At 49.6% G+C, this 115343-nt stretch carries 97 protein-coding genes (2 of these 97 cut by a window edge); 43 read left to right on the top strand and 54 right to left on the bottom strand.

The window, feature by feature from the left end; translation table 11 throughout:
• Both ACFQRK_RS10375 and ACFQRK_RS10370 read left to right on the top strand, forming a co-directional pair.
• A protein-coding gene (locus ACFQRK_RS10375; protein ID WP_379006256.1) for a S41 family peptidase crosses the window boundary here: on the top strand, nucleotides 1-2985 show its 3' portion. Its footprint begins 267 nt before the window's first position; the window shows 2985 of its 3252 coding nt (coding positions 268-3252); its start codon lies off the left edge, out of view; it ends in the stop codon at nucleotides 2983-2985.
• A gap of 135 nt (nucleotides 2986-3120) precedes the next feature.
• Complete coding sequence (locus tag ACFQRK_RS10370) at nucleotides 3121-4908, top strand: hybrid sensor histidine kinase/response regulator (protein WP_379006255.1); 1788 nt, start codon at nucleotides 3121-3123, stop codon at nucleotides 4906-4908.
• Nucleotides 4909-4916: 8 nt separating this feature from the next.
• On the opposite strand, the gene ACFQRK_RS10365 is transcribed toward ACFQRK_RS10370, so the two are convergent.
• The 23 genes from ACFQRK_RS10365 to ACFQRK_RS10255 all read right to left on the bottom strand — a co-directional run bounded on the left by ACFQRK_RS10365 (nucleotide 4917) and on the right by ACFQRK_RS10255 (nucleotide 25848).
• A complete protein-coding gene (locus ACFQRK_RS10365) occupies nucleotides 4917-6296 on the bottom strand; it encodes an NADH-quinone oxidoreductase subunit N (RefSeq protein WP_379006254.1) in 1380 nt (459 codons plus the stop codon).
• A gap of 56 nt (nucleotides 6297-6352) precedes the next feature.
• Complete coding sequence (locus ACFQRK_RS10360; RefSeq protein ID WP_379006252.1) at nucleotides 6353-7807, bottom strand: NuoM family protein; 1455 nt, start codon at nucleotides 7805-7807, stop codon at nucleotides 6353-6355.
• A 24-nt stretch (nucleotides 7808-7831) separates the two neighbouring features.
• A complete protein-coding gene (gene nuoL, locus ACFQRK_RS10355; protein WP_379006250.1) occupies nucleotides 7832-9751 on the bottom strand; it encodes an NADH-quinone oxidoreductase subunit L in 1920 nt (639 codons plus the stop codon).
• A gap of 46 nt (nucleotides 9752-9797) precedes the next feature.
• Nucleotides 9798-10127, bottom strand: a complete 330-nt coding sequence (gene nuoK, locus ACFQRK_RS10350; RefSeq protein WP_379006249.1) for an NADH-quinone oxidoreductase subunit NuoK — start codon at nucleotides 10125-10127, stop codon at nucleotides 9798-9800.
• Entirely contained in the window at nucleotides 10128-10625 is a 498-nt protein-coding gene (locus ACFQRK_RS10345; RefSeq protein ID WP_379006246.1) for an NADH-quinone oxidoreductase subunit J, read from the bottom strand.
• Nucleotides 10625-11146, bottom strand: coding sequence for a NuoI/complex I 23 kDa subunit family protein (locus ACFQRK_RS10340; RefSeq protein WP_379006244.1), 522 nt, complete (start codon nucleotides 11144-11146; stop codon nucleotides 10625-10627). Before ACFQRK_RS10340 ends, ACFQRK_RS10345 begins: the two co-directional genes overlap by 1 nt.
• Before the next feature lie 21 nt (nucleotides 11147-11167).
• Nucleotides 11168-12205, bottom strand: coding sequence for an NADH-quinone oxidoreductase subunit NuoH (nuoH, locus tag ACFQRK_RS10335; protein ID WP_379006242.1), 1038 nt, complete (start codon nucleotides 12203-12205; stop codon nucleotides 11168-11170).
• Between the two features lie 15 nt (nucleotides 12206-12220).
• A complete protein-coding gene (locus ACFQRK_RS10330) occupies nucleotides 12221-13234 on the bottom strand; it encodes a 2Fe-2S iron-sulfur cluster-binding protein (protein ID WP_379006983.1) in 1014 nt (337 codons plus the stop codon).
• Between the two features lie 92 nt (nucleotides 13235-13326).
• A complete protein-coding gene (nuoF, locus tag ACFQRK_RS10325; RefSeq protein WP_379006241.1) occupies nucleotides 13327-14679 on the bottom strand; it encodes an NADH-quinone oxidoreductase subunit NuoF in 1353 nt (450 codons plus the stop codon).
• 33 nt (nucleotides 14680-14712) lie between these two features.
• Complete coding sequence (gene nuoE / locus ACFQRK_RS10320; RefSeq protein WP_379006239.1) at nucleotides 14713-15240, bottom strand: NADH-quinone oxidoreductase subunit NuoE; 528 nt, start codon at nucleotides 15238-15240, stop codon at nucleotides 14713-14715.
• On the bottom strand, nucleotides 15233-16468 hold the full coding sequence (locus tag ACFQRK_RS10315; RefSeq protein WP_379006237.1) for an NADH-quinone oxidoreductase subunit D: 1236 nt from the start codon (nucleotides 16466-16468) through the stop codon (nucleotides 15233-15235). Before ACFQRK_RS10315 ends, nuoE begins: the two co-directional genes overlap by 8 nt.
• Before the next feature lie 11 nt (nucleotides 16469-16479).
• Nucleotides 16480-16983, bottom strand: coding sequence for an NADH-quinone oxidoreductase subunit C (locus ACFQRK_RS10310; protein ID WP_379006235.1), 504 nt, complete (start codon nucleotides 16981-16983; stop codon nucleotides 16480-16482).
• Nucleotides 16976-17527: an NADH-quinone oxidoreductase subunit B gene (locus ACFQRK_RS10305; protein WP_379006233.1), complete on the bottom strand. Its 552-nt coding sequence runs from the start codon at nucleotides 17525-17527 to the stop codon at nucleotides 16976-16978. The genes ACFQRK_RS10310 and ACFQRK_RS10305 overlap by 8 nt, the downstream gene beginning before the upstream one ends.
• A gap of 120 nt (nucleotides 17528-17647) precedes the next feature.
• Nucleotides 17648-18025, bottom strand: coding sequence for an NADH-quinone oxidoreductase subunit A (locus ACFQRK_RS10300; RefSeq protein ID WP_379006230.1), 378 nt, complete (start codon nucleotides 18023-18025; stop codon nucleotides 17648-17650).
• A 102-nt stretch (nucleotides 18026-18127) separates the two neighbouring features.
• Nucleotides 18128-19861 (bottom strand): tetratricopeptide repeat protein, encoded by a 1734-nt coding sequence (locus tag ACFQRK_RS10295; protein ID WP_379006227.1) that lies wholly within the window; start codon nucleotides 19859-19861, stop codon nucleotides 18128-18130.
• A 31-nt stretch (nucleotides 19862-19892) separates the two neighbouring features.
• Nucleotides 19893-20711 (bottom strand): PstS family phosphate ABC transporter substrate-binding protein, encoded by an 819-nt coding sequence (locus tag ACFQRK_RS10290; protein ID WP_379006226.1) that lies wholly within the window; start codon nucleotides 20709-20711, stop codon nucleotides 19893-19895.
• A gap of 144 nt (nucleotides 20712-20855) precedes the next feature.
• The gene (locus ACFQRK_RS10285) at nucleotides 20856-21089 is read right to left on the bottom strand and encodes a hypothetical protein (RefSeq protein ID WP_379006224.1); all 234 of its coding nucleotides are present in this window, start codon (nucleotides 21087-21089) and stop codon (nucleotides 20856-20858) included.
• A gap of 12 nt (nucleotides 21090-21101) precedes the next feature.
• On the bottom strand, nucleotides 21102-21935 hold the full coding sequence (locus tag ACFQRK_RS10280; RefSeq protein WP_379006221.1) for an energy transducer TonB: 834 nt from the start codon (nucleotides 21933-21935) through the stop codon (nucleotides 21102-21104).
• Nucleotides 21936-21960: 25 nt separating this feature from the next.
• On the bottom strand, nucleotides 21961-22473 hold the full coding sequence (locus ACFQRK_RS10275; protein WP_379006218.1) for an ExbD/TolR family protein: 513 nt from the start codon (nucleotides 22471-22473) through the stop codon (nucleotides 21961-21963).
• A 32-nt stretch (nucleotides 22474-22505) separates the two neighbouring features.
• Nucleotides 22506-23138 (bottom strand): ExbD/TolR family protein, encoded by a 633-nt coding sequence (locus ACFQRK_RS10270; protein WP_379006215.1) that lies wholly within the window; start codon nucleotides 23136-23138, stop codon nucleotides 22506-22508.
• 73 nt (nucleotides 23139-23211) lie between these two features.
• Complete coding sequence (locus ACFQRK_RS10265; protein ID WP_379006213.1) at nucleotides 23212-24042, bottom strand: MotA/TolQ/ExbB proton channel family protein; 831 nt, start codon at nucleotides 24040-24042, stop codon at nucleotides 23212-23214.
• A 399-nt stretch (nucleotides 24043-24441) separates the two neighbouring features.
• Nucleotides 24442-24783: a translation initiation factor gene (locus tag ACFQRK_RS10260; RefSeq protein ID WP_379006210.1), complete on the bottom strand. Its 342-nt coding sequence runs from the start codon at nucleotides 24781-24783 to the stop codon at nucleotides 24442-24444.
• Between the two features lie 186 nt (nucleotides 24784-24969).
• Nucleotides 24970-25848, bottom strand: a complete 879-nt coding sequence (locus ACFQRK_RS10255; protein ID WP_379006208.1) for a diacylglycerol/lipid kinase family protein — start codon at nucleotides 25846-25848, stop codon at nucleotides 24970-24972.
• 158 nt (nucleotides 25849-26006) lie between these two features.
• Here ACFQRK_RS10255 and metK point away from each other — a divergent pair, with 158 nt between their 5' ends.
• Nucleotides 26007-27260: a methionine adenosyltransferase gene (metK, locus tag ACFQRK_RS10250; protein WP_379006207.1), complete on the top strand. Its 1254-nt coding sequence runs from the start codon at nucleotides 26007-26009 to the stop codon at nucleotides 27258-27260.
• Here the strand turns inward: metK and fabD are convergent.
• The 10 genes from fabD to ACFQRK_RS10200 form a co-directional block, all read right to left on the bottom strand.
• Nucleotides 27255-28139: an ACP S-malonyltransferase gene (fabD, locus tag ACFQRK_RS10245; protein WP_379006204.1), complete on the bottom strand. Its 885-nt coding sequence runs from the start codon at nucleotides 28137-28139 to the stop codon at nucleotides 27255-27257. The genes metK and fabD overlap by 6 nt on opposite strands.
• A 117-nt stretch (nucleotides 28140-28256) precedes the next feature.
• Nucleotides 28257-31142: a triple tyrosine motif-containing protein gene (locus tag ACFQRK_RS10240; protein WP_379006202.1), complete on the bottom strand. Its 2886-nt coding sequence runs from the start codon at nucleotides 31140-31142 to the stop codon at nucleotides 28257-28259.
• Nucleotides 31143-31268: 126 nt separating this feature from the next.
• Entirely contained in the window at nucleotides 31269-33692 is a 2424-nt protein-coding gene (locus ACFQRK_RS10235; protein ID WP_379006199.1) for a TonB-dependent receptor domain-containing protein, read from the bottom strand.
• 87 nt (nucleotides 33693-33779) lie between these two features.
• The gene (locus ACFQRK_RS10230) at nucleotides 33780-35438 is read right to left on the bottom strand and encodes a PspC domain-containing protein (RefSeq protein WP_379006198.1); all 1659 of its coding nucleotides are present in this window, start codon (nucleotides 35436-35438) and stop codon (nucleotides 33780-33782) included.
• Nucleotides 35439-35452: 14 nt separating this feature from the next.
• Complete coding sequence (locus ACFQRK_RS10225; protein WP_379006195.1) at nucleotides 35453-35830, bottom strand: PadR family transcriptional regulator; 378 nt, start codon at nucleotides 35828-35830, stop codon at nucleotides 35453-35455.
• A gap of 110 nt (nucleotides 35831-35940) precedes the next feature.
• Nucleotides 35941-36414 (bottom strand): gliding motility lipoprotein GldH, encoded by a 474-nt coding sequence (locus ACFQRK_RS10220; RefSeq protein ID WP_379006981.1) that lies wholly within the window; start codon nucleotides 36412-36414, stop codon nucleotides 35941-35943.
• 5 nt (nucleotides 36415-36419) lie between these two features.
• On the bottom strand, nucleotides 36420-37754 hold the full coding sequence (locus ACFQRK_RS10215) for a stage 0 sporulation family protein (protein ID WP_379006192.1): 1335 nt from the start codon (nucleotides 37752-37754) through the stop codon (nucleotides 36420-36422).
• The gene (locus ACFQRK_RS10210) at nucleotides 37744-38907 is read right to left on the bottom strand and encodes an ATP-binding protein (protein WP_379006190.1); all 1164 of its coding nucleotides are present in this window, start codon (nucleotides 38905-38907) and stop codon (nucleotides 37744-37746) included. Before ACFQRK_RS10210 ends, ACFQRK_RS10215 begins: the two co-directional genes overlap by 11 nt.
• Nucleotides 38908-38931: 24 nt before the next feature.
• Nucleotides 38932-39696, bottom strand: coding sequence for a type I methionyl aminopeptidase (map, locus tag ACFQRK_RS10205; RefSeq protein WP_379006188.1), 765 nt, complete (start codon nucleotides 39694-39696; stop codon nucleotides 38932-38934).
• Between the two features lie 136 nt (nucleotides 39697-39832).
• Nucleotides 39833-40621, bottom strand: a complete 789-nt coding sequence (locus tag ACFQRK_RS10200) for a PhzF family phenazine biosynthesis protein (protein WP_379006187.1) — start codon at nucleotides 40619-40621, stop codon at nucleotides 39833-39835.
• A 176-nt stretch (nucleotides 40622-40797) separates the two neighbouring features.
• Between ACFQRK_RS10200 and ACFQRK_RS10195 the strand changes: the two genes are divergently transcribed.
• The 3 genes from ACFQRK_RS10195 to ACFQRK_RS10185 all read left to right on the top strand — a co-directional run bounded on the left by ACFQRK_RS10195 (nucleotide 40798) and on the right by ACFQRK_RS10185 (nucleotide 43123).
• Nucleotides 40798-41139, top strand: a complete 342-nt coding sequence (locus tag ACFQRK_RS10195) for a single-stranded DNA-binding protein (protein ID WP_379006186.1) — start codon at nucleotides 40798-40800, stop codon at nucleotides 41137-41139.
• Between the two features lie 164 nt (nucleotides 41140-41303).
• Nucleotides 41304-42383 carry a glycine cleavage system aminomethyltransferase GcvT gene (gene gcvT / locus ACFQRK_RS10190; RefSeq protein WP_379006979.1) on the top strand — a complete coding sequence of 360 codons (1080 nt, stop codon included), beginning with the start codon at nucleotides 41304-41306 and terminating at the stop codon, nucleotides 42381-42383.
• A gap of 8 nt (nucleotides 42384-42391) precedes the next feature.
• Nucleotides 42392-43123 (top strand): 2-phosphosulfolactate phosphatase, encoded by a 732-nt coding sequence (locus ACFQRK_RS10185; RefSeq protein WP_379006183.1) that lies wholly within the window; start codon nucleotides 42392-42394, stop codon nucleotides 43121-43123.
• Here ACFQRK_RS10185 and ACFQRK_RS10180 read toward each other — a convergent pair.
• Nucleotides 43097-43222 (bottom strand): DUF6358 family protein, encoded by a 126-nt coding sequence (locus ACFQRK_RS10180; RefSeq protein WP_379006977.1) that lies wholly within the window; start codon nucleotides 43220-43222, stop codon nucleotides 43097-43099. The genes ACFQRK_RS10185 and ACFQRK_RS10180 overlap by 27 nt on opposite strands.
• Before the next feature lie 68 nt (nucleotides 43223-43290).
• On the bottom strand, nucleotides 43291-43605 hold the full coding sequence (locus ACFQRK_RS10175; RefSeq protein ID WP_188750895.1) for a rhodanese-like domain-containing protein: 315 nt from the start codon (nucleotides 43603-43605) through the stop codon (nucleotides 43291-43293).
• Between the two features lie 166 nt (nucleotides 43606-43771).
• On the opposite strand from ACFQRK_RS10175, the gene ACFQRK_RS10170 reads away from it, so the two are divergent.
• Complete coding sequence (locus ACFQRK_RS10170) at nucleotides 43772-45079, top strand: M20/M25/M40 family metallo-hydrolase (protein WP_379006181.1); 1308 nt, start codon at nucleotides 43772-43774, stop codon at nucleotides 45077-45079.
• Nucleotides 45080-45102: 23 nt separating this feature from the next.
• On the opposite strand, the gene ACFQRK_RS10165 is transcribed toward ACFQRK_RS10170, so the two are convergent.
• Nucleotides 45103-45294, bottom strand: coding sequence for a hypothetical protein (locus ACFQRK_RS10165; RefSeq protein ID WP_379006179.1), 192 nt, complete (start codon nucleotides 45292-45294; stop codon nucleotides 45103-45105).
• 102 nt (nucleotides 45295-45396) lie between these two features.
• On the opposite strand from ACFQRK_RS10165, the gene ACFQRK_RS10160 reads away from it, so the two are divergent.
• Both ACFQRK_RS10160 and ACFQRK_RS10155 read left to right on the top strand, forming a co-directional pair.
• On the top strand, nucleotides 45397-45651 hold the full coding sequence (locus ACFQRK_RS10160; RefSeq protein WP_379006176.1) for a hypothetical protein: 255 nt from the start codon (nucleotides 45397-45399) through the stop codon (nucleotides 45649-45651).
• An 18-nt stretch (nucleotides 45652-45669) separates the two neighbouring features.
• Nucleotides 45670-45951: a hypothetical protein gene (locus ACFQRK_RS10155; protein ID WP_379006174.1), complete on the top strand. Its 282-nt coding sequence runs from the start codon at nucleotides 45670-45672 to the stop codon at nucleotides 45949-45951.
• Between the two features lies 1 nt (nucleotide 45952).
• Here the strand turns inward: ACFQRK_RS10155 and ACFQRK_RS10150 are convergent, their stop codons facing one another.
• A complete protein-coding gene (locus tag ACFQRK_RS10150) occupies nucleotides 45953-46684 on the bottom strand; it encodes an FRG domain-containing protein (RefSeq protein WP_379006172.1) in 732 nt (243 codons plus the stop codon).
• Between the two features lie 250 nt (nucleotides 46685-46934).
• Between ACFQRK_RS10150 and treZ the strand changes: the two genes are divergently transcribed.
• From treZ to ACFQRK_RS10125, 5 genes are read left to right on the top strand one after another with little or no spacing between them, the layout of a single operon-like run.
• Nucleotides 46935-48758: a malto-oligosyltrehalose trehalohydrolase gene (gene treZ / locus ACFQRK_RS10145; RefSeq protein ID WP_379006169.1), complete on the top strand. Its 1824-nt coding sequence runs from the start codon at nucleotides 46935-46937 to the stop codon at nucleotides 48756-48758.
• A 17-nt stretch (nucleotides 48759-48775) separates the two neighbouring features.
• Nucleotides 48776-48955 carry a hypothetical protein gene (locus ACFQRK_RS10140; protein WP_379006167.1) on the top strand — a complete coding sequence of 60 codons (180 nt, stop codon included), beginning with the start codon at nucleotides 48776-48778 and terminating at the stop codon, nucleotides 48953-48955.
• Between the two features lie 12 nt (nucleotides 48956-48967).
• Nucleotides 48968-50596 (top strand): alpha-amylase family glycosyl hydrolase, encoded by a 1629-nt coding sequence (locus ACFQRK_RS10135; protein ID WP_379006165.1) that lies wholly within the window; start codon nucleotides 48968-48970, stop codon nucleotides 50594-50596.
• 11 nt (nucleotides 50597-50607) lie between these two features.
• Complete coding sequence (locus tag ACFQRK_RS10130) at nucleotides 50608-50940, top strand: four-helix bundle copper-binding protein (RefSeq protein WP_379006162.1); 333 nt, start codon at nucleotides 50608-50610, stop codon at nucleotides 50938-50940.
• Between the two features lie 12 nt (nucleotides 50941-50952).
• Nucleotides 50953-51354, top strand: a complete 402-nt coding sequence (locus ACFQRK_RS10125; RefSeq protein WP_379006160.1) for an SPW repeat protein — start codon at nucleotides 50953-50955, stop codon at nucleotides 51352-51354.
• A 53-nt stretch (nucleotides 51355-51407) separates the two neighbouring features.
• Here ACFQRK_RS10125 and ACFQRK_RS10120 read toward each other — a convergent pair whose 3' ends face one another.
• From ACFQRK_RS10120 to treY, 6 genes are all read right to left on the bottom strand, one after another.
• Nucleotides 51408-52244 carry a manganese catalase family protein gene (locus ACFQRK_RS10120; RefSeq protein ID WP_379006158.1) on the bottom strand — a complete coding sequence of 279 codons (837 nt, stop codon included), beginning with the start codon at nucleotides 52242-52244 and terminating at the stop codon, nucleotides 51408-51410.
• Nucleotides 52245-52486: 242 nt separating this feature from the next.
• Nucleotides 52487-52846, bottom strand: coding sequence for an STAS/SEC14 domain-containing protein (locus ACFQRK_RS10115; protein ID WP_379006155.1), 360 nt, complete (start codon nucleotides 52844-52846; stop codon nucleotides 52487-52489).
• Nucleotides 52847-52849: 3 nt separating this feature from the next.
• Nucleotides 52850-53614 carry an SDR family oxidoreductase gene (locus ACFQRK_RS10110; RefSeq protein WP_379006153.1) on the bottom strand — a complete coding sequence of 255 codons (765 nt, stop codon included), beginning with the start codon at nucleotides 53612-53614 and terminating at the stop codon, nucleotides 52850-52852.
• Nucleotides 53601-55868: a hypothetical protein gene (locus ACFQRK_RS10105; RefSeq protein WP_379006151.1), complete on the bottom strand. Its 2268-nt coding sequence runs from the start codon at nucleotides 55866-55868 to the stop codon at nucleotides 53601-53603. Before ACFQRK_RS10105 ends, ACFQRK_RS10110 begins: the two co-directional genes overlap by 14 nt.
• 109 nt (nucleotides 55869-55977) lie before the next feature.
• Nucleotides 55978-58098 carry a glycogen debranching protein GlgX gene (gene glgX, locus ACFQRK_RS10100; protein WP_379006150.1) on the bottom strand — a complete coding sequence of 707 codons (2121 nt, stop codon included), beginning with the start codon at nucleotides 58096-58098 and terminating at the stop codon, nucleotides 55978-55980.
• A 42-nt stretch (nucleotides 58099-58140) separates the two neighbouring features.
• Nucleotides 58141-62241: a malto-oligosyltrehalose synthase gene (gene treY / locus ACFQRK_RS10095; RefSeq protein ID WP_379006147.1), complete on the bottom strand. Its 4101-nt coding sequence runs from the start codon at nucleotides 62239-62241 to the stop codon at nucleotides 58141-58143.
• 138 nt (nucleotides 62242-62379) lie between these two features.
• On the opposite strand from treY, the gene ACFQRK_RS10090 reads away from it, so the two are divergent.
• Complete coding sequence (locus ACFQRK_RS10090) at nucleotides 62380-62640, top strand: hypothetical protein (protein WP_379006144.1); 261 nt, start codon at nucleotides 62380-62382, stop codon at nucleotides 62638-62640.
• Nucleotides 62641-62674: 34 nt separating this feature from the next.
• Here ACFQRK_RS10090 and ACFQRK_RS10085 read toward each other — a convergent pair whose 3' ends face one another.
• From ACFQRK_RS10085 to ACFQRK_RS10075, 3 genes are read right to left on the bottom strand one after another with little or no spacing between them, the layout of a single operon-like run.
• A complete protein-coding gene (locus tag ACFQRK_RS10085; RefSeq protein ID WP_379006142.1) occupies nucleotides 62675-63853 on the bottom strand; it encodes a zinc-dependent alcohol dehydrogenase in 1179 nt (392 codons plus the stop codon).
• Nucleotides 63854-63856: 3 nt separating this feature from the next.
• Complete coding sequence (locus tag ACFQRK_RS10080; protein WP_379006141.1) at nucleotides 63857-64558, bottom strand: SRPBCC family protein; 702 nt, start codon at nucleotides 64556-64558, stop codon at nucleotides 63857-63859.
• 18 nt (nucleotides 64559-64576) lie between these two features.
• The gene (locus tag ACFQRK_RS10075) at nucleotides 64577-65104 is read right to left on the bottom strand and encodes a DUF4142 domain-containing protein (protein ID WP_379006139.1); all 528 of its coding nucleotides are present in this window, start codon (nucleotides 65102-65104) and stop codon (nucleotides 64577-64579) included.
• Between the two features lie 314 nt (nucleotides 65105-65418).
• On the opposite strand from ACFQRK_RS10075, the gene ACFQRK_RS10070 reads away from it, so the two are divergent.
• The 3 genes from ACFQRK_RS10070 (at nucleotide 65419) to ACFQRK_RS10060 (ending at nucleotide 66922) form a co-directional block, all read left to right on the top strand.
• On the top strand, nucleotides 65419-65823 hold the full coding sequence (locus ACFQRK_RS10070; RefSeq protein WP_379006136.1) for an SPW repeat protein: 405 nt from the start codon (nucleotides 65419-65421) through the stop codon (nucleotides 65821-65823).
• 87 nt (nucleotides 65824-65910) lie between these two features.
• Nucleotides 65911-66162, top strand: a complete 252-nt coding sequence (locus ACFQRK_RS10065; protein ID WP_379006133.1) for a hypothetical protein — start codon at nucleotides 65911-65913, stop codon at nucleotides 66160-66162.
• 94 nt (nucleotides 66163-66256) lie between these two features.
• Nucleotides 66257-66922: a hypothetical protein gene (locus ACFQRK_RS10060; RefSeq protein WP_379006131.1), complete on the top strand. Its 666-nt coding sequence runs from the start codon at nucleotides 66257-66259 to the stop codon at nucleotides 66920-66922.
• An 8-nt stretch (nucleotides 66923-66930) separates the two neighbouring features.
• On the opposite strand, the gene ACFQRK_RS10055 is transcribed toward ACFQRK_RS10060, so the two are convergent.
• From ACFQRK_RS10055 to ACFQRK_RS10040, 4 genes are all read right to left on the bottom strand, one after another.
• On the bottom strand, nucleotides 66931-67290 hold the full coding sequence (locus tag ACFQRK_RS10055; RefSeq protein WP_379006129.1) for a two-component system response regulator: 360 nt from the start codon (nucleotides 67288-67290) through the stop codon (nucleotides 66931-66933).
• 6 nt (nucleotides 67291-67296) lie between these two features.
• Nucleotides 67297-69291 carry a PAS domain S-box protein gene (locus ACFQRK_RS10050; RefSeq protein ID WP_379006128.1) on the bottom strand — a complete coding sequence of 665 codons (1995 nt, stop codon included), beginning with the start codon at nucleotides 69289-69291 and terminating at the stop codon, nucleotides 67297-67299.
• Nucleotides 69292-69499: 208 nt separating this feature from the next.
• A complete protein-coding gene (locus ACFQRK_RS10045) occupies nucleotides 69500-69946 on the bottom strand; it encodes a hypothetical protein (RefSeq protein WP_379006126.1) in 447 nt (148 codons plus the stop codon).
• A 133-nt stretch (nucleotides 69947-70079) separates the two neighbouring features.
• On the bottom strand, nucleotides 70080-70829 hold the full coding sequence (locus ACFQRK_RS10040) for a DeoR/GlpR family DNA-binding transcription regulator (protein ID WP_379006124.1): 750 nt from the start codon (nucleotides 70827-70829) through the stop codon (nucleotides 70080-70082).
• A 455-nt stretch (nucleotides 70830-71284) separates the two neighbouring features.
• Between ACFQRK_RS10040 and ACFQRK_RS10035 the strand changes: the two genes are divergently transcribed.
• The 17 genes from ACFQRK_RS10035 to ACFQRK_RS09955 all read left to right on the top strand — a co-directional run bounded on the left by ACFQRK_RS10035 (nucleotide 71285) and on the right by ACFQRK_RS09955 (nucleotide 98402).
• On the top strand, nucleotides 71285-72655 hold the full coding sequence (locus ACFQRK_RS10035) for a DegT/DnrJ/EryC1/StrS family aminotransferase (RefSeq protein WP_379006121.1): 1371 nt from the start codon (nucleotides 71285-71287) through the stop codon (nucleotides 72653-72655).
• Between the two features lie 24 nt (nucleotides 72656-72679).
• Nucleotides 72680-74038 carry a hypothetical protein gene (locus tag ACFQRK_RS10030; RefSeq protein ID WP_379006993.1) on the top strand — a complete coding sequence of 453 codons (1359 nt, stop codon included), beginning with the start codon at nucleotides 72680-72682 and terminating at the stop codon, nucleotides 74036-74038.
• Between the two features lie 22 nt (nucleotides 74039-74060).
• Entirely contained in the window at nucleotides 74061-75815 is a 1755-nt protein-coding gene (locus ACFQRK_RS10025) for an amidohydrolase family protein (protein ID WP_379006119.1), read from the top strand.
• Complete coding sequence (locus tag ACFQRK_RS10020; protein WP_379006117.1) at nucleotides 75812-78907, top strand: heparinase II/III family protein; 3096 nt, start codon at nucleotides 75812-75814, stop codon at nucleotides 78905-78907. Before ACFQRK_RS10025 ends, ACFQRK_RS10020 begins: the two co-directional genes overlap by 4 nt.
• A 5-nt stretch (nucleotides 78908-78912) precedes the next feature.
• A complete protein-coding gene (locus tag ACFQRK_RS10015) occupies nucleotides 78913-80013 on the top strand; it encodes an alpha/beta hydrolase (RefSeq protein ID WP_379006115.1) in 1101 nt (366 codons plus the stop codon).
• A 16-nt stretch (nucleotides 80014-80029) separates the two neighbouring features.
• Entirely contained in the window at nucleotides 80030-81919 is a 1890-nt protein-coding gene (locus ACFQRK_RS10010; RefSeq protein ID WP_379006114.1) for a hypothetical protein, read from the top strand.
• Between the two features lie 366 nt (nucleotides 81920-82285).
• Nucleotides 82286-85486, top strand: a complete 3201-nt coding sequence (locus ACFQRK_RS10005; protein ID WP_379006112.1) for a SusC/RagA family TonB-linked outer membrane protein — start codon at nucleotides 82286-82288, stop codon at nucleotides 85484-85486.
• A gap of 35 nt (nucleotides 85487-85521) precedes the next feature.
• Entirely contained in the window at nucleotides 85522-87480 is a 1959-nt protein-coding gene (locus ACFQRK_RS10000) for a RagB/SusD family nutrient uptake outer membrane protein (protein ID WP_379006109.1), read from the top strand.
• Between the two features lie 128 nt (nucleotides 87481-87608).
• Nucleotides 87609-88916, top strand: a complete 1308-nt coding sequence (locus ACFQRK_RS09995) for a DUF4959 domain-containing protein (RefSeq protein ID WP_379006107.1) — start codon at nucleotides 87609-87611, stop codon at nucleotides 88914-88916.
• A gap of 23 nt (nucleotides 88917-88939) precedes the next feature.
• Nucleotides 88940-90364 carry a DUF4998 domain-containing protein gene (locus tag ACFQRK_RS09990; RefSeq protein ID WP_379006104.1) on the top strand — a complete coding sequence of 475 codons (1425 nt, stop codon included), beginning with the start codon at nucleotides 88940-88942 and terminating at the stop codon, nucleotides 90362-90364.
• A gap of 107 nt (nucleotides 90365-90471) precedes the next feature.
• A complete protein-coding gene (locus tag ACFQRK_RS09985) occupies nucleotides 90472-91758 on the top strand; it encodes an enolase C-terminal domain-like protein (protein WP_379006103.1) in 1287 nt (428 codons plus the stop codon).
• A gap of 108 nt (nucleotides 91759-91866) precedes the next feature.
• Nucleotides 91867-93225, top strand: a complete 1359-nt coding sequence (locus ACFQRK_RS09980; RefSeq protein WP_379006101.1) for a DegT/DnrJ/EryC1/StrS family aminotransferase — start codon at nucleotides 91867-91869, stop codon at nucleotides 93223-93225.
• Nucleotides 93226-93243: 18 nt separating this feature from the next.
• Nucleotides 93244-94605 carry a neutral/alkaline non-lysosomal ceramidase N-terminal domain-containing protein gene (locus tag ACFQRK_RS09975; RefSeq protein WP_379006100.1) on the top strand — a complete coding sequence of 454 codons (1362 nt, stop codon included), beginning with the start codon at nucleotides 93244-93246 and terminating at the stop codon, nucleotides 94603-94605.
• 38 nt (nucleotides 94606-94643) lie between these two features.
• Nucleotides 94644-96764 (top strand): PVC-type heme-binding CxxCH protein, encoded by a 2121-nt coding sequence (locus ACFQRK_RS09970; RefSeq protein WP_379006097.1) that lies wholly within the window; start codon nucleotides 94644-94646, stop codon nucleotides 96762-96764.
• A complete protein-coding gene (locus ACFQRK_RS09965; protein ID WP_379006094.1) occupies nucleotides 96764-97150 on the top strand; it encodes a hypothetical protein in 387 nt (128 codons plus the stop codon). Before ACFQRK_RS09970 ends, ACFQRK_RS09965 begins: the two co-directional genes overlap by 1 nt.
• A gap of 47 nt (nucleotides 97151-97197) precedes the next feature.
• A complete protein-coding gene (locus ACFQRK_RS09960) occupies nucleotides 97198-98220 on the top strand; it encodes a hypothetical protein (protein ID WP_379006091.1) in 1023 nt (340 codons plus the stop codon).
• Complete coding sequence (locus tag ACFQRK_RS09955; RefSeq protein ID WP_379006090.1) at nucleotides 98196-98402, top strand: hypothetical protein; 207 nt, start codon at nucleotides 98196-98198, stop codon at nucleotides 98400-98402. The genes ACFQRK_RS09960 and ACFQRK_RS09955 overlap by 25 nt, the downstream gene beginning before the upstream one ends.
• Nucleotides 98403-98482: 80 nt before the next feature.
• Here ACFQRK_RS09955 and ACFQRK_RS09950 read toward each other — a convergent pair whose 3' ends face one another.
• Nucleotides 98483-99220, bottom strand: a complete 738-nt coding sequence (locus ACFQRK_RS09950) for a sulfite exporter TauE/SafE family protein (RefSeq protein WP_379006087.1) — start codon at nucleotides 99218-99220, stop codon at nucleotides 98483-98485.
• A 144-nt stretch (nucleotides 99221-99364) separates the two neighbouring features.
• Complete coding sequence (locus ACFQRK_RS09945) at nucleotides 99365-100240, bottom strand: AraC family transcriptional regulator (protein WP_379006085.1); 876 nt, start codon at nucleotides 100238-100240, stop codon at nucleotides 99365-99367.
• Nucleotides 100241-100437: 197 nt separating this feature from the next.
• On the opposite strand from ACFQRK_RS09945, the gene ACFQRK_RS09940 reads away from it, so the two are divergent.
• From ACFQRK_RS09940 to ACFQRK_RS09905, 8 genes are read left to right on the top strand one after another with little or no spacing between them, the layout of a single operon-like run.
• Nucleotides 100438-101799, top strand: coding sequence for a sugar porter family MFS transporter (locus tag ACFQRK_RS09940; protein ID WP_379006082.1), 1362 nt, complete (start codon nucleotides 100438-100440; stop codon nucleotides 101797-101799).
• A 21-nt stretch (nucleotides 101800-101820) separates the two neighbouring features.
• Nucleotides 101821-103197, top strand: a complete 1377-nt coding sequence (locus ACFQRK_RS09935) for a hypothetical protein (protein ID WP_379006081.1) — start codon at nucleotides 101821-101823, stop codon at nucleotides 103195-103197.
• 12 nt (nucleotides 103198-103209) lie between these two features.
• Nucleotides 103210-104301: a carbohydrate kinase family protein gene (locus tag ACFQRK_RS09930; RefSeq protein WP_379006079.1), complete on the top strand. Its 1092-nt coding sequence runs from the start codon at nucleotides 103210-103212 to the stop codon at nucleotides 104299-104301.
• A 7-nt stretch (nucleotides 104302-104308) separates the two neighbouring features.
• Nucleotides 104309-105697 carry an aspartate aminotransferase family protein gene (locus ACFQRK_RS09925; protein WP_379006077.1) on the top strand — a complete coding sequence of 463 codons (1389 nt, stop codon included), beginning with the start codon at nucleotides 104309-104311 and terminating at the stop codon, nucleotides 105695-105697.
• Nucleotides 105698-105708: 11 nt separating this feature from the next.
• Nucleotides 105709-107136 (top strand): hypothetical protein, encoded by a 1428-nt coding sequence (locus tag ACFQRK_RS09920; protein ID WP_379006074.1) that lies wholly within the window; start codon nucleotides 105709-105711, stop codon nucleotides 107134-107136.
• A gap of 27 nt (nucleotides 107137-107163) precedes the next feature.
• Nucleotides 107164-110310, top strand: coding sequence for a SusC/RagA family TonB-linked outer membrane protein (locus ACFQRK_RS09915; protein ID WP_379006072.1), 3147 nt, complete (start codon nucleotides 107164-107166; stop codon nucleotides 110308-110310).
• Nucleotides 110311-110327: 17 nt separating this feature from the next.
• Nucleotides 110328-111755 (top strand): RagB/SusD family nutrient uptake outer membrane protein, encoded by a 1428-nt coding sequence (locus ACFQRK_RS09910; RefSeq protein ID WP_379006070.1) that lies wholly within the window; start codon nucleotides 110328-110330, stop codon nucleotides 111753-111755.
• Nucleotides 111748-113013, top strand: a complete 1266-nt coding sequence (locus ACFQRK_RS09905; RefSeq protein WP_379006067.1) for a glycosyl hydrolase family 28 protein — start codon at nucleotides 111748-111750, stop codon at nucleotides 113011-113013. The genes ACFQRK_RS09910 and ACFQRK_RS09905 overlap by 8 nt, the downstream gene beginning before the upstream one ends.
• 209 nt (nucleotides 113014-113222) lie before the next feature.
• On the opposite strand, the gene ACFQRK_RS09900 is transcribed toward ACFQRK_RS09905, so the two are convergent.
• Nucleotides 113223-114875, bottom strand: a complete 1653-nt coding sequence (locus ACFQRK_RS09900) for an L-lactate permease (protein ID WP_379006065.1) — start codon at nucleotides 114873-114875, stop codon at nucleotides 113223-113225.
• Nucleotides 114875-115343: the 3' end of a glycoside hydrolase family 88 protein gene (locus tag ACFQRK_RS09895; protein WP_379006064.1), read on the bottom strand. The gene runs 1991 nt beyond the window's last position; the window shows 469 of its 2460 coding nt (coding positions 1992-2460); its start codon lies off the right edge, out of view; its stop codon occupies nucleotides 114875-114877. The genes ACFQRK_RS09900 and ACFQRK_RS09895 overlap by 1 nt, the downstream gene beginning before the upstream one ends.

Genomic DNA, 115343 nt, shown 5'->3' with positions numbered 1-115343 from the left:
GTCATTCCTGCGACGGGAGGAGAACCGAAACGCATAACCTATACAGCCACGCTTAACCGAGATGACCTCGCCGACCGCATGGGGCCCAACAATATTGTAATGGGATGGACTCCAGACGACCAACACGTCATTTACCGTAGCCGCGGCACTTCGTTCAACGCTTTCAAAGGCAAGCTGTATTTAGCCCCGCTGAACGGAGATCTCAGCAAAGAATTACCTTTTTCGGTCGCATCATGGGCGTCCTACCATGCAGACGGCTCCAAATTGGCGATGAATCGCGTGTTCCGTGAATTCAGAACCTGGAAATATTATCGCGGAGGCATGGCGGACGATATCTGGCTGGTCGATCTGAACTCCGGCAATACCGAGAACGTTACCAATCATCCCGGTCAAGATGTTTTTCCGATGTATTATGAGGATAAGATTTACTTTGTAAGCGACCGTGACCGTATCGCAAATCTTTTTGTATACGACACCCGGCGCAAGCAGACGCAGAAGGTTACGAATTTCACAGATTATGATGTAAAATTTCCTGCTTTGGGAGATCGGGCGATTGTCTTTGAAAACGGCGGCTATATTTACCATCATGACCTAATAAATGGACAAACGAAAAAGCTTTCGATAATCATTGCAGAAGATTTTGCTTCCGGCCGGACCAAACAGGTCGATGCGTCCAGATTTGTATACAGCGGCGATCTATCCCCCGACGGTAAACGGGCGGTGTTCGGTGCCAGGGGAGACGTCTATACCGTGCCGGCGAAAACAGGAGTTACCCGTAATCTTACGCAAAGCAGTGGTGCGCACGACCGCAACGTAGGCTGGAGTCCAGATGGGCGATGGATCAGCTATATTTCCGACCGAACGGGTGAAGACGAATTGTATATTCAGAAACAGGACGGCACAGAACCCGCCCGCCAACTCACTCAAAAGGGCGGTTCCTATAAATTCAATCCGGTGTGGAGCCCCGATAGCAAAAGCATTCTTTTCGGTGATCGCAATCAAAATCTCTATCTGGTGAACATTCAATCAGGTGAACTGCAACTGATGGCGCATGGTGACGAGGGAACGATCAGCTCCTATACATTCGGTCCGGATAGCAAGTGGATTGCTTATACGGTCCCGGGTAAGGCACGTGAATTTACAATTATTAAGCTGTATCACATAGACACAAAGCGCACCGTCCCGGTTACCGATACCTGGTATAATAGCAGCCAGCCCGAGTTCAGCCCCGACGGTAAACTGCTTTATTTCGTTTCGGAACGCGACTTCAACCCTACGTACGGCAACACGGAATGGAACCATGTATACAACGATATGAGTCGCCCTTATTTGGTCCGGCTTAATGCAGTCACCAAGTCGCCTTTTGCCCAAGAAAGCGACGAAGTCGAGATCGCGACTCCGGAAGAGGACGACAAGGAAAACGGAGACCATGCGAAAGCAGAGGTTGAAGTAAGCATCTCGGTAGATGAAAAAGGGTTAGCCGATCGTATTGAAAGTCTACCGGTATCCCCCGGGTCGTACTTTGGCTTAATTGCAACCGACAAGGGGCTGTATTATTCCGGAGGAAGCAAAGGGGATCGTGGTTTCAAGTTTTTCAGCCTCACAGATAAGCAGGAAACCGAAATCGGAAATTTTAGTGGCTATGCGGCCAGTCCGGACCGGAAGAAAATTTTGATCCGTAGCGGCCAAGATTTTTTCATTGAAGACCTCGGCACCTCCAAAATTTCCGCCCCCGCCAACAAGATAAACATGGCCGGTATGAAAGCAATGGTCGATCTAAAAGCGGAATGGAAACAAATCTATGATGAAAGCTGGCGTCAGATGCGGGATTACTTTTATGACCCCAACATGCATGGGGTTAACTGGCAGGCGATGCATGACAAATATGCGCCACTACTGCCTTATGTCAACCACCGGGACGATCTAACTTATCTCATAGGCGAGCTAATCGGTGAGCTCAATGTGGGTCATGCTTATGTGAACAGTGGAGACCGGCCTTCTACTGAGCGTATCCCCATGGGGTTACTGGGTGCTACCTTCAGCCGCGACAAAAGCGGTTACTACCGGATAGACAGCATTCTTTCGGGCCAAAGCTGGAACACCACGCTCACATCCCCGCTGCGGGCTCCGGGAGTGGGTGCTAAACCCGGCGATTACATCGTTGCGATCAATGGCACGTCGATGAAAGACGTGGACAATCTTTACCAAGCGCTCATTGCGAAAGCCGGCCAGTTGATCGAAATTGAGATCAGCGATACGCCAACGGCAAGCAACGCGCGGAAAGTGTTGGTAAAACCAATCGCCGATGAATCAGCTCTCTACTACCACGAATGGGTCCAGCAAAATATTGCCAAGGTAACCGCAGCCAGCGACGGCCGGATTGGCTATGTGCATATCCCAGATATGATATCAGACGGACTCAACCAATTTGCCCGGTATTTTTATCCCCAACTTGACAAGGAAGCACTCATTATTGACGATCGGGGAAATGGGGGTGGCAACGTGTCGCCGATGATTATCGAGCGATTGCTTCGCAAGCCCGGTTTGGGTACCGTGCGCCGCAACCAAAAAACGGCCTCCCTTAAACCCGATGTTCATGTAGGCCCCAAGGTCTGTCTCATTGACTCGTATTCAGCGTCAGACGGCGATCTGTTTCCCTGGCAGTTCCGCCATTACGGCATCGGTCCGCTGATTGGTCAGCGTACCTGGGGTGGCGTGGTAGGCATCAGCGGCACTCTTCCTTTCATTGATGGCGGCGACCTGCGCAAACCTGAATTTGCACACTTTGCCGCAGATGGCTCCTCATTCATTATCGAAGGGGAGGGCGTCCACCCGGATATCGAAGTTGTTAACGACCCGTACGACGAATACAAACAATCCGACGCCCAACTGGCCCGCGGCATCGCTGTATTACTTGAAAAGCTGGCGGAGGGAAGTCCCACCGGCGTGCCGAAAATACCAGCGTTTCCCGACAAATCAAAATAGCGGCACCCGTGTGCGCGCTGAAACGAATTTATGAAAAATCAATAACACCGCACAGCTACAAGTACTCTTCCAGCAAAAGCGGAAGCTTCAAACGGAAATAAACACTTGTAAAAAAAGGCAATTTTATCTTAGTTTGTGGAGCAACAACTACCGATGGAAGACTATTCACGACAAACGATCACACAAAGAGGCTATTTTTTTCATCACATCACTGATCCCATTACCCGGGCTTTGACCGTCACTTACCTCTTGAGTGTATCCTTAACCATTCTAAAAATAGTCGTTATTTTTCCTCATTTCTCGAACGATGTCTTTCGCATTGTCGTCTTCGTCGTTGTCTCTGCAGCGGCCATACTTCTTTGCGCCAGAGCGGCGAAAGCACCACACCTCATCCGGCGCTATTACCACTTTGGCCTAATGGTTTATGTGGTGTATCTTGCCATCAGCATATTTCTGCTTAGTAAGGGAATCAATATCTCCACGCTACAGGAATTTTATCTTGTCATTATGTGGTCCTTTTTTGGTCTCGGCATACATTGGGGCTTTTTATATGCGGTGGTAACGATCGGCATGGCCGTAATCTTTCTGGTCTATTCCAACCAATCCATCACCATCATTGACCTCTTGCCGCCCCACATTCCGTTCTGGATGGCTATTTTTGTAATTGTCACGAATTTCATCCTGGCAATTTTCAGTCTTTACACCTATCAACGGGCTATAGCCAAAACCTCCGAGGAAAAGACGGCCTTAAATAAACAACTCAATAAGCTCCTTGACGCGAAAACGGATTTTCTATCGACGATGTCACATGAGTTACGCACCCCTTTAAACTCGGTGATCGGCATTACCAATCTGCTAATCGACGAAAATCGGGACGAATCACAGAACGAAGACCTCAAAAATTTACGCTTTTCGGCCGAAAATCTGCTGTTGCTTATCAATGACATTCTTGATTTTCAGAAAATGGATTCACATAAGTTAGAATTGGAATCCATTCCATTCAACTTGGTAGACCTGCTGGAAGATGCCTGCGGAAGCTTAAAGACCAAAGCCGCGGAAAAAAACCTCTATTTTGAAGTAAGAAGCGATTCGCGATTGGCAAGCTTCGAGGTGGTTGGCGACCCCACGCGTTTAACGCAAATCGTATTTAATCTGGCAAGCAATGCCATCAAGTTTACCGAAGCAGGTGGCGCCAAGGTGTCCTGTCAGCTAATAAACGAAGAAACTGATAGGGCTACTTTGCGCTTTTCGGTAGAAGACACGGGTATCGGCATAACCCCTGATCAACAACTTGTGATATTCGAGCCCTTTATTCAGGCATCCAGAAATATTTCGCGGAAATTCGGTGGAACCGGATTGGGCTTGTCCATTGTAAAACATTTAGTCAATCTTCACGGAAGCGCCATCCAATTGGATAGTGTGCCCAATGTGGGTTCTACATTTTATTTTGACATCACCTATCCGAAATACCATCAACGTTTGGCCTCGCAAACCTCAGTTTCCACACCAAGTAGTCGGTTGATTACCAAAGAAAGCCTGCATGGCCTCCGCGTGTTGCTTGCTGAAGACAACCAGATGAGTGTTGTTTTTATGCGCAAATTATTCGCAAAATGGGACGTGGATCCCGACATCGCAAAAAATGGTCAGGAAGCCATCGAGAAACTGACCCAGCAAACGTATGATGTGGTTTTAATGGATCTGCACATGCCTGTTATGAATGGGATTGAAGCAACCCAATATATCCGATCGCAGGAAGATCCCTTAAAATGCCGTACCTACATACTGGCATTAACCGCTTCCGTTTCGGATGACATCATTGCCAATATCAAATCGTTGGGATTTGACGACTACCTCGGCAAACCATTCCGACCCAATGATTTACATCATAAACTCAAGAAAGTGTTGCGGAATCAAATTTCCTAGCGTTCACGTTACACCAATCCGGTTATCCACGTTGGGTATACGCCGAGCAATAACGTAATCAGGATCGCCACGACAAATACAGTCTGGTAATACCCATTGACAACGATCTGATCGCGGTCAAGTGGTTTGAAATACATAGCCACGATCACTCGGAAATAATAGAAGATGCCTATTGCTGCATTTACCACCGCCAGTACGACCAGCAAGATCTGGTAGTCGGCCAACGCGCTGGAAAACATCATGAATTTGCCGATAAAACCTGCTGTAAGTGGAATCCCAGCCAGCGACAGCATGGCGACCGCAAGGGCCAGCGAAAGGTAAGGGTTTTTCTTAGCAAGGCCGTTGAACGCCTCAAAATGATCACTTCCCGTTGCACGTTTAACCAAAATAAGCGTGCCAAAGGCAACCACGGACGCCAGTGAATACGCTCCGGCATATATAAGCACCGCTTCGCCGGAAGCCGGTCCGACCGCAACAATGGCAAAAAGCATGTACCCCGCATGCGAAATGCTTGAATAGGCCAGCATCCGTTTAAAGCTTTGCTGCGCAAGTGCCGTGATGTTACCGATAAACAACGTAACGACTGTGATGACCAACAATGCAGGCATCCAGAAATCGTGTAAGGGGACAAAGCAGAAATAAAACAAACGGAGGAATCCGGCGAATGCGGCCGTCTTGACGACCGTACTCATAAAAGTGGTGATGAGGATCGGTGCTCCGTCGTAAACATCAGGCGTCCAGAAATGGAAAGGTGCCGCGCCCACCTTAAAAGCCAATCCGACAATTAGTAGCAGTATACCTCCATAAAATAACGGCGAAACCGTCTGCGGATTGGACACTACGTAATCTTTGATCGCCGCTAGGTCAAAAGAGCCACTGGCCCCGTATAACAGTGCAATTCCAAACAATAGAAATCCGGTAGAAAATGCACCCATCAAAAAATACTTCAGTGCAGCCTCGTTGGATGCAAAATCCTTCTTCCGGATACCCGCTAGGATATACAAGGCCACCGACATAATTTCGATCCCAATGAATAACATCGCTAAGTTGTGGAACGATACCACAAGCAGTGCACCGGTCAAGGAAAAGAGAATCAACGCATAGTATTCCGCGACATGAGTACTTGCCGCGTCAAAATAGTTTTTTGAAAGCAATAAAACCAAGGCTGTCACTAACACGCATAATACCGAAAATGCAATTGCATAATGGTCAAAAAGCACCATCCCACTATACAAAGGCAGGGCTTGCCCATCCCATTGGATAACATAAAGCACCAGGGTGCTCACCAATCCCAATAAGGACACCGGCAACAACGCGCTGCGGGCCTTGAACAATCCCAAATAAAGCACTAATATGGCCAATAAAGACAGCGTAATGATTGCACTCATGTTTTGTTTTATCTTAACTCCTCCGATTCAGGCACCGGAAGACCTGACTATGCTTACTAGTTATTAATCAAACTTACTTTTCCAATCAACTCCGTAACTGCCGCTTCGGAAATATGCAACAACGGCTTCGGATATATACCGATACCGATCACCAGCAGCGCTATGACCGCTAAAATCAGCCATTCAGTTCCTTTGACATCCACAAAACCTGCAGTCTGCGGATTTACGTCACCGAGCATCACCTTTTGATACATCCTCAACATGTACACGGCTCCCAATATCAAGGTAAGCCCTCCAAAAACGGCATACCAGATACCATACTGGTACACACCCATCAACAATAAAAATTCGCCGACGAACCCATTGGTCAACGGTAACCCCACTGCTCCCATCACAATTACCAAAAATAGGATTGCCAACGCAGGCGCCGTTTTGGCAATTCCACCCATCACGTGCATTTCACGTGTTCCCAATTGTCGTGCAACAATATCCAATACAAAAAACAACCCCACGACGCTGATACCGTGATTGATCATTTGAATCATCGCCCCTTGAACCCCTTGTACGTTCCAAGCAAAAACGCCCGCACCGATAAGTCCCACGTGTGCGATCGAAGAATACGCTACCAATCGTTTCACATCCTGCTGCTTAAATGCGATGATAGACGCATAGACAACACCGATGAGGCAAAGTATGAGGGCCAACTGCCCGTAGGCCGCAACGCCGAGCGGAGCGATCGGAATCAACCAGCGGATCACCCCATATATACCCATTTTGAGCATAATTCCCGCAAGTAGCATCGTTCCCGCCGTTGGCGCCTCGGTATAAGTGTCCGGCTGCCAGGTATGGAACAGGAAAATCGGCATCTTAATGGCAAAGGCAAGGAAGAATGCCCAGAAAATCCAGCGTTGCGTAGCAGCGTCCAATGCGAGGGAATAAAATGAAGCCAGTTCGTAATCGCCCGATGGCACTTGCAGGTGCAGGTAGATGATCGCCGCCAACATCAATAAACTTCCCAGAAACGTGTAGATAAAGAATTTCAGGTTTACACGAATCCGGTTTTCCCCACCCCACAAGGCGCATATAAAGTAAATCGGTATCAACGCGATCTCCCAGCCCACGTAAAAGGCAAAGGCGTCGAGCGCGGTAAAGACCAGCAACAAACCCGTCTGCATAAACAATATGAGCGCATAGAATCCACCTTTGTATGCATGGCTGAATGCCGATAGGATAATTAACGGGATCAAACCATTGGTCAGCAATACCAACGGCAGGCTAATGCCATCAATGCCGACGTGGAAGTGTATGCCCAATGCAGGGATCCACGCAAACCGCTGCTCAAACTGCATACTGGCGTCCGGCACGAAATTTAAGACAAACGGGATGGTCAGTCCCAATGAAACCAATGATATCAACAGCGCCAACCGCTGGGCCGTCTTAGCCTGTTTCACAAAAGCGAGCACGATTGCTCCAAGAACCGGAAGTAATAAAAGTATAAATAGATTGCCCATGTACGCGATATAACTTCGTCTCGATTAACCGTTAAAAATACCATAGGCCAAGAGCGCCACCACTGCAATGACCATCATAAAAATATAGAACCCTACATTGCCACTCTGAAGCAAGCGAATTCCCTTGCTCGATTCGCCGGCAGCTCCGCCGAGACCATTGACGATTCCATCGATTCCTCCCTTATCTACCTTACGATAAAAAAACAGTGAAAGAGCATTCAATGGGCGCACGACCAAGGTATCATATAATTCATCCACGTAAAATTTGCGATAAGAAAGCCGAGATAGCGCACTACGGGGTGAATCGTCTGAAAGGGGAACTACTGCTTTTGATACGTATTGCTGATACGCAATGATGGCCATGATCACGGCCGCTACCGCAGATATACCCATCAATATGTATTCGGTAGTATGCTCCAGATGAAATTCACCGGCTTTAGCAACGGAATCCGCGAACACGGGCTCAAGGAAACTAGCCAGTGCATGATGTCCCCCCAAAGCAGAAGGTACATTCAAAAGCCCCCCCAAAGCTGCCAACACGGCCAACACGATCAACGGGATGGTCATCGTTATCGGTGATTCATGGAGGTGACTTGCCTGTTCGGATGTACCTCTGAACCGCCCGAAAAATGTAAGGAATAACATCCGGAACATGTAAAAGGCCGTAAACAGTGCTCCCGCAAATCCAAGTACCCACAACACCTTGCTATGGGCAAACGCGTGTGCCAGAATCTCATCCTTTGAGAAAAAGCCTGAAAGCGGCGGTATACCCGCTATGGCAATGGTTCCAATCAGCATCGTCACATAGGTTACCGGCAAGTGCTTTTTCAATCCACCCATGCTCCGCATATCCTGCTCGTCACTCATCGCATGGATGACCGAGCCGGCTCCAAGGAATAGCAAGGCCTTAAAAAAAGCGTGGGTAATCACATGGAAAAAAGCGCCGGTAAATGCGCCGACTCCCAATCCCAAAAACATGTAGCCTAATTGCGAAACAGTAGAATAGGCCAGCACTTTCTTGATGTCATTCTGCGTGACCGCGATGGCCGCCGCCAATAAGGCGGTACAGATACCGATGGCAGCCACCACCTGCAACGTAATGGGTGATAAGGTAAACAGAATATTTGATCGGGCGACCATATAAATGCCCGCGGTCACCATCGTCGCCGCATGGATCAGCGCCGACACCGGCGTAGGACCAGCCATGGCATCCGGCAGCCAGGTAAACAACGGAATCTGCGCTGACTTGCCCGTTGCCGCAACGAACAGCAGCAGGGTAATCAACAACAAGGTAGCATCGCCCATAACCATCTTTGCAGCCTGCGGGAATATTCCCGCGAACTCGAGGGTGCCAAACGTAGTAAAAATCAGAAAAACCGCGATAAGGAAACCCAAATCGCCGATGCGGTTCATCACGAAAGCCTTTTTAGCTGCATTGGCGTAAGACGAATTTTTAAACCAAAAGCCGATCAACAGGTACGAACAGAGGCCCACACCCTCCCAGCCGATAAACATCACGAGGTAATTGGATCCCAGCACCAATAACAGCATGAAAAAAATAAACAGATTCAGGTAGGCAAAAAACTTGGCAAATCCTGTGTCGTGCTGCATGTATCCGATGGAATACACATGGATGAGGAAGCCAATACCCGTAACAATAAGCAGCATGATGGCACTTAACGGATCCACCAAAAAAGAAAGCGAAACCCGGAGGTTGCCGGCGCTGATCCACTCAAAGACCGGTTGTGTAAATACAGCGGATTCTCCCGCTTGCCTCAGCGCATAAATTGTAGAAAAAACGCCGCAGCTTAACAGGAAAGCAATCAATACAACCCCGCTCCCGATCACCCCAACCAAGGATTTTGGCAACACATCCCTACCCAGTCCATTGACCAAAAAACCGACCAATGGCAGCAATGGAATCAACCAAATTAAATCTATCATGCTATTTTAGTAGTTCAAATCTCTTAATTCAACAGTTCCGTGATCCTTATCCCCGCAACCGATTCAACGCGTTGATATCAACGGATCGCGTATTGCGATAAACCATGACAATAATCGCTAAACCAACAGCTACTTCGGCTGCCGCCAATGCCATAATGAAAAATACAAACACCTGCCCTGCGGGATCTCCGCTGTACGCGGAAAACGCCGTCAACAGCAGATTGACCGAATTAAGCATCAGTTCGACAGACATCATGATAATAATGACGTTGCGGCGGATCAGTACGCCGATGACTCCGATCGTGAAAATTAGGCTGCAAAACAGGATATAATGATTTAGTGGAACACCCTGTATTTGTTGTACGATAGTCTCCATTTATGCGTTTTTTGGGTCATTTTTGGCCAGCAATACAGCCCCTACCATTGCGGTTAGCAATAAAATCGAGGAAATTTCAAAGGGGAGTAAAAATTCACTGAACAGCACTTTCCCCAGATTACCCACCAGTCCAATTTCGGTACTTTTCACCGCATCCGGCCCGGTCACTTCCAGCACGCGGAACGAGCCGGCCAACGTAACCAGCAAGCACATACCCGCAATCACCCCCATCACTTTCACTAAGTTCGATTTTAGTGGTTCGGTATCTCTGTTCAGATTGAGGAGCATTAGCACAAATAGGAAAAGGACCATGATTGCCCCCATATACACAATGAAGTTAACAATGGCAAGAAACTGGGCATTTAACAGAATGTAGTGTATGGTAAAGGTAAAAAAGGTAACAACCAGATACAATACGCTGTGCACTGGACTTTTAGCGAAGATGGTCATCAGTGCAAAAAAAATCGACAGAAAGGCTACAAAATAAAAAACACTCATTAGGCTATAGTTTCTTGCTCCTTTTTATACTCAAACCGGGGTTCCACCAATTTGTCTTTGCCATAAATAAAGTCCTTACGTAACTGCTCGGGCGGCACGTGCGATCCATCCAGAAATATAGCTTCCTTGGGACAAGCCTCTTCACAAAGTCCGCAAAAGATACACCTCAACATATTAATTTCGTATACGGCGGCGTATTTCTCTTCCCGGTAGAGGTGTTCTTCCCCTTTTTGTCGCTCGGCAGAAATCATCGTAATAGCTTCCGCAGGGCATGACAGCGCACATAATCCGCATGCAGTACAACGCTCGCGTCCCTCTTCATCCCGTTTTAACGAATGCTGGCCACGGAAATTTTTTGAATAGGGCCGCTGCACTTCAGGATACTTATAGGTAGCCTTGGGTTGGAAAAAATACTTGATCGTGATGCCGAGTCCGCGAACAATGGCAGGCAAATACATCCGCTCCCAAAAATTCATGGGCTTCTGCTCCAGCACTTTTTTCCGATTACTTAGTGATTGCATAATCTCTCTCCCGAATCCAAATTAAAAATAGGTGTCTTTTACAATGGTTACAATACCGGTCAACACGATATTAGCCACCGCCAAAGGTATTAAAATCTTCCATCCCAACCGCATCAATTGATCATAGCGGAAACGAGGTACGGTCCATCGGATCCACATAAAGAAAAAGATGAAGGCAAGTATCTTCGCAAAAAATACCAGCACACCGATTATAGTGATCCAATTCTGGGATAATCCGAGGTCATACATGAAGGGGAAATTATACCCTCCGAAGTACAATGCGGCCATCAGTGACGACGATACAAACATATTGATGTACTCGGCAAACATATAGAATGCCAGCTTCATGGAAGAGTACTCTACGTTATAACCCCCTATCAATTCCGTCTCACATTCGGCCAGGTCGAACGGTACCCGGTTACACTCGGCAAACGCACAGACCAGAAAAATCAGAAAACCAAGCGGTTGTACCCATATATTCCAGTTGACGAACCCTTCCTGTTGGGCAACGATTTCCTTCAACGAAAGCGTTCCGGTTACCATTAAAAGGGCTATCAAGGAAAGGCCCATACCAATCTCGTAGCTGATACTTTGTGAGGCCGCCCGCACAGCCCCCATCAATGCGTATTTGTTGTTTGAAGCCCAACCGCCGATCATGATGCCATAAACACCCAACGCCACTACGCCAAACATATAAAGCACGCCGACATTGATATCGGCGACCTGCAACGTAAATACCTTTTCACCGATGGTTAACTCCTGTCCCCAGGGTATCACGGCACTACTAATACATGCCGTAAACATGGCGATGGTGGGCCCGGCAATGAAAAGCGCCTTATGAGCGCCAGCGGGAATAATCTCTTCCTTAAAGAAAAACTTGCCTCCGTCGGCCAACGGTTGCAGCAAACCGAACGGACCTGCTCGGTCCGGGCCGAATCGGGCTTGCATAAAACCGGCCACTTTACGTTCCACCAACGTGGAATACATGGCAATGAACAAGGTAATGGCAAATACCACCACCACCAAAATCGTTTTTTCTAACAATAAAGCTGATTCCATCGCTTATAATAATTGCTAAAGCAGTTCTTTAGCACGTTCAAACTGATCTTTATTCGCTTCTTGCAACAAGAGATTCTTCTTCACCACCGCAGGCGGGGTCAGTTCATCGTAGTGATTCAAGGATATGACCGACGTAGGTTTCACGGCGCGTGGGCCTTCGATGACCCAATCTGCTGTGGCCTTCTTCTCAAAACGGCAGGTGTTGCAGATAAACTCTTCCACCTCGCCATACTCATCCTTTCTGGCGGTCACCCGTAATACTTCTTCCCCTTTATACCACAACGTTACTTTACCGCTGCACGTCGGACAGTCACGATGCGCTTCCACCGGTTTGGTGAACCATACCCGGTTTTTGAAACGGAATGTTTTGTCCGTCAACGCGCCCACAGGACAAACATCGATGACGTTGCCTGAAAAATCATTGTCTATTGCTTTTTCGATGTATGTGGAAATCTCTGCAGCATCGCCCCGGCCAAGTACGCCATGCACCCTTTGCGGGGTAAGCTGGTCGGCTACAAATACACACCGGTAGCACAGTATGCAACGGGTCATGTGTAATTGAACTTTGTCGCCGATGTCAATTTTATCAAATGTTCTCCGTTCAAATTCGTATCGGGTACTGGCCAATCCATGTTGATATCCCAGATCCTGCAAGTGGCATTCGCCCGCCTGATCACAGATCGGGCAATCCAATGGGTGATTAATGAGCAACATTTCCACCACCCCTTTACGCGCCTCTATTACTTCCGGCGAAGTAATGTTTTGAACTTCCATGCCATCCATTACCGTCGTGCGGCAAGAGGCCACCAGTTTGGGCATGGGGCGCGGATCCTTTTCAGAACCTTTGCTGACCTTTACAAGACATGTCCGGCATTTTCCCCCACTGCCCTGTAACTTGGAATAATAGCACATTGCCGGGGGTACGATATCGCCACCGATTTGACGGGCGGCATTCAATATGGTCGTGCCCGGCGGCACTTCTACCGGAATACCATCGATGCTTACCTTAAATTTTATGTCTTCCGCCATCATTTTTTAGCTATCGGCTGTCTGCCTTTGACAGCAGCCCTGTTAACCTACTTCTTCCTCTAATCTATACCGCTGCACCGTATACTCTGTCATCAAAGCACCGGCTCAAGCGGATCCGCGTAATGTGCCAGCCCGAAATTGCGCACTTGCGCATCCCGGCCATTGGTTACATGCCATTCGAATTCATCCCTGAAATGGCGGATTGCACTGGCTACCGGCCATGCGGCTGCATCGCCAAGTGGGCAAATGGTGTTTCCTTCGATCTTCTTCGATACGTCTACCAGCAAATCAATGTCACTGAATGTACCGTGCCCATGTTCGATCTTATGCAGTACCTTCTCCATCCACCCCGTCCCTTCACGGCATGGGGAACACTGCCCGCAGCTCTCGTGATGGTAAAAACGGGTAAAATTCCAGGTGTTCCGCACGATGCATTGATCTTCGTCAAAGGCAATAAATCCACCCGATCCCAACATGGTGCCGCTTTGGAACCCGCCGTCGGCCAACGATTCATACGTCATCAAACGTGGTTCACCTTTCAGCGTCTTCGTAATCAGATTGGCGGGTAAAATGGGTACGGAAGATCCTCCGGCCACGACTGCCTTCAACCGCTTGCCATTTGCAATGCCACCACAGTATTCATCTGAATAGATAAACTCCTCAACGGGCAACCCCAGCTCGATTTCGTATACACCGGGCTTATTCAAATTGCCGCCGGCCGAGATCAGCTTCGTTCCTGTGCTGCGTTCGATACCGATCTTTGCATATTCTTCGCCTCCATCGTTAATAATGGGTACCGTTGCGGCAATAGACTCCACATTGTTAACCACGGTAGGACAATTGTAAAGCCCCGATACCGCCGGAAAAGGGGGCTTTATTCGGGGATTGCCCCGTTTACCTTCCAGTGATTCCAGCAGCGCCGTTTCTTCACCACATATATATGCACCACCACCGGGCTGTACAAACAGCTCCAGATCGTAACCCGTGCCCAATATATTCTTACCGAGAAATCCTGCCAGCTTAGCTTCCGCAATTGCCCGCTCGAGAATACGTATCTGCGGCATCATTTCTCCACGCACATAGATATACGACGTATTAGCGCCCAGCGCATAGCTGGCCACAATCATGCCTTCAATCAATGCATGTGGGATATGCGTCATTAAGTATCGATCCTTGAACGTTCCCGGTTCCGACTCATCGGCATTGCATACCAGGTAACGCGGTACTCCCTCGGGTTTGGCTAAAAAACTCCATTTCATCCCCGTGGGAAAACCGGCGCCGCCGCGTCCCCTAAGTCCGGATTTTTTTACTTCTTCCACCACTTCATCGGGGGTAAGCGTCTTCAGGGCTTTCTCCACAGCCCGGTATCCGCCTTTCTGACGATACACGTCAAACGTATGGATTCCCGGAACGTCGATATGTGTCAACAATAACTTACGAGCCATAACAATCTGCTATCCGCTGCCGGTTATCGGCTTTCAGCCGTTTGCCGCCGCTTTTTCTTTTAGTTCCTCAATTAATTTGTCTACGTTATCCTCGTTGAGGTTTTCATAAAACGTATACTCCGGACCGATCTGCAAGACCGGGCCGTAACCGCAGGCTGCCAGGCATTCCACTCCCCGCCAGCTGAATAACCCGTCAGGCGTTACTTCACCTTCCTTGACACCCAAACGACTCTCGATATGTTTCATGATCCGCTCGGCTCCCACTAAACAACAGGGTCCGGTACGGCATACTTCCAGCATATATTTTCCCTGCGGCTGCAGGAAAAACATGGTATAAAACGTGGCTACTTCATATACTTCGATAGGTTCAATCCCCAGATAAGCGGCCACTCGGTCCATTGCCGGCACACTCAGCCAGCCATAAACAGCCTGCACCTCATGCAATACCGGCAATAGCGCCGATTTTTGCCGGCCTTCCGGATAGCGAGCTACAATCTCGGCAAACTTGACGAGCAGCTCTTCCCTGAACTCCATAGGTTCGTTATGTTTCACACTAAGCATCCAGTTCTCCCGCTATAACATTTAGACTACTCATATTGATAATGGCATCCGACAGCAGCATTCCGCTGCTCATAGGCGCATACATCTGATAGTTGATAAATGAAGGCCTACGGAAATGCAAACGATACGGCGCCCTTCCACCATCACTGATCAGGTAGAAGCCAAGCTCCCCGTTTGCCCCTTCCACACAATGGTATAATTCTTTTTTCGGTGCGTCTATCTCGCCCATGACAATCTTGAAATGGTAAATCAACGCTTCCATGTTGTTATATACCTGCTCTTTTGGCGGCAGGTAAAAATCCGGCACATCTGCATGGAATATGCCCTTCGGTTCCTTCTCAATTTTGGACAGGGCCTGATCAATGATCCGCAAGCTTTGCCACATTTCACTGTTGCGTACCAGAAAGCGATCGTATACATCGCCATTGGTTCCGACCGGCACCTCAAAATCAAATTCTTCGTAAGACGAATACGGTTCATTCGCTCTTACGTCGTAGTCAACCCCGGTAGCCCGTAGGATCGGACCGCTCCAGCTGTAGCTTAGGGCCGTTTCGGGATCAACCGCCGCCACCCCGGCCGTCCGATCGATAAATATGCGGTTGCGTTCCAGCAATGCCTCAAATTCCTTCAATACCGCCGGAAATTCCTTGGCAAACTGCCGGATCTTTGAAAATGCGGTCTCGTTAAAATCCCTTTCAAACCCGCCGATACGACCGATATTGGTGGTTAACCGTGCGCCGCAAATTTCTTCAAAAATCTCGTAGATAAATTCGCGTTTAACCATCATCGGAATGAACCCGGCAAACGTACCGGTATCCACCCCCAAAATACCATTACAGATGATATGGTCCGCAATACGGGATAACTCCATGATAATCACCCGCATGTATTGCACCCGCTTGGGAAGTTCAATATCCAGAAGCTTCTCGACGGTCATGTGCCATCCCATGTTGTTAATGGGCGATGAACAATAGTTGAGCCGATCGGTCAATGTGGTGATTTGATAGTATGCACGATGTTCGGCGATTTTTTCGAAAGCTCGGTGAATATAACCAATGGTCGATACACCGCTGACAATGCGCTCCCCATCAACCTGCAATACATTTTGGAAGACGCCATGGGTAGCCGGGTGGGTTGGCCCCAAGTTGAGCGTAAACAACTCTTCCTGCGGATCGTTGTCTACAAAAACCGGCTTATTGTTTGTAATCTTACTGATTGATTCGCTCATACGCTTACCGCTTACCTTCCGAAGAAGTAATCCTTTTTATCCATACGATTGGGATCTTCCAAGGGATATTCCTTACGCATGGGGAACACGTCCATATCGTCTACATTCAATATTCTACGAAGGTCGGGGTGTCCAACAAATTGAATCCCGAAGAAATCATACGTTTCACGTTCCATCCAATTGGCACCATTCCAGAGCACAGTAGCCGTTGGAAGAGCCGGGTAGCTGCCCTCCAAAAAGACCTTGATACGGATCCGTACGTTATTCACCAGGCTGTGCAGGTGATAAACCACTGCAAATTCTTTGGGAAGCTGGGGATAATGCACCGCGGTGATGTCCGTAAGATACGTAAACTGCAGCTCTCCGTCAGTCTTCAAAAACTCAAGAACGTCCAAAATGTCCGCTTTGCCAACCTCAATGGTTAGTAAACCATAGGATTCTTCCAACTGATTAAACCCGCCTTCAAACCGCGAGTTAAGGCGTGCAATCACGCGCTCATTGCTTAGCTTAGCCATGGGCATTGAATCCGTATTTCTCCAGCAACGCCTTGTATTCGGGCGTTTGCCTTCTGTTTAATGGTTCGTTTTTTACAATTTCCTGCAATCGCATCACACCATCGAGAATGGCCTCCGGTCTTGGTGGGCACCCGGGGACATAAACGTCAACCGGAATGATCTCATCAATACCCTGCAGTACCGAATAGGTATCAAATATTCCTCCACTGGATGCACAAGCGCCGACGGCGATTACCCAGCGGGGTTCCGCCATCTGTGAATAGACCTGCCGAAGCACCGGTGCCATCTTCTTGGCGATTGTTCCCATTACCATGAGCATATCGGCTTGCCGGGGTGAAAAACTATTTCGCTCCATCCCGAATCGTCCGGCGTCGTACGTTGCGGCCATCGTCGCCATAAACTCAATGCCACAACATGAAGTTGCAAATGGCAACGGCCAAAGAGAGTTAGCCCTTGCCAAGCCAATGGCTTTATCCAATGATGTTGCGAAAAATCCGGACCCTTGAATGCCAGGGGGAGCCTCCGCTAATTTTATATCACTCATTACTAACCCCTTACCTTTCTAAAACAAAAACCCATCAGTTATAGACCGATGGGTACAAATTTACAATATATTGGCCTTTAATCGGGCTATTTATATTATTTAGAAACGTTCTAATAACTATTATTCCCACTCCAGCGCCCGCTTTTTGATGACGTAGATAAAGCCGAGCAGCAACAGCGCCATGAACACGAACATTTCGATCAGTCCTGACAACCCAAACTCCCGGAAGTTGACTGCCCAAGGATACATAAAAATGACTTCGATGTCAAAAATTACGAACAGAATGGCCACAATAAAATATTTAATGGAAAACGGTTGCCGGGCATTACCAATCACTTCAACCCCGGATTCGAACGACCCCAATTTGGTAGCCGTTTTCACTTTTGGCCCGATAAAATGGGTCAGTAAAATCACACCCACAGAAAATAAAGTCGCGACACCGAATTGAATTAGAATCGGTAGATAATCTGCTGGAGTACTCATTGCTTCTGCTTCCATATACATATTCGTAAGATGTGCCAAAACTAAAAAATAAAGCGCTAATTTAAAAATTAGCGCTTTATTGAAACCCTTAAAAACGGTATACCGTTAAAAAAGGCGCTATTGTCCTGAGGCGGCGCCTGTTGACGCTGCAGACTCTTGTTCCAAATACTGCAGAGTTTGTTTAGCCCAGGCGTTTTCTGGATCAAGCTTAAGCACTTCACCGATTAGATCCCTGCCTTTTTGATACTCGCCACGTTTTACACTAACCACGGCGATGGTACTGTAGGCATCAATCAGCTTGCTTTTGTTCTTTTGGACCTCAGCATCCCCTTTTTCCTTTACCATTTCGATGTACTTCAAGAAATAGGGTTCAGCCAGACCTTTTGGGTTTTCAGTGTCATCGAGCAAATTGTTGACATTTGCACGGAACAAATACGCATCCTGGGTGGTAGGCGCCTTTTCGATAACCACGCCAAAGGCCGTATCGGCTTTGTGTAGCAACGCAGTTTCAGCTTCTCCGCGTTGAGCTACCGGTTTAGTAGCAACTGCATAGTAAGCTGAATACCCCAAATAGAAATTATCGTAAATAAAATTCCGTGAAGTGGGTGTAGATGCCGCAATTTCAAACACCTTTGAAGCGTCCAAGAACTTCTTGGCCGTAAACAATTCCTTGCCCACATCGTTCAAATCGTCAGCGATTGAAGAATCAGCGGCCACGGCTTTCTTCAATTGTTCTACCCCCGTATCAAACAACGCGGCATCCGTCGGGGTGTTTTGCGTGGCGAGCTTTATGTCAGATAGCCCCAAATGCAAATAATCGCGGGGAATGATACGTTCAGCCTCCATACGCGTAAAGAGCTTATCCAATGCTTCCTTACTTTCCTGATATTGCTCATTTTCATAAGCCGAGTATCCTAGGTAACGTAACACTTTCGGGTTTACATCTTCCAACTGTGCTAATTCACGAGCTTGTACTTGCAGTTCATCGTAGTCCTTCGTGTACACCAGGAAGTCCGCATAGCGGATACGGGATTCTACCGTATAGTCGGTCTTATCCATGTATTGCTTGTAGTAGTTCACTCCTTCCCTGTTTCGTGCGTTGTAAGCCGCCGTGTCAGTTGCTGTCAGCGCCCATGCACGATAAGTCTCAGCCAATTCACGATACGTCGGTGCGTAATCCGGCACGTCAGCTGCAATCTGCTTTAATCCATCGATCGCTTCTTGCCAAGCGTGCGATCCGCGGGTAATTACCTGCATCTGCACACGGGCACGGGTAAGCGTATTATCCAAATTTGCGGCGTCCCGATAACCCACGTAGGCCTGGCTTGCATTTCCCAATCCCATATAGGCATCACCCAATGCCAAAGGAATCAACGGATCCTCGGCATTCTTAGCTTTTGCTTGATCCAGGTATTCCACTGCCTTCTGATAATTTGGATTAGGCGCATCGATATAGGCGCGTCCAATGTGATACAATTCCAGGTAATCCTTGCGCTTAAGCTTTCCGGTCACCTCCGCAAACTTGGTGGCGGCAGCATTGGCGTCCTCCTTATAAAGATCTACGATACCTTTTCCAACCGTGTTCAGATTATTTTTTGGATCTGCCGCAATTCCTTGATCGAAAACAGCTAAGGCTGAATCCAAGTGCTCATTATGTATGTAAACAAGCCCTAAATAAAAATAATTTTCTCCGTCTTTCGGTTTGCTTTTAACAAGCGTCTCCAACATGGTCCGAGCTTGTGCAAATTGCTCCGCATCCATCGCCTTCTTTGCATCGTCCAAACTTTGCGCACGTACCCCCGTAATCACAAAAGCAAGGGATATACCCCATATCATTGCTTTTTTCATCATGTTCATCTTATTTAGTTTTAACTACTTTTATTTACTCTCTAATAATCAATTCTCTTGGCGGTATACTATCTGGCAACAACCCGGCTTTCAAAATCACCCGCTGACCAGATTCGCCGGTCAAAAAGGCTGCAAACCCCATGCCTAAACTTTTACGTGGTTCCGCGTTAATAATGTAAACCGGCCGGGCTAATGCATACAAGCTATCCGCCAAATTGGATTGAGAGGGCTTGTAATACCCTCCGCCTGCGGGTTCACCCTCACGGCCTTTTACGGCCAGTACCTTGATCCCATCCACATACCGCTTCGTGTTTCGGTCCGGTCTCATGATCCAACTCACACCAACCACCCCCACAGATTGGGGCGTCTCATACACGTATTTGAGCACATCGAGATTTGACTTCAACGCATATACCCCGTTATCCGGCAACGAATCAACATCCGCCAATTCTTTCAAAAGCCGGACCGTGCTCGAATTGGCGTTATCGAACACTAACCTATTCAACGAACCCGCAACTTCACCGCCTTTCATGATCGCTATCATATGATCCAGCGTAATCACCGAATCCGGGACCTGCTTGTTTACGACAACCGCTACGGCGTCCGTCGCAAACTTATACACTCGGGGCGTGAATTTACGCATTTTAAAGAACTCGTTTTCCTGCGCAGTCAGCTGCCTTGTCAACACGGCCACTTCCACTTCCTTATTCAAGAGTTTGTTGATGATTTGGTTCTCCTGCGCACTTGTCATATCTACGTCCGTTCGGTCGTACAAGTGCTCAAATACCTCAACCTGTTCTTCCATGACCGGGAGCAACGTTTCGTCCACGATCACGTTGACTTTCCCGCTCACAATGGTTTGGGCCCTCTCAGAGGGTGCATTGCTGCACGACCAAGAGGTGACTATTCCAACAAAAACGAGCCGTAATAATACTAATTTTTTCACGGTTATGAAAAAATAACCAATTTTTTACAAAAATTCAAACCCTCTCCCTGCTTACCGATTTTGCCAAAGTCGCACAAATCGGAAGAAAGAATAAACGACGAGTAACACACCAAATAATGTCCGCAGGGTCTGATCGAGCTGGAGCGGAAAATCTTTCCAAAAGATAATCACCATCCCCAAAGCAAAATAAAAACCGAACATGAACAGTCCCAAAATAGACAGAAACCGCTTGGTGGGCGATTTCTGTCTGCCATTCACGTTCTGTTGGTGCTGTTTCAATGCCAAACCGTGCTTGCTTTATTGTTGAAGGTTAAGCCGGATAGGCAATGTATACGCCACCCGCACCGGACGGCCGTTTTGCACGCCAGGGCTCCATTTTGCGGCCTTAGAAAGCAACTTTACCGCTGCTTCGCCGGTACCATATTTCAAGTCCCTGACTACTTTAATGTCGGTCAGGCTGCCATCCCGTTCCACAACAAATGACACTTGTACCTGTCCATTTACGCCGGCTTCAATGGCCGCTTGGGGGTAATCATAATTTTTACCTACCCATTCCATAAACGCCTTCATACCACCTGGCGGTTGAGGCTGCACTTCCACTGATTGGAAAATCTGATCACTTGAGGATTCCGTTACTTCCGCATCGACTTCACCTTCACCTACCGGTAAATCAATTCGGATTTCGGCGTTTGGATCCCCTTCAATCGTCTTCGATCCTGGATCAGCCAGTTTCAATTGCTCAACCGTAGGGGGTTCCTCATCCTGTACCTGTTCTGCCGGTACCACCTTCGGCTCAGGCATACGCACCTGGTCTACCCGAGGAGGGGGAGGTTCTACTGGTGGAGGAGGAGGCGGTTCCTCTTCGTTTACGGGTGGCGGCTCGGAAAGCACCACCTCGGTTTCAATAATTTGTTCTGTCGGCTCGTCACTACCCAGGTCCACTCCTATCCACCGTGCAATCGCAGGTGTCAACAGAAGCAGCACAAACGCAATGGATGCCGAAAACAGTCCGATATTGGTAGCTTTGGGTGACAACTTACGAAGGTCATATGCTCCGTAAGTCTTGTTTCGACCGTCAAATACCACATCGAGCCATTCTTTCTTAAAAATATCCAATTTTGAACCTAACATAGCTATCGTATTCTGTGGTTATTCATCAATCATTATACAAGTTGTCCCGTTTCAGCACCTCAATTTCTGGATCACTGATGGTACCGATCATATAAATCGGTGCCTTAATGATATTCATCTCATCGAGGATGTCAACCAGATTACGGTGTGTAGATTTTTCGCTGGGTCTTAGTACGATGATTAAGTCTTTTCCGGTCTGCTGTCTTACCTGCTCCATCTTTTTCATCAAGATGGGCCGGATGCCTTCTTTGCCATAGTCGACAATCTCGGGACCTTCAATCGGATTACTGTAATCGCCGTGATACCACTCGATCTTATTGTTGCTGCCAAGCAGCAGTGTTAAGGTACGGGTATCGGCTACCTCCAGCCTATCCTCCGGATCCTCCTCGTTCTTATCCGGCATGGCCACGTCCATGGCATTCGGCTTGTTGATCGACGTCGTAAGCATGAAAAAAGTGATCAAGAGGAACGCCAAATCCACCATGGCTGTCAAGTCCACTCTCGGCTGCTGCTTACCGCCGGTATTTAATTCTGCCATTTCTTATTTCCTTTACTGTTAAACTGCATTGCCTATAATTCCTCTCCAGCACGGAGACTGGTGATTAAGCTGAACTTATTCACCTTCTGGCTTTGCAATACGTCGATTACCTTTTTGATTTCAGGATATTTCTCTTCGGCATCGCCCTTGATCGAAATCCGCATTTCCGTATCCTTCAGCTCCTTGGTCGCCACGCGGGCCGAGTAGATCCAATGGAATAATTCATTGGTCAGTGCGTCCCCGGCCGTGTCAACGGGAATACCCGGCTGCAAGCCCGGCTTCACCCGGTCGTTGGGGCCCATGTTGATAAGTTGCTTCAAATTGCCCATCGGCACGCCAAAAGTTTCCATACCAGAAAACTTGGCTTTCTCTTCCGCCGTAAATGGTATCGAATACTTTTCAGACATGAGTTCCAGCATTCTGCCCCGCGCGTGTTGATTCACGACACCGAAAAAAACCTTCCCACCATCACCGATGGTAATCAGTCCCAGATCGTCATCAGGAACCTTGACTTGCGTTACCGACGCAGGCGTGTCCACCTGCAATGGCTCGGGCTGCCGGGCCGTGGCTGTCAATATGAAAAATGTGAGCAGCAGAAAAGACACATCGCACATGGCCGTCATGTCTATTGTCGTACTGGCTCTCTTTACTTTAACCCTTGGCATATGTGTTTCTTTTTATCTCTTTACTTATAGATGCATCTTCCTCCGGCTTTCCATAAACTACCGGAATTTAATTTTATTTATGTGAAGCTGCATAGGTTTGCACGATGGAGAACCCTGCCTCATCAATTGAGTAGGTCAACGTGTCGATTTTAGAAGTAAAGATGTTGTAAAATACGATGGCGATGGCCGAAGTAGCGATACCTGTTGCCGTGTTAATCAAGGCCTCAGAAATACCGTTTGCTAATTGCGCCGAATCAGGAGCACCACCGGTAGCCAACGCCGAGAATGCTTTGATCATCCCGGTTACCGTACCCAACAGACCGGTCAATGTACCGATAGAAACCAAGGTAGCCATAATAGTGAGGTTTTTCTCCAGCATCGGCATTTCCAGTGCTGTCGCTTCTTCAATTTCCTTCTGGATCGCAACCGTCGCCTGTTCCGTATCAAGGGCGGGATTTGCCGACACATCTTTGTACTTCAACAAACCTGCTTTAATTACGTTTGCTACGGAACCTTGTTGCTTATCGCATTCTGAGATAGCAGAATCAATGTTGCCTCCTCCGATAAGAGACTGGATTTTCCGCACGAAATTACCTACGTTGCCTTTTCCGGAAGCTCGGCCGATCACGATGAAGCGCTCAACTGCAAAAACCCATACCATCAAGAACAATCCCAATAATACAGGAACCACATATCCAGCGTGGTAAACCATTCCTAAGTAATTGCCTTCTTTCGGACGATTTGCAGGGTCGCCATCCACGAAGTTGTTCGGGTCACCCATAATATATCTCCATACCAATGCCCCGACAACGAAACAAATAATAATTGCCAGACTTGCAAAAACATTGGATGTTGAATTGCTCTTCTCCGTTTTAATTGTGCTTGTTTTTGGTGCGTTTGCCATCTTTTTGAATTTTAGATTTTAATGTTGTTAATTATGATTTTTAAGTAATTTGTACAATTTAATCCGTTGCTAGCCACCATAATGGCTAAAGCAAATATAGTATTTTAAAGTAAAAACAAAATGTCCCGTCAATAATTGTTTAGTAAACTATCTTAAGCCAAAGGAATGCGCAGCAGCAGCATCAGCACACCTTAACGTTCAGTGCTATAGTAATCACAAAGCAATTTCTGCACAATGAAAACTATTTTTTTTTGTAATTGCAAATTAAACATTCAAAATAAATAGGTTTTAGCAATGCATAAATGGCAATCTTACATTTATTGGATCCGCTGACATGGACCGGCATTTCGATTAATGCATTAATTGTCAATAATTTATTTAACATGTTTTACGCCCCTTCTATCCCCCGACAGGTTTGACCCGATAACCTTCCTCGTTAAGCAGTTGCAGAATACGTTGTTTGAAATCGCCCTGTACGATAATTTCGCCGTCTTTGGTACTCCCTCCCACTCCACATTTCTGCTTTAGTTTTTTACCTAAGGCTTCCAGATCATGCGAGGTACCCACAAAGCCTGTTATTAACGTTACGGTTTTGCCACCCCGCATCTTTTTGTCCAGCATCACCCGCAACTGTTGTTTGTGGTTAGGCAGCGTCTCTTCTTCCAGACTATCGGTCTCCTGATAGTGAAAGGCTTCATCCGTAGAATATACAACGCCGCTATACCGCTGTTTCTTTTTCATTCGTAAATAATTATTGATCTATTATTGTTTTTAGCGGCATCAATGAGATCGCTTCGCTAAGTATGTTCTTCAACCGCCTCACGGAACCTGCATTTGTGACGAAGCGTGCATGAGCTCCGGGTTTCACGTCCTTTACTAAACGACCGTTTCGACAATAAATTGTTTCGCTATCGCTAATAAATCCTGTCAGCAAAGAATACGCAGTGTGTCCGGGTTTACGGTGATGTCCAACATCGTGCCCATTTCCATGGGCTCTCCATCCACATGTACCGCATCCGAGGTATCTCGTTCGATATGGATCTTTTTCCCGGGGACAATCTCTACGTATTCTGATTGATCGGCTGTCTTGTTGAATAAATGGAACAGCATCATCGGAATAGTGTATAACGGAAATTTATGAATAATGCATACATCCAACACGCCATCCGTCACCGACGCCTGTGGCGCGACATACGCATTATTCCCATATTGCGGCGAATTAGCCACGCTGATCATAAATGCTTCCCGCTCAAAAGTCTTCCCATCGATATCCAACACGTACCGCTTCGGCTTGTAAGTACTGATTTCGGTTAACACGGCTTTTAGGTAACCGATCGGTCCCCGGATGTTGTCATTGGCAAATCGGTCACTTACCGATGCATCAAAGCCGATGCCTGCCATATTAAAAAATGCCAATCCGTTGATCGTGCCGCTATCAATAGTTATGGTTTCAAACCGATTTAGACGTCGCACCGCCGCGCGTTCGTTAAGCGGGATTCCGAGGTAAAGAGCCAGTCCGTTTCCGGACCCCTCTGGAATAATTCCCAACGCGGTCTCTGTACCATTCAACGCGGATGCAATTTCATTGATGGTCCCATCACCGCCCACGGCCACCACCAGGTCGAAACCTTCCTGTACCGCCTCTTTCCCCAATTTATTTGCATGACCTGGGTATTCGCTGAAAACAAAGTGAGCATCGTACAACCCGGCATCAAGTGCCTCGAGAGCCCGTTTTTCAAACCCCTTTTTCCTTTTGCCTCCCGATATGGGGTTAACCACAAATAAAACCCGTTTCTTTTTCCCCATGGCCACCATATAAGCCTGTTATCCGTGCAAAAGTATTAGCATTATCCATATAAATTGCCTTCTCCGCGATATTTTATATAAATTTAATACTGGGGCACTGTCTCAGTTTTGAAAACGACAAAAGTATCGTAGCTTTGCAGCCGAAATCAGATAGCGATATGCCATATTTATTTACATCAGAATCCGTTTCGGAAGGACATCCTGACAAGATTGCCGATCAAATTTCCGACGCGCTTATCGACAATTTCCTCGCTTGGGACGCCGACTCGCGCGTGGCTATCGAAACGTTAGTAACCACAGGACAGGTGGTTTTGGCTGGTGAGGTCAAATCCAAAATATACCTGGATGTACCGAAGATTGCTCGCGGGGTCATCGAACGCATCGGATACACAAAATCCGAGTATATGTTTGAAGCCAATTCATGCGGCATTCTGTCGGCCATCCACGAGCAGTCGCCTGATATCAACCAAGGAGTAGACCGCAAAGAAAAGCAGGAACAGGGTGCCGGCGATCAAGGCATCATGTTTGGCTATGCCAGTAATGAAACCGAGAATCTGATGCCGTTGGCATTGGACCTGGCACACCGGCTGCTGTACGAGCTGGCTGCCCTGCGTCGGGAAAACAAGGAAATCACGTACCTTCGGCCCGACTCAAAAGCCCAGGTAACACTTGAATACGACGACACCCACAAGCCCATCCGAATTGATGCCATTGTGGTTTCCACCCAGCATGATGACTTCGACACCGAAGAAGCGATGTTGGCCAAGATAAAATCAGACATAGTTAACATCCTGGTGCCTCGCGTGAAAGGCCAGTTAAAACCTGAACTGCAGCGTTTGTTTACAGACGACATTACCTATCACATCAATCCCACCGGCAAATTTGTCATCGGTGGTCCCCATGGTGACACCGGATTGACGGGAAGAAAAATTATCGTAGACACCTATGGGGGTAAAGGCGGCCACGGTGGTGGTGCTTTCTCCGGAAAGGATCCATCCAAGGTTGATCGCTCGGCTGCGTATGCTACCCGGCACATTGCGAAGAACCTTGTCGCAGCGGGTGTAGCAGACGAACTATTGGTGCAAATATCGTATGCCATTGGGGTCAAAGATCCCATAGGTATTTATGTCAACACGTACGGGACGTCCAAAGTCGGGCTATCAGATGGCGAGATCGCCCGTAAAATCCGTGAGTTGTTTGACATGACGCCTTACGGTATCGAAACTCGGTTAAAACTACGCAGTCCCATTTATTCTGAAACCGCTGCTTATGGGCATATGGGGCGTGAACCTCGTACGGTAACCAAGACGTTTGAAAACAGCAATGGCGAAACAACTTCGCTGGAAGTTGAATTATTCACTTGGGAAAAATTGGACTATGTAGATCAGGTGAAAACCGCGTTTGGCTTATAAAGCAGCCGCAGCGGTTTCCATTTGCCGGTTTATTTTCTTTACCAGCCCCTGTAGCACATTGCCCGGTCCAACCTCGGTAAACGAGGCAGCGCCATCATCAATCATATGAACGATGGTTTGCGTCCAGCGTACCGGTCCGGTAAGCTGCTCAATCAGATTTTGCTTGATTGCATCCGGATCGGTATACGGCTTCGCATCGATATTCTGATACACCTGGCATACCGGTTTTTGAATTCGCACCGCCTCGATTGCTGTTTGCAGTTCAACCCGGGCTGCCTCCATCAAAGGGGAATGAAACGCCCCTCCCACATTGAGCTTGAGTGCTCTTTTGGCACCTGCTTCCAACAGCAGCTCACACGCTTTTTCGACTCCGGCGATTGTTCCCGATATGACCAATTGTCCCGGACAGTTATAGTTGGCAGGCACCACGACATCGCTGACGCGCTGGCAGATATCTTCTACCGTAAAATCGTCGAGCCCAAGGATAGCGGCCATTGTGGAGGGCTGAATTTCGGTGGCCTTCTGCATGGCATTTGCGCGGGTAGCCACGAGCCGCAGCCCGTCTTCAAAACTCAATGCTCCCGCCGAAACCAGCGCGGAAAATTCGCCCAGTGAGTGTCCCGCCACCATCTGCGGATGAAACGATTTTCCCATCGCTTTCGCCAGGATAACCGAGTGAAGAAAAATCGCGGGTTGCGTTACCTTAGTCTGCTTTAAGTCTTCATCAGTCCCGTCAAACATTATATCAGTAATCCGGAAGCCTAAAATCTCGTTGGCTTGCTCAAAGAGGAACTTCGTCTCTTCACTGTGATCGTACAGCTCTTTGCCCATGCCTACAAATTGCGCGCCTTGTCCAGGAAAAATGTATGCTTTTTTCATTTTGTTGTTCAGTTTAATTCAATACAGGTGTTGTTTGCAGACGCTTGCAAAGATATTATTACCTAGGTAAAAGATCGAACCTTATTTTCAATTCCTATCCGGTTTCCAACAATCCGCCTAAACTTCCATTAAAAACTCCGTAAGATTTTTATGGTGCGGAAGGCTCAGCTTCTTCCGTAACCGATACCGTCTGATCTCTACACCCCGGGTGGTAATATTGAGTAACGAAGCTATTTCCTTGCTGCTCATATTCATACGCAGGTAAGCGCACAACTTCAAATCATTGGGTACCAATTCCGGATAATCAGCCTTCAGTTTTTTGAAGAAATTTTCATGAGCCTCATTGAAGCTTTCTTCAAATACATTCCAGTCCCGTTCATCGCTCCGGGCATCTTCAATGATTTTATTGATTTTACGGAGCTGTTCCCCAGACAACTTGCGCCCCTCGCCATCCCTAAGCTCCAACAGTTCATCGTGCACGTTGTTAAGCAGTTCATTTTTATAGACAATGTTCATTGCTGAATTGGCCAATTCACGGTTTTTGCTGGCTAATTCCTGCTCCAATTGTTCGTTTTTGATTTTAATAAGGCGTTGTTCATTTTCCTCCGCTTCTTTCCGCAGCAACTCTTGCTGTTGCCTGGTCATGTTCTCCTGTACGATTCTACGATGCTTACGTATCTTATATCGGTACCAATTGCGACCGGCAATCAGAACAAGTATCAACACAACCGCGTATAACGCGAACGCCATCCAGGATAAGTACCAGGGCGGCAAAATGGTGAACCGGTACTCGGTGATCGCCGATGTTGTTCCATCCGCCGCCATGGCCCGTACCCGAAATACATATTCACCCGATCCCAAGTTCGTAAATTCCTTTTGTGCAGCTTCATCCCATTCTGACCAAGTTCGTGAATATCCTTCCAGATAGAACTGATACCGTAAGGCAATAGCGCTATACCAAGGCGATGCATAAGTGATTCTGAGGTTATTATGCCGATAGGGGATTTCCGGTACCGTGTCGTTGTTATACCATTTGGCAGAAAGGCTATCGGTAATATTGCGGACCGTCCGGATCAACGGACGAGGTAGACGGGGCGCAGCAACCGTCGAATCCTTAGCCCGGTAAATCGCGAAGCCATCGTCCAACCCCACGAGGTATACGTCGCCTTCAATGCGGTTAACGCTTTCATAATATTTCATCATCCTGCCATTAAGCATGGCAAATTGCGTGGAATCCACTTGCAGGGTCCCTTTCACACCAAAGTAAACCAGTGACATCCGCGCACGGTTGATAAACCAATACCGATTGGCATCTGCACGGATGATTTTGTTCGAGAAAGCAAAGGATCCCAGTTGCTCGTTCAATTGGTCATACCGATAAAACCGATCCGCGATATCATCGTATCGGTAAAATCCGCTATCCGTGGCAAAAACCGGCCGGCCTCCCAACTCAAATACATTCACAAACGTACTCTCGGGCAATCCGTGGGTGGAATCATAGGCATGGACCTCTTGCACATCGCGTAGCGCAGTATCCAGCGATAACAGCCGCAAGCCCTTGTAACCGCTTGCCCAGACCTCAGTTTTCGATATGGGTTCGATAAATTGGGTCGGATCGCTGTACCCCCCTATACGGTGTGCAAATTGCCAGCCGCTTTGGTCTTTTTTAAACACTGTCAGCCCTGTGTAGGTCCCCTGTAACAGGGTATTGGGCCGGTTAGCGACCGGCTTCAATGCCCAACCACCGGTTACAGGCGACAATCGCTCCAGCAAACCGCCGGTCACCCGAAATGTGCCATCGTTATGACCGCACAGCAATTCACCATCCATAACCGCCAAATCCCATACCTGTCCCTGCGATCCTTCAACCAACGAAAAGGAGAAAGGCCGGTACCCTTCCTCAACCGGCCATCGACTGTAAAACAATCCCTGATTGGTACCTAAATAGATATTGCCGCCGAAAATCTTCGCGGTATACACGGTGCCAATGCTACCGCTGTTGTCGGTATAGTAATAAATGGGCGTATTAATTTCAATCCGGTCTACCCCATTATCCAATCCGACCCAAATATTCTGTTGGAGATCGGCGTGTAGGCCCAGCACCGTATTGTTTTGCAGCCCATTCCCTTTATGGACGTGTTGCACGATGGACCCTTTTTCGTCTATAATCACCAATCCTTGGAGAATCGTGCCAAAGGCATAATAACGATCCAGCACCTTCAACCCATTGTTAAGCTGGGCGGACCGCAAAAGGCCATCGGCAGCATTCTGCCATTTATGGACGATGCCGTTACTATCCATTCGGAACAATCCGGATTTGGCGGTACCGATAAGAATCTCATTTCCATCTCCGAAGGGCAGCATGGTCAGAATATTTGCCCCCTTTAGCACATCTTTGTTCCGTATCGGCACCAATGCGCTTCCTTGCAATTCGTGAACTCCGTCGGGAATTAATTCAATAAAAATTCGATCCCGTACCTGATGTAAAAATAGAAAAGGCTGGCCGTTGCCTTTAACCGTTTGCAATTGGTTATTTTCGTAAATATATACGGTCGAAAATGACTGGAAAAGCACCCGATCGCGATCCACGACAATTTTCCAGATCTCATCCCGTACCGCATCCTTCTCATTCAACAAACGGCTTATTGAATGATACTGCTTGTACCCATTTCCCGTGTTTTCCCAATAGCCGAACTCGGCCAGCCCCCCCGTATAAATTCTGCCCGTATCATCCACTGCCACACTCCGGACCGTACTTTTATTGGGAAGGTAATGCAGCGTCCAATATTGTCCGTCAAAAGCCAACAAACCATCTGCATTGCCGAAATACATTACCCCATCTTTTCCTACCGCCACGGCCCAATTCTGGTTACCGGCTTTGTATTCGGCCTTCGGGTATTGCTGTACTAACGGCGAGCCGATACGTGGTATCTCCTGGGCATGGGTTCCGCCAAGGAAAAAAAGCACATTAAGTAAAATAGTTGCAAATGATTTCTTGAACATATCTGTCCGACGAACGTTAACTATACACAAACATAAGGAATTCACATGTGAACACCCAGTCCGCCAAAAAAACCGCCGCCGATTCACATCAGCGGCGGCGAACCACAAATTATATGCCCACACACACTAAGGCATATTAATACGGCTTTTTTCTTCGCTCTGGGTTTCCCGGCGGGCGCCGCTTTTCAGATTCCCAAAGCTGTAAGTGAAGGTAAGCCGCGCAACCCTTGTTTCATTTTTCTGATTAACAATCGTATTCATGTTGTTATAGCGGGTCCGTACGTCCTGGATACGGGTGTCGAAAATGTCGCTTACGGAAAGCTTCAAGTTGGCTTTTTTATGATAAAAGGACTTATTCAATCCCGCGTCAATGGACCATTGCGCACCGATGTGGTATACACTGTATATTAGCGACGATCGATAGTTGACCGACGCCTCGGCGGTCAACGTACTCAAAATGTTGAACGTATGGTTACTGCGCAACTGCCATGCAAATTGCCCCTGTTTAAGGTAATCGCCGTTCAACGGTCCTTCAAATCCCATGTAATAAGCATTCAGGTTGGTTTGGGTATTCCAATATTTCGCCACTTTTATCGGCAGATTGAGGTTGGCATACCAGACTTCCTGCATCGCAAGATTGTCTCGGGTTACCCAGGTCCGTTTGGTCACGAGGTCCTGGTTCATGGACTCGGCAATCACGTCGTTTGTACGATTATAACCCGCACTTAGGTGATATTTTTGCTTCAAGGTGTAGGAAGCCTCAAATGCGTGTGTATATTCCGGTTTGAGATAAGGGTTTCCTTGCTCAAAGGTATATTGATCAAGGAAATACTCAAAGGGATTGAGGTTGCCATAGTTCGGCCGATTGATCCGCTTGCTGTAGGAAATCCCAGTCTGATGGTCATCAGAGATGTTATAATTGACGAATATACTTGGGAACAGGTCCAAATAATCCCGTTTAACCCGGTTGGCCAGGGTAATCGAATTGCCGTCTGAAACCGTATATTCGCCCCGCAATCCCATTTGGACACCCCATTTGCCCAATTGCGTGTTATAATTCAGATAAGCCGCTGCGACCGCTTCCTCGTAAAGGAAGTGGTTGGTCCTGCCTTGATCGTTCTGCCATTGTCCGTTCACCTGATTTTCGAAACGCATATCGTTGTCTGATGAAACATCGCTGTATTTCAAGCCGGCCTCTATCTTATTTTTCTTGTCTATGGGATGGGTATAGTCTACCTTGGCCACGCGGATGTCGATAATGGTGGGCATGTCGCTGCGCGACAATAACGGTTCATCCTTGATAGCGCCTGAAGGCAAGTAGAATGTGTTGTTATAATTGGCGCGGTTATGATTCGAGAACCGCGACATATCCACGTCAGCCACTAATTTCCTGCCATTACTGTCAATGGTGAATTGGTTATTTATATTTACGGCGAAGCTCGAATAACGACCATCGAAAATCGAGGAGGTAGCCAGTGTTGAATCTGGAACGGCTACCGTCCGGCCGATCAACGTATTACTCGCGTTGTTGTTATCATTGCCACTGGCATATCCGCTCACAACGATACCGAGCACATTTCGATCCGACGTGTTGTAGTCAATACCTCCACGGTAGTTATGACTACGGTTTCTGCGATTAAAATTGGTATATTGCTGAAAATCCGTGCGATCATTTTCCCCTAAGATGGAACGAAAAATATCAAATTCACTCCCGCCCCGATTATTCATATAGCTGTAGGTTCCGAACACATTCACGCGTCCAACCTTGTGATTGAGGTTCACGGACGTGTTTGCTTTATGACCGAAACCGTAGCCCGTTCCCAGTGTAAACGTGCCATTCGTGCCCGCCAACCGGTTTTTCTTGAGCACGATATTAATCATTCCTGCCGTACCGGAGGCATCGTATTTTGAAGACGGATTGGTAATCAGTTCAATTGATTTTATCGTGTTTCCGTCCATATTGCGCAAGAAATTGGCCAATTGCTCGGCCGAAAGATAGGTTTGCTTGCCGTCGATCATCACCGTAACCCCTTGCTTGCCCATAAGGCTGATGTTATCGTCTTTATCTACGGTTACCCCCGGCGAACGTTCAAGGATATCCAAGGCAGTATTGCCGGCGGCGAGCGTAGAATTTTCGACATTAACCACCAGCATATCCGGCTTACGTTCAACCAACGGCCGTTGGGGAGCCGTTACCGCTACTTCAGCCAATACGGTATGGGTAGGCTTAAGCACTAATGCCCCCGCATCGGTTGTCCCCTTATCCGCCGTAATCTGTATGATTTGGCTCGCTGCATCAATATAACCGATCAGCACAGCAGAAATCAGGTATTCGCCCCGGGGGAGATTCCCAAAAGCGTATTGACCTTTTTCATCGGGAAAATCGGTCTTCAGAATCGTTGAATCTTTTGCCCGAAGCAAATTGACCGTAGCCAGGTCAAGTGGCGCATGCTTTTCATCGACCACCCTACCCTTCAAGGCCGCTTCCTGAGCATATACTCCTGAGTACAGCGAAAGGATTGACAATACTATTTTGATGAGCCTACTCATGTATTATATGTTGCATTTATTGAGGTGGTATCCTGAAAGAACGGGACATTAGTAGGACGCTCCAGGCATCAAAAAGTTGCACGAGCACTAATTATCTTTAAGCGCAACGGTATCCGGTGTAGCGATGCTGTCCATGCGTGCCGTATCAATGCTGTCAGGCTTTTCTTCCTCCACAGGTGCGGACATTGCACATTTCAACCCGGATTCCAGCATGATCCACTCGGTTTTATCGGGCCGGTTTCCATCCGGATATTGATAATTTTCTTCGCACTGGTTAAAAGGTATGTCGGAAATGTGCCGTTGCAAGTCTCTATCAATAAGAAGCCTTGCTCCGACGGGAATATTCAATGTTACGTACAACCGTTGGTCACGCATCAGGTCCTCGTCACCCAGGTTGAAATGACTGTCGAAAATCAACCTGTCCGCCTGTTGCTCGAAATGATAGTCGATTCTGCCTGCACGCTCGGCAGCCCGTTCATACGTTGCTCCATGTGCGGAATATTCGTAGGTTAACGACGGTGGCTGTGTGGAATCCACTTTCGCAATGCGCATATACATGCGGCTTTGCCATTCCATCATGTTCCGATTGCGGATAATGGCGCGCTTACGAATCAATGACGTCCGATCGGTCGAATCGTTTTGCAACCGGATAACCGTCATGTCATTTTTTGATAAATGATATACGGGCTGCTTTTCCAGCGGGCGCTCCTCGACAAGGGTGCTTTCCTCCCGGAAATCATTCGCTGTGCGGGCTGCATATACTGTGGTAAAACCCACTGCAATCAACCACATGGCCAGTAGCGTAAAGCCGGTATATCGGCCCATTGCCGATCGGTTAAATAAAATCCGGATAATCAGCGCGACGAGCGCGATGAATGGAATTACGGCCACAAAAAGTGCACTGATCAGCATAGGAGTACGATAGGCCGGTTCAATCACGTTTAGCGGAAACATTGCCATATCGGTATCGCTTCCTAAAAATCCGAAAGAAGCAATGATACTGATGACCAGAACAACCAATCCGCCGCATAAACCGATGATAAATAGTACGCCAATGACTTTGGCTAACACCACAAAGGCTTTAACCAGAAAATTGCCGGCCGAGTTCAAGCCTCTTTTAAGCCCTTCCTCGGCCCCTGTAAAATTTGTGCGGAGGCCCTCCATTTCCTCCTGAAAACTCCGCTTGAAATTCTGCAAGTTGGGCGCTTCCCCGCGCATAGCCATGCGGTCGGCCCTGGTTCGGGCCAGCGGCATCACAATCCAAAGAATGATGTATAGAAGGACTCCCGCGCCACCGAAGATAAACAACAGCACAAGAATAAGCCGGATCCAGCGCGACTCTATGCCGAAATAGTGACCCAACCCGCTGCATACACCTCCGAATACCTTGTCATCCGGATCGCGCATCAACTTACGTTGCCCACTCATCGGCGGAATATCATACGTTTCGTCTGCCGACGCATACGCCTCCTCGGGGTCTCCTGCCTCAAAATCGCTTACCCGCCCCATCTGGGCAATCACATCATTGACATCCTGCATCGTAATGACTTCCTTTTTTCCTTGCACGATACGCTCACTGAACATTTCAGCGATGCGGTTTTCAATATCGCCGACAATCTCATGGCTGTCTGCGGTGTACCCAAAGTGCCTTTTGACATCAATCATATACGTGCGGAGCACCTCATAAGCATCTTCCTCAATGTGAAAGACAATGCCGTTTATATTGATAATGATGGTCCTGTTCATTGTTTTGTGGTTTTTTATTGTTCGTTTTTTGATATATCGTGATGTGTATTGTCCGCTTCCGTGATCCGCCCCTCCATGGATGTTTTCACCGCGAAGACCAGTTCTTCCCATGTCGTGTCCAGTTTGTTAAGGACTTCCAGTCCGGACGGTGTAATCTGGTAATACTTACGGGGAGGGCCCGAGGTCGATTCTTTCCAGCTGTAACTCAACAGACCATTGTTCTTAAGCCGGGTAAGTAAGGGATATAAAGTACCCTCTACCACCAGCAATCGCGCCTTCTTCAACTCGCCGATGATGTCTGAGGCATAAATCTCGCCCCGCGAGATAATCGAAAGGATACAGTATTCCAGTATCCCCTTCCTCATTTGGGTTTGCGTGTTATCTACTATCATAATACAAAGATATATGTTTTAGTTTGTACTATGCAATACATAGTAGTATATAAAAACATATCTAATTGATTATCAAAAAGAAAATTTAAGTTAAGATGAGCAGACCTAGGTTATTTGGTGGGTTCGACACGGATCCCCACGTCTACAATTCCTTGCAAGGGGTTCTCACGCATATTCTGTTCCAGGGTGAACACGTAATTGCCGGTATCGGGAAAGCGTACAGATTCTTTGATCAGATGCTGGTGTGCATACACACTTCCGGCACCCCGGCCCAGCCACCTTCCATCGGATTCAGCCAGGGTCAACTCAATCCGTTCGGTTGTATCACGCCCGTTGGGCTGGCGCTGATGCAATAGCACAAATACATTGGAATAGGCATAATCAGGTGTATGTCGGAGATTAAGGTAAATGGCATATGGTCTGGTAATATCGGTAATATGCGCAGTCAACTGAGGTCGGTCTTCATAATGCCAGGCATGATCGGCAATGGCGACGTTCTGGTCCAATACAGCCGTGTCCGTACAGGATACCGTGCAGAAAGCCCCTACTAAAATTACACCGAATGTTGTCAGACTAATGCGCACGATCGTCAACTATCTTGTCCGGTTTGTGATTGCCCGCCCCCTTTTGCCTTCCGGTTGTTCCCACGGAAACGCTTCTTGGGTTTTGACGTTTTTGTTTCAGCAGATTTATTTTCTTTTTCGGATACCGGTTGTTTAATCACCTTCCCGACATCTCCACTTTTTTCCTGAGATGGATTTGCGGCAGCCTTCTTTCCTTCGGGTTTCCGTTTGCTTTTCCCCGAACGCCGTTTTTTCCTATTCCGGTCGTCCAAACGGGTAAGGCTATCCTGACCTACCACGTTTTCGTAATCATAGGTGACTGGCTTTTCTTCCGGAGTATCCAGAACTACCGCACCGATCTCCGCCGGTTTCACACCGTCTTTGTTCAACCGGTGTATCTCTTTCACCCGATCAGTCGTGAGGGGTATCCAATTTTCTTCCCCAGGGTAGCTAAACCACATCAATTTTTTAAAGATGTCGGTTTTTTGCAGGAAAGCCACGCCTCGCTGCGTTTCAATCCGCTCGATATTGTTAGGTATATCCTTTAAGGCATCCATGTAGCTATCCAGCTCATAGTTAAGGCAGCATTTGAGCTTTCCGCATTGCCCGGCCAGCTTTAGCGTATTCAACGAAAGGTTCTGATAACGCGCCGCCGAAGTGGATACCGTTTTAAAGTCGGTGAGCCAGGTCGAGCAGCATAGCTCTCTGCCACATGAACCGATACCGCCAAGCCTACTGGCCTCTTGTCGCATCCCGATCTGCCGCATTTCAATGCGGATACGGAAAGTTTCCGCCATACGCTTGATCAGCTCCCTGAAATCTACCCGGCCATCGGCGGTATAGTAAAACGTAGCCTTGGACTTGTCGCCTTGGTAATCGACGTCACTGATTTTCATGGAAAGCCCTAAGTCCAATGCCAGCTTACGGGCACGATGCATGGTTTCCCACTCGAGATCTTTGGCGGCCTGCCATTTCTTGATGTCTGCATCCGTGACTTTCCGGTAAATTTTCTTGGTTACGCTGGTCGCATCGACATTATTTTTCTTTAATTGCAGCCGCACCAGTTCGCCTGTCATAGACACATGGCCGATGTCATATCCGCCCGCACTTGGCTCTACCGCCACCATTTCGCCCATTTCAAGGTAGAGGTTTTCATGGTTAATGTAGAAATCCTTCCGCGACCCCTTAAACCTTACCTCCACAATGTTGAAGGGCTTATAATTTGTTGGCATGTCCATATTGGCCAGCCAATCGTATACATCTAATTTATTGCATCCGCTCGTCATGCAGGCGCCATTGTTTTCGCAACCTGCCGGTGTAGTACCACACCCTCCGCCGGATGAGCAACTGCTACATCCCATAGTGATCGATATATGTTGAGTCCGCCAATCGGCGGAACGTTTGATATTTAAAAATTAAAACCAGCTGCAAAGATACATCTAAAAATAATATTTTTGGATTGGCATTGCGCTCGATGTGGTAATGTGCCTCTTCAAAAAGGCGGATCGCCCCCTCGATTTGCGCCATCCGATAATGCTTACTGAACTTCTGCACGAAATCAAGCTCCCCACTTGGCAGATGGACTAATTGCGACATATTTTCCTTCAGCAACACCGCCTGACGCATCATATTTAAGGTGTAAAGTAAGAAACTTTTTTGATTTTCACGGCCCAATTTCGATAACTCGTCCTCACAGATCTTAACCAGGGAAAGGCCGGTGTCGGTCACGCAATAGCGCAGCCAACGGATCATCAGATCAAAATGATCTTTGGTTTCCTCGCCAAGCAAATTGATAGCCTGCTGGATATTCCCCCCACTGATAAACGCGATCTCTTCGGCCTGATGCTTGCTTAGCTGCTGTTTTTCCATAAGGTATCCCGATACCTCCCCATCAGTAAGCCGGTTGATCTTGACAAGCTGGGTACGGGAGATAATCGTATTAAGTATCCGATCCTGGCTTTCTGCAACCAAAAGAAAAAGCGTCTTCTCCGGAGGCTCCTCGATCAGCTTCAGTAACGCATTCCCCTGCGCGTCCAAGTATTCGGGCAACCATAATATGAGCACTTTGTACTCAGCCTCAAAAGCCTTCAGGCTCAACTTCTTGATAATATGATGTGCCTCTGCAATATTGATATTTGCTTGCTTATTTTCTGCATCAAATTGTGCCCGCCAGGAATCAAGCCCCAGGTAGGGATTCTCTAAAAAAGCCTTCCGCCATTCTTCTGCATAGGTTGCTGCGGTATCTTCTTTATGCTTCGCGAAAAACGGGTAGGAAAAATGCAGGTCGGGATGAATGAGTTTGTTGTATTTGCGGCAGGCTGCACATTCGCCGCAGCTGTCGTCGGCTTGCTTGTTTTCGCAGTTAATGTACTGCGCATACGCCACCGCCAGTGCGAGACTTCCACATCCTTCGGGACCTAAGAAAAGCTGTGCGTGACTTACGCGATTTTCCGTTACGGTGTTAATGAGATTCCGCTTGATTGCGGTCTGCCCGACAATTTCATTGAATAGCATACGTCGCCTGATCCCCTCCCCTTATCAATTCCATATTCCGTTTTGTTGTGTCAGGATGACGGGCTGACCATCGGTAACCACAATGGTATGCTCGTGTTGCGCCACAAAGCCGCCCTTATTGCCTACCAAAGTCCATCCGTCTTTTGTGGTAAGCGCAATCGTTGAACGACTTGAGATAAATGTTTCGATGGCAACCACCGTATTCTTTTTAAACCGGTTCTTATTAAACCGGTCATAATAGTTAGCAATCTCACCGGGTTCCTCGTGCAAACTCCGGCCCACGCCGTGACCCGTTAAGTTTTTAATGACAGTATATCCGCGTTTTTTCGCTTCGGTCTCAATCAGTTTCCCGATATCCGCAATCCGAACTCCGCCTTTGATCTGGTGGATAGCCTTCCACAAAATATCCTTGGAAGCATCAATCAACGGCTGATGGCCATGGATATCCCGGCCCAACACAAACGAACCACCGTTGTCGGCCCAATAGCCGTCAAGCATTGCGGAAACGTCGACATTAACCAGGTCGCCTTCCTGCATGACGCGGTCATCCGCGGGAATTCCATGCGCAACCTCCCCATTCAAGCTGATACAGGTCCAGCCAGGAAACCCATAGGTCAATGTCGGTGCAGATTTTGCGCCGCTCGCCTCGAAAAGCGCACGCCCATAATCGTCCAATTGCTTGGTAGTCATGCCCGGCTTTGCATAATCGCGCATCGCCTTTAAGGTAGTTGCTACCACCTCGCTGACACGTTGCATTCCTATCCGTTCAGATTCACTGGAGATTGACATGTTTCTATCGCGTTATTTCCAATACCCTAATTGTCTTAAAAACCAAATTCCTCAAATGTACAAATATCTTCGAATATATGTATGCCTGTTATCGCTACGGAATAGACCCATACGTTTCCGGAAAAGATACTAAATACTAATCTAATTCGATCTCACCCGTCAGATACAACCTTGCCTGACCGCTGATTTCAACGCGGTCATCGAGATGGTTACATCTCAAATAACCTTGTCGCGCTGAAAGCTGCCTGGCCGTCAACTCATTTTTACGGAGTTCCCTTGCCCAATACGGAGTTAATGTTGTATGGGCGGATCCCGTAACGGGATCTTCATCGATCCCCGATTGAGGAGCAAAAAAACGAGAAACAAAATCTACCTCATTTCCTTTCGCGGTGATGATCACGCCTCTCGCGTTCAATTGCGCTATACGGGCCAGGTCGGGTTTGGCTCTCCGGACGTGCTCTTCGCTTCCAAAAACGAGCATATAGTCGGTCCTTCCTTTATAAGCCGCCTCGGGTGCGATATCGAACGCCGCCTCCAATTCCGCGGTGATCGGTACCGGGGTGAAGAAATCTGCAGGAAAATTCAATGTTAGGTAATTTTGGTGGCGTTTTACCTCCAGATGCCCGCTTCGCGGCGAATAAAAACGGATCGTGTCCGCCGTATGCCCCGCACAGTTGAATAAGACAAACGCGGACGCCAGCGTGGCATGCCCACATAAATCAACCTCAAGGGTCGGTGTAAACCAACGAATTTCGTAACCTTGATCGCGTTTCACAAAAAAAGCGGTTTCGGCGAGATTATTTTCCATAGCGATCTGCTGCATGATTGTCTCACTCAACCATTCTTCCAACGGGCATATCGCTGCCGGATTGCCCGAGAAAATCCGATCGGTAAATGCATCAACCTGATAAATTCTCAATTTCATTCGCTTGCCAACCAAGTAACACAAAGATAGGAAATAGATCCGTTTATAGCCGTTTAAAAACGGATATATACGTTTAATATCCGGCTACGTCATTCTGATAGCCTGATCTTTGTGTTGTCGATGGTCCAGAATATCCATCGTTCGTTAATCGTATGTTTCTATTAAACCAACACCTTATGAACACCTTAAAAAACAGCGTACGCCTCACCGGATTTTTAGGCGGCGATCCCGAAGTGAAAACATTTGACAACAACAGAACCCTGGCCCGAGTTTCCATCGCCACCAATGAGCGGTATCGCAACGGCCAAGGAGAATGGGTTACCGATACCCAATGGCACAACCTTGTATTTTGGGGAAAACAGGCCTCATTTGCCCAAAAGAGCCTTAGCAAAGGTTCAGAGATCGCCGTTGAAGGCAAGTTGGTCAACCGCCAATACATTGACAAAGATGGTGTGACACGTTATGTCACGGAGGTCAATGTGAATGAGATACTCCAGTTCAACCGAAAGCCCGAATAGCACCAATCCCTCTCCTGGCAGGCTTCAGCGCCTGCCAGGTTTGCCTAAGGCGCATTACCGAACGCACAAAGTTCATCGGACCGCCACACGCAGTTCCTATTCTTTTTGATTGGCAATTCATGCAGGTTTCATTAGCTTTGCGCCGAAATAAACAAAGCCACATGATCAAAAATACCGCTCTCACCGAGCTACACATTGCCTTAGGTGCCAAGATGGTCCCTTTCGCTGGCTTCAACATGCCTGTCCAGTATTCAGGTATCAATGACGAACATGAAACCGTGCGCAAAGGAGTAGGCGTATTTGATGTTAGCCATATGGGCGAATTTATACTGAAAGGGGACCACGCGCTGGAACTGGTGCAAAAAATCAGTTCCAACGATGCATCCAAACTTTACGATGGCAAGGTTCAATATGCATATATTCCGAATGAAACCGGCGGCGTGATTGATGATTTTCTCGTTTATCGGATTGATGAAAAAACCTATTTCCTTGTGGTTAACGCCGCAAATATCGAAAAAGATTGGGATTGGATTTCCCAGCACAACACCTTCGGCGTAACCTTAAAAAACATTTCAGATGAGACCTCCCTTTTTGCTGTACAAGGGCCAAAAGCCTCCGAGGCACTGGCAAGCCTCACGGAACTCGATCTGCCTACTATGGAATATTATACGTTCAGCAAAGGCAAATTTGCCGGGGTAGACAACGTGCTTGTATCTGCCACCGGTTATACGGGAGCCGGTGGATTCGAGATATACGTCGCTAATAAAGATGCCAAGACGGTGTGGGATGCCATTTTTGAAGCGGGAGCACCCTATGGTATCAAACCGATCGGATTAGGTGCCCGCGACACCCTTCGGCTTGAAATGGGCTTCTGCCTTTACGGCAATGACATCGATGATACGACTTCTCCCCTAGAGGCCGGCTTGGGTTGGGTTACGAAGTTTTCCAAAGATTTTGTGAATGCCGACGGGTTAAAAAAGCAAAAGGAAGCTGGTCTGCAACGTAAATTGGTAGGCTTTGAAATGATCGATCGAGGAATTCCACGGCAGGGATACACCATCATTAACGCCGAGGGCCAGCCAATCGGACATGTCACATCAGGAACACAATCACCTACACTTAAAAAATCCATCGGGTTAGGATACGTCCCCATCGGGTATGCTAAGGAGGGGAGCGAAATATATATCGACATCCGAAATAATCCAGTCAAAGCATCCGTCGTAAAGCCTCCGTTTGTAAAATAAGCCTCCTGATGAGTCCAAAAAGTATTCGTGTCTGTTTAAGCCCTGCTTTGCTCCCTTTCCACGAACTGGACGACACCATAGCGGTAGTCATCGATATCTTCCGGGCCACGTCTTCGATGTGTTATGGATTGGCAAACGGCGCCCAAGCGATCATTCCCGTGGAAGAATTGGATGAGTGTCTTTCCTATCAAAGTAATGGCCATTTATTAGCTGCCGAGCGCGACGGCCAGGTAGTCACGGGATTCGATTTTGGCAATTCGCCATTTTCATATACCAAGGAAAAAGTAGCAGGAAAAACGGTCGTGTTGACTACTACGAACGGTACACGGGCCATCAAGCGATGCGCTGGCGCAAGTGCCGTGGTGATCGGATCATTTCTTAATATCAGTACCCTTTCAAACTGGCTCAAAACCCAGCCGCAGCACATCTTGCTGGTGTGTGCAGGCTGGAAAAACCACTTCAATCTGGAAGATACCGTATTTGCCGGAGCGCTTGTCCATCGCCTCAAAACCAGGGACATGGAATTGGATGACGCGGCATATGCTGCAGAAAGCCTCTATCTGGAAGCCCGGAGCGATTTACCCACATACCTTGGCAAAGCCTCCCACAGCAAACGGATGCAACATCTCCACATTGCGCAGGACATCGCTTTTTGCCTACAGGAAGATCAGGTATCGGTTATACCGATCTTGAAAGGCCGCGAACTCGTACGGCTAACGTTGCCTCACTTGCTTCAGTAGCCGATACTTGAGATACCCTAATATCAAGATAATCAGTATGGAAATTGCCAATACGATATACTGGCGGCTTTGATACGCTGCTACCGCACTGAAGAACATCAAGATCAAACTAATATTTAGCAAGATGTTATAAAGGAAATATCGTTTCATGCCGACTGTTGCAGCAATCAATAAACCTGCATATCGGGATCAAAGGCGTCCCGCCAGGCCAATATTCCTCCCTGCAGGTTATACAGGTTATCAAAACCTTCCTGCTCAAGCAACATAATGGCTTGGGCACTGCGCTTGCCGCTGCGACAATGGATCACCACCGGCTTGTCCCGGGATATCTTATCTTGCTCCAAAACGACATCGGCTAAAGGGATATGCTCACCGTTTATGTTGGAGGTTTCATACTCAAACTCCTCCCGGACATCGATCAATTGAAAATCTTCGTTATTATCGATTTTATCCTTAAGTTCTTCAACCGTAATCTCTTTCATAATACTCATATTTAGTGAATCCAAATATAAGTGTTATTCGGCAAAGCGAAACACCGGGACCCCGAAAATTGTTTGCGTTTAAATTTCCACGACAGCAAAGCGACTGGCAAAAGTTGCTTTGCACACAAACTTTGCCTAAGTTTGACAGTTATTCAACGGATAGGCAATGAAAGTTTTTAAGCACTGCATATGGATCGCCGCCCTGCTGGCGGGATGTACGGTACGCCAAGCGCACGACCGGATCGTTGACCCAAGTGAAGTGAAGCGGATACTGACCACACTGGCGGCAGATGATATGGAGGGTAGGGCAGCCTTTTCGCCCGGCATAGAACGGGCAGCCGAATTCATTGCGACGGAATTCAAGAAAATCGGATTACAACCCTATCCACCGCAGAATGGGTATCGGCAAACCTTTCGCGTATCCCGGATCAGCCCAGCGACCTGGGAGGTGACCTTTGATGGAACCGATATTCCCGATGAACACATCATCGTATCAAGCAATAGCCCCGGAGTTAACTGGAACAACGAGCCAGCGGTATCCCTGATACAGATTCAGGCCGGCGATGATTTTGCGCAACGCTTCCGCGATGCATCTGTGGGCGGAAAAGATGCGATTGTCATTATCGATACCAGTTTTGCCTCCCTGTTTGAAAGATACCGTGGTTTTCTAATGCAAGGGAAAATCAATCAGCTCGGCCAAACTCCACAGCCTACGCCATCGGTCGTCTACGTGTTGGCCAATCAAGTGCCGAAATCATTCCGTGTGAGCTTTACGAATAAGGTAGAGGAGCTATCGTTGTCCAACCTCGTTGGCGTGCTTCCTGGCAAATCAAAACCCCACGAGTACGTGATCTTTTCCGCTCATTATGATCACATTGGGATTCTTCAACCCATTGGTCAAGATTCCATCGCCAACGGAGCGGATGACGATGCTTCGGGTGTGTCTGCCGTAATCAGTTTAGCAAATTATTACAAGCGGCTCAATGACAATGAACGATCGCTTCTCTTTGTTGCCTTCACCGCGGAAGAGATCGGACTGGTGGGATCCCAATATTTCTCCAAGCAGATCGATGCGGATAGTGTGGTTGCAATGATCAACATTGAAATGATTGGCAAGGATGCAAAATTTGGCCCCAATTCCCTATACGTAACGGGATATCACCAATCCGATTTGGCTAAAATCATGCAACAAAATGTTCAGCAGACAGCCTTTGCATTCCATCCCGACCCTTATCCCACACAAAATCTCTTCTATCGCAGCGATAATGCATCGCTTGCGGCTTTAGGGGTTCCCGCTCATACGTTTGCAACGGTTCAGATCGATCAGGATCGTTATTATCATTCGGTAGCAGATGAGGTTGAAACGCTGAACATTGACAATATCGTTTCTTCCATTAACGCCATTGCCATCGGCGCAAAAAGCATCGTGGCCGGTAAAGACACGCCAACCCGTGTTCCCAAACTGGAACGGTAGCATGTCTTTACCCCACTTCCAACCTACCAGATCATCCCTTCGTGCGAAGGCTTGATCGTTCCCGTATACCATTTTGGAGTGGCTTCTTTCGGTAGCTCTCTACGGGTTTTCCGGGGTTCCGGTTGAGTTGCTTCAGCCCTTTCCTTTTTTCCGGTGCTCCCTGCTGTGTCCGCTACCTGGAGCAGATCAACGGCTTTGTCTTTTTTCGCCAACATATTTTATAAACTTTACCGTGCTAACATACCTGCATCGCCTTTGTTTTGGCAAAATTGAGTTATCAAAGCTGAAACAAATTAAAACTCGGAATGTTGACAACTATGAAACTCGATAATATCAAAAAGAAAAGAGATACGATGGGAACCGACAAACACGAAAACGACATCAAGCGAAAAGGCCGACCGGCCGGACGCGGGAAAGCCGGCACCAATTTGACCGATGCATTTGCGGTGCATGACATCGAGCAGGATAACCAGATCACCAATCGCTATCTTGGCGACGAAGGGGGATCGGCCGAACAAAGTACGAAACTAAAGCATCCTAACAGGAATCCCGATAAAGGCACGCAGGATTAACTTTAAATTTCAGTGATCATGAGCACATCCAAACAAACCAGCGACCATGATACCATACGGAAATGGGCCGAAGAACGAGGCGGTGTACCTGCAAGGGTACGCGGCACCGGCGGTAGAGATGACGAAGGCATCTTACGCATCCACTTTCCGGAAAACAGCGAAGACGACGACCAGTTCGAAGAAATTTCCTGGTCTGATTTCTTCGAAAAATTCGATGCCGAAAAGCTTGATTTTCTCTATCAGGAACGGAAAGCTGACGGCGAATCCAGTACGTTCCATAAATTCGTTAATCGCGAATAGCCTACGCATCGAAAAATTTCCATTGCAGGTAGTCACACAGTCCCTCCAGTTCCGGGAATATGCTGAAGGCATGAACGCCCAGTATATTTAATTCACTCCGGATCTGATCAATATGATCGTGGGGAATGGTTAGTTTTACCAAACGGCTTGCATATGTTTCCATATCAAGCAACGAAATGCCCCTGCGAAGCGCATCGTTTCCATGCACCGAAAACACGCCCGACTGATTATTAATTCGCTGCTTGATGATACGGGGGCGGTAAAAGAAGGTTTGATCTGCGTCAAAGGGCTTCCCGTAGGTATCTATATTAATAAAATCCGCCTCGGTGGTTGTCAACATCCAGATTACCGCTGCTGAATTCCGTTGGTTTTCGTGCTGGATCTCCAGCGAGGTGGCAAACCACAGCGCGGTCAACGCATTGTCGGACCAATCCAAAAGACGGGTGGGTAAACCGAAATATTGTCCAAGTGTCAGGTAATCCCATTCGTCGATCGCACGGTATGGATCTACAAGCAAGGGATTAGCGCGTTTAAATTCCGCAAACATTTGCCGTTCGGCATCCAGTAAATCGATCTTGGAGGTAAGCCTTAAAATTTTTGGTTTGAGTGCGGAATCCATAGCCTGCCCTCGAAAAAGCCAACTTTCTCCGGTAGTATTCCTGTCTGACCGGAATTTCTTGTAGGATTTAATCCGCTTTAAATAATCTTCAACTGAAGTAATTTGCTCATCCATAACCTATTTCCGTAATTACGTCTTTTCGTCAATCGCCCCAACAGCGTGCCGGTTTTGTACGATCCGCGAAGCGTTCGCCAAAGCGTCCATAAACCCGTCAAATGCACCAAAGGAGTCCTGTTTCACTTACATCAAAACCAAAAAACTGGACAACCGTTGTCTTTCTTGGATGGTTGCCACGCGTAATTGAACACTTAGGGAGTCGTTGTGCATGGCACGAAAAATGAAACAGGACTTTAAACGTATAAAGATGTATGAACTCGATCGGCCGTTAGGCGCTTCCAGAAAGGCAGATAACCATTGTCTCTTCCGACTTTGGGCGCCGCAAAAAAAACAAGCTCAACTGCACATTGTCTTTCCTTTTGATCGCCGGGAACCGATGATCCGGGTGGATGATGGCTATTTCGAGGTCGATATAGCAGATTGCCCGACTGACCTCCTCTATTTTTATGTACTTGATGGAGGGAATGACTTACCCGATCCAGCCTCGCATCACCAACCCCAGGGAGTACACGGCCCCTCGGCAGTGGTAGATCATTCTTTGTACCAGTGGTCGGATCAATCATGGAAAAATTATCCGCTCCAAGAGTTAATATTGTATGAACTGCATGTAGGAACGTTTACCGAAGCAGGAACGTTTGAAGCGATCATCCCGCGATTGGGTGACTTAAGAGATCTCGGCATCAACGCCATCGAGATCATGCCGGTTGCGCAGTTTCCGGGCAATCGGAATTGGGGATACGACGGGGTTTTCCCGTACGCGGTTCAACATTCTTATGGCGGGCCTGTGGGTTTAAAAAAGCTGGTGGATGCCTGCCATCAGAATGGAATAGCCGTCATCCTGGATGTGGTTTATAACCACCTTGGACCAGAAGGCAATTATTTCAACCAGTTCGGACCCTATTTCACTGAGGCATACCAGACGCCATGGGGGGATGCGCTGAATTTTGATGGACCCTGGTCTGACGGCGTACGCGACTTCTTTGCTAATAATATTCTCCATTGGTTTCATCATTATCACATCGATGGGTTACGATTGGATGCGATCCACGCGATCCTGGACAATGGCGCAGTTCATGTGTTGCAGTATATGAATGAAAAAGCCGACCATTACGTCCAGCAAACGGGAAAAGCGGTCCACATGATCGCCGAGAGTGACCTCAACGCACCTCGTGTCATTCAAAATTTTAAAATCGGTGGATACGGCTTTGATGCGCAGTGGCTGGACGACTTCCATCATGCACTTTTTGTATTGCTCCACCCCGAGGGTAAGGAACGGTATGAGGATTTCGGCACCCTCGAACATCTGGCCAAAGCTTTTACCGATGGCTTTGTACACAGCGGTGAATATGTCAAAGCGCGAAAGCGAAAATATGGAGCATCGTCAGCAGGAATTCTCGGCTCAAAATTTGTCACATTCATTCAGAATCATGACCAGGTAGGCAACCATAAAAATGGGGATCGGTTGGCTCGTTTAGTATCCGATGCACACTTGCGCATTGCCGCGGCAGCATTGCTTCTTTCGCCCTACATTCCCATGCTGTTTATGGGTGAAGAATATGGAGAAAAGCGACCTTTTCTCTACTTTACCAGCCATGACGACCCCGAGCTTGCCGCACTGGTAAAGGAAGGAAGAAAAAAAGAATTCGAACACTTTTTGGGAGTAGAACCTCCTCCTGACCCACAAGCTGAATCGACTTTCCGATCGTGCATTTTGGATTGGTCAATCCGTACCCAAGGAGAACATCAAAAGCTGCTAACGTGGTATAAAAACCTCATTGCGCTCCGTCGCCAGCATCCCGCCTTGCGAAATTTTAACAAGCCGGATACACAAGTACACATCATTGCCCCCGGTGCCTGGGCATTGATCCGGCAGGACGAGTTTAAGCAATCGCAGCTGCTGGCCTTGTTCAACCTGTCCGACCGCTCCGTGCCATTTTCAATTCCGCCAAACACTACTTGGACCTGTTTGTTAGACTCAGCGGTGGCAAATCCAAGAAACATAGCCACGCCAAGTCCGGAGAACCTTCAGATACCGCCGGTAAGTGTGTTGGTATTAACCGCCGAAACGTAAATGTAAACAGAAAAAAGATGAAAACGCTTGTTATTTTTATACTGTCAGGTATCCTATTGACCGCGTGTAACCACACGCCACCCAACGGGGGTGATCCCGCTCACCGAGATAGTACTGGCGATCCGATCGGTCCGGCAGATTCGGTAGACCGTCTGGATCCCGATTCCGTAACCGATACGCCCCAGGTTGAGTTTTAAAACGAACGAACCATGATGCCCATTATCGAAGACGTACCTTGGTGGAAGACCGGTGTTATTTATCAAATCTACCCCCGCTCCTTTTACGATGCCAACGGCGATGGCATCGGTGATCTTCAGGGTATTATCCGCAAGCTGGATTATCTTCAATGGCTCGGTATACAGGCCATCTGGATATCGCCGATATACCCATCTCCGATGGCGGATTTCGGATACGATGTGTCGGACTATACCGGAATTGATCCGATGTTTGGAACCCTAGCAGATTTTGACCGCTTGGTGGAGGAAGCACACGCCAAAGGCATAAAAGTATTACTGGATTTTGTGCCCAATCACACCTCAGATCATCACCCTTGGTTCATTGAATCAAAGCATTCAAAGGCTTCGCCAAAACGGGATTGGTATATCTGGCATGACGGAAAGCCGGATGGCAGTGCGCCAAATAATTGGAAGAGCGTCTTCGGCGGCGATGCCTGGGAATGGGATGCCCAAACCCAGCAGTATTATTACCATGGTTTTCTCAAAGAACAACCGGATCTCAACTGGCGTAATCCAGCCGTGAAGGAAGCCATGTACGACGCCATGCGCTTCTGGTTAGACAAGGGCATAGATGGCTTCCGCGTAGACGTGATGTGGCACCTGATCAAAGATGACCAGTTGCGGGACAATCCGCCAAATCCCGACTATACCGATAGCCAACCTACCTACAATCAGTTGCTGCCTGTGTACTCCACCGACCAACCCGAGGTACATGCGATTGTTGCCGAGATGCGAAAAGTAGTGGACGCGTACCAAGCGCGTGTGATCATCGGCGAAATTTACCTACCTATTCAGCAGCTTATGGCATATTATGGTCCTCAGAACGACGGTGCACATATGCCCTTTAATTTTTTGTTGCTTAACTTACCATGGCATGCTTCGGAAATTTCGGCAGCCATTGACCAATACGAAGGCGCATTACCGGCCGATGGCTGGCCCAACTGGGTGCTGGGCAATCACGACCGTCCCCGCCTCACCAGTCGCATCGGCGAACATCAGGCTCGCGTCGCTGCCATATTGCTGCTCACTTTGCGGGGCACGCCAACTTTGTACTATGGCGACGAGATCGGTATGCATGACGTACCCATTCCAGTAGAAGAAATTCAAGATCCACAGGGCATTAATATGCCCGACAAAGACCTGAGCCGCGACCCCTGTCGCACACCCATGCAATGGTCGGACCAGCCCCACGCCGGGTTCTCGGAAGCAACCCCCTGGCTACGTGTAGATAAAAAATACGCGCGCTTGAATGTCGAAGCACAACGCAATAATCCCTTTTCGATGCTTTCACTCTATCGAAAGCTCATTCACTTGCGAAACCGCGAACCGGCATTGAATCAGGGAACCTATACACCGGTATCCTCAAATGACCAGCTGATCGCCTATCGGCGCGATTCGCCTCTGGGGGATAGCTTTTTGATTATCCTGAATTTAACGTCGCGCCCTTGCCGATACCGGCAAACGGAGCCTTTTCTAAAGGGAAAAATCGTCATTTCGACTGCGCCCGAACTGGAAAATACCCCCATAGCCCCCAACATTTACCTGGGAGGGGACGAGGGCATCGTTATACGGTTGGAAGAGGGTGCTGACAATACTTTTTAAAATCGCTGATCATGGATGAAAGGTATCACGCCTTGTTAGAAAAAGTATGGCACTGCTCAATTATGAGTGAAAAGTGTGCCGCCGCCTGCCTGACCTCGGAACGGATCGAAAAATTGGCTACTTGCATCCGTCTTAGTTTGGATTGTGCCGAGACATGCATGCTATTAGTACGTTCGGTGAAACGACGGTCAGTGCTGGTGCCGTCGTTGCTGCGCATCTGTGACTACATCTGTCAACTTTGCGCCGAAGAATGCGATAAACACGAAGAAGATGCTTGCCAGCAATGCGCGGCAGCCTGCCTGTTATGCAGTGAGGCTTGCAGCAAATTAATTGACGAAAATTAAAAACAATACATTATGACGGCACGAATTATCAGCAGACCGGTACACGCCGTACTTGATTACCTTTCCGGAATTGCCATGATAGCGAGCCCCTGGATTTTCGGGTTTGTCGGAATAGCTTTTGCTCGAAACATCATGCTGGTTGTTGGCATTATCGTGATCTTGATGTCACTGTTCACTAACTACGAAGGTGGTGTTTCGAAAAAAATAGCAATGTCTACCCACCTTTGGGGCGATTTGTTTATGGGAATCTTCTTAGTCGCATCTCCTTGGTTATTCTTTTTCGCTAAAACAGTTTACATCCCGCATGTTGCTTTCGGAATGCTTTCGATCGTTGCCAGCTTGCTGACTGTAAATTCATCACAGATCAAGCGGCATATTCCCATTAATTTCGTTTACCGGCGGCACCGGGATTAATACCTTGGTTCCAGGGCCCAATCCGGCTACCTGGAACCGCGGCACGTACATCGTTACATTTTGTTCATTTGTTCATTCTGCGCATACCCTTCCTTTATGGGTGGTGCCAACATAGGCTCTTCACCGAGTGGTTGGATGTGCTCAAACGTAAATTGCCCTTTGCCGTCGATCGATGGACCCGATGCCCAACGCGCATCCGGTGCCGGTGGCCGTTGGATATCCGTGGAAATAAACGAGTAGTTAACGTCCTGATTTTCCAGATCTTGCGGAAAGCTATTTGGAATCGGGAGCACGCCACTGGCTCCACCCAGCTCTTCTAATACCGCTAGCCACTGATTTTGGTGCATGGCGTCACGGCCAATCAGAAACGCCAACATGTCCTTCATCCCCGGGTCGGTGGTCGATTGCCATAGCCTCGCGGCAAGTGTCCGGCCCGTCGCTTCTGCCATCACATTGGCGTACATATCCGCAGCCAAGTTTCCGCTGGCTACCACCCACGATCCGTTGAAGGGTACACCGTTGGCATCGGTTGCCATCGCGGCTAAGCCGGCCGACAGGTAATGCCGCGGATCCATACCACCCATAATCTGCTCAACTACGGGGTTTTCAGAAACCATTTTGTCGATCACATCGCCTTTCGCGCCTTCCAGATTCAGGGCGACCGCCGTACATAACATTTCGATGTGTGAAATTTCCTCTGTGCCGGTCTCCATCAGCATGTCTCTATACTTGGTAGGCCCGCGGTTACCCCAAGCCTGAAAGAGGTATTGCAGACATACGCGCATTTCGCCCTCTATACCTCCGATGGCTTGTTGCAGCAATCGGGCAAATTGGGGGTCCGGCTTTTCGACCCGAACCGTGTACTGTAGTTTTTTTTCGTGATAAAACATAAGCGATAATCTTTAGTGAAACGTTAGTTCTAAATCCACTTATGCGTTCACAACCACCGTTCCATTACCGGGTAAAGGTTTTTAAATAACCCCGCAATACACCCGCAATGACACCGGGACTCGATTTTTACCGGGCAACCCTTATTCGAGGCGTGTTAGCCGCCGCTATCGCAAGCCCGGTCTGTACTGAAAAAAACATGAACTGTTCACAAAACAAGATCACGCGGTCTATGTGCTAGACACTACGATACCCACGTCTTGGCCACTTCGAAATCACTCACTTCGTAACATCGAATTTCGCCATGGACTAGCGGGCTCAACCCTTCATACGCCTTTCTTAGCCAGCGCTGGTCGGACACGATCGCCATACGATTCCATTTACTGAAATGCTTGAAACTGATTTTTATGTAATCAATGAAGGCTGTGAGGCTATAGTTCTGCATGTCCGTTTCCAACAGCACAATGAAATTGATTTTTCCATAGCGGTCGGCCACTTCATTTACCCGCGTCATGACTACCCGTTCGTATTCGTCTTTTTTTATTTTCCCGCTAGCACGATAAGCAACGACGTGGTCGGGAAAATCGTTCATCAGTGATACCATGATCTATATCACTTGCAAATGCGGTCGGATCTGCATCTCCACCACGTCGCATCGGAGCGGTGTTGACAGGCAATAGTAGATCGCTACAGCGATATCTTCGGCTTTTAGCATTTCCCCTTTTTCCTGCTTCTCGGCTTGCCCCTCGCGAGGCTGCATATCGGTACCCACCGCCCCGGGTTCAATGAGTGTCACTTTGATGCCCAGCTCATTCACTTCCTTGCGGAGCGATTCAGAAAACCCTTGGATGCCAGACTTAGTCGCCACGTAAACCGAGCTGTCTTTTTCCTGCACATCGGCGCTCATCGAGCCAATGTTGATAATATGCCCGCGCCCTTGGGTACGCATCCGGTCTATCGCCTGGCGGCTACAAGCCAAGTAACCCAACAGATTCGTGTTTAGGATATATGCCCAATCCTCGTATTTCCCTTCCAAAACGCTGTTGAAGGCCAGTCCAGCGTTGTTGACGAGTATATCCAGTTGGCCTAACGCCTCGTCTGCATAAGCGAACAAGCCGTCGATTTCCTCTGGGTTGGCCAAGTCGGCGACTTTACCGACCAACTTCCCCTTTGACTGATCGTGTTGTTGAAAATCACGCAGGGCATCATCCAATTCAGCTTGGTGCCGGCCTACGATAAGCACGTCATTTTCCCGCGCCAACAAGTGCGCAGCCGCCCGGCCAATTCCGGTGGTTCCACCGGTAATCAAAATTCGCTTGCCCTTTACCGGTTGGATCAGCTTTTCTTCATAAATCGCTTTAACTGCTTCCATGACTTCCTCCTTTATGGTTAACATTTGTATACGTTTGTTTTGCCTGCCATTTGACCGTCAGGTGTTGATCACCCTGCACTTGGTAATAAACTCTATCATCTTCATCGGTTTGCGCCGTAAGGGCTCCCTGCCGTTTTCCGGAAACCTCAATCTCCAGGAGCTGTCCCTTGCCGACCTTAAAAATATATACCGAAGCATGCAGCCTTTCATCGCCGAGCACCTTAATATGCACCTCTTGGTCCTTGACAGCGTATTCCGCAAACGGATAATCGATAAAAAGCAGGTAGGCTCCCTCGGCCAGTTGAATATAATGCCGCGGAATGACTGTAAAAGGGAAGCCTGCTCCGTACACCTCTTGGCCTACGGTACCGGACTTGTCCCACCCGCTGCTAATGTCTTCCACTGGCACCCAAAGCTGACGATCGATCTCGCCGGTCTTTACTTTTTCTGCCAACATATCTGCCGGTAACAGCGTTGGGTAGTAGTATGGCATTCGGCCTACTGCATATCGGATAAATTCGGCAAGCAATAGCGCAGATGGCCGAAAAAGCGGCGTGTCGTTGGCTTGGGCGAGGAACTCATGCATCGCCGCAAACACCTCCGCTTCCTCATAAACGGCTGTATAGGGTGCATCGTTCAAAGGAAAAACAGCGAAAAACAGTGGAAAATGAGATCCATATCCATATCGGCACTCCCATAATGCTACATTTTTGAAAATGTTTGCCAGAAAGAGATAACCCATATCCAAGTACAAGGGGTCGTTAGTTTCCTTCCATAAACGGAGCATCGCTCCCGCCGAAAATGCGGTATTATTGGCTTGGTAAAACAGATCGAATCCGTCGGACACCATCGATTTCGCGGCACGTTGCGCCTCTTCAAGGTACGTCTTCTTCTTGGTTAGCTCCCACGCCTGTAACATCACATGCGCATAGATACCGCCCACGTCTTTCTCACCGCCTTGACCCGGTGCTGTCTCTGCTTTGATGACTTCCAAAGTGTCCATCTTATAAAAGACCGGCCATTTGTAATCGAAGTGCTTAGCCACTTTGATCGCATAGTCGAGCGACTTCATAAACAGATCTTTGGCTACTTTATCTCCCTTCAGTGCCATCCGCGAGAAGTTAAGCAACGGATGGTGCAAATACCATGAATCCATAACCAAAGGCTTCTTATGCTCTTCACTCCCATCGAGCTGTTGGACAGCGGCGGGAAGCCATCGGTGCACCGTGCGAAGATCCGCATCGTAAAATTTGCTAAGTCCCGACTCCAATATGGCTATCAATTCGCTGCCACGGTCAGACCAATCGGCATATTCCATCACCGGCAATAACACGGCTAGTTGTACCATAATCTCTGGCGGCGTATCATAATCACATACATATGCATTAAGATAATCATGGCCATGATGGTGAGCCCAGCATCCTTTGTGCTCCGCCAGTGCCCGCATAACTTTTTCAGCCGTTGATGGATAATCATGATACACTACTGGTGGCTTCGGAAGCATCAAATATAAACAGGCGAGCAACTCCATAAATTGCTTTGCCACCTCAAATTGATCTCCGGGCACTTGATCGGTTAACGCAATGAATGCGTCCGAAATAATGTATGACTTGCCCGCATGTAAGGGTTTATCGGTCGCCGCTGGCAACGCAAACCCAAACTCCGGCCAGCTGGCATCCACTGTACCGGCAAGGGAGGCACCGGTATCTATGCAATAGTCATTTAATGCGGTCAGATTTTGTAGGTACAGAACGGCACCTGCCCTAGGTTTTCCGATACTGAAATAAACCAACCCACTGCGCATTCCCAACTGCTCCACATGGATGTTGGCTTGCACGTTATCGAACGTCCCGCGCTCTCTCAGCAACAAAATGTCTTTGGGCCAAAAAGGAACGGCAACATTCATCCTTGGCGTGAAACGAACCTCGTAGTGAAGCGTATCAATAGCTTCGTCGCCTTGTATGGCAAGGGTCACCCGATAACTGCCCAACGAAGATTTCAGCGTACATGTCAGGCCGGTTTCGTCCATCTCGCTATTTTTGATCTCGAAGTCCGCAGCTGGCGTATACGCTAACCGGAAGACCAATTCGGCTTTGCGTTTTCGTTGGACCTTTACGGCCAGAGAATCGTTGGTGAGTAAAGCCTGTAAGGTACCTGATGTTAGTTGTTTTTCGGCAACGACTGATGCCTTTTTAGCGGCAAGCTGATCTGCCAAATGGATCGCCCAAGGCGAAACGCTGTTTTTTTCTTTCATATTCAAACCAGAGATTAGGAAGCTCCTCTCTCGTTGACAGTTGGCACAGCTATTTGTTTTAATATTTCGCGTGGCGCGGACGCGTTCGCGAAGCGTATGTTCCCGACAATTATTCAATACGTCGATACACCTGAGTCGTCCTGCCGGCGATCTGAACGGTATTTCCCGCGGCATACGCTTTCTGTTCGGCTTCCCCTTCACTACCGCCCGTATCGATTATTTTCTCCCAGACCCGCCCATACTTCTGGTTTTTGGGCAGCACGAATTCAAGCCCCTCGTAATGCGCATTGAAAATCAGGTAAAAGCTGTCATCCACAATCCGCTCGCCTTTTTCGCCAATGGAGTGTATACCTTCGCCGTTCAGGAATACAGCCAATGAGCGTGCGAAGTCATGATCCCAGCTTTCGTCCGGCATTTCCCGGCCATCGGGCAGGAACCATGCGATGTCTTCCACCCCGATTCCCTTTATGCGTTGGCCGGTAAACCACTTCCGGCGGCAAAACGTCGGATGTTCACGGCGCAACCGGATGAGCTGGCTGGTAAACGATAGCAAATCGTTATCCATCTCATCCCAATGCAACCACGAGATTTCATTATCCTGACAATACGCGTTGTTATTTCCCTGCTGCGTTCTACCCACTTCGTCCCCGGCCGCCAACATCGGCACGCCCTGAGAGAGCAATAGCGTAGTCAGAAAATTACGCTTTTGCCGTGCGCGCAGGGCGTTGATCTCGGCATCATCAGTCGGCCCTTCTGCTCCGCAATTCCACGAGCGGTTATGGTCTTCTCCATCCTGGTTATCTTCCTGATTCGCTTCGTTATGCTTATCGTTATAGGATACCAGGTCGTGCAGTGTGAAACCATCGTGTGCAGTCACGAAGTTGACACTGGCCGTGGGGCGGCGATAGTCGTCCTGATAGAGGTCGGAACTTCCGGTAAAGCGCTCGGCAAACTCAGAGAGCATGCTATCGGCCCCCCGCCAGTAATCCCGCACACAATCCCGGTATTTGCCGTTCCATTCGGCCCATCCAGGCGGAAAATTACCCACCTGATAACCGCCTTCGCCCAAATCCCAGGGTTCGGCGATGAGTTTCACCTGCGAAATTATCGGATCTTGGTGAATGATATCAAAAAACGCGCTCAAGCGGTTCACTTCGTGAAGCTCACGGGCCAAGGTAGCTGCCAGATCGAACCGGAAGCCGTCTACATGCATTTCAGTGATCCAATAACGGAGGCTATCCATGATCAGCCGGAGCACGTTGGGCAAATTGGCATTCAGCGTATTGCCGGTACCGGTATAGTCCATGTAATAGCGGGGATCCTCCGTTAGCCGGTAATAATTGGCGTTGTCAATGCCCTTGAAGCAGAGCGTAGGTCCCAAATGGTTACCTTCAGCAGTGTGGTTATACACCACATCCAAAATCACTTCAATGCCGGCGGCGTGCAGCGCCTTCACCATGTTTTTGAATTCCTGTACTTGCTCACCGGCAGTTCCCGTAGCCGCATAACGTGCTTCGGGAGCAAAGAAGCCGATGGAATTGTATCCCCAATAATTGGACAAACCGTCTGTTTGCCGATCGTTAACAAACTGATGCACAGGTAGCAGTTCAACGGCCGTGATTCCCAGCTTTTGGAGATACTCCACCGTGGCGGGATGCCCCAGTCCGGCATACGTGCCACGCAGGGCTTCCGGGATCGCGTTATTAAGCTTGGTAAATCCCTTCACATGCGCCTCGTAGATAATGGTTTTATGGAATGGAATGTTAAGTTGCGTATCGCCTTCCCAATCAAAAGCCGGGTTGATCACAATTGATTTGGGCACATGGGGTGCGCTATCCACTTTGCTGAAGCTCAAGTCTCCGTCGGAGTGGCCGGGCTCATAACCCAAGTGAACTTCGTGCGCGTTAACCACACCTGCTATCGCCTTGGCATAGGGATCCAGCAGGAGTTTGTGCGGATTGTAGCGATGACCTTCATTCGGTTCAAAAGGCCCATGCACCCGATAGCCGTATCGCTGCCCCGGCTTTAACCCCGGGATATAACCATGCCATACCTGATGGGTCCGTTCTGTGAGCGTGATTTTTTCTTCATGGGCATCGGCCGCGTCGCTATCGAATAGACACACCTGTACCTTGGTTGCATTTTCGGCATAAAGCGAAAAGTTCACCCCTTCACCATCCCATGTGGCGCCTAAAGGATAGGGTTTCCCTGGGTAAATCGAGTATTCCATAAACCAACAACCGAAGTGCGAATGCTTTTGTTTTTAAATTTCTCATCGTCCATACAGCCGTACCCACGCGGTCATTTTTTGCTGTAAATGATCGGTTAGGTGCTTCGCTCTCAGTCGCCATTGCCAGTTTTCCTGCGGCGCGGCAGGCACGTTCATGCGTGCCTCCGTACGCAACCCTAATAGGTCCTGCATGGGTAAGATGGCTAGCCATGCAGGCGATGCATACGCCATCCGGCAAAGCGCAGAACTCGCCTGCTGCGGATTCAGGCGACGCGTGCCCACATATGCGGTTAGCTGTGCCTTACCTTTTGCCTGCAATTCCTCTTGATACCAGCCCGCAACTGTATTATTGTCATGTGTGCCTGTAAATACCACGTCATTTGCCGTATGGAGGTGAGGCGCGTGGAGATTAGTCCCTACATCATCGCCAAAGGCAAATTGCAATACCTTCATGCCGGGCAAGCCCAATTCGTCACGTAGCCGGTAGACCCCCTCGTGGATATCACCTAAATCCTCGGCGATAAAAGGAAGTGCACCCAGTGCGTTCTTGATTGCATGGAACAACGCGATTCCCGGCCCAGCCTGCCAAGTTCCCTCCTTGGCGGTCTCCGCCCCTTTCGGAATCTCCCAATAATCGAAAAACGCCCTGAAATGATCCAACCTCAGGAGGTCATATAATCCTAGATTTTTACGTATGCGACCTATCCACCACTCGTAGCCCTGTGCAACATGATTTTCCCATTGGTATATAGGCATTCCCCAGTTTTGTCCTTCGACATTGAAGTAATCGGGCGGAACGCCGGCCATGCTGCTCATACGCCCTTGGCTGTCTAAACGAAAAAGCTCTGGATGCGCCCACACATCTACCGAATCGTGGTTGATGTAAAACGGCAGGTCGCCTATAAGTTCGATGCCCGCGTGGTTACAATACATCTTTAGACGCTGCCACTGCCCGAAAAATTGATATTGCAGCCACTTGGCCTGTTGAAGCGCATAAGCATGCTTGCGTCTGAAGGCGGCCAGCGCCTGTTCGTCCCGATTCCGATAAGCGCGGGGCCAACTATACCAGGGCTTTCCTTGATAACGTTCACGTAATACTTCGTAGTCGGCGTAGTCATCCAACCAAGCCGACTCGCGTGTACAGAAATCACCGAACTGGGGGTCTTCCTGACCACTCCACTGTTGCAGGTAATTCCGGAATGCTTTGCCAAAGAAAAAATGTTTTAAAGCCCGGGCTTCGGCATAGGCGACATGATCAGAATCTGGCAAGTGATTCGCCGTTAATTCGCGTTCAGTAATCCATCCGTTTCGCTGAAATTCGTCCAGACTGATCAGCAGTGTGTTCCCCGCCATTGCCGAGTGGGTGCTGTACGGAGAATGGTTTACCCCTTCATCCGTTGGGTGGTGCGGCAGCATCAGCCAATAGCGCTGGCGTGCGCCCCGCAAAAAGTCGGCAAACCGGTAGGCCTCCGGGCCCAGATCGCCTATGCCATAAGGCCCGGGAAGCGAAAACAACGGTAGCAGCACCCCGGCACCCCGCTGGGTTTTGCGTGTTTCCTCTGAAGCTGTCCATACGCCGATTGGCAATCGTTGTAGTGCCTGGTTAAGCCGCAGCGCACCGGCCGTTTCACACACCTCGTCAGTAACTACGTTACGCCACTGCCGCGGTGCACCTTCCGGCAGACGAATCCACGTGTCGCCCCAGTCAATGGGCTTCGCGCTGTTCGCATAGTCGATGACAGGCTGGTTGATGTGAATAGGTACGACGACAAGCAGCCAGTCGCCATCCAGCCTTCGTGTAAATGCAAGCACGTGTTTACGTTGTTTCCCCATGGCTACAACCGGCTCATAATCACCCTGCAAAGCTGCCTTATTTGAGAGACGCATTTGTGCAAGCCGCTCAGTAACGGCGTATTTCAATAATCCGCTGTACCGTTCCTTCCACCACTCCGTCACCTCTTCCATTCCACTGTGTTTGATCCGTTTCAACCGTTGTTGCCACTTACGCCGCGTGTTGAAATCCACCTTTCGCCGGTTATCCGGATCCACAAATGAGAGGTCCCATCCTTCGCAGCCCTGATAAACGTCGGGAACACCCGGACAGGTAAATTTTAGCACTACCTGCGTGAGCGAATTCAAGATGGCTACATCTGCCAATTCCCGATGCAAAGCACCGAATTGCTGAAGAAACGTTGTATGGGGGCGCAGGATGTTACGGATGAACCGGTGGGTTGCCTCTTCATAGGTAAGGTCGGGGCTTGTCCAATCCGTATGCCGCTTGGCCTCACGCAGGGCTTTGATCAGATAGGCCTCCAACCGGCCCCGGTACGAACTGACCGACTGACCGGGCATCGGGAATGTACCCCAAAGCGTTTGGTAGATAAAATATTCGTCGTTCACATCCGGCATCCCACTCGTTTTATATGAAACGTTTGCGTTCATCCAGCTCTTTACGGCCCGCATCCAGGTATGCGGAAACGCGGTAAGCGTCTGCAAACGCGCCCGCACATCTTCCCCCCGCTTCGTATCATGTGTAGCAGTCGCATTCAATGAATACGGATATTGCCCCGCCCGCTGCTGCATAGACCGGTGAAAGTCCGCTATTGCAAAGCTGAATACCGCAGGCGCGCCCCCTACCTCGTTGGCCCCGATGTAGCGATGGTAGGTATACATAAGCGTGTCTTCCAACCCCTTGGCCATCAATGCTCCGGTAAGTTGCATACACCGCTGATAAAAGTCGGCCAGGTGTTTTGCCGGCCTTTTTTTGGCTGTCAAAATTGAGGGCACCAAGGCGCTTTCCAGAAAACTCAGCCCCTCCCGCAATTCCGGTTCAGTAAGCGCCGCCTGCTGGAACACCTGCCGCACTTCCTCTGCCTCCGGTTCGGGCAAGGGAAAAGTACGGCCATACCAACGATAAACCGGGCAATGGATCACAAAGGATGCTAACGCCGATTTCAGCATAGCTTCGTTTAATGTTCCGGGCAGCTTTTCGCCACCCCATACGGCCACTCGAAAAAAATGAGCCAAGTTATCCAATTCGCCTTCCATGGCCGTATGTAGTTGTGTGCGTTTTGCCCTCGTTAGCAGCAAGGGTAGCGCAGCCCGGCCCGCCAGCTTGTCATAAAACCGGGACAACCGCCGTTCGTTGTTTCCGTCGGCCAGCAAACCATTGACCATCGCCAGAAAGTCATATCCCGTAGTGCCCTGTACCGGCCAAACAGTGGGCAAGGTCTCTTCCTGTTGGAGAATTTTCTCAACGACCACATAGGTATTTTCACCAACCAACTGCCGAAGCCGAACCAGGTAATCGGACGGATCAGCCAGTCCATCCACATGGTCGATCCGCAATCCAGTGAATACACCTTCCCTCACCAATTGCGCAATCAGCTGATGGATAAGGCCGAACACGCGGTCATCCTGTGTGTTAAGCGCAATTAAGCCATTTACCGTAAAAAAACGACGATAGTTTATGCGGCTTTCGGTATCTTTCCAATAGCAAGGTTCGTAATATTGACACGCCACAATTTCACGAATCAGCGTTTCAGGCCAGATTTCTGGGCCGGCCTCTGTCTCTTCACTACCACGGTGTTCCTTGAGATACGCGCGGATCAGGGAGTTCCCTGCTGCGTTGATTGGCCAATGTTGCCCATTATGGTCCAAGAAAAACGTATCGTCCTTGGTCAGTATCGTCAAGCGACCCGCTACGATTACCTCATCCAAAGGTGCATCGAGAAACGGCAGCATCAGACGACCCTGAAAATAGTCGGGGGCCGCGTAGGGCGCATCAAAAAACTTAAAAAACGGTGAATCCGGACCGTTTTCTAACACATCCCAAAGCCATGTATTTTCGGGATGGTACGCCATATGGTTGGGCACGATATCCTGTATCCAGCCGATCCCAGCCGCAGCAAGTTTTTTGGCGACAGCCCTCAGCTGTTCCAAGCTACCTATTTCAGGATTGATCTCCAAAGGATTCGTTTGGTCGTATCCATGCACACTGGTGGGCACTGCCCGAAAAATCGGCGAGGCATAGATAGCTCCGATTCCCAATTGCTGAAAATATGGAATCAGTTGGTCCAAATCGGAAAGCGTAAAATCCGCGTTGAATTGGATCCGATATGTTGTTGCGGGTACACTATTCATACGTAGGGGTTAACCCACTTTCAGCACCATTGTTCAGAATAGTTTCCTTTTTTGGCAATAAAAAATTTTATCGCTTATCAAACAAAGAAACTCCCCAACTGTTGGCGCAGAAAGGGAACAACCAAAAGAGGGACACTCATGAAAACATTGGATAGGTATCAACTTGAAGGAATGGGGTTTAATGCGCCGGAAGGTCCGTGCTTCGCCAATGGCCGGCTGCTTCGATTTTTTATTTTACGCAGTAAACCTTGGTTGGGTGTAGAAGAATATTTGCCTGTGCATAGCGATTCAGCCGACGAATCCGAAAGCGAGGTTTATGCAGTTAACTACGGAAAACATTACGTAAAGCCCATTCAAAACCTGGAAGACCTGCAAGACTTTCTTTACCAGCAATATTGATGATGCAGCAATATTATATTAATGATGCCCCGGATCAGCTTGCCTGAGGCATCAGGACTGCCCGGATACAACCGTCCGTCCGCCTATTGAACAATTCATACGCTTCGCTTCCCTTACGAAGCGGCATCGGGTGGGTCAGCATGAATGCCGGATCAATTTTACCCTTTCGGATCAAGTCGAACAACAAAGGAACATACCGTTGGCCGTGCATCTGACCGCCGCGCATGGTGAGTGCCTTATTGAGGAAAAGCCCCATCGGAATTTTATCGGCAAAACCGGCATACACGCCAACAACCGATAAAGTACCCCCTTTGCGGCAGGCGGCTATGGCTTGCCGTAATACGGCCGGCCGATCCGTCTCCAGCTTAAAAAACTGTTTCGTTCGGTCGTAATAATGTTCTATTCCAGTACTGTTTGCTTCCATGCCTACGGCATCGATGCAGCAATCTGGCCCCCTGCCACCGGTTGCCTCCTTCAATGCTTCCAGCACGTTGGTATCCTTATAATTCAGTACTTCAGCATGACCGTGGGTAGCTGCTGCAGCAAGCCGGTAATCGAGGCCATCGATAGCGATCACACGTTCGGCTCCCAGATGGTAGGCGCTCTGGATCGCCATCTGTCCGACACCGCCGGCACCCCAGACCGCAACGATATCGCCGGGTTTTATGCCGGCCATCTCCGCTGCCATATAGCCGGTTGGCACGCCATCAGATACAAATACTGCCTGTTCATCCGGAATATCTTCCGGAATTTTGAACGCTCCATAATCGGCAAACGGAACCCGGATGTACTCCGCATGGCTGCCTGCATATCCTCCGAAAAGATGAGAATATCCAAAAATACCCGCTGTGGGATATTGAAATATTTTTTCCTGAATAACGGCATGCGGGTTCGAATTATCGCATAACGACCATAATTGTTCCTTGCAATAGCTGCATTCCCCGCAACCGATAACGGATACCACCACAACGCGGTCGCCTACCGTTAGTTGGTGTACTTCCGGCCCTACTTCTACCACCTCACCGATAAACTCATGACCAAGGATATCACCGGCCTGCATCGAGGGAATGAATCCATTGATTAAATGGAGATCTGATCCGCAAACGGAACTCATCGTCACTTTCACCAGGGCGTCTCGTGGATTCAATATCTTCGGATCTTCGACCGTCTCGACGTTTAAATTTCTGACACCGTTCCAGCATAGTGCTTTCATACCTTATATCAGTTTAAATTTTCCTGTCCGCTTTCCTGAAGGCTGACCATTTATCGTCGGAATTTCACCAGCCTCTATCACACGCTTGAAGTTATACGCTTCGTTTTCGATAATGCCTTTGACAATCGGATGGAATAGCCGGGCTGCAGCGGTTCCAATCCCGCCGGCCGGGGGGTGGTAGCTGAAGATAATTCGTACCTCGGTTTCCTGCCTTGGGGCATCAAAAAACTCCACCTTACCTGCGTTCCGGATCAGTGCCCCATTGATCGACTGCCAACCAATCCGTTCGTTTGGCTCATCTTTGACGATTTCGGCGTCCCATTCAATTTTACCACCTATCCCCGGCACTTCTGCAACCCAGTGGGATTGCCGTTCGTTAAGCTCTTTTACTTCTTGCAAATGGTGCATAAAAGCGGGTAGATTGCTCAGTCTACGCCAATAATTGTATAAGAACTCGCGGGGCTTAGCGACTGTCATAACAGCTTTGATATTAATCGCCGGGGTTTGGACATCTTTTTTTCCAAGCCGTTTACTAATGGGGCAATAGCCCAATCCGCCCCGCATAAACAAATAGCCGCTGAACATCAGGGTCGGCACCGACCGGTAATTGAGACGCCTAAGGCCTTTAGCCAGGAGATAAGCACCCAGTGCCACCGAAACGATCCGTTCGGTGGCACCCACATTTTTGACAATTTTCTCATTCATATATTCGATCTAACCTTTTTATGGGTTGATTTGTGCGTTAAGTTCACGCGCATCTTCCAAATGTGCACGCAAGGTCGGTAGTTTACCTGCTGCCCATTCCCTCAAATCACCATCCAGGACACCGTCTGGACCCGAAGCGCGCTCAAACAGCGATACGGCCTGTTCGTGGGATAATACCATCTTACGGGCAAACTCCTGATCGAACGCAGCGCCCTCAAGCACCATTAAGTCCTCCAACATTTCCTGTTCCTTTTCCAAGAGATCGTTAGGCACCTGCCATCCTTTGCTGTCCGCCAGCGCGGCCAATTCCATACCCGCAGTACCGTGATCCATCACCATATGGCTACCATACTCGATAACCCGTTCATCAGCGCCTTGTTCGCCAACCAGCTCGCCGGCCTCAATTTCAAACCGGTTACTGCTCGCCGCCATCGTTACAAATTCCTGATTTTGCATGCGCTCCATGTCATTGTTGTCGTCATTGTCGCAGGCTCCCACTAATAGCATACATGGCATCGCTATCCAGAATACGTTTGTCCTTTTCATTTTACTCTTTTTTTAATGACTACTATATTTACTTCTGCCTATCCGTTGCCAAGTTTGTTCCAAAGCCGGCTGCGCCCCACACAACGTGCGTAACCGTAACCAACTGCCTATTTTTACAAATGCATTGGCCATCTCCTGTAAACCGCTGTGGAAGGTGCTTCTCCAAAAACAAACAACGGGTCGTTAATTTAGGACACTTACGCTGATAATGATCTTCTTGGCTGCCTTCGATGGTTTGGCTCGAAATTTTCATTACCTGCGTGTTTAACATTGCACTTTTCTTGGCAATATTACGTAACTAAAAAAATGAAATTATGAGATTCATTGGTCGAAAATTCCACGCTGTGTTGGATTATGCAGCAGGACTGTTACTCATCGCTGCGCCTTGGTTATTTGGATTTGCGTCTATTGCACCCGCCACGTGGACCGCAGTTATAGTCGGTGCGGCTATCATCGGGATGTCATTGCTCACTGATTACGAAGGGGGAGTGGCAAAATTCATCCCGATGTCGATCCACCTCACAATGGATGTTATCGCTGGGCTGATACTCGCGACATCGCCTTGGCTGTTTGGATTCGCAGATCAGCTTTATGGCCCCCACCTGTGGATGGGAATCGTGGAAATAGGTGCCGGACTGTTCACGGTCTCCCGTTCGCAGCACGCCACCCAGCGGCCATCCGATCACGGGCGTGGCGAACTACAAAGAGCCGCACACTGATCGTGATGAAAGCATTAGCATCGCTTTCAACCCAGGGCACCTGGGTGTCAATTGCTATTCGGGTGCCTGTATTTTAACTCGTGGACAATGAATTTGGGCAAGGACATACTCAAAATCTTAAACAAACGCTATCCTCCGAATACGTTGGTTGAGGCGACCTTCAAAAACTTGGATCTCGCTTTTAAGACCGATCAAGTAGGGTGGCCGGTGTTACTGTTCCTTGGAAAAAAAAATGAACACGGACAGGTTCAGGGAGAGCGGTATGCGAGGCGGTTAACGAGATCCGACGACGGCAAGGTGTTGAAAGATCATTGGGACCATAAAGGAAAGGCAACCTGAGACGCTTTAAGAGAGGGGTGTGAAATGATGAACGGTAAAACAATGTAAGTGGTAAAACAATGTAAGTGGTAAAACGTGTTAAATTACGTAGGCCATGAAAGCACAAACAACCATCAAAATTCTCCCATGTATTTTATGTTTTTTGATAAGTGCATGCAGCACTTCCACACGTATTACCGGCTCATGGAAAGATCCGGCCGTTGATGCCAGCACGGGAGAAAGTAAGCGCGTATTAATTACTGCTTTGACCCGTAATATCGAGGTACGCACGAAATTGGAAACCGCGCTAGCTCAAAAGGCAGCCGAACTAAATATCAATGCTATGAAGAGTTCGGATATTTTTACACCCGACTTTTTTCATGAAATTCCAGCGCGCGACGAATTATTTGCCAAAATCCGCCAAGCTGGCGTGGACGCCGTCCTGACGGTATCACTCATTGACACCGAAAGTGAAACCCGGTATGTGCGCGGTTCTACGCGCTATGCCCCTTTGCCAGCGTATTATTGGTACGGTGGCTTCTATTCGTACATTAATTACTGGCATCCCATTATGTATGATCCCGGATACTACGTGACCGACAAAACGTATTTTCTGGAAACCAACCTTTATAGTACCGAAACGGATCGCCTGATTTGGTCGGCGCAATCCGAAACCGTCAATCCGACGAGTATCGATGCCTTTGCAAAAGAATATCCAGAGGTATTACTGGAAAGAATGGTCAAAGACGGATTGCTGATACAGCAGGTACCACAACGGTAACCATGCGGTTAGGATGTTTGTTCGCTCACATTCATTACCATTTCTTTCAGTTCCTGAATTGAAAACGGCTTTTCAAGCACCGCATCTGCCGCGGCAGATGCAGCCAGCGCTTTGATGCTCGGATCCGCCGAAACCATCACCACGGGGATACCGCTTGTCTCCATATTGGATTTAAGGATGCGGCACAGTTCAAGCCCATCGATTCCCGGAAGTTGTTTGTCTAGCAAATATACCTCTGGATAGCTGTCTTCGGCTAATAATTCCTCGGCGCTATCGAATATCCGAATGGCAAATTCCGGCTCACTAAAAACCAACCGGGCAATGTCCTGAAGACTTTCATCGTCTTCAATAAAGAAAATGGTTCTCATTTGGGATTATGTTACGGTATGTATGGGTAGTTCAAAATAAAAGGTGGATCCTTCGTCCGGTATACTTTTCACGCCCATCCGTCCCCCATGCTTTTCAATGATTTCGTGACAAATGTATAGTCCAAGCCCAATACCGGAGACAGCTTCGGCTAACGCTCCCTTAACCCGGTAAAACCGGTCGAATATTTTGTTCTGTACTGCTTTCGGGATTCCCATACCAAAATCCTGCACACTAACGCGCACATACTCGCCGTGACTTTCGGCGCTGACGATGATATCACCGCCCTTTGGCGCATATTTAATGGAATTGGATATCAGGTTGTCCACTACTTGTCCCAGGCGCTCGATATCGCCCGATACCATCGGAAGTTTCTGTGCAGTAAAGACGATATGATGCCGGGACGTGGTAAGTTGGCCCTGGAGTACGTGTTCTTCCAGCAGTGCATTCAGATCGATGAGTTCAAGCTGCAACGCCAGCTGTCCACTCGAAATCCGACTGGTATTCAATAGCGAATAAATGAGTTTAACCAGCCGGTTTACCTGCACGTTCAGCTTGTTGATAAGTTGTACGACAATCGGTGCGGCGGCGCCGTCCATCATACCCGCTAAAATCTCGCCATAGGCCTTAATACTCGTAATAGGCGTTTTCAATTCATGGCTTGCGATGCCAATGAATTCATCTTTCTGCCGTTCCAGTTCCTTTTGCCGGCTAATATCAATGGATACGATGGTTGCAGCTTCTACGTTGCCCGCTTTATCAAAAATCGGTGAAACATGGTTATTTACCCATACGACCGTGTGGTCTTTTCGCACCAATCGCTTCTCGATCTCGTAGGCTTTACCTTCTGACACCAATTGCTCAAAAGCGATTAGGTTACGTTCCTGATCTTCTGGATAGATGACGTCGTTAACACCCAACGAAAGCAACTCTGCACAGTCGTAGTTCAGTAGACGGCAAAATTGGTCGTTGCTGAAAATAATATTTCCCTGAAGGCTGACCTTTAGGATGCCAGCTATACTCTGACTCACAATGGCACGGTAATTCTCTTCCGATTTCCGCAAAGCTTCCGCTGCTTTAGCCTGATCCATCGCCACCCAGGTACGTTCGGCTGTCTCCCTCGCCAGGTCAATTTCCTCTTCCGTCCACTTTCTCGGTTCGCGGCAAGCAATACATAACAGTCCGCGAGGTCTGCCTTCCTTTATGACAGGAATGTCTATAAACGAGAGCGCCTGGAATTGGATGCATACCTGCTTAGCCTCCTCATCCAACATCGCGGTGGTGCGTGCGTCGTGAACAACGAACGGATGTGCGTTGGTTATCGCGGCCCTCAACATCGGAAATTCGAGGGCGTCTTCCTTTTCTGTTTCACAGTAATCACACCGGTCCGCTCCAAAATGATCCATCGCAAGCTGTCCCACTGCTTGCTGGATGTTAATCGGGTCGGACAAGGATCGCAGCATATCACTTAATTGAAGCAGATAAGCTTGTTGTTTTTCCCGTCGTTTACGTTCGGAAATGTCTTTAAGCAATACCGCTACCTGAGCATCCTTCGGGTCGCCGATACGAAAGGCGTGGATATTATAAAATTTTCCCAGCGCATCAGTGCCATATTCAAAACGCTGTGCTTCGCCGGTCTGTGCGATGCGTGCGTACATTTCAAACCATTCGGGCTCGTGTTCAGGAGCGATTTCACGCATCGTTCTTCCAAGCGGATTTCTAATGCCCGTTTGTTCTTCGAAAACCCTATTAACCTTCAAAAAACGATAATCAATTGGGTGAGCATCGTCATCAAACAGGACTTCGACGATGCAAAACGCCTCGTCCAATGAATCAAACAGCTCCTTATATCGCGCTTCAAGTTGATAAAGTTGCCGGTGTTGGTATCTAACGGTTTCTTCAGCACGCTGCAATTCCAGCAAGCAAGCGTCAAAACTCTCCGGTAAATCACTGAGGCTTTCGCCGTGGTAAGAAAATTGACCGGATGTTGGTTTCTTTTCCATCGCTTGTGGCTATCTTGATGATGATATAACCTTACTTTACGAAAACAGTTTGCCCGGATATAAGTTTTGAAAGAACAACTTAAAATACCGCCTCTAAAATAGCTGTTTTTCCGGACAATCAAATAGAATAAAGCCCGTCATCGTGCACGATGACGGGCCGCCCCCGAACGCGGTTTACGCGATCCACTTAAATTCGCTAACCTATCAGCTATCGGCCTTCTTTCCTCAAAACCTTCCCTTTTTTATCGATCAGGAGGGTAGCGTCCTCATCGTCTGAGGTAATGTCCACTGCAAAAAGGTCACCGTCGGTTGCATCCTCTATCCGAATGTAATTATCCACTTCGTAGCCATCCCCGACATATTTGTCAACGGTAGCCACAATCAGCGGGGGTAATTTCTGTTCAGATATCGGTGTTGATGTGCGAAGCCATTTGCCTTTCATGTCGATTTCCATAACCGCGCCATTCGATAGAACGGCGACATATTTGCTGCGTTCCTTATCAACCACCCAACTTTTGATGGAGTGGCCCGCCGCTTTGCCTTCTGCTGTAGCCTTTGCGTGGGCAGGGACGGCTTCCTGAGCCCATACGCCGGTTTCCAGGATCAAGGCCGTTATGACCAACAGACTCTTGATCCATACTTGGTTCCTGTTCATTACTATTATTTTTGATCTACCGCAAAAGTAAAAGGCATTCCCATTTCCCAATTGCGCGCAGATACGGCACTCTTTTTTTACGTAGTACTACGTAGAGGTGAGCCATCAAACAATCGAAAGGGGCAAGTCGGGTCTAGATAACCGCTATATTTTTATCTACGTACTGAGTCAGGAGCCGATCGGCAGGATCTAACTCTGTAATGAGGTAATCTACCTGGCTAGCGGAACAAATATTCAGCCATTTGGCAGTGTTCAGTTTTTCAGAAATACTGATAACGGCAATTTTTTTGGAAGATCGGATCAATGCCTTTTTAACCTGAACAACCTCCCAATCCAAATCGGTTAATCCTTCTTCCGCCGAAAATGCGTTGGCGCCCAGTATGCATAAATCCGCTTTTAAACCAGCCAGTTGATTGACAACGCTCGCACCGATAAACAAATTGGCATTTCTCTCCAGCTTTCCGCCAATTCCGATAACGTTCAGATTTTCATGTTGAGCAAGTGTGATGGCCACCTGAGGGCTAATGGTTATGATGGTCAGTTTCAGCGATGAAGGAATCATCTTTGCTAACTCCAGCATGGTCGTCCCTCCTTCGGTAATGACCACCATATTGTTTTTAAGTAGTTTTATGGCTTTGTCGGCAATCACTCGCTTGGCTTCTGCAGCATACACTACGTTCTCATTGCTAAACGGCGCAACAAACGACTTACTGATCGCGCCACCATGCACCTTAATAATCTTCCCTTCCTGCGCCAACTCGTATAAATCGCGTCGAATAGTATCGTCTGAGACATTGAGTTGTTCGCTCAATTCTACCGAAAACACCTTGTTATGTAGGTCAATCTCCCTTAAGATCAGTTCTTGCCGTTTACTTTTTCGCATGCGTATAGATTGTACAATTTACTCTTCCTGAAAACCGCACTGGTTCGGTTTATAATCAACAAATATAGTGATCTCGCCGAGATAATCAACCATCCGTTTCGATTTTGTAAAGGGCAGATTGCGTTCTTAACCGGCGAAAAAGCAAAAAAAAATAAAAAAATCCAATTAGTATTAAAAAAACCGCATATATTAGCGGTTATAAAATTATAAACCGCAAATTTAACAGAGAGAGGTAAGTAGATTGGTTTAAAATCTAGGTTTTATGCGTTTTTAAACCCCATAAAGAATTGATTGAAACACGATGAGTCTTATTAGGGCCCTCACGCAAGCTTCTTCACCACTCAAAGCAGATTCTGCTGATGAAATGCTCGTTAACGGGACCTTCAAAAAACTAGTTCAGCAAGCGGTCTCATTGATACCGCGGAAAACGGATAATGAATCAAAATTATTTTCGAATGAAAAAACAAACATGGAGTCGCAGACGATTTATTGAACAAACCGGATTGGGAGCCGCAGCCGCCCTCGGAAGCGGAGTATTCGCATCGTGGCCTAACCATTCGGTCGCTGCAGCAAGCGGCGACGCTGAAAAACTAGCCTTGCTGGGCGGTAAGTCCATTCGATATCAAAAGACGTGGCCCAAGTGGCCACACATCGACGATAAACTTGTCAACAAAGTGGTTGAAACAACGAAAAGCGGCATTTGGAGTCGGATTCAATCGGCCAAAGGCACGGTAGCCACCTTTGAACCCCTGTTTGCCAAGCTTATTGGTTCGGAGTATTGCGTAGCCACCGGTTCGGGCACCCAGGCGCTTAGTACCTGCGTTGAAGCATTAAATATCGGTCCCGGCGACGAAGTAATCACGTCGCCTTATACCGATTTTGGAACCATATCGGCGATTCTGACCAGCCGCGCCTTACCCGTATTGGTCGATTTGGATCCCGATTCCTTTCAGTTAGATCCAGACGAAGTAGAAAAACACATCAATTCCAACACGAAGGCCATCATGCCGGTGCATATTATGGGATTACCGGCCAATATGGAACGCATCATGTCGCTTGCTAAAAAACACGGACTGGCTGTGATTGAAGATGCTTGTCAGGCCCCTTTTTCACGGTATCAGGGAAAAGCGGTGGGTCTCATCGGCGATTTGGGCTGCTTCAGCTTCCAGGCAAGCAAAGCCATCGCCTGTGGCGAAGGCGGTGCGGTAGTCGGCAACAACCAGGCGCTCATGGAGGAATGTTTCACGGTACAAAATCGCGGAGCTTCCCGGGCTGGGAAAAACGAACGGATCGGCCCGAAGTATCGCATGAACGAATTTGAAGGCGCTGTTTTGCTCGGCCAACTGGACGATGCCAAAACGCGTTTTGAAATACGGGACGCAAATGCCAAATACCTCAGCGAGAAGCTGAAGGACATCCCGGGTCTTACACCGCAGAAACAGTACGAAGGTACCGAGAGCGGATCCTATTACAATTACGCCATGAAATTTGACGACCAAACGTTCGGGATCGATCGCAGCACCTTCTTGAAGGCAATACAGGCGGAAGGAGTGCCATTCACTTCCTACATCCGTGAAGGTCTGCACCGGGCTCCCTGGGTCGACACAATACTTAAGCAACCGGTGTATAAACGTTTTTATTCCGAGCAGCGTCTCCGCACGTATCGGGATGAACTGGTGTTACCGAACTGCGACGAGATAACCGATCGAACCTTGGTGGCTTTTTGGGGTTCCGGCGTGTTACTGGGAAGTAAGGATGATATGAACGATATTGTCAATGCCGTTACCAAAGTGTACGAAAACAGGGATCATCTGCGTAAGGTTTGACGCCGCGGACAGCTAAAATACGTTATGAGTAAATACATTTCTTTTTTCCTGATTTTTTGTGTTGGATTAGCTAGCGCATCGCAAGCCCAAACCCATCCGGGCTCCGTAAACATACGTGTTTTCGATGTCGATGCCACGCCGCCGGTAGGCAGTTACCTTACGTATGACCAGATGACCCATACGTGGGACATGGGGCTCCGTGCCAAGGGAGTGGTCATCAGCGGCTCCGGCAAGCCCATTGTGCTTTGCTCGGTCGACTGGATCGGCATCGCAAACGAAGGACAGGATGAATTCAAGCGCGTATTGGCCGAGGCTGCGGGTACGAACCCGGACCGGGTGGCGGTACACACCGTCCACCAGCACGACGCACCTACCTGTGATTTCGGAGCAGAGGCCTTGTTATTATCAAAAGGATTGGATCCTATCAATTACGAGGGATCGTTCGCACGCAAATTATTGGTACACTTGGACAGTACGGTACGCGAATCCATGCGGAAAGCTCCCATCCCGGTAACGCACATCGGATTAGGCACCGCGAAAGTACACGAGGTTGCATCCAACCGCCGGATATTGGATGCCAATGGAAAAGCGACCATCAGCCGGACGTCCGCCTCCCCCAAACCGGAGGTCAGGGCTTACCCCGAGGGATTGATCGATCCGGAAGTATCGTTAGTCAGCTTCTGGAATGAAGAGAAGCCCGTGGCTGTCCTGAGTTATTACGCCGTGCACCCGCAAAGTTACTACCGTACCGGAAACGCAAATCCTGATTTTCCGGGAATCGCCCGCTTCTTGCGCCAATTGGAGGTGCCCGATGCACTTCACATTCATTTTAACGGTGCGGGAGGAGACGTAACAGCGGGAAAATACAACGATGGCGCCAAGGAAAACCGATGGTTATTGGCACAGCGTCTTGCTACGGGAATGAAAGAAGCCTGGCTACAGACGAAAAAGCAACCCATCCGTGCGGCCGACATTGCGTGGACCACTGAACCCCTCCGACTGCCCATTTCGCCTTCCGCTATTCAACTGGAAGAAAAACTGGCGGAACACAATGCGATCTTTTTAGCCAATAATGTGTACAAATTGGTGTTACACAAACGGCAGTTACAAGGCAAATACATCGAACTTTCCTGCCTTAAACTGGGCAACGCCCGGGTCCTGCACCTGCCTGGTGAACCGTTCGTTGCTTTTCAACTGGCAGCCAAGAAAATGCGCCCGGATTTGTTCGTCGCAGTCGCGGGGTACGGCGATTATGCACCGGGATACATCTGTACCGCTGCCGCCTATGAGGAAGGCGGATATGAAGCGGGTCCGGCTTCCGGTGTTACCGCCGAAGCCGAAAGCATCGTGCTGGCAGCCATGGATAAACTACTGAATCAATAACCTTCCTAAACTCGGACAAAACATGACAACAAACTACGAATCGCGGCGGAACTTTCTGAAAAAAGGAGCATTGGGCGGGCTTTCACTCGCCTTGGCGGGCTCCATGTCGTCATTTTCCTGGAAGATGGATGAAGAGGCTCCCCTTGTTTATTTCGATGGATTTACGAACGTTGGCCCCAAACGCAACAAGCATCCTGCAGAGCGTTGGAGTTTGAAGCATCTGATCGATGAGATGGATCATTGCTCCATTTCAGGAGCGCTGGTCGCCTCCGTGCTGTCTGTTACGTATGACCCCATGTACTCCAACCTCGATCTGAGCAAGCAATTAAAACCTTATCCCCACCTCTTTGCGGTATGGAACCTGATGCCGGCCAATACCGGTGAATTTCCGCCGCCCCCAGAGTTGGAAGTTTTGATGAAGGAGCACGATGTGCGGGCCGTAACCGTTAACCCCACGGGGAACAACTGGGACTGGAAAACTCCTGAAGCAATAGAACTTTTCCGCTGGTTAATGGAAAAGCGCACACTTCTGATCATTGCCCCCGATCAGTTCGGCGGGTTGGGGGGCGTCAAGGAACTGCTGAACAGCTATCCTGAACTTCCGGTGTTGCTTACCGGTGTGTACTGGTCATTTCAGCGGACCATTCTACCCATGTTGGCCGCATACAAAAACCTGCACATCAGCTTTGAAAATTTTCAGATCAACGAAGGGCTGGAGACCTTGCACCGCGATGGGTACACGGACCAACTCATCTTTGCGTCCAATGCCCCTACCATGTCCGCGGGCGCACACCGCACCTATGTTGACTATGCCGCCATCCCCCGGGAAGCCCGTCAAAAAATTGCAGGAGGCAACCTAACCCGGCTATTGCACGGGCTCCACCCTCCGGCAACCAAAGAAAACAAGGCCGAGGACATCCTGATGCACGCCATCCGCCATGGGAAACCCGTCCCGGTACCCGTCGTGGACATGCACATGCACATTCTTCACGAAGGACTAAATGGCACGGGCTGGCATTACCGGATGCATAACGGCGGGCCAAGCGGTGTCTTTGCCTTGATCAAAAAACTCGGATATGCCGGCGGAGGAATTATGAGTTGGAACGGCGTAGTCAGTGTTGATTCCGCGAACGGTAACGTTACCACTACCCAAGCACTGGATGTCGCGCCCGAAGGTTACTGGGGCCTGGCGAACTTCGACCCTTCACATTACACACAGGAAGAATTGGCCAAGATGATTCCCGAAGTGTATAAGGACAAGCGCTTCATCGGCATGAAACCTTACTTGCACTATGGGATCCCCTATCACGATCCATCCTACGATATCTGGTGGAAATACGGCAATGAAAACCAACTGTATGGCCTGTTACACAGCACGCGTTCGGATCTGCAGGAGATAGAAACCCTTGCTCCCAAATACCCCAATGTGCGATGGGTCATTGCGCATGCCGGCAGCAACTTCCGAATGGCGGATATGGCCATCGCTGCGATGAAGAAGTACCCGAATATTTATGCCGAAATCACTCTCACTCCCGTCCAGCTGGGTATCGTCGAATACCTCGTTGAAGGTGCGGGTGAAGACCGCATTATGTACGGGTCGGACCTGCCCATGCGCGACCCAAGGCAGCAACTCGGATGGGTAGTGTTTTCGAGGCTTCCCCTGGAGATCAAAAAGAAAGTACTGGGAGAAAATGCTTTCCACATCATCAAACCAAAGTTGGATAGTATGCCGCTCCACAGTATCCCGAAACATTTCCGTTCTTTCAGAGGCCAATGATGAAGATTTTATTTACCGGAATACTTAGTGTTTTTGGTTCGTGGTTATGGGCACAAACATCCAATGAGCTGCCCATTCCGCCTTTTAAACCGGAACCACCACGTACGGCCGGATTTGCATTAAAAACAGACCGCCTGTTCTACAGCGATCAGGAAATCGACATCGCCCGAAAAAACATCGCCACCCATACCGGTGCCAAAAAGATAGCCGATAACATTATCAAATCGGCTGACTATTGGACCGATTGGACCGACCAGGCGATTGTAGATCTGATGGCCTCCGCGCAGGTTCCGAGAGCGTTCGACCTTAATGCAAACGGATGTCCTGTCCACGGGGCGGAAGTATTTAACAAAGGAGGCGCCTACCCCTGGGTCATTGACCCAAGGCATCCTTTTCAGGTGAAATGCCCGGTCGGCGGGGAAGTATTCCCTTCCAATGATTATGCCGCATATTACCGAAGCGGGTTTACGCAAAAGCCGTCCGCAGACACCGCCTATGTGGATGACGGATGGGGATGGGTGTCGCCCCATGGCGAGCGATATTGGTTTGTTGCCCACGCAAACCACTGGATCTGGCACCGTCATATTATCCCCGGTATCCTCAATCTCGCACGGGCCTATCAATTGACAGGCGATACCCGCTACGCCTACAAATCGGCGCTAATGCTCCACCGGTTGGCCGAGGTATACCCCTCCATGAACCACGAAGACCAATCCCGATATGGCTTGATGATGAAGGCCAGGAATTCCGTTTATCGAGGCAAGATTGTCAACGCCATCTGGGAAACGTTTATCGTTCTGGCTGGAGCAGAAGCCTACGATGCGATCTGGGATAGCATCGACGGCAATACGGGCCTTCAGCAATACCTTGGAAAGACGGGCGAAGAAATCCGGGCATACATCGAAGCCAATTTTCTGGAGGAGGCACTGCGGGCATTCGATCAAAATAAGGTACTGGGCAATTTCGGCATGCACCAGAGCGCTGTGCTCGCCGTGGGCCTTTCCCGGCAGTATGCAGATCTGGACAAATACATTCGCCTTCTACTGGAAGACCCGGGTGAAACCCGCAGTAAAATGGGGATAAATTATGCGTTATACAACCAGGTTTTCCGGGACGGTTTTCCCCTTGAATCCCCGCAATATAACTCGCTGTGGATCCGTTACCTCGCCGTGATGGCCGAATTGCTACGCAAACAAGGGGTTAATCTGTACCAGAACCCCAAATTTAAGCGCATACTGGATGCACCGATCCAATCGCTGGCTATCGGCCGTTATACCCCTGCCCTCGGAGATGGCAGCGACGTGTTGGGCGATATCAGCGGCCAAAATCCGGAAACTTACCAGTCGGCGTATTCTGCTTGGGGCGATTCCACGTACATCGCCTGGCTTAACCGGTCGGAAGACGAATATTTCACAACCTACGAGTCGCTCTTCCGATCGCCAATCGGGCGTAAGAATACCCTTGCGAAAGGCCGGCTATTGGCGCCCACTAGCTCCCGTCTTTTTGCGGGATATGGATTGGGCATACTGAACGACCGCCCGGACGAGACCGCACTTGCCGTGAAATACGGCATGCATTACGCGCATTATCACTGGGATTTCCTGAATGTAGAGTTGTTTGCAAACGGACAGAAAATGATGCCGGACCTCGGTTATCCCGATGCCATGAACAATTACGTCCGGGAAGTTTACACCTGGTCCAAGAATACGGTATCCCACAACACCGTGGTAGTTGACGAAATCCATCAAAACAACAACCTGCCGGGCGTACTCCACCATTTTTCAGAGGGTGATTTTGCGCAGAGCATTGATGTGGAATCCTTCGCCTACCGCCATCTCAACCAGTACCGCCGGAATCTTGTGTTAATAAGCGGAGACGCCGGGCAGAGTTATGTGGTGGACTTTTTCCATGTTCAAGGCGGAAAACAACACGATTATTCGTTGCATGGCCCTCCCGGTGAACGCACGCTCTCCGAGGGCGATTGGAGTACCGTACAACCCGGGACTTTCGCGGGTCCAGATGTGGAGCTTGGGAAGATTTATGACAACAAACTGCTTGAGCAAAAGGGTGACACCATCGGTTACGGCGGCTATGGCGGCTCGGGATACCAACACCTGTTTAATGTGCAGCGTTTGGAACAGGGGAACCCGTTGCTATCTTTCAAGCACCTGAAAGACCCGGGCGCGCAATTACGGATACATGTATTACCGTTCGACGGACAACAGGTATACGTCGCAGACGCGTACGATAAGCCAAGAGCCAAAGACCATACCTTGACGTATCTGATTGCCAGAAGAAAAGCCGCAGCTTCGCAGTCACTGAACAGCACCTTTGTAGGCATCTTTGAACCTTTTACCGGGCAGCCCTATCTCGAAAAAATCGAACAACTTGCCCTGAACGGCGGCGACGGTACAGCACTTGCTATATCCCGTGGTGAACGGTTGGATGTCGTGATCCGGGATACGGCAAATACGGTCAAAATATTGGACCGCTATCACATCAAGACCGATGCTAACACCGCCGTAGTAACCATCGACCGACAGGGTCGCCCACAACGGGTATACTATACCGATGGCACCTTCCTGGAGGTAAACGGAAAGACCTTCCGAAGCCGCCCGATTGAAGGGACCGTACGGAAAGTTGACACCAAACGCAATGAATTAGTCGTTGAGTTGGCAGCAAATCTGCCCAAAACGGCCAAAAATTCCTTTTCCGGTATTTTTCATATAACCAACCCCTACCGAACCACCGTACATCCGGCTACGGCAGTTCCCGGAGCAGGGAACACGTTGCGTCTGAAGTTGCACGACGATCTACTGGTAGGTTATTTTGGCGCGGCAAAAGTGAGTGGAGAACAAATCACCTCTGATACCGAGCTGAATTTTTATCACCATTACCGGGGAGCAGCGCTGCTGGATGATACGCATGCCTTCCTAGGTCAGGTCGTCAAGGCGGATCGCAAAGCGGTGGCAGTGGATCGGCTTGGTTCCGCACGGTTGACTCCCGGGGATAAATTATGGTTAGCCAATGCATGGGAAGGTGATCGGATAACCTTTAAAACGGTATTTTCTTGGCGTGTAGATAATAACTGACCCGTATGTCAAAAACCAGTTTCTTTTTCGGAATATGCACGATCCTCTTTATATCGTGGCAGGATAAGGAGGATGTTCGCCAGCATCCGGCGGGGTTATTGACCTACCTGGATGAAAACGGAACCCCAAGAAAGGTGCGAACCGCTGGCGATTGGCGAAAAAAAAGGGATCAGATCCTATCCCGGATGCAACAGGCAATGGGGCCATTGCCGGATACATCGGGACTGGGTGCCCCACAGGTTCAGGTCGTTTCCCAGGAAAACCGCAAAGGTTACACGTTATTCAACATCCGTTACCTGGCGGCGCCCGAAGAGTGGGTACCGGCGTTTCTATACATACCGTCGAAATCAGCTAAAAACGAACGGCTCCCGGCCATGCTGGTGCTTCACAGCACAGGCAATCTCGGAAAGGCGATTGTTGATGGTCAGGGAACTACAGAAAACCGGGGGTATGCAAAGGAACTCGCCGAACGGGGATATGTTGTCATTGCTCCCGATTACCCTAGCTTCGGCGATCTGAAGGATTACAATTTTGCAACCGACCGTTATGAGTCGGGCACCATGAAAGGAATTTTTAACCACCTCCGTGCCGTCGATTTACTGGTAGCCAGAGACGATGTAGACCCAGACCGGGTCGGCGTCATCGGCCATTCCTTAGGTGGCCACAATGCCATCTTTGTCGGCAGCCTCGACGAGCGCATCCGCGTGGTCGTCTCCAGTTGCGGCTGGACACTTTTTGACCATTACGACATCGGTGAGGCAGGAACGAAAACCTACGGCGGCAAACTGGGGCCCTGGGCTCAGGATCGATACATGCCATACTTCCGACAGCGGTATAACCTTGATCCCTCCCGCGTCCCATTCGATTTCGATGAAGCAATCGCAGCCATCGCACCGCGGGCATTTTATTCGAATTCACCGATCAATGATCATAATTTCAATATCGATGGCGTAAAAAAAGGCATTGCACGGGTTGCCGGGGTTTATCAATTTCTCGGAGTGGAACCGCGCTTACAGGTAGCCTACCCCGATGCAGAACACGACTTTCCCTATGAAACGCGGATGAAAGCGTATGCTTTCATAAACCATATGTTAAACACCAATTAATTTAACCGAATAAGAAATGACAAAGAAATACTGGAAACTTGGTGGTATCGTACTGATGTCGCTGGTCGCAATGAGCTTGCGAAACGCCGAAAAGCCGCGGCATGTACCGTTAGATGACCGGTTCACAGACCATGGTGTCGCCTCGCCCGTTAGTACCGACCGCGGGATCGTCGCCGCCGTGGATGGGCAGGGACGGAACGTGGTAATGGCCTGGCTTTTTGATGTCAGGGGCGGTTATTCATTATTGGTCATTGATGCCGCGACCGGCCAAAGCGAAGAATTCCCCATGCCGTTTGATAACAAGGGGGATTCTCCCTTTTCGTCGTTGTTTTCTTCCCAAGGCAAATTATATACGTTGTTTAATGGCAATTTTGTAGAGTTCGACCCCAGGGAACGTGCATACACCTTCCACCATAAAACCGCCCCTCAAATGGCAATGGGAATGACCGAAGATGACCAGGGACGGATCTGGGCGGTAACGTATCCGAACAGTGGTTTGGTTTGCTACGATCCTAAAATCGATTCGTTGACCGACTACGGTTACGTACACAAAGAAAACTGGGCTCAATATCAGCGCTTTGTCGCAGCCGACGATACGGGTTGGATTTACTTTGCCATTGGTAATACGGACAGCCAACTGATCGCATTCAACCCCACAACGCGGGAAGTCAAACCATTGCTGCAACCGTCCGAGCGGAAGCGCGGAATGGCGTATGTTTACCGAAACAAAAACGGAAAGGTCTTCGGACAGGCCCTACAAGATGATGCCGAGCCCTGGTATGAATTATACAAAGGAAATATCACACCCATTGGGACGGATCATCAGCCGGAAGCAAAGAACATTATCACCGGATCGCAGGCCCTCAGGCACCTCACGTTTCCGGACGGCCGACGGGTGGCTAACCTGGATTTGATCAACCGGCAGTTGACCACCGAAGATGCAGCAGGCGCATCGCGGAAAACCGTCAACTTCGATTATTCAACCGAAGGGTCTTGGGTGATGGGGGTCGCCGCATCACCGGATGGACGATCGATTATCGGCGGCACCACGTTCCCCATGCGGTTGTTTGGTTATGCGGTAGCCAACGATACGTGGAACCACCAGCGGGCAACCGGTCAATTCAATGCCGTAGCCGTCACGGACCGCCACGTCTTTTTCGGATCCTATCCAGGAGGACATCTTTTGATGTGGGATGGCAAGCAAACTCCCGAAGTCGCCTTTACGTGCAAACCGGTGATCTACCGTCCCCACCGTGTTTTGCCTCATCCAGACGGCCGGACCGTGCTGATGGGTGGCACGCCCGACTATGGCTATACCGGTGGTGGGCTGCTGTTTTATGACATCGTATCGCGGCAACACGTATTACTGACCGATAGCCAGGTAGTCGAAAATCAATCGACTATGAGCCTTACGGCGTTAAAAAACGGTAAGGTGCTGGGAGGGACTACAATCGCGCCTGGAACGGGCGGTGAGCGCAAAGCTTCCTTGGCTGAACTGTATCAAGTGGACGTCAAAACCAAGCAGGTCGAATGGCGGCAGCCGGTTATTCCGGGTGTCCAAACTTACTCCGATCTGACAACCCGGGCTGACGGAAAGGTATATGGAATTGCAGATTATAAACTGTTTTTTGTTTTCGACCCTGAGACCCGAACCGTCATTTATCAAAAGGATCTCTCGGCCGACTTGGGGCGTACGGTTGGGGAACAGTCACCTCGCATATTTGTGAAGGGGAATGGCGAAGATCTCTACCTGCTTTTTCACGAGGCCATAGCTAAAGTAGATCACGATTCTTATCAGTTAACGTTGCTGGCTCGCACGCCCAAACCCATACGAGCCGGGGGCGATTACCTTAACAATCGAATTTATTACATCAGCGGCTCCCATCTTTACAGTTATGACTTGTAACCCGGCTTGCGGAAAGACCGAACAATACCCGCTAAACTTTAACCATAAATAAGCAAGTAAACCGCATAAAGAGATAAAATTCAGACATATTATAATTTTTAACACATTAAACTTGCATAACCGATTTCTTTTACGGATATTGCGCAACAATAACGATTATAAACCGCATTATTAATTGAGGGCTTAGAGGCCGCATGTGACATGGAAAGGAGCATGCGGAAGGTATAGAATCGCTTAAAGTCTAATATGCCTATGATAATATCATTGAACTAAACTCAGAAGACCATCCGTCTTGACTACCAATTCATATTGCTTTAATAGTTCCAAAGCAATATCAACTTCACCGTATAAACAAATAACTTATTTATGAAGAGAAACAAGTACATAATGGGTATAGGCATGCATTTTTATGGATGCCTGCTTGCCGTCTTACTGATCGGCCAGACGTGGACCGGGGCGTCAGCGATGGCGCAGGAACGCCAAATCACCGGCCGTGTGAGCGATTTAAACGAGGCCGGAATCCCTGGCGTGAGTGTAAAAATCAAAGGGACCACCATGGGTACGGTGACCGACTTAAACGGACACTTTACCATTACCATCTCGGACGAAACAGCCATACTGGAGTTTACCTACGTGGGGTATGTTACGAAGGAAGTTCCGGTTAAAGGACAATCCGAAATCCGGATTACGATGGAGGAAGCGGACGCGTCTGCCATAGACGAGGTGGTTGTCACCGCGTTTGGCACGCAGAAAAAAGAAAGTGTGGTGAGCGCAATTTCCACCGTCAAGCCAGGTGAACTCCGAAGTCCATCCAGTAACCTGACTGCGGCACTCGCAGGCCGGGTAGCCGGCGTGATTGCGTACCAACGGTCGGGCGAACCCGGATTGGACAATGCTGAATTCTACATCCGGGGAATTACGACGTTTAGTACGGCCGGTAAACGGGATCCGTTGATCCTGATCGACCGAGTGGAAATGACAGCGAATGACCTTGCAAGGCTGAATGTGGACGATATCGAGTCGTTTTCCGTGATGAAAGACGCCAGTGCGGCGGCATTGTATGGCGCACGGGGCGCGAACGGTGTCATCCTGGTAACGACCAAGGAAGGCAAACTGGATCGTCTATCGATCAGTATACGGGGCGAGCAGTCCAATTCGTACAATACGAAGATGCTGGACCTAGCTGATCCCGTTACCTATATGCGCCTGCATAACGAAGCCGTACGGACACGGGATCCGATGGTGGAACTCCCCTACTCATCAGCCAAAATCCGGGGAACCGAATTAGGGTTGGATCCAATCCGTTATCCGGCCGTAAACTGGTACGATTACCTAATCGATGACTATGCAACCAACCGGCGCGTCAATTTGAATCTGACCGGTGGCGGACAAACGGTACAGTATTACCTAGCTGCCAATTATCAAAATGATCAGGGTATCCTGAAAGAGAGTAAGGAAAACCAGTTGGATAACAACATCGATATCGACCGGCTTCAGGTCCGCTCGAACGTGACCATTAAGTTTGCCCCTACCACAACCGGGGTTGTCCGCGCCTATGGGTCGTTCGACGACCGCACCGGACCGTGGATCCAAAATATGACCGACGAAAACGGGAAGACCGTCAGTGGCGGTGCAGCGGTATTCCGCCAAGCCCGGAATGCTTCGCAAGTTCGCTTTCTGCCCTTCTATCCGGCCGATGAAGCCAATGCATTCACCAAGCACATTCTGTTCGGGAACGATCAAGAAATGTCATACAACAACCCGTGGGCAAGGCTGGCCAGTTCGTTTCAGGAATCCAAAGAATCCATGATGCAAATCCAACTGGAAATGGAGCATCGATTTACCGGCAAACTGGAAGGATTCACCGCCTGGGGGCTATATAATGCGCAGCGAAAAACCTATTATTCCCATACCCGTTCATCCCTTCCTTTTTATTACGCCCTAGCCAACACGATCGACGGATCGTATCGCCTGCTGGCGCTAAACCCGGATTCGGGCACCGAATACCTGGATTATCGCGGCGGCGGCAGGACATCGGAAGCGACCCAATATGGCGAAGTCCGATTGACGTACAATAAGACCTTGAACGACGTACACAACTTCAATGGCGCGCTGATCGGTACGATTCGGGACGCGACGGGTACGTTTAATTTTAATGATGACGTGGCGGATCAGTTAACGCTCGCCTTGCCCCGGAGGAACATCTCAACGGCCGGTCGGATCGCCTACGGGTACGATTCGCGTTATTTCGCTGAGTTTGCGTATGGACTGAACGGCACGGAACGGTTTGCGGAGAATAACCGGTGGGGCTTCTTTCCGACGGTAGGTGTAAGCTGGGCAGTGAGCAATGAAAAATTTTGGTCTGGCCTGGAGGAAAAAATCACGACCCTGAGACTGCGGGGTACGTACGGCGAAGTAGGGAACGATGCAATCGGTGCGGCTGCCGATCGCTTTTTCTACCTCTCCCAGATCAATATGAATGCCTCTGCAACGTACCCGTTCGGTGTACCGGGAAATCCGTACTACAGCCGCAGTGGAATCACGATTAACCGGTATGCCAATAATTTGATTACCTGGGAAATTGCCCGGAAGGCCAACGTGGGTTTTGAAATTGGATTGTTCAATGAACTTACCCTGATTGCGGACTTTTTCCACGAAAAACGGCGAAACATCTTGCAAACCCGGCAGGATATCCCCACCACCATGGGAATCCGGGGTACCCCGCAAGCGAACGTAGGCATGTCCGAAGGACGGGGGATCGATGCCGAACTGAAATACAACAAAACGATGGCCAATGGCCTTTGGTACTCCATAAATGGCAATTTCACGTATATGAGTGGCCGCTTTCTGCAATATGAAGAGCCCGATTACAGCGATGTGCCCTGGCGCACCCGGGTAGGCACAAAACTCAGCCAGCCGATGGGCTTGATTGCGGAACGGCTGTTCATCGACGAGGAAGAAGTGAATAATTCACCCGTACAGGAATTCGGGGAATACATGGCCGGCGACATCAAATACAAGGACATCAATAACGACGGTAGGATCAATAACGATGATATGGTGCCGATCGGCTTTCCGACCGAGCCCGAGATCATTTATGGAACTTCTTTTTCCATCGGGTATAAAGCGTTTGACCTCAACTTCTTCATCCAGGGCTCCGGCAGGTCCTCATTCTTTATCAGTCCGACAGCCCTGACGCCATTTACCGACCGCGGACAGAAAGGCCTGGCGCAATTGATTGCAGACGATCACTGGTCGGAAACCAACCGGGACATTTATGCGTTTTGGCCGCGCTTATCTGAGTATGCCATAGGTAACAACAACGTGCAGAGTACCCACTGGCTGCGCGACGGCACGTTCTTACGGCTGAAACAAGCCGAAGTAGGGTTTACGCTGCCGGAAAAACTCGTTCAGCGCGCCCGTCTAAGGACGCTGCGGGTATACCTGAGTGGAACCAACCTGCTGTACTGGTCGAAGTTTAAGTTGTGGGATCCGGAAATGGCCGGACTGGGGTTAGGATATCCGGTTCAGCGTGTGTTTAACCTCGGTGTAAATATTAATCTTTAGATAACTGCTGAACGTCGGCAATAAATGATATACGAATGAAGAGTTTATTTCGAATCACGGCGGCCTGTTTCCTCTTGGGGGTAGCAAGCTGCAACTATTTGGATGTGGTGCCGAATGATACAGCCACGCTCGATCATGCCTTCTCGAACCGGTCGGTGATGGAAAAGTTTATGAGAACATGCTATTCACATTTACCAGACCCGACCAATCCGTGGTGGTATCCGGCTTATTTTACCAGCCGGGATGAATTTGATTACCGCAACGAAAGTCGGGCGGCAGTGATGCCTGCAGCGATGATCGCACGGGGGCTTCAGAATGCGAACGCCCCGTACCAGGATTACTGGTCCGGCGCAAATGGCGGTAAAGCGCTGTACGTTGCCCTTCGCGATTGCAATATATTTTTGGAGAATGCCCATGTTCCGCGGGATATTGACGAATTGGAACGCACGAGATGGATTGCGGAAGTTACCTTTCTCAAAGCGTATTACCACTTCTTTCTCATGCAACTCTATGGCCCGATTGTGCTGGTAAAAGAGAATCTACCGGTGTCGACCAGCCCGGAAGATGCCAAAGTCTACCGCGAGCCGATCGACGTGTGCGTGGATTACATCGTAGAGCTTTTAGACCAGGCTGCGGCCGGTTTACCGGAAACGCTGTTGGATCCGACCACCGAACGTGGCCGGATTACTAAGGTTACGGCGCTGGGCATCAAGGCAAAGGTCCTGGCTTGGGCGGCTAGCCCCTTGTTTAATGGAAACCCCGATTATGCCGGCTGGGTGGACAACCGCGGGATCCAGCTGATCCCCAGCACCTACGATCCGTCTAAGTGGGAACGCGCTGCCGCGGCCATCAAAGACGCCATTGACCTGGCCGAAGCCAGTGGCCATCGGCTGTATACATTCAACAAGCTGGCAGGTGGTGCCCAGACGTTTGCCATGAACGACACTTTGGAACAACTGATGACCATCCGGAAATCGATTACGGAAGATTTCGAACGGAATTCGGGGGTACTGTGGGCAACACAGGAACAGTTTGCCAGTGGCAAGGGTAGTCCCGGCCTGGCCGTTTTGGGACATATGCTGCTCAGCATGCACCCGGTACTGTACAGCACCGACCAACCGATCCTGCTTAATTACATGTCCGCCTCGTGGCACATGGCAGAGTTATATTATTCAAAGAACGGAGTGCCGATCGATGAAGATAAAAACTACGATTACGCCAATCGGTTCGGCCTGCGCAGGGCAGAACCCATTGACCGGCATGAATCGTATATTGCCACCGGAGAGGTTACGGTGAAGCTGCACTTCGACCGGGAACCGCGTTTTTATGCCAGCCTGGGAATCGACCGCGGCTATTTCGAATTGGCTTCTACCACCAATAACGGTGGCGCGTCGTTCAGCCCGGTAAACAGATCACGGTCGAATGAAGTGGGGCCAGGTAACGGATTGGCCTCGTACACGCCTAAAAAAATTATTCCGTTTGAATCGTCCGGTAGTCGGGGCATCAGCGGCCAGGGATACACACATTACGCCTACCAGTTTCCGCTGCTGCGTCTGGCGGATCTGTACCTGCTCTATGCGGAAGCATTAAACGAAGTAAAGGCGGCACCCGACGAAGAGGTATACCATTGGATTGACCTGATCCGGGAAAATGCCGGGCTGGACGGTGTGGTCGAGTCGTGGCAAAACGCGGCCTTTAACCCCACCGCACCCAGCAACAAAAACGATATGCGCCGGATCATCCAGAAAGAGCGCCTCATTGAACTTTCATTTGAAGGCCAGCGTTTCTGGGACATCCGCCGCTGGAAAATTGCCGATCAGTACTGGACGCTGCCGCCGATGTCGTGGACAACCAATACCGTGATAACGGAAGATTTTTATGTGCCCATGGTTACTGCTCCGGCACGTCAGATGACCTTCAGGGATTACCTGTGGCCGTTACGGGAGTACGACCTGCGGGTAAACACCAATCTGGAGCAGACCTATGGCTGGTAGTCATCGGGCGAATAAATAGGAATGACGATAAAAATAACGTTTGTGAAACCCTCGTGATTTTATTCGAACCGCACCGGAACGAATCGATCAGGACCGCTTCATCACCGTTAACAACAAATTGATTAAAGATGAAAAAATATAGTTTTGTCTTCGCAGCCATGGTGTTGCTATTAGCTTCTTGCGGAGAGAGCGAACTTAAGCGACCGGAAGGCGGCACCTGGAACGCAGGTCCCCTAACAGGGTATACCGTCACGCCGATTAATGGTGGCGCCAAGATCACGTATGATTTACCCAAGGACAACGATCTGCTGTATGTCATGGCAGAGTATGAGCGAAACGGAAGGACCTTTACGGAAAAATCATCCATTCACAAGAATGAGCTGACCATTGAAGGATTCAACACCACCGAACCGGTCGGTGCCAAATTGTACAAAGTCAATCGGCAGGAACAGCGATCGGAACCGTTGGAAATAGAGTTCGTGCCACTGGAAGGCTTGGTTTCGATTGCCGAGCGAACGCTGGAAATGACCCCTGGATTTGGCGGCATCATTGCTTCCTGGGATAACCCAGGTTTGACGGAACTGGGTGTACGCATGATCGTACCCGATGAGACGCGACCGGGCGAGCTGGTCACCCGCGAAATGTACTTTTCGTCATCGGAAACCGAACGGCGCGCTTTCCGCGGATTTGAACCGGTAGAGACGACGGTGGGCATTTCTTTTGAAGACAAGTGGGATAATATTTCGGACACTACCTGGTTTACCACCACGCCGTTCTTCGAAACGCTGATTGACAAACCTTACGCGGATTACCGGGCCACGATTCCGCTGGACAACCCGACGACCTTGAGCGGCCGTAATATGAACACCCTTTGGGACAACATTGTGAATACGGCTTCCCACGGCTGGCTCACCCAGCCGGGTGCCGGGAACGGCTTGTCTATGACCATTGACCTCGGACAGGTTGTTAAGCTCAGCCGGATCGTAATCCATGGTTACCACGTCAATTCGGTATACGGGCAGGCCAACATCACGCAGTTTGAAATGTGGGGTACCGACCAGATTGACTTTGATAAGTTAAAGAACAGGGATTATTGGCTGGATGAAACCAGTCTCCGTCACGGTGCATTCCAAAACGACGTGGCAAACAAAATAGACCCATTGTACCCCATGCCCGCCCAAACCTTCAAGGACGACTGGGCGTATTTGGGTTACCATGCGATCCCGCGTTACGATCGGATGGTACCGCCCGACCCTCAGGGTGCGCTGAATCTGGCCGCCAACGGAACGGAATACGAGATGCCGATCGATGCACCGCCGGTACGCTACATCCGGATATTCGCGCGTGAGATCGCAGGAACTCCTCCAGCACCGACTAATTACTGGTCGATGGGTGAAATTACAGCGTATGGAGACAATACGGTAGCCCAAAATTAATTATTGGCGTAAACATGAAACAGATGAAGAAGACATATAGCCTATTCCCCGTTGTACTGGGATTAGTGGCATCCGTTGCCCTACTGTTTTCGTCTTGTGATAAGATGAATGATATCCAAGCAGAGTGGGCCGGGAAGGAAGAGCAGGTATACCTGGGCAAAGTAGATTCGCTCAAGTTTTATCCAGGTTTTGGCCGGGCTAAAATCACTTGGTATATCGGTGCCGATCCCAAGGTAGACCGGACGATCATTTATTGGAACATGCGCCGGGATTCCCTTGTAAAGGAGTTTGTCCGAACCGGTTCGGGCTTGCAGCGGGATTCCGTTATTTTGGAAAATCTGCCGGAAGGCTCAACGCTTTTCGAATTCCGCAACGCAAACAGCGAGGGAGAAACCTCTCTGTATTCAAACCTCACCGTCACGGTGTGGGGAGACGACTTTGCCAATGGGTTGCGCGCCCGGAAGGTAGACGCTTTCACACTCAATCCAGATGAGTCGATCTTCGAGCTGGGCCTGACGCCGGTTACCGTGGGCGACAGTGTGGCGTATGCGGAGGTGGTTTATACCAATGCATCGGGCCAGGTAAAGACGGTGCGCGCCGACCGGGAAACCAATATCCTGCAACTGACGAATTTTCCGGCTGGAGGCGAGTTCAATCTTCGCACGGTCTTTTTCCCACCTCAGGGGATCGACACCGTTTATAACGAGTTTGAAACCTTTCGCGCACCCACCGTGGTTACAGCCACCGGATCAAAATCAGCGCTCGCCGGCAACTTGTCCAGCAAGTATTTTGAATTTAACGGCGGCGAAAGCTTATATGAATGGACGTCTGACAGCAAACTGATTGCCTATCCGCTGAATGGGGACGGATCGGTATCCGTAAACGGTACCCAAGTAGCAACAGTGCCCCGGGACGCGTACCGGGATCTGTTCTTCTATAATGCAGACCGGTTCGTCGCCGTCACGACCGGCAATGCGCTGCAAATGGTTACGCTTCAGACCGGGGCTCCCGTTATTGTGAAGACGCCCGCAAACGCCGACAACTTTGGCAGCGGATTCAGTATGCCCCTGTTTATGCCCTCCCCATCGGGGGTTTTCTTCTATTCACTGACGGAAGCTGGCGCACTCCAGGCCTGGTATGCAAGAAATGATGCCTCCTTTAACACACCCAATAACGTTACGGTCGGTACCGGGTACAACGTTTACAAAAATAAACTTGCGCTGTTCAATGCAACTTCTTTGCTTGCCGTGGACGCAGACGGAAACTTATGGTCTCAACCCGTAACGGTCAGCGGCCGCCTGGGTTCCAGGAGCCGCATCGGTAGCGGCTGGAACCGATTTGAGAAAATCATAGGGGTTGGCACAACCCTGCTGTGCATGGAAGCAAACGGAGATTTTTATATATTTGATAACTTCAATACCACTGATAATTTTTGGATCGTAGATTAGTGATCGATAGGAGAACCTTTTTGAAAATATCTGGCGGCCTGGGGGCATTATCGATGACCAATCGATTGCCTTCCGGGCTTTCCATTTCGTCTGAAAACCCACCCGGAATGAAAACGATCGAAGTGATACGTGCCGATGCGAATTTTGAGCGGGAGAAGCTGCGTTTCCCATTTGGTTTTAAGGGCGGATACCTGACTGAACTGTGGCAGACCGCCTCCAGACTGGAATCCGCGGGTGGCCATGCCGGCATTGGCATCGCGACGCAAAGCGTATTGTATGGAGATGCCGATCTGTTTGTCCGGGCAAGCGAAGCCACCGGCAACGCATTGATGTACCTGGTTACCGCCCGCGCCCTGGATCTGGTAAGAAAACGAACGTTCAATTCACCTGTGGACTTAATGGACGACCTGTATCCGGAAACCTATGAAATAGCGAAACAATTGGCAGGCACCGATACGTTGAACCCCAATTTTGTATTCAATGCACTCGTAAGCCTAGACAATGCCATCTGGCTGCTCTATGCAGCAGAAAACGATCTGCAAGATTATCACGAAATGATTCTGCCGAGATACCGCGCCGCGTTGGCCCATCGAAACGACCGGATCGGTATCCTATTCCAGGTGTCTTATGACATGCCCGACGAAACGATCCTGCAGGCGGTCGCCGATGGATACTTTATCTTTAAGATCAAAACCGGATACCCGGGCGATCAGCAGACGATGCTGGAAGGCGATATGCGCAGACTTAAACAACTCCACCGTCTATTGCAAGATATCCGAACCGAAGAAACCCCGAACGGGAGGTTGGTGTATACCATGGATGCGAATGGTCGTTATGAACACAAGGAAACGTTCATGCGTTACCTGGACTATGCCCGTGAGATTGGGGCCTTTGACCAGATATTGTTTTATGAAGAACCTTTTGCCGAACAAAACGAAACGTATGTGGGTGATTTAGGCGTTCGTATTGCCGCCGACGAAAGCGTTTATGATGTCGCTAGTGCCAAACGGCGAATTGAACAGGGGTACCAGGCCATTGTATTGAAAAGTGTGGCAAAGACTCTTAGTCAGACGCTTAAAATCCTCGAGTATGCGCACCACCAGCAGATTCCCTGCGCGTGTTCGGATCTTACCATCAACCCGATCCTGCTGGAGTGGCACAAGAACATGACCGCTCGTCTCGAGCCCTTTCCGGGATTGGGAATGCCGTTGATGGAAACCAATGGGGCAACCAATTACGTGAATTGGGAGACCATGCGCCAGTATCACCCCTCCTATGGAGCGTCGTGGGCGGAACAGCGGCAAGGCAAGTTTCTCTTAAATGATGATTTTTACGCACAGAGCGGCGGTATTTATCAAAATTCCGCACATTATCAGCAGTTATTTTCGCAATAATCATTCAAAAAGCAACAACAATTAGTAAATTAGCGGTAAATTTGCGTTATTCGTCTCTCAAATCACGACATGGCGGCTGGCGTATTTTCTGTAAACACAATACAGCATATGAATAATGAGCAACTGACGAATCGTAGGGAATTTATTAAGAAAGGGACCCTTCTTGGAGCTACCCTGGCAGTGTCGCCGACCTTATTTGGGAATGTACAGTTGGGAGGGCGTCCGGCCATATTGGGCGGACAAGGAATATGGGAAAATAAGCAGTGGCCCCAATGGCCACGGTGGAATCCTGAAACCGACGAAAAGGGATTGCTGGAGGTTATGCGGAGCGGTCGTTGGGTTCGGGGCACTAGGACCAACGATTTCGAACAGCGTTGGGCAACAGCAATCGGCACCAAGAGAGCCCTTACGGTAGTCAACGGCACCAGCGCGCTTACTACGGCGATCAATAGCTTCGGAATCGGACCGGGAGATGAGGTGATTGTACCGCCCTACACCTTTATTGCAACGGTATCCGCTGTGTTATTCAACGGCGCGATACCCGTATTTGCGGACATCGACCCAGAAACTTTCCAGATAGATCCCAAGCAGATCGAAGCGAAAATCACCTCCAAAACGAAAGCCATATTACCTGTCCACATTTTGGGACTTCCTGCCGACATGAATGCGATTATGCAAATTGCCCGCGCACACAATCTCGTGGTGATTGAAGATGCCTGTCAAGCCCACCTTGCGGAGTACGACGGAAAAAAAGTGGGCAGCATAGGCAACGCGGGCTGCTTTAGTTTCCAAAATTCGAAAAACCTACCCATTGGCGAGGGCGGAGCCATTACAAGCAACGACGAGGCTTTTATAGACCGGTGTATGTCATACCACAACTTCGGGCTCCCTACCGGTCAATTTACGCCGGGACAAGACGGCATGTTAGGCAACAAACTACGGTTTACCGAGTATCAAGCTGCCATCGGACTCGTCATGCTCGCACGGCTTGCTGAGGAAACCGACATCCGGCATACCCATGCGGCCTACCTGTCCAGCCTGTTAAAGGAGGTACCCGGTATAACCCCTTGCCAACTCTATCCCGAAGTTTCCAGAGGAGCTTACCACTTGTACCCTTTCCGGTATGACCCGGCTCAATTCGCGGGATTATCACGTGACGGGTTTCTGAAAGCCCTCCGTGCCGAAGGAGTTCCCTGTTCAGGTGGCTACCATCCGTTGAACACACAACCGTTCATCAAAGCTTCCTTCGACTCACCGCTTTTCCGGAAAGCGTATCCGAGCGACGAGATCCAGTACGAGCGGTATCTCGAGCGCAACCAATGCCCAGCCAATGATCAATTGTGCAAGGAAGCGGTATGGCTGACGCAGAATATGCTCTTAGGTCCGCGCAGTGACATGGACGAAATTGCCGCCGCGATCAATCGCATACAGAAAAATGCACCAAAAATCGTTAAATTGCCCGCCTAACTAACCACAGCAAACGCTATGAACAAAATGTTATCCGTTTATTGGCTGGTGTGTGTAAGCTTTTTGCTTTCCACGTCTGCCGCCGTAGGACAAGGATGGAAAGCTGGAGTCGCCAGAACGGTCATCACACCGGAACAGCCGATGTGGATGGCCGGATACGCCGCGCGTACGAAGCCCGCAACGGGAAAGCAGCATGAGTTATGGGCGAAGGCGGTTGTCTTGCGGGACTCGACCGGGCACGTTACCGTAATGGTATCCAGCGATATGTTGGGCTTTACGCAAGCCTTAGGAAAATCAGTGCGGCAAACGCTGCATACACGCTATCAGCTGAATGATGCGGACATCCTACTCAACTCCTCACACACCCATTCCGGTCCCGTAATATCGGGCGCACTGGTCGACATCTATCCGATTGACGACACCGAGCGCCAGAAAATCGATGCGTATACCGCGTGGTTGGAAGGCCGCATTATCGATTTGGTCGACCGGGCCTTTAAGGACCTGGAAGAAGCTAAGGTATATGCAGATATCGGCGTGACGCGATTTCAGGTAAACCGGAGGAATAATCCCGCCGGCGAATTACATAGAGCCACTGAGCTAAAGGGGCCGAGCGACCACTCCGTCTCGGTTATCAAGGTCACAAACAAAAAAGGGAAAATTAAGGCCCTATTGTTTGGCTACGCCTGCCACCCCACCACGCTGGATGGTTACGAATGGTCCGGTGATTTCCCGGGCTACGCCCAGCTGGCCCTCGAAGAAAACCACAAAGGCACAACCGCTCTCTTTTTCCAGGGAGCCTGCGGAGATCAGAATCCCCTGCCCCGGCGCACGGTTCCATTGGCCCGGCAATACGGAAAAGAACTGGCCGCCGCCGTGGAATCTGTGCTTGAAGAAAATCAAATGAACGAGTTGAAACCGATACTCAAAACGGCGTATAAGGAAGTAACTCTGCCTTTTTCAACCGTTCCTTCCCGGGCGGATTTGCAAGAAGTAATCCGGAAAGACGGCGACAAAACCTATTATTCGCGATGGGCACACCGGCTCACCGGCCAATTGGATCAGGGCAAATCCCTGCCCACTTCCTATCCGTATCCGTTGCAGGTCTGGAAACTCGGTGACCAACTGCTGTTCAGCTTAGCGGGCGAAGTATTGGTAGACTATGCCATAAACCTGAAAAACCGGTATGGCTGGGATGCCATCGTCTTGGGATACAACAACGACGTAATGGGATACATCCCTCCGGTCCGTGTGTTGGGCGAAGGTGGATATGAAGGCGATACGTCGCAGCGGGTATATGGCTTGCCGGCCAAATGGGATCCGGCCATTGAATCCCTCATCTACGAGGCCTGCGATCAGCTTGTGCAGGAGATTAATCAATGACATAAAAAAACAGAAATTTATACGAACAAGATCAGATTATGAAAAATGGAGTGTTATTCATCGGAGGACTGCTGGTTATCGCCAGTGCCATATCATGCAGCGAAAAACCCCGATATGCAGAAGCGTTATCACCTGAAGAAGCGATAAAGACATTTGAACTAGAAGATGGATTTGCCATCGAAACATTTGCCTCCGAGCCGTTTGTATCCGATCCCATTATGCTGATGTTTGACGAAAACGGCAGCGCATACGTGGTTGAGATGGCGGACTATCCCGGCAAACCCGAACCAGGTAAAGGAAAAGGACGGATCAAGCTGGTGAAAGATACGGACGGTGATGGCGTTATCGATAGCGCAACTGTTTTTGCAGAAGGAATCGGCGATGCGACAAGCCTGCTGCCTTACGAGGGCGGCCTGCTGGTTACGGCCGCACCCCACATCATCTATTACAAAGATACCGACGGTGATGGGAAGGCTGACCACGAAGAAATCCTTTTCTCCGGCTTTTTCGAGAATAACTCAGAGGCTCAGATCACCAGTCTCACCTATGGTGTTGACAACTGGATTTATGCCAATAACAACGGGCAACGAAGCGGCGTTACCTCCGCACGGCACCCGAAAACAGACACCCTATCGCTGGCCGGCAAAGATTTTCGGTTCAGGCTCGACAAAAATCTTTTCGAGGCCGAATCCGGTGCAGGGCAGTTTGGACTTACCATGGACGATTGGGGACACCGGTTTTTTACACAAAACACCTGGCACCTTCAAACGGCGCCCATTCCCGACCGGTACCTGAACCGGCATAAACGCATGCCCTCGCACTCGTCGGTTGCTAACATCTATGGAACGGAAGATATACGCGCCTTCGCCATCAGTGAGCCGCCTTATTGGCGTGTCGAGCGAAGTGAGGGAAGACAGCGGCAATACGATGCGGCCGGATTGGACCGTACTGAACACGTATGGAATCACTTTACGGGCGCTTCCGGTGGGATGATGTACAACGCCGGCCTGTTTCCAGAGGCTTACTATGGCAATATCTTTACTGCGGAGGTGGCCCTGAACCTGGTCCACCGCGATGTCATCCATACGACCCAAGAAGGACCTTTTCTTTCCGCAAAACGGGCTCCAGAGGGACAAGAGAAGGAGTTTTTAGCGTCGACGGACACCTGGTTCCGCCCGGTTAATTCGACCGTAGGCCCTGAGGGAGCGCTATACATAGTCGATATGTACCGCCAGCATATCGAAACACCCGTTTCCATTCCCGATTCCCTGAAGCAAGACATGGACTTCCAGAAAGGGACCGAATTGGGCCGGATTTACCGGATCTACCCCGAAGGGAAACGACCGGAACTTGCCACACCGGCATTGGGTAGCAAGTCAGCGGATGAACTGGTCGACCTGCTTACCCACAACGACCAATGGTGGCGTATAAATGCCCAGCGTTTGTTGGTTGAACGCAAAGACGCGTCGGTTGCAGGTAAGGTTGCTGAACTTTTGAAAACACACGCAGATCCGCGCACCCGGCTACATGCACTTTATGTATTGGAAGGCTTGAACCAGCTGTCGGCCGAGCATGTATCGGTGGCACTGGCCGATTCCCACCCCCAACTGAGGAAACACGGGATTATTCTTGCTGAGCGTTATCCGGCATTGGTGGATGCCGTCATTGCGGCTGCGAGCGACGAAGAAGCCGAAGTAGCCTGCCAGGCGGCGTTGAGCCTGGGAGAGTTTGCTCCCACCCCCAAAACGGTTGATGCCTTGGCTAAGCTAGCCGTAAAATACGGAGCCGATGCTTGGTTCAGAAAAGCCCTGTTGAGCTCTGATGTAGCGGCTTCTTACCGTTTATACCAACAGTTGGCACAAACGGCCGAATACAAAGATCAAATACGCAACCAACCTAAATTTATGGAAGAGTTGGCCTTTACCATCGGCGCCAGCGGCAATTTGTCCGAATACAAAGCGTTTATTGCTACACTGCCGAAGGGTGAAACCGACTACGAAATCGGTCTCATCAGGGGATTCGCGGGAGGCGTCCGCAAAGCAGAATTAAATGAGGCGACAAAGACGGCACTGATCGGTGGTTTAAAGTCGGCAGCCCTTTCAGATAAGGGACGTGAAATCGGGGATGCATTGATTAACGAATTAACAGGAGATAAGTAATGGAAAGCAGAAGAACGTTTATCGGCCACGCCTTTTCACTTGCGCTGAGTCTGGCCAGTACGGTCGCCCTCGTTGCATGTGGCGGAAACGGTAAATCGGGAAAAGATGCCGGTGCGGCGGCCGACAGTACGGCCAACCCCGATAAGGACGCCTTGGCAAGGTTTGGTGGGAATTGTGATGATTTTTCCAAGTTGACGGAAAAAGATTACGAGGTAAGAAAAAACCTGGGATATCAGAAGAGCTCGCCGACAGAAGATACCCAATGTCAGCATTGCAACCTGTGGTTGCCACCCCGCCCCAACGAAAGTTGCGGCGGGTGTACGCTTTTCACGGGACCCATCGAGCCAACCGGCACCTGTACGTATTGGGCGCCGCGTCAATCGTAAATACGGACGTAATGCAAAATGTTTGATACCTTCCACCCGATGATGCGTTGAGGAGACCCAACAGATTCTTATTTAAAGTTTCACTGCCGTTAGCCGTTTTACTGCTGCTAGGCGGCCGTGAACCTTTTTATACGCTCAAACTCGACGTCATCAGTTCAGGATACGACGGCGAGAAGGTTTGGTTTCACCCGCGGGCAGGCATAGTAAGCAAAGAGGAACCGCAAATTGTCCTCACCTTGCAAAAATGGTGGGTCGAACGAAGTGATGTTTTTTTTGCACTCTCGCAAATGATCAGCAGCGATTTGGGTGGGCATTGGTCGGCACCCGCAGAACAGACCGCCACGCTAGGCAGACATACCGTCGGAAACGGCCTCGAAATTGGCATTTCTGATTTTACACCAAAATGGCATGCGAAAACAGGGAAACTGTTGGGCACCGGCCATACCGTCCGTTATCAGGATAATACCCTGATCAAGGGGGCACCCCGATCAACCGCCTGGTCGGTTTTCAACGAAACCAACCAAAGCTGGTCTGCTTGGGATACACTGAAGTTACCCAACCTTCCCATGTTTTACAGCGAGGGTGCCGGAAGCACACAACGGGTAGATTTGCCCAACGGCGATATATTACTGCCTACTTACTTTATGAAAAAAGGTGACAGCTTATACAGTGCCACCGTTCTACGCTGCAGGTTCGATGGAAAACATCTCGAATACGTCGAACACGGGGACATGCTAAAACAATCAACCGGTAGGGGCTTCCCTGAACCCTCGCTAACGTGCTTTAAGGATCGATTTTATTTAACCCTCCGGAACGATGACTCCGCATATGTTGCTTCCAGCACCGACTTCACTTCTCCAAGCCGCAAATCTGGCGGTTTGATGATGGGCAGCCACTGGAAAGTTACAACACCCAGCAGCATTGGGTTACCCACAGCGACCGGCTATACCTCGTATATACGCGGCGGGGAGCAGATAACGACAACGTTGCACGCCACCGGGCACCGCTGTTTATGGCACAAGTTGGTCCGGAAAAATTGGTGGTATTGCGCCGAACCGAACAGATTTTAGTACCCAATAAGGGCGCACAATTGGGCAATTTCGGAGTGGTGAATGTAAATCAGCACGAAACTTGGGTGACAACCTCGGAAGGGATGCCCAGAAAAAACCCAACCCAATTCGGAGCGGATGGGCGGGTATACGCCGCACGGATCCGATGGGCAAAACCCAATACGACCTGGAACACCTATTGAGAATCCCGCGTAACGAGGTCTGCCACGGTCCGAACCGCAGTAAATCACCGATACACGGTCGCCGCGTGATCCAACGGATTTTACGAGGAAAAGGGACATATCCTCGCTAAAAGGAAAATCCCGATCAGAAAAAGGCCGATATAGACATATTTATAGAACGCACGGTTTCCCAACCTACCGTTCAAGTACCGCCCTAGAAATATGGCCGGAACGGCGGCCGGGACGGCATATAGAAAGTTAACCCCCACATTGCTGGTTATCAGTCCCTTGCAAGCATACCCGATGATACTGACGGTACTCGCAACGAAAAAATACGCTTGTAAGGTGGCCCTGAACTGATTAGCACTCCATCGCTGTAGCTTTCCATACACAACCAAAGGAGGGCCGTTGATGCCATACGCGCCACCCAAAACCCCGGATAGAAAACCACAGATAAAAAGCCCGCTTCGGTCGTTCGTTGCCTGAATCGATTTTTCTTTCGCCAGCAGCGAATACAAAGAATACGATATCAACAATATGCCTAATAGCAGTTCAATCCAAAAATTGCTGGCAAAAAGCAACAGTACCAATCCGACGGGAATGCCAGGAATGGCATATAAAATAAGCCATTTCGCACTTTGGAAGTGAATCTTACTGTGATCTTGAATGACTACGATCAAGGCGATCAAAACCGAAAGGAGCACCGATAGCGGCACGGAAACTTCAATGGGTAAGAACAGGATAAAAAGTGGGACCGCGATGAGCGATTCTCCGAAGCCGAATGTTGATCTGACAAGGGTTGCAACGAAACTGATCAACAGGATGAAAAAAGTCGTCATAATCTTCCTGAAGATACGCAAAAAACCCCTTTCGGCCAACAAAAAGTTAACTTATTCCTACCCGCCAGCGGAAATTCTGATACCCGCAAGGAAGTGCAACCATAGGTGACAGCCATAAACGCTGCCGGTTACCGACTTGTTCTTTCAATTTGCGATATTCAACAATTGCTTCCTGTATACTTTGGCACTCGCGCCGGTCAACAGTTTAAACTGCCGATTGAAATGGGAAATGTTATTGTAGCCGACCTCGTAACCTATCTCGGAAATATTCAACGCTTGGTTCAAGAGGAGTTTACACGCTTGCGTGATTCGGATTTCATTCAAAAACTGGGTGCAGGTCTTATGCACCCTGGTTTTAAAATATCGGCAAAACGATGCTTTATTCATATCGATGATGGAAGCCAGTTGATCCAGTGTAATCTCATGACGGTAATTCTCCATCATATAATCAATCACTTGGTTCAACCTATCTGTTTCCAATTTGCGGATGTTTTTAGCGTAGAACGGTGTAGAGAGAAGCTCGTATTCCTTGATTTTTGACAACGCATCCAATAGTTGGAGAAAATTAATCAATCGGTCGAATCCCGAACTCAAGCATACCGCCTTCACCATCGGCGATATCCTGGCATGATCTGCACCCAGTATCGAAACCCCTTGTTGACCCAATTCGAACAATCGGGAAATATGATTGAGTTCCGGCAAGTCAAAAAAGCTGTCCCCCAGCGCATCGGGAAGAAAATGGATCACATACACATCCACATAAAATTCGGGATTGCCCGCGTAGTATTCTTTGTCGTTTTTCCAAACATGTGGCAAGTTCGAACTGATGAACACCAAGTCGCCGTCTTCAAAGCGCGCAACATTATCGCCCATTACCCGCAAGCCCCGGCTTTTTTCCACGAAAATGATCTCATGCTCCGGATGGTAATGCAACGGGTAATCCATGTAGGGAGTGATCTCTCTTTTTACGGCAAATGAATAAAATAAATTGGGGGATATTTTTTCCAGCTTTGGCTTCATACTGCGCCTCTATTATACACATTAATCAGTTTTACCTCGTAATATGCAAACATAGTGTCTTTTTTTGAAAACCTCGTCGTTTTTCTAAGATCGATGTGCGTCTACCTTTGCTTTATACAGTAACCAATAATAGGCAAAGTCATAAATTGATTAGCGGAGGCGCCGACAGCTGACAACATTGGATTAATTTTATCGCCATGATGAAAATTAACATATTTTACATTGCAAAAATAGCCGTTGTAGCTTCCGTTGGTGGATTTCTCTTCGGATTTGACCTTGTCATCATTGCCGGCGCCCTTCCTTTTTTGAAAACCGAGTTCCAGTTATCCGAAGCGATGCAGGGATTCGCCGTCAGCAGCGCGATATTAGGTTGTGTTGTCGGACCCATCGGCGGTCTGTGGTTCACGGATCGATGGGGCCGTAAGAAAACGATGATGTTCTCCGGTGTGCTGTTTATGGTATCATCAATCGGCTGTGCGATCGCATGGGGTTTATGGGATTTCTCCTTTTACCGGTTTCTGGGGGGATTGGGCATTGGTTTAGCGATGATTTCGTCTCCGATCTATATCGCCGAATTGGCCCCTACCCATCTTCGGGGCGTATTGGTCAATGTCAACCAGTTATCCAACGTAATCGGCATCAACATGGCCGTAATTTCGTGTTACCTTTTCTCCTTTGACGGATGGGGCTGGCGGTGGATGATGGCATCGGAAGTCATACCCACAACGATCCTGATACTCGGTTTGTTGGTCATTCCCGAAAGCCCGAGCTGGCTGGTGCTAAAAGGTCAGGTCAACGCAGCCGATCGTATTCTTACCAGGATCTATGATAAAGAAATAGCAGCTGCGGAGGTACAGCGCATCAAAGCCAGCAATCAAATGGCGCACGGGAGCAGTTTTAAAACGCTTCTATCCCCCGGAATAAAAACCGCGCTGATCATCGCCATCTTGCTGATGGTGCTGCAGCAAATCAACGGTGTCAATATGCTGCTTCTCTACGCACCCAGCATCCTGATGGATGCCGGTGTCAGCATGGGTTCCCATGCCATATTGAGTTCGCTCCCGGTATATGGTTTTATCCTGGTGTGTACGCTGTTGTCCTTTCCGCTCATACGCAAATTCAATCGGCGCACGCTGCTCGTAAGCAGTGTGTCGTTCATGGCGATTGGGCATATCGTCATGGCCATAAATTTTCAGCAAGGGTGGCCGCCCCTCTTCGCCCTGTTCCCCATGTTGATCGGTGCAGGTGCATTTACGCTCGGTTTAGCGCCGCTGGGCTGGATCATTCTTTCCGAAATTTTTCCTAACCACATCCGCGGAAAGGCCACTGCGGTCGTGTGTATCTTTCTCTACCTGGCATCCTTTATTACCGCGCAATTCTTTCCGGTGCTTACGCAATGGTTTATCACAACCAACGGTAATCCCGCCGGCGTATACTGGATCTTTGCCAGCATCTGCACGGCCGGAGCACTTTTCTGCTGGTTTAAGGTGCCCGAAACCAAAGGGCTTAGCTTAGAGAAAATCGGCGAGTTTTGGCAAACCAACATTCGAAACAAATAATATCCTATCAAGTATCCGATAATGAATCAAACAGAAAAGAAGATTGCTTTTGTACCTTTTGGCGAAATTAACTCACCCAGGGAACTAATTGCGCAAATGGCGGCCACGGCCCTGGAAGAAGTGAAAGGACTGGGGTATGCGGTGATATCCACCGATCTTGTGACCGATGATGAGGCGGGTGCAGACGTCGCCCGAGCGTTGCACGACCTCGATGGCCAGTCGTTCGATGCGCTGATTATATGCCTTACCGGGTGGATCCCTTCCCACGCAGTTATCTCCATTACCGATCCGCATCGGCAGGTTCCCATGGTGTTGTGGGGATTAGCCGGGACCCGGACGAACGGACATATCGTAACCACCGCCGCACAAGCGGGCACCTCAGCGCTACGGAAAGTTTTTGCGGACCTGGGGTACCGGTTCACCTACGCATACAACATCATAGACAATCCGTCGCCCCTGGAGAAAATCGACAGTTTCATCCAAGCGGCATTCGCCCAAAAAGCGCTTCGGTCCACGAAAATCGGCATGGTCGGCTTCCGGGATATGCGGCTTTATAACACGCTATACGAGGGCGTATCCCTAAAGAGCAAACTGGGTATTGAGATCGAGTTTGTCGAAATGCTCGAGGTCGTAAAAGCCAGCGAGCGCGTGGAAGCGTCTGCTGTAGCGGCAGTACTCAACACCATCCAATCAACCTGGAGTTTTCAGGGTACGGTTGACGGACAATTTCTGGAGCAAGGCATCGCTTATTACCTCGCTATCCGCGAAATAGCCCTCGAAAAAGGGTTGGATGCAATTTCGCTCAAAGATGTGGACGGCATGAAAAAATTACTAAGCTATCCGCCAGCCGTCGTATTCATGCTATTGGCGGATCAAGCAGGTCTATGCACCATTCCGGAAAACGACGTAATGGGCGCAGTGACCCAGCTGATTGTCAAGCAGCTGACCGGACAAAGTGCCGCTTATCTTGAGTTCTATGAATATTTTGAAGACAGCGTATTAATGGGCGTGCCGGACTATGTTCCCGCCGAAGTTGTACACGAACAAGTAAACGTATTGCCGGCGGCATTTGGTCAAATCAGCGGGGGCTTGCTTAACGTTTCTTCCATGCGGGAAGGCCGACTGACCATTGCCCGGCTTTCCAACACCGGAACGGCGTATACCATGCATATCGCAACGGGAGAAGGGAAGCTATGTTCATGGGAGGAAGCCGGGTGGACACAACCGGCTCCCCAATTGCCAAGCTTGCTGATTAAACTGGATACAAAAACGGAAGAATTTGTCCAACAGATATCCGGGCAGCACTACATTCTGGCATATGGCGACTGCACATCGCTTTTGGTTGATTTCTGCCGCCTGAACGACATCGAAATTATTTTGCACCACGCCGCCGACTGACCGTAGCTTATAATGGATAAGACAGTTGATATTTTCGTCTGCGGGTACTTATGCGTTGATCTGACGCCGGCCTTCAAAACGGAGGTCACCTTCCAGCCCGGTACCCTCACGGAGCTCAATGGAATGACTTTTTCGCTGGGTGGCGCCGTAGGCAATACCGGATTGGTTCTACATCGGTTTGGCAAAAAAGTACTGTTGAACGGTCTCATCGGAGATGACCATCTGGGTCGTTACATCTCGGATTGCCTGGATGAATATGGCGTGGCAAACAGCATTCAGAAAACCGCCCATGCCGGAACGGCCTTCGGAATTGTACTGGCCCCACCCGCCGTCGACCGCCTATTTCTCGAATATCCGGGAAGCAGCCGATTCTTCGACCTGGCAAGCGTAGACATCGAAAAGGTGAAATCCAGCAAAATACTACATTTCGGTTACCTGCCCTTGTTGGAACATTTCTTCCATGCGAAAGGCGAGCAATTGGTCGAACTGTTCCAGCAAGCCAAGCAAAATGGAACCGTCACTTCCATGGATCTGAGCTTGCCCGATCCGACCGGTGAAACACGGGAAATCGACTGGCATGAAATTCTGACGCGCGTTTTGCCCCACACGGATATCCTGCTTCCCAGCATCGAAGAAATCCTATACATGACGATGCCGGATGTATATCGTGAATTATGTGAAAAACATGGAGAAGCACAGGTATTGGATCGGGTTTCGCCAGAGACGATACAAAGCGTAGGCCGGATGCTTCTGCGCTACGGCGTCAAAATCGTGTTGATTAAAATGGCTCACCGCGGTGCCTACCTGTTCACAGGCAATCTCACGGACGAAAAAAATGGACTCCTGGGATTGGATACCGAACAGTGGAACAACCTCACCCTGTACTGCCCCGCTTATGCGGCAGACAGGCGACGGGTAACCAATGCTTCCGGTGCGGGTGATACGGCGGTCGCCGCCTTTCTGGCTGCCCTTCTCGAGGGTGTTACGCCGCAAATGGCCGTGAAGTTAAGCACCGCGGCGGGAAGAGAAAGCTTGTACTGTAACGACCTGTATACGGAACTGCCCGATTGGGAAGATATTTATCATTTAGCAATAACTAATTAATGTAATCATGGAAACCCTAACAGCGACTAATAAGGATTGGTGGAAAGCCAGCGCAGACCAACTGCCCCAGATCATCCACGAACCACCGGGTCCGGTGTCCAAGCAGATGCATGCCAACACCGAAAAATACATGCGTGGACTCAGCGGACAGGTGAAATTGTTTCCGGTATGTTTTGAAGAGGGGCATGGTATTTCGCTTACCGATTCCGACGGCAATCGCTACCTCGACTTTTCGTCGGGTATCTATGTAACCTCGCTGGGTCATTGCCACTCGAAAATTTCATCTGCTATTTCGCATTGGGCGAACCGGTTGATGAACATGCACGATTTTACCACGCCGGTAAAAGAAAAGCTGTTGGAAAAATTGGTGGGTGTCTTACCCGCCGGATTGAATTCCGTGCAACTCTTCAGCGACGGCGCTACCGCCGTTGAGGCGGGCATACGGGCTGCACGCGCCATCACCGGCAAACACGAGTTCATTTCCTGTTTCCGCGATTTCCATGGCAAAACCATGGCCGCTGTCAGCTGTGGCCAAATGATCCGTGGCGATGTTCACAGCTATGGACCTACCCGGGCTCCCGGTTTCTATATGGTTCCCCGCCCTGACCCCTATCGACCCCTTTGGACAACGCCCGATGGCACACTGGACACCGATGCCTACATCCGGTTTTATGAACAGTTCATCCAGGAATCTACCGTGGGAAATCTGGCTGCATTTGTGCTGGAACCCGCACAGGGATGGGCCGGTTCCATCTTCCCGCCGGATGACTTCTTTCCAAAGCTGCGAGCCCTTTGCGATCAGAAAGGTGTCTTGCTGTTTGACGACGAAGTGCTGGCCGGCATGGGCCGTACCGGCGAATGGCTTACCCTCAATCACTGGGACGTGGTGCCCGACATCGTCACCTTCGGGAAGTCCTTTGGCAATGGGTTTCCGGTTACCGCCCTGGTAGTCAAAGAAGAATATGCCGACGCCCTCGACAAAATATCCGGCTCTTCGAGCTATGGGGGCAATCCGATGGCCTGCGCCGCGGCCCTGGCTTCGCTGGAGGTCATCGAGGAAGAAAATTTGTTGGAAAATGCCAGGTACGTCGGCGAGAAGATGATGGCAAGGATGCGGCGGATGAAGGACAGCCACCCCATCATCGGAGACGTAAAAGGCAAAGGTTTCCTGCTGGGGATCGAGCTGGTGAAAGACAAACAGACCAAAGAACCATTTGACAAAGCGGGGCAATTGGTCTACCAGAAAGCATTCCGCAAGGGGCTGGCCTGGATTCCGGCGGGCCATATCCTGCGCATGTCGCCCCCCTTGATCATGGATGAACACTTCGCCATGCTGGGACTGGATATCATTGAAGAATCGATATACGAGGTTGAGAAAGAATTCGGATACCATTAAATCGCAAAAAAATGTCAACGATCAACGAACTTTACATGGGATGGGCCAGTTCGGATATTACTCCCGAAAGGCCGGTTTCCCTTTTCGGACAATACTACGAACGCATCTCCACGCATGTGCAAAGTGCACTTACGGCCACGGCATGGGCCCTGGAATCACCGGGGGCAGGCAACGACGGCCAGGCGATTCTAATTTCTATCGACCTGTTATGGTGTACAACAGCGCTTCAAGAGGCGGTGCGGGCATCCGTATCGAAACAACTGCCCGATTTCGACCCACACAAGCTGCTCATCTTTGCCACGCATACCCACTCCGGACCGGAACCGCGTGCTGACGATGAATACGGCCGGTTTTTGGTAACCCGCCTCACGGAGACTGCCGTTGCGGCATGGCAGCGACGCTCACCCAGCCAGGGGGTTACCCCCGCCTCCACGTATGCTCCCATCGGTCACAACCGGCGGGTGCAGTATGCCGACGGCACCACCGAAATGTACGGAGCGGTTGACCGGAAGGATTTCATCGGACTGGAAGGTCCCGAAGATGCATCGATGGACCTGCTATTCTGCTGGGGCCCAAACAACCAGCTCGAAGGCATTGTGATCAATGTGCCCTGCCCTGCCCAGGTAACCGAAGCGAAATATTATGTTTCCGCGGATTATTGGGACGAGGTGCGGCGGCGTCTGCGGGAGCGCTTCTCTCCGGATCTTTTTATCCTTGCCCAATGCGGCGCCGCAGGCGATATCTCACCCCGGGATCTGCCGCGGGGATATTCAACGGAAGAACCAAACATGTGGGAGTGGGAAGGAGCCGCTGAAATCGGCAGGCGAATCGAACGGGCTGTATCCGATGCCTATGATCAGGTGCAGGATACGCGGGAGCAGTACCCGGTCTTCCGGCATCTTGTCGTAGATGTGGACTTGCCGCTGAGAAACGTCACGCACGAAGCGTACGAGCAGGCACGCCGTATCGTGGAAGAGATCCGGTCCCGGGAACCGGCAGATCCGGCATCGCCCCATACCGCATGGAACCGCTTTCTTGCCGAAATAAAAGCCAATGAAAAAACCAAGAGCCACGGTCCCTGGGATAACAAAAAGAGCGACTACGGGGTGCTCCGAAAGATGGAACTGGAAATGGAGCAGTACGACAGCCATCCAAAAAAACAATACTACCGTGCCGAAATCCACGTCGTCCGTCTGGGCAGTGTTGTATTTGCCTCGAACCCCTTCGAGCTGTTCCTGGATTACGGTTTAATCATCAAAGGGCGAAGTGTCTTTAACCGCACCCTGTTAATCCAACTGAGCGGTGACTATGCCGATTACCTGCCGACACCCCGGGCGCTTGCCGGCGGCGGCTACAGCGCCATGGCAACGTTGATAGGCCCCGAGGGGGGCTATCTGCTGGTTGAAAAAACCCTTGCCCTGATAAATGAAGTGAATTGATTTTAGTTTGAACCAAGTTTAACAATTATGAAACAAAAACTATTTCTTACCGCAGCCAGCGCCGTGTTGCTGCAGCTCCCCTTAGTCGGCGCTGTGCATGCACACGCCAGATCCGGTCATGCCGATCTCGTCTGGCAACAAGCGCAGGAACCGGTAACGGGCCGTGTGACGAACGAAGCCGGTGAGCCGCTGGCAGGCGTAAGTGTCGCGGTAAAAGGAACCCAGCAGCGTTCCAGCACGAATAACAACGGTGAATTCCAGATTCAGGCGGGGGGAGCTGCCGACGTGCTGGTATTTAGTTATGTAGGATACGAAAACAAAGAAGTTTCCGTCGGACAGCAACGAACGGTCCTTGTCCAACTGGTAACGGCCGAAACCGCCATTGATGAGGTCGTCGTGGTAGGCTACGGTGCACAATCGAAGCGGAAGATATCCACTGCGGTAAGCAAAGTCTCCGGCAGCAGCATCAACCATTTGCCGGTTACCACACCGGGGAGTGCCTTGGCAGGGATGGCCGCAGGTGTACAGGTCCAATCCGGCGGCGGCGATACGCCCGGACAAGCGCCTACCATCCGAATCCGGGGCATCGGATCCCTCGGCGGGGGAAACGCACCCCTTTATGTCGTAGACGGCTACCCCCTTCAGGACGCGTCGCACTTTTCCCGGATCAGCCCGTCAGACATCGAATCGATTGAAGTGCTGAAAGACGCCGCGTCAGCTTCCATCTATGGGTCGCGGGCGGCGAATGGGGTTATACTGGTAACCACCAAACGTGGTAAATCCGGAAAAACCACCTTCAATGTCAATGCCTATTCGGGTTTGCAGCAGGTTTACCGGAAAATGGAGATGATGAATGCCCAGGAGTACCTCCAGTATGCCAAAGATGCGCGCAATGCCAGCGGACTGGATTATCCGGATGTATTCGACACGCCTGAGCAGCTCGCCAATACCGACTGGCAGGACGTTATTTTCCAGAGCGCTCCCGTGTCCGAATTCCGCTTGCAGGCGCTTGGTGGAAACGAAAAGGTACAATTTTCCATTTCGGGCAGTTACCTCGCCCAAAAAGGGACACTCAAGGGTACCGATTATAAACTCGCCTCGATGCGTACCAATCTCGACGCTGCCTTGTCAGATCGATTAAAAATCGGCGTCAATTTCGCTCCGTCGGTCTCGATCCGTCACCAGCAGCCCCTCCCCGGCGTTAGTGGACCTGCTTCGTACGTTCCGGTATATGCTGCGCTATTGATGCCCCCCGTCGTTTCGGCACGTTTGCCCAACGGCGATTATGGGCAGAACAACGTGATGCCGTTTACCCAATATGGTTTCGCAGAAACCGGCATCCATAACCCGCTCGCGGTACTTGAACTGAACGAAAACCGGCAGAATACGCTGAACTTATTCAACAATGCGTACCTGAGCTGGCAGCCCATAGACGGGTTGGAAATAAAAACACAGGGCGGGGCAACGGTTTCTGCCCTTACGAATCAAACCTATATCCCGTCGACACTTGCGTATGCAACATCGCCGTTTGCTAACCTGTCGACCCCCAGTTTAGCCGGCATTCAAAGCCAGGCCAACAGCGGAAGAAACATCGACTGGGTGTGGGAAAACACGGCCACCTATACCCGGAATTTCAACGACGTGCACAACCTGTCGGGTTTGCTGTTATTCTCCATGCAAAAAACCGACGATCAACTGGTTGCCAGCACAGGGCGGATCGGATCGTTTTCAAACGACATCATTACCAATCCCACAGCAGCCACCGAGCAGATCGGATCGTTGACGTATGGCCGCAGCAGTTTCCTATCCTATGCGGCGCGCGTCAATTACGACTACAAGGATAAATACATACTCATGGCATCGGTCCGGACCGACGCTTCCTCGCGTTTCGGCCCGCAGAACCGATTCGGCGTTTTCCAATCGTATGCCGCGGCATGGCGGATCAGCGAAGAATCGTTCATGGAATCCCAACAGCTTTTCAATGAGTTGAAACTCCGGGCAAGCTACGGTGAAACCGGTAACGCCAACATCGGCGATAACACCTGGATGAGCAGCGTGATCGCCCGAAATTACAGCTTCGGTGACGAACGGGTACCCGGAACGATTCTGCAGGGACTGCAAAATGAAAACCTGACGTGGGAAAAAAACAAGCAGGTGAACCTGGGCTTGGATGCCGCTTTCCTCGATAACCGGATTTACCTGACGGTGGATGTATACCGGAAAAATACCGCGGGCATGCTGTTTTCGAAAGAACTGCCTGCTATTGTAGGCTATGCCACTTCCTTTTATACGAACATCGGAAAATTGCAAAACGATGGTTTTGAAGTCGACCTGCAAACCACTAACCTGAAAGGTGCTTTCTCATGGTCCACCCACCTGAATCTGAGTTTCAACCGGACCAAGGTACTTGATCTGGGCGGACGTGAATCGCTCAATGCCTTGGCAGGAACCCCCGGATGGCCCAACGTATACAAGGTCGAAGTAGGCCAACCACTGGGTAACATGTACGGATTTATCATCGACGGCGTCATCCGCAATGAGGCTCAGTTGAACGGAAACCCACAATGGCCCGGATCTACGGTCGGCTCCTATCAGATTAGGGACGTCGACGGAAACGGCACCATCAACGAGGGCGACCGAACCCTGCTAGGGAACGGATTGCCGGATTTTGTCTACGGGATGACCAATACACTTGCCTATAAAAATTTTGATCTCAGTATCGTGATACAGGGCGTATTGGGCAGCAACGTCATCAACGGCGCTTCGCGCCATACGGAATTGTGGGTCGGCAGATTCAACGCCGTCAAGGGTATGGCAAACAACTATTTTGATCCGGCCAATCCGGATCGGGATGTCAAATACGCTCGGGTTGGGCCACGCACCGGCTTTTCAACGGCGGGCGAACTCCATACCTATGCCGTCTACAACGGGTCTTTCCTGCGGGTACGGAACCTAACGCTCGGATACAACCTCTCTGAACGGATTGCCCAAAAACTGCGGTTCAGTTCAGCACGGATATACATCGCAGGACAAAATCTTCTTACGGTATCGGACTACCCCGGATTTAATCCCGAACCGAGTATGTACGGAGACTCTGTTTACCAGCCCGGATCGGACCAAGGTACCTATCCATCAAACCGCAGTTACCTGTTAGGGATTAATTTTGGATTTTAACGTCAAGGAGAAGAATCATGAAAAAAATACGCGTTGTCGCTGCAATAGCCTGCTGTTGGACTACCTTATCAATGGTTAGCTGCACGGATTTTGTCGACTTAAAATATCCCACGATTGTGGGCCAGGATCAATATTACAACACGCAAAGTGATTTTCAGGCAGCGGTAAATGGCCTCTATGCAAGCCTCCGCCCGGTATACAACGACTTCCACACGTTGGCCGAGCTACCGTCTGACAATACACAAGCGAACGACTATACCCTGGGGCTGTTGTCTCTTGACCAGATGACCTGGCTGGACAATAATACCAACATACAGAACCTTTGGCTCAATTCATACCGGGTAATCGGACAGGCCAATACCATCCTGGCCCGGATAAATGCCATAGCCATGGATGAAAACGTGAAGGCCCGCTTTATTGCAGAAGCCAAGTTTATACGGGCATTGATGTATTTTAACCTCGTTCGCTTTTTCGGCGACGTTCCCTTGGTGGTCAACGAAATCAAAACCGAAGCGGAGGCGTACGGATACCTTCGCGAATCGGCACAGGTAGTTTATGATCAAATTGAGCTGGATTTAACAGATGCAATTGCGATATTACCGTCCGTGGGACAAGTAGAAAACGATGGTAGGGCTACCAAAGGAGCCGCCCAAGGTCTGTTGGGAACCGTTTACGTCACGCAGCATTCGTTTGAAGAAGCGTTACCCGTATTGGCCGAATTGATTGGAGATGGTCATTATAAGCTTTTGGATGACTACGAAGCGCTATTCCTCGCGTCAAATAAGAACAACGAGGAAATGCTGTTTTCAATACAATACCATAGCAATGGCAATGCGGAGGGCTCAAACTTCTCGATTCTGTTTGCACCTTTCGGATCGGGAACGGAGATTACCTCGGGGGGTAACCCCGCGCAGGTGAACGAAGGTACACAAGATCTCTGGGACGCATTTGAGGAGGGCGATGCCCGCAAGCCGGTCGCCATTGCGAAGTACTCGCCTACCGGCGTGTATTATACCCGCAAGTTCCTCGATAAACCCACGGCAAACTACGAAGCAAACAACAACTGGCCGGTTTTACGGTATGCCGACGTAAAGCTGCTCTACGCTGAAACGCTGAATGAACTAGGCAGGGGGTCCGACGCCATGGATGAATTGAATGACGTCCGCCGTCGTGCGGATCTTGATGGGCTGTCCGGCTTGGGCCAAGCAGCGCTGCGCGATGCGATCCAACAGGAGCGCCGGGTAGAACTCTGCTTTGAAGGCCATCGTTGGTTCGATCTGTTAAGAACTGGGAACATGGTGGATGTAATGAGCGCATATAAGGAAAAGGGAGTCGGTTATCAGGTGGACTCGTATGAAGTTGACCCCTATAAGGTTCTTTTGCCCATACCGTTCAGAGAACGGAGTTTAAATCCGAAGCTAACACAAAATAATGGATATGAATAAACAACATCTGTTTCTGTTAATCGCCTGGGTTATTCCCATTTTTCTAATGGCCAAGGTGCCGACACCCAACGATTTTACGGGAAGCGATACCGAGCGGATACAGGCGGCAATCGACGCCGCTAAAGGAACCTCGGGAAAAGTGATCATTCCCGCGGACAACGCCAATGGGACGAATTTATGGGAGATCGATCGCGCCATCTTACTGCCCAGCGACATGACCGTCATTCTGGATAATTGCACATTGCGGCTTTCCGATAACAGCCGGGATAACCTATTCCGCAGCGATAACGTGGGCGAGGGCATCAGGCAACCGACATGGAACCGGAACATCCGCATCATCGGCGTGGGCGAAGTAAGGTTGCAGGGCGCGCTGAACCCCCGATCGACCGGCGACAGCTTCCGCCAATTGACACTCGACACGGAGCAGGCCAAGAAAGACGGCAATTGGCGGATCAGCTATGGCAGCGATGCCGGGAAAGCCGGCAGGAAGCAGACAGGCGACTGGCGCAACATCCTGATCCTGATGGGCTACGTTGATGGATTCACCTTAACGAATGTGTCCATCGAGAATACCCACAGCTGGGCGGTCAGCTTCGAGCGTACGTTACATGCCGAGCTGACACAGATCCGGATCGACAACCGGGAAGAATTGGAGATAGATGGCAGAAAGGTGAGCGTTGCCAATAAAGACGGAATCAATTTGCGCCAAGGCTGCAAGTACTTCCGTATTGACAATATCTCGGGGTATACCGGCGATGATTTTATCGCGCTATCCAACCTCGGCAGCGGACCAGAATCGCCCGCAGCAAGTGGAGACATCACCTCTTACATGGTCACGGCTCCAACCTGGTTTGGGCCCGAAGACGACATCGAGCAGGTACAGATCAGCAACATCCATTGTTCCAACCGTTACCGCGCCGTAGCGATCCGCGCCACGGACCAGGCAGGTATTCATCACGTTTTCATCAATTCGTTGGTGTTTCAAGCGGTGGACGGTTTGCATGAAGCCATCCTACTGGGTGGCGGTGGATATGGAAAGCCATCGCTGCCCGGGAAAATTAACAATGTGTACGGCATGAACATCAAGGGTAGTGGCAAATGCTTGGTGCGCATTGAATCGCCCGTGCACCATTGCGGTTTGATCAACGCCGTTTACGAGGGCGAAGGTGATGGCCCCATCCTCTACACGATTGACAGGGAACAAATCCAGGATTTGGAGCTGTTGAATCTTATCCACGCGAAGAAAGCCGGTCGTTGACCTGCCTTTTCCACCAAGCGTCACAAAGGCTCTTGAACCGTCCTTTGGACGCTTGGTTTCGCTTGCCTGACCGCGGAGTCGCTATGGATTGCCAAAGCCAGAAGCCGTGCCTTTTTTGCTGATTACTGGGCAGAATCCCGTGTCCGCCGGCCCGACCGCTGATGCGTACTCAAAAATCCGAGAAAAAAGACTTCGGTTCCGAAAAGCTTTTAACCAGAATTCATAAACAGCGACCCGATCAGACCTGCGGCGATAAAATAATAGAGGGTAGGCAGGATCGTTTTACGCAACACTGCCCCTTCCTTTCCCATCATTCCCACAACCGTGGAAGCCGCCACTACATTATGGATTGCGATCATATTTCCGGCCGCCGCTCCCACCGCTTGCAACGACACCACCAACACATTATCAAGTTGAAGCTTAGTTGCGACACTGTTTTGAAACTCCGCGAGCATCAAGTTGCTGATCGTATTGCTCCCCGCAATAAAAGCGCCCAATCCACCAAGGGCCGGTGCAATCATCGGCCAAATAGTGCCCAGCTTTCCTGCTGCCCAACTGGCAAGCACTACGGGCATGCTCTCCAATTCCGTTTCATTGAGGCCTGAATTGATATAGATCCGCACGAGCGGAATCGTAAAAAGCAACACAAATCCGGCGGACAGGGCCGTAGACAGCGATACGCGGGCAGCTTCCCCGAAACGTCGCATGGGCAACCGATGCAGCAGCATCGCACTCACCGCCGCGATCACCAGCAAGGTGGCCGGCAAGTAAAGTGGTGCAGATGATGCAGTAATAGTAGTTCCACCAATGCCATGCCATTGTATTTGGACGCTTTTCAGCCAGTTGCCGATGGGTAAAAGTGGCGTTCGGGTGACTATCAACAACAACGAAACCAAGATATAAGGAAGCCACGCAGAAAGTAAACCGACCTTTTTTTCTTGGCCCGCAGGCTGCGCTGCCAAGGTCCCAATCCATGAAGGAGGCCAGCCATCAGACGGTCTGAAATCCCAATGATCCTTTGGCAACAGCCATTTGCGGTGTACGAAAAAGATAACAATCCCCAACCCCGCCATCGATCCCAGTAACGATGGGAACTCCGGCCCCAGGAAACTGGCGGTAAACAGATAAGGCAGCGTGAATGCTAAGCCCGAAAAAATTGCAAATGGAGCTACCGTCCAAATTTTCTTGCGATCCGCACGCTCGCCGAACACGAAAACGCAAACCGCAATCATCAGCCAGGGCATAAAAGTACCGATCATCGCATGGATGATACCGACTTCGCGGGTTACCGCCATCAGGAATGTTTGCTTTTCTGCCGGATTTCCAAAACCGGATGTAAGGCCGTTATTTAACCCGATCAATATGGGAGTCCCCAATGCACCAAACGTGACCGGTGTGCTCTGCACCATCAGTCCTAAGACGACGGCGGATAGCGGCGGAAATCCAATGGCCACCAATAGCGGGGCTATGATGGCTGCGGGTGTTCCGAAACCCGATGCACCCTCGATAAAACAGCCAAAAAACCACACAACGATAATAATCTGAACCCGTCGATCTGAGCTAAGCGCGGTAAACTGATGCCGTATGCGCGCCAATCCACCCGAATATTTCAATACCGTGAGCAGTAAGATCGCACCGAACACGATATACGTGATGTCTCCCGCCACAAACAGCCCTTCAATGACCGAAGCCACCAAATGGCGGGTATCCATACCCCAATACCCGTTAGCAATTATAGCCGTTAGCAGAAAAACAATGGGCATGGCGTATTTGGCTGCCACTTTAAAGCCGACGAGTAAAACCATCGCCAACAATAGCGGTGTGGCAGCCAATAGCGCAGCGATATATGCAGGGCTTTCCATCAATCGGCGGCCACCATTTTCAGCATTTCACGGCCACATAGCAAGAACGCCCCCACGCCGTATACTTCGGTTTGGTCGGGAGAAACCGCGTTTGGAGCCGCGCCAATGGGCTGTACGTAACCCAGTTTACCACTTGGATGCACACTAGTTACCAATGCGTCCCAAGCTTTCCACACAGCAGGTGCATACACCTTGGCATCTAATATTCCTTGGTTAATGCCCCAGGCTAGTGCATAGGCAAAGAAGCCTGTACCACTGGTTTCCTTGATGGGATAGCTGGCCGGATCCAACAAGCTGGCACGCCAACTCCCATCAGGCTGTTGAAGGGCCGTGATCCGGGATGCCATATCCTTGTATAGCGTAATCCAACGATCCCGCGTGGGGTAATCAGCTGGCATATTCTCCAGAACGCGCACTAATCCGCCCATTACCCAGCCATTGCCCCGCGACCAGAATATTTTTGCGCCA

Source organism: Parapedobacter sp. GCM10030251, assembly GCF_042666505.1.
In the GTDB taxonomy this organism is placed as follows: domain Bacteria; phylum Bacteroidota; class Bacteroidia; order Sphingobacteriales; family Sphingobacteriaceae; genus Parapedobacter.
The sequence above is the reverse complement of the archived record's forward strand: the minus strand, read 5'-3'. Positions and strand labels throughout refer to the sequence as shown.

Coding starts and splice junctions, on each gene's coding strand:
- ACFQRK_RS10365 (WP_379006254.1), bottom strand. CDS start 6,296: ATGAGTGCAATCATTACGCTGTCTTTATTGGCCATATTAGTGCTTTAT.
- ACFQRK_RS10360 (WP_379006252.1), bottom strand. CDS start 7,807: ATGGGCAATCTATTTATACTTTTATTACTTCCGGTTCTTGGAGCAATC.
- nuoL (WP_379006250.1), bottom strand. CDS start 9,751: ATGATAGATTTAATTTGGTTGATTCCATTGCTGCCATTGGTCGGTTTT.
- nuoK (WP_379006249.1), bottom strand. CDS start 10,127: ATGGAGACTATCGTACAACAAATACAGGGTGTTCCACTAAATCATTAT.
- ACFQRK_RS10345 (WP_379006246.1), bottom strand. CDS start 10,625: ATGAGTGTTTTTTATTTTGTAGCCTTTCTGTCGATTTTTTTTGCACTG.
- ACFQRK_RS10340 (WP_379006244.1), bottom strand. CDS start 11,146: ATGCAATCACTAAGTAATCGGAAAAAAGTGCTGGAGCAGAAGCCCATG.
- nuoH (WP_379006242.1), bottom strand. CDS start 12,205: ATGGAATCAGCTTTATTGTTAGAAAAAACGATTTTGGTGGTGGTGGTA.
- ACFQRK_RS10330 (WP_379006983.1), bottom strand. CDS start 13,234: ATGGCGGAAGACATAAAATTTAAGGTAAGCATCGATGGTATTCCGGTA.
- nuoF (WP_379006241.1), bottom strand. CDS start 14,679: ATGGCTCGTAAGTTATTGTTGACACATATCGACGTTCCGGGAATCCAT.
- nuoE (WP_379006239.1), bottom strand. CDS start 15,240: ATGCTTAGTGTGAAACATAACGAACCTATGGAGTTCAGGGAAGAGCTG.
- ACFQRK_RS10315 (WP_379006237.1), bottom strand. CDS start 16,468: ATGAGCGAATCAATCAGTAAGATTACAAACAATAAGCCGGTTTTTGTA.
- ACFQRK_RS10310 (WP_379006235.1), bottom strand. CDS start 16,983: ATGGCTAAGCTAAGCAATGAGCGCGTGATTGCACGCCTTAACTCGCGG.
- ACFQRK_RS10305 (WP_379006233.1), bottom strand. CDS start 17,527: ATGAGTGATATAAAATTAGCGGAGGCTCCCCCTGGCATTCAAGGGTCC.
- ACFQRK_RS10300 (WP_379006230.1), bottom strand. CDS start 18,025: ATGGAAGCAGAAGCAATGAGTACTCCAGCAGATTATCTACCGATTCTA.
- ACFQRK_RS10295 (WP_379006227.1), bottom strand. CDS start 19,861: ATGATGAAAAAAGCAATGATATGGGGTATATCCCTTGCTTTTGTGATT.
- ACFQRK_RS10280 (WP_379006221.1), bottom strand. CDS start 21,935: ATGTTAGGTTCAAAATTGGATATTTTTAAGAAAGAATGGCTCGATGTG.
- ACFQRK_RS10275 (WP_379006218.1), bottom strand. CDS start 22,473: ATGGCAGAATTAAATACCGGCGGTAAGCAGCAGCCGAGAGTGGACTTG.
- ACFQRK_RS10270 (WP_379006215.1), bottom strand. CDS start 23,138: ATGCCAAGGGTTAAAGTAAAGAGAGCCAGTACGACAATAGACATGACG.
- ACFQRK_RS10265 (WP_379006213.1), bottom strand. CDS start 24,042: ATGGCAAACGCACCAAAAACAAGCACAATTAAAACGGAGAAGAGCAAT.
- ACFQRK_RS10260 (WP_379006210.1), bottom strand. CDS start 24,783: ATGAAAAAGAAACAGCGGTATAGCGGCGTTGTATATTCTACGGATGAA.
- ACFQRK_RS10255 (WP_379006208.1), bottom strand. CDS start 25,848: ATGGGGAAAAAGAAACGGGTTTTATTTGTGGTTAACCCCATATCGGGA.
- metK (WP_379006207.1), top strand. CDS start 26,007: ATGCCATATTTATTTACATCAGAATCCGTTTCGGAAGGACATCCTGAC.
- fabD (WP_379006204.1), bottom strand. CDS start 28,139: ATGAAAAAAGCATACATTTTTCCTGGACAAGGCGCGCAATTTGTAGGC.
- ACFQRK_RS10240 (WP_379006202.1), bottom strand. CDS start 31,142: ATGTTCAAGAAATCATTTGCAACTATTTTACTTAATGTGCTTTTTTTC.
- ACFQRK_RS10235 (WP_379006199.1), bottom strand. CDS start 33,692: ATGAGTAGGCTCATCAAAATAGTATTGTCAATCCTTTCGCTGTACTCA.
- ACFQRK_RS10230 (WP_379006198.1), bottom strand. CDS start 35,438: ATGAACAGGACCATCATTATCAATATAAACGGCATTGTCTTTCACATT.
- ACFQRK_RS10225 (WP_379006195.1), bottom strand. CDS start 35,830: ATGATAGTAGATAACACGCAAACCCAAATGAGGAAGGGGATACTGGAA.
- ACFQRK_RS10215 (WP_379006192.1), bottom strand. CDS start 37,754: ATGGGATGTAGCAGTTGCTCATCCGGCGGAGGGTGTGGTACTACACCG.
- ACFQRK_RS10210 (WP_379006190.1), bottom strand. CDS start 38,907: ATGCTATTCAATGAAATTGTCGGGCAGACCGCAATCAAGCGGAATCTC.
- map (WP_379006188.1), bottom strand. CDS start 39,696: ATGTCAATCTCCAGTGAATCTGAACGGATAGGAATGCAACGTGTCAGC.
- ACFQRK_RS10200 (WP_379006187.1), bottom strand. CDS start 40,621: ATGAAATTGAGAATTTATCAGGTTGATGCATTTACCGATCGGATTTTC.
- ACFQRK_RS10195 (WP_379006186.1), top strand. CDS start 40,798: ATGAACACCTTAAAAAACAGCGTACGCCTCACCGGATTTTTAGGCGGC.
- ACFQRK_RS10185 (WP_379006183.1), top strand. CDS start 42,392: ATGAGTCCAAAAAGTATTCGTGTCTGTTTAAGCCCTGCTTTGCTCCCT.
- ACFQRK_RS10180 (WP_379006977.1), bottom strand. CDS start 43,222: ATGTTCTTCAGTGCGGTAGCAGCGTATCAAAGCCGCCAGTATATCGTA.
- ACFQRK_RS10175 (WP_188750895.1), bottom strand. CDS start 43,605: ATGAAAGAGATTACGGTTGAAGAACTTAAGGATAAAATCGATAATAAC.
- ACFQRK_RS10170 (WP_379006181.1), top strand. CDS start 43,772: ATGAAAGTTTTTAAGCACTGCATATGGATCGCCGCCCTGCTGGCGGGA.
- ACFQRK_RS10165 (WP_379006179.1), bottom strand. CDS start 45,294: ATGTTGGCGAAAAAAGACAAAGCCGTTGATCTGCTCCAGGTAGCGGAC.
- ACFQRK_RS10160 (WP_379006176.1), top strand. CDS start 45,397: ATGAAACTCGATAATATCAAAAAGAAAAGAGATACGATGGGAACCGAC.
- ACFQRK_RS10155 (WP_379006174.1), top strand. CDS start 45,670: ATGAGCACATCCAAACAAACCAGCGACCATGATACCATACGGAAATGG.
- ACFQRK_RS10150 (WP_379006172.1), bottom strand. CDS start 46,684: ATGGATGAGCAAATTACTTCAGTTGAAGATTATTTAAAGCGGATTAAA.
- treZ (WP_379006169.1), top strand. CDS start 46,935: ATGTATGAACTCGATCGGCCGTTAGGCGCTTCCAGAAAGGCAGATAAC.
- ACFQRK_RS10140 (WP_379006167.1), top strand. CDS start 48,776: ATGAAAACGCTTGTTATTTTTATACTGTCAGGTATCCTATTGACCGCG.
- ACFQRK_RS10135 (WP_379006165.1), top strand. CDS start 48,968: ATGATGCCCATTATCGAAGACGTACCTTGGTGGAAGACCGGTGTTATT.
- ACFQRK_RS10130 (WP_379006162.1), top strand. CDS start 50,608: ATGGATGAAAGGTATCACGCCTTGTTAGAAAAAGTATGGCACTGCTCA.
- ACFQRK_RS10125 (WP_379006160.1), top strand. CDS start 50,953: ATGACGGCACGAATTATCAGCAGACCGGTACACGCCGTACTTGATTAC.
- ACFQRK_RS10120 (WP_379006158.1), bottom strand. CDS start 52,244: ATGTTTTATCACGAAAAAAAACTACAGTACACGGTTCGGGTCGAAAAG.
- ACFQRK_RS10115 (WP_379006155.1), bottom strand. CDS start 52,846: ATGGTATCACTGATGAACGATTTTCCCGACCACGTCGTTGCTTATCGT.
- ACFQRK_RS10110 (WP_379006153.1), bottom strand. CDS start 53,614: ATGGAAGCAGTTAAAGCGATTTATGAAGAAAAGCTGATCCAACCGGTA.
- ACFQRK_RS10105 (WP_379006151.1), bottom strand. CDS start 55,868: ATGAAAGAAAAAAACAGCGTTTCGCCTTGGGCGATCCATTTGGCAGAT.
- glgX (WP_379006150.1), bottom strand. CDS start 58,098: ATGGAATACTCGATTTACCCAGGGAAACCCTATCCTTTAGGCGCCACA.
- treY (WP_379006147.1), bottom strand. CDS start 62,241: ATGAATAGTGTACCCGCAACAACATATCGGATCCAATTCAACGCGGAT.
- ACFQRK_RS10090 (WP_379006144.1), top strand. CDS start 62,380: ATGAAAACATTGGATAGGTATCAACTTGAAGGAATGGGGTTTAATGCG.
- ACFQRK_RS10085 (WP_379006142.1), bottom strand. CDS start 63,853: ATGAAAGCACTATGCTGGAACGGTGTCAGAAATTTAAACGTCGAGACG.
- ACFQRK_RS10080 (WP_379006141.1), bottom strand. CDS start 64,558: ATGAATGAGAAAATTGTCAAAAATGTGGGTGCCACCGAACGGATCGTT.
- ACFQRK_RS10075 (WP_379006139.1), bottom strand. CDS start 65,104: ATGAAAAGGACAAACGTATTCTGGATAGCGATGCCATGTATGCTATTA.
- ACFQRK_RS10070 (WP_379006136.1), top strand. CDS start 65,419: ATGAGATTCATTGGTCGAAAATTCCACGCTGTGTTGGATTATGCAGCA.
- ACFQRK_RS10065 (WP_379006133.1), top strand. CDS start 65,911: ATGAATTTGGGCAAGGACATACTCAAAATCTTAAACAAACGCTATCCT.
- ACFQRK_RS10060 (WP_379006131.1), top strand. CDS start 66,257: ATGAAAGCACAAACAACCATCAAAATTCTCCCATGTATTTTATGTTTT.
- ACFQRK_RS10055 (WP_379006129.1), bottom strand. CDS start 67,290: ATGAGAACCATTTTCTTTATTGAAGACGATGAAAGTCTTCAGGACATT.
- ACFQRK_RS10050 (WP_379006128.1), bottom strand. CDS start 69,291: ATGGAAAAGAAACCAACATCCGGTCAATTTTCTTACCACGGCGAAAGC.
- ACFQRK_RS10045 (WP_379006126.1), bottom strand. CDS start 69,946: ATGAACAGGAACCAAGTATGGATCAAGAGTCTGTTGGTCATAACGGCC.
- ACFQRK_RS10040 (WP_379006124.1), bottom strand. CDS start 70,829: ATGCGAAAAAGTAAACGGCAAGAACTGATCTTAAGGGAGATTGACCTA.
- ACFQRK_RS10035 (WP_379006121.1), top strand. CDS start 71,285: ATGAAAAAACAAACATGGAGTCGCAGACGATTTATTGAACAAACCGGA.
- ACFQRK_RS10030 (WP_379006993.1), top strand. CDS start 72,680: ATGAGTAAATACATTTCTTTTTTCCTGATTTTTTGTGTTGGATTAGCT.
- ACFQRK_RS10025 (WP_379006119.1), top strand. CDS start 74,061: ATGACAACAAACTACGAATCGCGGCGGAACTTTCTGAAAAAAGGAGCA.
- ACFQRK_RS10020 (WP_379006117.1), top strand. CDS start 75,812: ATGATGAAGATTTTATTTACCGGAATACTTAGTGTTTTTGGTTCGTGG.
- ACFQRK_RS10015 (WP_379006115.1), top strand. CDS start 78,913: ATGTCAAAAACCAGTTTCTTTTTCGGAATATGCACGATCCTCTTTATA.
- ACFQRK_RS10010 (WP_379006114.1), top strand. CDS start 80,030: ATGACAAAGAAATACTGGAAACTTGGTGGTATCGTACTGATGTCGCTG.
- ACFQRK_RS10005 (WP_379006112.1), top strand. CDS start 82,286: ATGAAGAGAAACAAGTACATAATGGGTATAGGCATGCATTTTTATGGA.
- ACFQRK_RS10000 (WP_379006109.1), top strand. CDS start 85,522: ATGAAGAGTTTATTTCGAATCACGGCGGCCTGTTTCCTCTTGGGGGTA.
- ACFQRK_RS09995 (WP_379006107.1), top strand. CDS start 87,609: ATGAAAAAATATAGTTTTGTCTTCGCAGCCATGGTGTTGCTATTAGCT.
- ACFQRK_RS09990 (WP_379006104.1), top strand. CDS start 88,940: ATGAAGAAGACATATAGCCTATTCCCCGTTGTACTGGGATTAGTGGCA.
- ACFQRK_RS09985 (WP_379006103.1), top strand. CDS start 90,472: ATGAAAACGATCGAAGTGATACGTGCCGATGCGAATTTTGAGCGGGAG.
- ACFQRK_RS09980 (WP_379006101.1), top strand. CDS start 91,867: ATGAATAATGAGCAACTGACGAATCGTAGGGAATTTATTAAGAAAGGG.
- ACFQRK_RS09975 (WP_379006100.1), top strand. CDS start 93,244: ATGAACAAAATGTTATCCGTTTATTGGCTGGTGTGTGTAAGCTTTTTG.
- ACFQRK_RS09970 (WP_379006097.1), top strand. CDS start 94,644: ATGAAAAATGGAGTGTTATTCATCGGAGGACTGCTGGTTATCGCCAGT.
- ACFQRK_RS09965 (WP_379006094.1), top strand. CDS start 96,764: ATGGAAAGCAGAAGAACGTTTATCGGCCACGCCTTTTCACTTGCGCTG.
- ACFQRK_RS09950 (WP_379006087.1), bottom strand. CDS start 99,220: ATGACGACTTTTTTCATCCTGTTGATCAGTTTCGTTGCAACCCTTGTC.
- ACFQRK_RS09945 (WP_379006085.1), bottom strand. CDS start 100,240: ATGAAGCCAAAGCTGGAAAAAATATCCCCCAATTTATTTTATTCATTT.
- ACFQRK_RS09940 (WP_379006082.1), top strand. CDS start 100,438: ATGATGAAAATTAACATATTTTACATTGCAAAAATAGCCGTTGTAGCT.
- ACFQRK_RS09935 (WP_379006081.1), top strand. CDS start 101,821: ATGAATCAAACAGAAAAGAAGATTGCTTTTGTACCTTTTGGCGAAATT.
- ACFQRK_RS09930 (WP_379006079.1), top strand. CDS start 103,210: ATGGATAAGACAGTTGATATTTTCGTCTGCGGGTACTTATGCGTTGAT.
- ACFQRK_RS09925 (WP_379006077.1), top strand. CDS start 104,309: ATGGAAACCCTAACAGCGACTAATAAGGATTGGTGGAAAGCCAGCGCA.
- ACFQRK_RS09920 (WP_379006074.1), top strand. CDS start 105,709: ATGTCAACGATCAACGAACTTTACATGGGATGGGCCAGTTCGGATATT.
- ACFQRK_RS09915 (WP_379006072.1), top strand. CDS start 107,164: ATGAAACAAAAACTATTTCTTACCGCAGCCAGCGCCGTGTTGCTGCAG.
- ACFQRK_RS09910 (WP_379006070.1), top strand. CDS start 110,328: ATGAAAAAAATACGCGTTGTCGCTGCAATAGCCTGCTGTTGGACTACC.
- ACFQRK_RS09905 (WP_379006067.1), top strand. CDS start 111,748: ATGAATAAACAACATCTGTTTCTGTTAATCGCCTGGGTTATTCCCATT.
- ACFQRK_RS09900 (WP_379006065.1), bottom strand. CDS start 114,875: ATGGAAAGCCCTGCATATATCGCTGCGCTATTGGCTGCCACACCGCTA.